Origin of the sequence: Macrococcoides bohemicum (assembly GCF_003259675.1) — a bacterium.
GTDB classification, from domain to species: Bacteria; Bacillota; Bacilli; order Staphylococcales; family Staphylococcaceae; genus Macrococcoides; species Macrococcoides bohemicum.
On the sequence record NZ_PZJG01000001.1, the window covers coordinates 171,888 to 287,230 of the forward strand.

A 115,343-nucleotide genomic window follows, 5' to 3' on the forward strand; every position below is an offset into this window, starting at 1 on the left:
TTAAAAAACAAATATATAATTCAAAGAACAAAACATAGAATAAAAAAATGTTATATCAAACAACAAGGAGCACATAACATGTACAAATTTTTGGCAACGCTTATTTACTTTGTAACAAATATTCTATTACGTAAAGTTAAAGTAATAGGTAAAGAAAATGTCCCTAAAAATGAAGCGTTTATCGTTACATGTAATCATAGAAGTATGGTTGAAATTATTATACTTGCAATGGCACTATACCCAAGAGAAGTGCACTATATGGCGAAACAGGAATTGTTTAAAGGAAAGTTACTTGATAAGTTCTTTAGATCTGTGAATGCATTCCCTGTAAACAGAGCGAATCCAGGACCATCAACAATAAAGACGCCAGTAAAGTTAATTAAAGAGCATAAGATTGTTGGGATATTTCCAAGTGGACAACGCGCAGATAATGCACCGATGAAAAAAGGGGCAGCCACTATTTCTGTAATGAGTAAATCTAAACTATTACCGGCAGCTTACGAAGGACCGATTAAATTTAAAGATGTAATATTTGGAAAAGAAAAATGTTATATTATGTTTGGTGAACCAATTGATAGTCAGACTTTTACTGCACAATATAAGAAAAATGAGGCAATTGAAGAGATTACACAAACATTAGAAAGTAAAACAAATACATTAATAACTAAATTAAAACACGAAGCGTAATTATTACGCTTCGTGTTTTAATGTTTTGTAGAGATACGTCTCTTTGTCCTCTGGGTAAATAAATTCAAGTTTTATGATTTGAGGTTGGTTTGTTTTACTGGCGATAGCCTGTGTTTTTTCTTTGATTTTACTAATATATGATACTTTCTCAACTTCATTTTGAATTAATTTATATTCTGTTTTTTCATCAGATGAGTAAGGATAAGACGTTTTTAGTACGATGATACTCATAAGTCTTCACCCACTTCCAAATTTTTATAGTTAAGTTATAATACTATTTCCCCGTATACTGCTACTTTAAACGCATAACGTATGATAAATTTTATTTCAAATATAACTAAAACCATCGTTGATGATCCCCCTATATAATATGAACTAATTATTATTATTAATAGAGTAAAAAAATAGCATGTAAAATTATAATAAATTCAAAAACAATATATTAAATATTCAGAATATATAGTATAATTTATTAAAAGTAACATGGGGGTGCAGCATGACGATACATAGGATGAAAAAAGAAGATTCAGTAATAGAATTTATTGAAACGATAGAAGATAGAAAACGTAGAAAAGACTGTATTAAATTATTGGAAATCTTTGAAGAAAGCTCTGGATTTATCGGAAAGATGTGGGGCCCTAATATTATTGGGTTTGGAAAATATCATTATAAGTTAAACAATCAAATAGAAGGAGATGCACCGCTCATCGCATTTGGTCTGAAGAAAAGTAAAATAAGTTTGTACTTTGCTCAGGATAATATTAATCGTGATCGTTATTTAAAGGAGTTGGGGAAACATACACTAGGGAAGACGTGTGTGTATATAAGTGATATAGAACAAATTGATGTTAAAGTATTAAAACATCTTATTGTAGATTCAATGAAATATCTTCAAAATCAGTATGATAATACATAAAAAAATAATGAATCAAGTTAGGCACTTGTTTCATTATTTTTAATTTCTGTAGGAAAGAGACTGCACTCTAAATTTTTAAGTTTTGTATAAGTATCATCATCTAAAGATTCAATTTTCTGTTCATCTGTAAACAGTGATTCAATTAATTCAATATCAATATCTGTAGCAGTAGATATTTGATATGCAGTTAATCTACCTTTAAATAGAAATGGAAGACCTTTCATTCAATCACCCTTAAATTAGTTATTAGTTTATTATAGCTAACAAACCATATAATTAAAAGTTTTTTTTTCAAATATATAATATTATTGCATATATATTTGAGGATGTACAATAAATGTATATATGCTTAACAAAATATATATTGTATCCGTTGAGTTTAAATAATAAAATAAGGTGTAGTGTAAAATTTTATTTCATAGGAGGTAAGTATATGTATTCATTCTTACAAAGATTAGGTAGAAGTCTGATGTTACCTGTAGCTGTATTACCAGCAGCAGCACTGTTATTGGGTATAGGTTACTGGATTGATCCAACAGGATGGGGTGCAAATAACCCTATTGCTGGATTTTTAATTAAGTCTGGAGGAGCAATTCTTGATAATTTAGGTTTACTTTTTGCGATTGGTGTTGCTCTTGGAATGTCTAAATCTAGAGATGGAGCTGTAGCTTTAGCAGCAGTTGTGGGATTTTTAGTTGTTACAACTGTTTTATCACAAGCTTCCGTAGCAAACTTACTGCATATCAAACCTGAAAAAGTTGATATGAGTTTTGGAAAGATCAATAACGTATTTATTGGTTTACTTGTTGGTTTTATCTCTTCATGGACTTTTAACAAATTTCATCAAACTGAATTGCCAACAGCATTTGCATTTTTTAGTGGTAGACGATTAGTGCCAATCTTAACATCTGTCTTTGCAATGATTTTGTCAGTTATTTTATTATTTGTGTGGCCATTCTTCTTCGGATTACTTGTTTCTTTCGGTGAATGGATGATTGGATTAGGAGCAGTCGGAGCAGGTCTATTTGGATTCTTCAATCGTTTATTAATTCCCACTGGATTACACCATGCACTTAATGCTGTTTTCTGGTTTGATGTTGCTGGTATTAATGATATTGGAAAATTCCAAAGTAAAGATGCTGTTAAGGGAGTAACTGGTATGTATCAAGCCGGATTCTTCCCGGTGATGATGTTCGGTATACCAGGTGCTGCGTTAGCAATGTATCATTCAGCAAAAACTGAACGTAAAAAAGCGGTAGCAGGTATTTTCTTAGCTGGTGCCGTAGCAGCATTTGTTACAGGTGTTACTGAACCTGTAGAGTTCTTATTTTTATTTATTGCACCAAGTTTATATTTAATTCATGCATTATTGACGGGTATTTCAATGTTTATTGCGGCAAGTATGCATTGGACGGCTGGCTTTGGTTTTAGTGCAGGAGCAATTGACTTTTTACTTTCAACTAAAAATCCGAATGCTAATAACCCATTTATGCTCTTAGTATTAGGACTAGTTTATTTTGTATTATACTATGTAATTTTTAGAGCAATTATTAAACTACAAGATATTAAAACTCCAGGTCGTGAATCTGACGAAGATATCGCTAAGATGATTGCGCAAGAAGATGCAGATATGGGTCATACATCATCAGAAAATGTTGTCGTTAGCACATCTCAACCTGGAAAATACGATAAACTTGCACAATCTGTAATTTCAGGTGTAGGCGGTAAAGAGAATATTGAAAGTGTAACAAACTGTGCGACGCGTTTACGTTTTGAACTAAAGGATAATTCAATTGTGGATGAGAACTTGATTAAACGTGCTGGTGCAGCTGGTGTAATGAAGGTTGGGCGTAAGAATGCTCAAGTTATCATCGGCACACATGTCCAACAAGTAGCAGATGTTGTAGATGAATATTTAAAGTAATGCAATGATGATTTAAAAACAGCCTTTTGGCTGTTTTTTTATTTTATCTAAACTTTACTTCATTAATGTGATAACACAATATCATAATACAATTTTTGGATATTCTATTGTTTTGTAAACGTTTTCATTCTATAATAATATTGTCTGAAAAATTAGAATAATTAAAAAGGAGAATATAAATGACTTTATTATTAACAGGTGATAATTTAACAATCGATGCGATTAGAAAATTCTTAAATAACAATGATGTTGTCGCCATATCTGATGAAGCTTTAAGCAGAGTGAAAAGAAGTAGAAAAACTGTAGAAAAGATCATAGAAAATAAAGAAACGATTTATGGTATTACAACTGGTTTTGGATTGTTTTGTGATGTTTTAATTGACCAGGATAAATGCAATGATTTACAAGTACATCTTATTCGTTCACATGCTTGTGGGGTGGGGCAACCGTTTCATTCAAACGTATCACTTGTTATGATGATTTTACGTCTTAATACGATGTTAAAAGGGCACTCAGGGGTAACAGAAGCATTGGTCGATCAATTAGTATTCTTTATTAACGAACGAATTATTCCGGTTATTCCTGGACAAGGTTCATTAGGAGCATCTGGAGATTTAGCGCCATTATCACATTTGGCGTTGGCTTTAATCGGAGAAGGTGATGTTGAATATCAAGGCAAAGTTGAAAATAGTAAAGATGTACTTGAACGTTTGGGAAGAAGTCATTTAGTGTTACAGGAAAAAGAGGGGCTGGCATTAATTAATGGTACACAGACTATGACTGCTCAAGGTGTTATCAATTACATTGAAGCTATCGATATTGCATATCAGGCTGAATGGATCGCCTCACTTACGCATCAATCATTGAATGGTATAACAGATGCATATAACGAAAATATTCATATTGTGCGTAATAATGATGCTCAAGTTGGTGTGGCTAAACGTATGCTAGGTTGGCTAGAGGGCTCTCAATTAACAACGAGACAAGGTGAAGTTCGTGTTCAGGATGCTTATTCACTGAGATGTATCCCTCAAATTCACGGAGCAAGTTTCCAGGTATTCGAGTATGTTAAAGAAAAATTAGAAGCGGAAATGAACGCAGCTAATGATAATCCTCTTATTTTTGATCTGGGTGAAGAAACGTTAGTTATTTCTGGTGGGAATTTCCATGGTCAACCAGTTGCTTTTGCTTTAGACTTTTTGAAGATAGGATTAAGTGAATTAGCGAATGTATCGGAGCGTAGAATCGAACGTCTCGTCAATCCACAGTTAAATGGTGGACTACCAGCATTTTTATCACCAGAACCAGGTTTACAAAGTGGTGCTATGATTATGCAATATGCAGCAGCTAGTTTAGTGTCAGAAAATAAGACGCTTGCTCATCCAGCAAGTGTAGACTCTATTCCTTCAAGTGCTAACCAGGAAGATCATGTGTCAATGGGAACAATTGCTGCTCGTCATGGGTATCAAATATTAGAGAATGTGAGAAACGTAATTGCAATTGAATGTATTATTGCATTGCAGGCAGCTGAAATCAAAGGTGCAGAAAAATTATCTGAGAAAACAAAAGCTAAATATGATGAATATCGTCAGATTGTTCATAGTATTGTAGAAGACAGACCATTTCATAAAGATATTAAAACAGTGTCTGACTTTTTAAGACAACAAGCATATAAGGAGAAATAATGAAGAAAAAAAACCACCAATGGTGGTTTTTTATTTCTTCTTAAAAGTTTCGTAATATCTACGACCTTTTTCGTAATCCAGACGGCCTTCCCAACGCGCGATAACTAAAGTAGATAATGAGTTACCAACGACGTTAACAACTGTACGCATCATATCTAAAATACGGTCGATACCGATGATTAATGCTAAACCTTCTGGGTGAATGTTCATTGCAGTAAGTGTTGTTATCAATACTACAATAGAAGTCCCTGGTACAGCTGCCATACCTTTAGATGTTAACATTAATGTTACTAATAATACTAACTGTTCTGTTACTGATAACTGAACCCCATACATTTGAGCGATAGTCAGTGCTGCAATTGATTGGTACAATGCTGAACCATCTAAGTTAAATGTATATCCTGTAGGTACAACGAATGATACGATTTCTTTCGGTGCACCGAATTTCTCCATTTTCTCCATAATCTTTGGTAATACTGTTTCAGAACTTGAAGTAGAGAATGCTAAGATTAATTCTTCTTTCAAGATAACAAGTAAATGGAAGATATTAATCTTACAAAGTGCTGCTACACCACCAAGTACTACGATGATGAAGAAAATCATTGATCCAGCTACTACTAATGCTAATTTACCAAGTGGGATTAAAGCACCTAATCCTAAGTTGATAATTGTAACTGCCATAAACGCAAATACACCAATCGGTGCGTATTTCATAATTTGATTTGTCATCCAGAAAATTACGTCTAAGAATCCATCGAAGAACGCTTTAACAGGTTCACCTTTTTTACCGATTGCCGCTAACCCTAATCCAAAGAATACTGAGAAGAAGATGACCGGTAATAATTGACCTTGAGCCATTGAATCGATAATATTTGTTGGAATAATATTAACGATTGTATCTATCATGTGGTTACCATATGTAGATTCTGCGGCTGCTTCAGCATTTGTTGTATATTTCGTAACGTCCCCTTTAGGTAATAGATTCTTATCGATACCTGAACCTGGCTTAAACACGTTAGCAAATATGATACCTAATCCGATTGCTATTGTTGTAATAATTTCAAAGTATAATAACGTTTTCCAGCCGTAACGACCAACAGTTTTCATATCTCCAGTTCCTGCAATCGAAATTACAAGTGAACAAAATACGATTGGTACTACAATCATTTTAATTAAATGTAAGAAAATATCACCTAGTGGTTGAAAGTAGTTAACATACTCAGTTTTTCCGTTAAGCATAGCTCCTACAACAACACCAAGAACTAATGCTAATAATATCTGCATAGGTAAGCTTATAAATTTTTTCTTTTTTGGTTTTTTTATCTCTGTTACTGAACTCATATCATCCCTCTTTTCTTTCGTACTAATGTATTTTATTTGTTATTGATAAGTCTGTCAATTTAATTATTTAATAATTGTCAGAAAATTTAAGTAGTCATTATGTTTTAATAATGACGTAATTGTGTACTCTGTGAACTTTAAGAATACTCTCTGAAAGTATATTAAATATACATTTAATAACGTTTCTGAAAAAAAGCTGTAAACGCTATCACAAATTGTATTGTTTGTTTAATATAATTTATCTAGGATTAAATGCTATAAAAAACTATTCCGGATACCGAAATAGTTTTATGAGTAAATTACTATATTAATATATTATTATTAATAAATATTTCAATTGAACTTCAACATTACCTTTTAGAGCACGTGTAATCATACAACTTTCTTCGGATTTATTAACATATCTTATAATTTTTTTCTCGTCTATTTGTGCTGTGCTGATCAAATAGACTTTGTAAGTAATACTTTCATACGTTAATACTTGTTTTTGATTATTAATCGTCGCGCTAGCATCCACATAATCTATTTCAACCGGAATATTATTACGTTCAAACATAGAACTTAATGTTATTGTAAAGCATGTAACTGCAGAAGATAAAAGCATCTCATCTGGATTGGTACCGATATCAGGTCCATCCATTTCTTTCGGTATTGATATTTTAGACTTAAGGTTTCTGTTTTCTATCGTACCGACACCGTGATAGCCACCTGTAAATTTAGCAGTACAGTTAAATGTATGTTTCATTTTACACCCTCCTTTTATATCCACATAAAACAAAAAAACGAACACTTCAGAATCATTGTTTCTGAAGTGTTCGGAATAGTAGAAAGACGATAGTCTTTCAAAGTACTTATTAACGTGAGTAGTACTCAACGATTAATTGTTCGTTAATTTCAGCTGATAATTCGCTACGTTCTGGAACGCGTACGAAAGTACCTTCTAATTTTTCTGCATCGAAAGTTAAGTATTCAGGAACATGGTTAGATAATTCAACTGACTCAACAATGATGTTTAATTTTTGTGATTTTTCACGAACTGAAATCACTTGACCAGGTTTTAATTGGTATGATGGGATGTCTACGCGAGCGCCATCTACCATGATGTGACCGTGGTTAACTAATTGACGTGCTTGACGACGTGTACGTGCTAAACCTAATTGGTACACTACTGCATCTAAACGAGATGCTAAAAGAGCCATGAAGTTAGCACCGTGAATACCTTTCATTTTACCAGCACGGTCAAAGATTGTGCGGAATTGACGTTCGTTGATTCCGTACATGTAACGTAATTTTTGTTTCTCTTGTAATTGTAAACCATACTCAGATAATTTTTTACGTTGGTTAGGACCGTGTTGTCCTGGTGCGTAAGGGCGTCTTTCTAATTCTTTACCAGTGCCGCTTAAAGAAATTCCTAAACGACGAGATTTTTTCCAAGTTGAACCTGTAAAACGAGCCATAATGTGACTCCTCCTCTTTTTTGTTTTTTTATGTAAAAAACAAAAATATGATAAATGCTTAAGTCGATATGGTGTCATTCCGTGTCTTCGCCTTATAGCTTCAGTTACACAACACGCCAACATAGGGGACACTATAGAGCGCCTCAATATTTATCTGCTATCTTCGTTTATTCACATAGATGTTATTATAACATGTTGATATGTATTGTCAATAACGAATTACACTAATTTTGATAAGTGGTTCTTCAGCACCGATACGAAATTTTCTAAGCCTTCCTGATCTTCAGCAGTAAAGCGATCTTTAATTGGCGCATCGATATCCAGCACGCCAAATACACTATCGTTGATGATTATTGGTACAACGATTTCAGATTGACTTGCCGCATCACATGCGATATGACCAGGAAATGCATGGACATCTTCGATACGCATCGTTTTTTGTTCGCTTACTGCAGTACCACAAACACCTTTTCCGACAGGGATTGTTACACATGCTGGTTTGCCCTGGAATGGTCCAAGTTGTAATTGATTATTTTTCATCGTGTAGAATCCAACCCAGTTTACGTCAGTAAGAAATTCATTGAGCAGTGCACTCGCATTTGCGAGATGACTTACAATATCATCCTTTCCTTCAAGCAAAGCATCAAGCATTTGATTGAGTGTCTTATAATCTTTAATATGGCTAGTTTCAAACATAATATCACTCCATTTTGTAAATTCTAATGATTAGTATACATTAGTGTAACGAATTTGAGAACTTTTCACAATTAATTGTTTTTGTAATACATATTTTACGTTATAATAGGTAAGAGTACTTTGGAAGGAATGAAAATTGATGATATATGCCATAGTTGGAATAATCGTTTTAATACTAATTATTATTGGTATTATGTTTTATTTAAGAAATCAAAAAAGAGCAAGTGTTGAGCGTGTTGAAGCAAGAAAAAATGCAATCAAAAATTTACCGTTCCAGGATGAACTCGTAAAAGTTAAAGTTTTAAATTTATCAGGTCAAGCAAATAGCCGTTTTGATAAATGGAAAAAAGAATGGCAGACTGTTTTAAATGAAGATATTAAAGTTTGTGAGTTAACTATAAATGATGCTGATGAAGCGCTGGATAAATATAAGTTTAAAGAAAGTGAAGAGAAGGTTGTAGAAAGTCATCATTTACTTGATCAGATTGAAAAGAAATATCAGCATTTTACTGAAGAGATTAATAATTATTTATCGTCAACGAAAGAAGATGATAGAAAATATGATGCTTGTAAAATTATTTATAGAGAAGCTAAGCGTGATGTGTTAGCGAACCGTCATCAATTTGGAGAAGCTGCTGATCCGCTGGAAGCTCAAATTGAAACGTATGCACCAAAAATTGAAGTATATGAAGGTTTAGTTGCAGCTGGAAATTATGATGATGCCCATGATCATATTACTGCTCTACATAATGAAATGACACGTTTAAAAGAAGATATGGAAGATATTCCATTACTTATTCGTGATGTTCAAAAAGAATTGCCAGGACAGTTCCAGGATATTCGTTTCGGATGTCGTGATCTGAAGATTGAAGGTTACAATTTAGAACATGTTAAAGTGGATAGTAATCTACAAACATTAAAAGGTAAGCTTAATTTAGTAGAACCGTTAATTGCGAGATTACAGTTAAATGAAGCAGAAGCGATTATTAATGAAATCAATGACTCACTCGATGAAATGTTAGAGTTAATCGAATATGAAGTGAATGCTAAGAATAAAGTAGAGACAACGAAAGAAAGCATTACTGATCAGTTATTCCATGCAAAAGATATGAACTATACATTACGTACTGAAATTGAATACGTAAAAGAAAGCTACTATATCAATGAAGAAGATATTCAAAAAGTTCGTCAGTATGATAATGAGATACAGAGTTTAATTACAGTTTATGATGAAATCTTAACCGAAACAGCTAAATCAAGTATTCGCTATACTGAAGTTGAAGATAATCTAAAATATATTGATGACCATGTGAAAGTCATCAATGATAACCAGGATAAGATACAGCAGCATTTAACAAATTTACGTGAAGATGAGCAGGAAGCGCAAAAGAATATATTAAAGATTCAAGCTAAGAAAGAAGAGATTTATCGCCGATTACTTGCATCTAACTTATCAAGCGTACCTGAACGTTTTATTATCATGAAGAATGAAATTGATATTGAAACACGTGGAGTACACCAACTATTCAATAAACGTCCGATGAATGTGACGCAAGTTCGTGATAAAGTAAACAAAGTATTAATTACGATGAATTCATTTGAAGCCGAAGCGGTTGACGTATTAGAAAATGCCGAGTATGCTGAGAAATTGATACAGTATGGTAATCGATATAGAAAAGAAAGGCCAGATGTAAACAAAGATTTAAACGAAGCAGAACGATTATTTAGTAACAACAGATATAAGCGTGCGGTCGAGATTGCAGAAGCTGCAATTGAGCGTGTTGAACCTGGTGTTACGGAAAAGATTGAAGCAAGTGTATTAAATCAAAGACAATAATAAAGCAATAAAAGACTTGAACTCGTTCAAGTCTTTTATTCATTGAGGTGAATTTATGAATTATTTAGATAATTGTGCAACAACAAAACCAGACCCTGAAGTATTAAATACTTTTAATACTGTCAATACGAAATACTTCTTTAACCCGAGCAGTCCTCACGACAAAGGTTTAGAAGCAAATAAATTACTTGAATCCGCTCGAGATCAGATTAAATCATTGTTGGGGTTAACCCATCAATCAGTTATTTTTACGAGTGGTGCAACAGAATCAAATAATTTAGTGATTACTGGAATGGCACGCAGTAAGAAACAGTTTGGAAAGACAATCATCACTTCTAAACTTGAACATCCATCGGTGTTAGAAACAGTCAGAGCACTGGAAGATGAAGGCTTTAATATTAAATATGTTCAGTTTAATGAAGATGCCACGCTTAATCTCGCACATTTTAAATCGATACTTGATCAGGATGTCATCATGGTTTGCTTAATGCATGTTAATAACGTGATGGGTGCAGTTCTACCGATTAAAGAGATACATGATATTATTCAGGAATATCCAAAGATTCATTTTCATGTAGACTGTGTACAGTCCTTTGGTAAACTACCGATTGATGCTAAGATGATGGATAGCTTTGTATTAAGTGGCCATAAATTCAATGGTCTAAAAGGACAAGGAATACTTGTGTTTGAACAACTAGTTACCATTACGCATACTTTATTTGGTGGAGGACAAGAATATGGCTTTAGAAGCGGCACAGTAAATGTTGCGAGTGACGTTTCATTGGCAAAAGCGATGCGTATCGCTTTAAATGAACAAGAAGATAGTATCAAGCGTATGAACCAGTATAAAAAGACGATAGAATCTAAGGTGAGTCAGTATCCTGGTATTCGTGTAAATTCAGTAAAAGACGGTGCGCCGCATGTTGTAAATATTTCATTTGTCGGGGTAAAAGGTGAAGTTATCGTCAATAGTTTTTCTAAACATGGTATTATGATATCTACAACGAGTGCCTGTTCATCAAAGCGAGCAAAGTTAAATGAAACATTAACTGCACTCCATGTACCAGAAGATGCGATTACTGGAAGTGTACGTATTTCTTTTGATAAATATACAACTGATGCACATATTGAAGCTTTTATTAAAGCATTTGAATTGATCTATGAAGAGATGAAGGAGCTATTAAAACGATGAAATTTGATCATATATTAGTGAGATACGGCGAACTGACATTAAAATCAGGAAACCGTAACACATTTGTTAACCAGTTAAAAAGTAATATTAAATACGCTTTAATCCCTTTAGAAGGATATAAAGTATTAGCAAATAGAGATAGAATGTACGTTGAAGTTTCAGAAGATGCGGATGTTGAAGAGATTATGCGTCGTATCTCTAAAGTATTTGGTGTACATTCAGTAAGTCCTGTTGTTAAAGTAGAAAAAGATATCGAAGCAATTAAAGAAGCAGCTGTTGTATTAGCTAAAGACATTGATGAACCAGGCAAAACGTTTAAAGTAGATGCGAAACGATCTGATAAAGGCTTTCCTTACGAAACATTTGATTTACAGCAAATACTTGGTGGAGAGATATTAAAGCATATTGAGCATTTAACTGTTAAAGTAAAAGATCCTGACTACAAGTTATTAGTTGAAATTCGTCGCGACGCAGCATATCTATACTCACGCGTTATTAAAGGCGCAGGTGGATTACCGGTTGGTACAGGTGGAAAGACATTGTTAATGTTATCTGGTGGTATTGATTCTCCGGTTGCAGGAATTGAGGTGATGCGTCGTGGTGTTACAATTGAAGCGATACATTTTCATTCCCCACCATTTACAAGTGAAGAAGCGAAACAGAAGGTTATTGATTTAACTCAGATCATGGCTGAAACTGCCGGAGAAATTAAACTTCATCTCGTGCCTTTTACTGATATTCAGAAGATGATTCATAAGACAGTACCAGAAAATTTAACGATGACTTCAACGCGTCGTATGATGATGCGTATCGCTGATCAATTTGCTCGTCAAATCGATGCGAAAGCACTTGTCAACGGAGAAAATTTAGGTCAGGTAGCTTCTCAAACGTTAGGCAGTATGTATGCCATTAACGCGGTCACAAACTTACCGATTCTACGCCCTTTATTAACGTATGATAAAGAAGAGATCGTAATTAAAGCGAAAGAAATTGGTACATATGAAACGTCTATCTTACCGTTTGAAGATTGCTGTACAATATTTACACCGAAAAATCCTAAAACTAATCCTAGACTAGATAAAGTAGAAAGCTTTGAAAGTAAAGTTGATTTTGATGCCATGATCAAGAAAGCGATTGAAGGTATAGAGACGATTACTCTTTCAAAAAATAATCAAAAAGCGGAAAATGACTTCTCTGACCTTTTATAAGGAGATGGTATAATGTTAGATAAAAATGTGGTAATTGCTCATCGTGGTGCTAGTGCCTATGCACCCGAACATAGTTATGCATCTTATGATTTAAGTCACTTTGATATGCACGCAGACTATATTGAACTTGACGTACAGATGACCCTGGACGGAGAAATTATCGTGATGCATGATGAAACGATTGAACGTACAGGACTCACGCAAGGTACAATCAAAGAAATGACGCTTGAAGAGGTAAAACGTATATATATTGGTCAGTGGTTTAATGATAAGTTCCCCGAACTTGCACATGTTTATTATGCTGAGCAGACCGTTCCGACTTTACGAGAAGTGTTTATGCGTTACGGACAAGCGAATTATTATATAGAAACGAAAGCACCAGATATTTATCCAGGTATGGAAGAACAATTGACGATGATTCTAGAAGATTTTAATTTGTTAACTGACGAGAGAATGGCGAATTATCAAACTGTAATTCAGTCGTTTAGTTTAGAAAGTTTGATTAAGATGAATCAGTTAAAGCAAGGCATTCCATTACTATTGTTATGCAAGAAAGGCATGTTACGTAATATGACCGATGATGATTTAGAGAAGATTCATCAGTTTGTTTATGCGGTAGGTCCTAACTATAAAGATTTAGATCAGGCATTAATTAAACGTATACATCATATCGGCTTTCTTGTCTTCCCATATACTTTAAATGATGAGACAGATATGGAGCGACTTATCAATGAAGGTATTGATGGTGCTTTTACGAATTATCCGGATATACTTAGAAAGCAATTTCGAATGGATAATGGAGAAATATTTGAAAGTTAATTTTAAAAAGCTAGCGACAATTATTCGTCGCTAGCTTTTTTGACATATTTAAGTAAAGAATACTTGTCTCTTGAGTTCTATCCATTCATCAGCTTCGGGGTTCTGTTCGACAAGCTGATTTACAAGTATGTCATGCCAGATAAAGTTCTGCATTAAATAAATTTGTTGTGGATCAATTGAGTAATAAGCTTGTGACTGAATATTAAGATCACTCCCATAAATCATCTCGCCTTGATCATTGATAATAATAAACCATTGTTTATCTTCGATTGTGTCTGTATAACGTGTGGGTCTATGGATCAAAAGTTGGTTGTTTTTGTGATTTAAGGATTGATTATTTTTGAAGATAATACCTTTTAAAACTATGTCTCTTTCTTTTAATATATCTTCAATATTGTTGAGTGTACCTGGCCATAAAGAAACATAAAGTGTTTCTTTTGTATTGTTTATAATCTCTTTTACTTTCTGGATAATATCTTCTTTTGTTTGATATGTCTTTATAATAATATCTTCTGGTGTAACTGTATTAATATTGTTTAAATTAGTCTGTAAGTCATTCATCGTATTTTCATATTCCATTCGTTTACGATCAATAAAAGTTTGATATGGGAGTGCTACATAATAGATTTGTTCTGCTTCATCAATTTTTGTTATGAGTTCTTTTTCGATTAATTTATCAAGCGTATCGTATATTCTGGCACGTGGTACTGCAGAAAGTTTACTGATTTGATAACCGTTTGCTTTACCTAATTTGATACAGGCTAAGTAGCATTTTGCTTCATAGCTACTTAATCCAAGATGCATCATTTGTTTAATAATATCTTGTTCCAAAAAAACACCTCTTTACGTAATTTCAATTTTGTTTTATAGTTACTATTATAGTAGTAACTAAAGGAGCGTTCAATGTGGATATTCAAATTTTACTCATTTTAATTATTTTCGGATTTTTAGCTGCATTTATCGATTCCGTGGTAGGTGGCGGGGGACTGATTAGTATTCCTGCATTACTCGCCACAGGTATGCCGCCTTCTATGGCATTAGGTACTAATAAACTAGCATCATCATTTGGATCATTTACGTCTGCGATTTCATTTATCCGTTCCCGTAAAGTGGATTTTAATATCGTTGCAAAACTGTTTCCGTTATCATTTATTTTATCTATAATGGGTGCATTTGTTGCAACAAAGCTGCCGCCAGAATATTTAAAGCCACTTGCAATTATTATGTTATCACTCGTATTAATTTACACGTTATTTAAAAAAGATTGGGGCGATATTTCAACGTATCAGAAACTTACAAAGAAAAAATTGATATTATTTATTATCATCATTGGTTTAATTGGATTTTATGATGGTTTTTTAGGCGGGGGAACCGGTAGTTTCCTGCTGTTTGTCTTTTTGATTATCGGATTTGACTTTTTAAGTGCTGCAGGAAACGCGAAGGTCTTAAACTTTGCGAGTAACTTAGGTGCGCTATTATTATTTATTGTATTAGGGCAAGTCAATTTTACATATGGACTAAGCATGGGCGCTGCGATGATTGCTGGCAGTTATGTTGGTAGCCAGTTTGCCATTAGAAAAGGTGTATCATATGTTAAAGTACTATTTGTATGTGTGACTGTATTATTAATCGGTAAAAATATATTTGATTACATTAAGGAATATCTATAGGAAACGATTAGATATTTCTTTTTTAGTAAAGAATCTTAAAATTACCTTAAAAGCGCATGGATATTCTTCTTGGATATCAATAATCTGTTATGATTAAGTAGAATAAAAATATTGGAGGATGAATTGATGAGTAAAAGAGTTATTGCAATGATTATTGCGGCAGTTTTATTTATTTTAGGAACGTCTGTAAGTTTCTTTACAAGTGCTGTAACAACGAATTTTTCGAAATCATTTGAAGAAGCTACAAATATGAAAAATGATGAACTAAGTACTACAGTACTTGAAGGTACAGATGGATCTAACCAAATTGCACGTGTTGAAGTAGACGGTGTAATCCAGGATACTGGGGTTCCAGGATTATTTGATGAAGCAGGATACAACCATACGAAGACATTACAGACTTTAGAACAAATTAAAGACGATGACAATATTAAAGGTCTGATGCTTGTAGTGAACTCTCCAGGTGGTGGGGTATATGAAAGCGCTGAAATTCATGATGCTATCAAAGCAATAAAAAAATCTGGTAAGAAAGTGTATGTAACGATGAAAAATATGGCTGCTTCTGGTGGATATTATATTTCTGCACCAGCTGATAAAATTTATGCTTCAAGTGAAACCATTACAGGATCTCTTGGTGTAATCATGCAATCTATGAATTATAAAGAATTAGCTGATAAATATGGTGTTAAATTTAATACGATTAAAAGTGGGCCGCATAAAGATATTATGAGTCCGACAAAAGAGATGGATGAAGAAGAGCGCAAGATTTTACAGAGCTTTGTAGATGAAAGCTATAATGCATTCGTAAAAGTAATCAGTGAGGGGCGTCATATTGATACAGCACAAGTGAAAAAAATAGCTGATGGCCGTATTTACTCAGGATTACAAGCTAAGAAACTAAATTTAATTGATGAAATTGGTATGGAAAAAGATGCATTAAAAGCGATGAAAGAAGATTTGAAAGCAAAGAATGCTGAAGTGATCGAGTTTAATGCGGATGATTCATTTTTCGGTAAAGATTTCTTTGCAGCGAATACATTCGTTAAACAACTGATGGGACAAAGTGATGTTGATCGTGTTCAACAAATTCTGTCAAAACGTCAAGGTTTAGAGCCAATGTATCTATATGGGGAGTAGGTGAGAAAAATGACAGAACATTTTAATGAAAGTAATACAGTCCGTCAATATTCTCCAATCGATAATGGTCAATATGTAAGCGAAAGAGCTAGCGGTACATATAGTCATAAGCGTAAACTTGAAGATGAAATTTTAGCGTTGACCCATGCAGGGTTCGGCATTCGTTTAATTGCATATATTATTGATCTTATTCTCATTTCTTGTATTAAAGGGATTATCATTGGACCAATCGTTGGATTAGGTGGATTACATGATACTTATTTTGGTATAAGACTGTTCTCGGTGGAAAATATTTTAAGTGCGATCATTTATTTCAGCTATTTTATATTGATGACTTATTGCTTTAGAGCAACTTTAGGTAAGATGATACTACGTCTTAAAGTGTTAAGTTTGAAGGAGGAAAAACTTTCGATCGGTACAGTGCTTACAAGAGAATTATTCGGTCGTTATATTAGTAATTTCTTTTGGTCACTGCTTTATCTTGTAGTATTATTCAATCCTAAAAAACGTGGGATACACGATATACTGAGTGATACATTTGTTGTAAGAGAAGACAAGGAGCCAATCAGACAATTTATATTAAATGAAGGCATCCGTTAAAATAATGCTTATAGTTTTATAATTTGTGCTGTTCATGGTAAATTATTAAGTGAATAACACTTAAGGAGGAAGACAAATGACTCAAGTAACTTTTAAAAATAACCCAGTAACATTATTAGGTGAGCAAGTAACTGTAGGTACAGCAGCGCCTGATTTTTCAGTATTAGATACAGATTTAAATGTTAAGACATTAGCTGACTTTGAAGGAAAGAAAAAATTAATTTCAGTTATCCCTTCGATTGATACTGGTGTATGTGAACAACAAACACGTAAATTCAATGAAGAAGCAAGTAGCATTGATAATGCAGTTGTAATCACTATCTCAGCTGACTTACCCTTTGCACAAAAAAAATGGTGTGCAGCTAACGGTTTAGATAACGTTGTTACTTTAAGTGACCATAAAGATTTATCATTCGGTACAAACTACGGTGTAGTAATGGAAGAATTACGTTTATTAGCTCGCTCTGTGTTCGTATTAAACGATGTTAATGAAGTAGTTTACACTGAAATCGTTTCAGAAGGAACAAATCATCCGGATTATGATAAAGCAATCGAAGCTTTAAAATCAATCTAATTTACAATAATAATGCATAAATGCTGCCCCGAGTGGGCAGTTTTTATTTGAAAGGAAACAATGATGATAGAAGAATTATTTAAACTTATAGACGATAAAGCTAAAGCATTTCAGAAAGAAAATGGACACAGTTTCATTGAGAATTTAGGTCTGGCACTTGAAGATATTTATATGAATGAACGTGATACTTTAGAACGTAGTACGGTAATAGACCGCCGTAAAGCATTTCAGTTCAGCTATTTAAGCATGTTAAAAGAAGAGATGATTCAACCAAATCATCAGATGACACCAGACAGTATCGGTTATTTGGTGGCATATGTCATTCGATTATTTATGCAGGATAGTAAAGAAATTAAGATGCTTGATCTGACAAGTGGTACTGGACACCTATCAGCCACTATACATGAACAAAATCCTGAAACGACATTTGATCACGTATTAGTAGAAGTAGATCCAGTATTATCTAGATTAAGTGTACACTTAGCGAACTTTTTAGAAGTGCCGATGGATGTTTTCCCGCAAGATGCCATCATGCCTTTACCAGAAGGTGATTTCGATATAGCAGTAGGAGATTTTCCAATTGGTTATTATCCGGTTGATGAACGTAGTCACGAAATGAAGCTTGGCTTTAAAGAAGGACATAGTTATAGCCACCATCTTCTAATTGAACAAGCGGTTGCTTCATTAAAACCAGGGGGTCTTGCATTTTTAATCGTTCCGAGCATGTTATTTGAAGGAGATAAAGTAGAACAGCTCCAAAAATTCATTGCTACAGAAACAGTTATGCAGGCATTTTTAAATTTTCCTACTAGTCTATTTAAATCAGAAAATTTGCGCAAAAGTCTGTTAGTACTAGAGAATAAAAAGGTAACAGATTCAAAGCCGGTAGAAGTTTTGTTGGCTAATATTCCTGATTTTAAAGATGAAAGAAAAATGAAAGCCTTTTTAGACGAACTTGATACATGGTATTCAGAAAATCGTAATAAATAATTGCTGTATTATTGTTGCTTTAAACCTGTATTAATGATTAAATAAAAGTGTTAAAATTTATTTAGGAGGATTTTCATGAAGAAAATTATGGCAATCAATGCCGGTAGCTCGTCTTTAAAATTCCAATTATTCGAAATGCCATCAGAAAAAGTATTAACTAAAGGTTTAGTAGAAAGAATCGGATTGAAAAATTCAGTATTCACATTGACAGTTGATGGTGAAAAACGTACAAGAACTTTAGATATTAAAGACCATGAAGAAGCGGTTGATATGATGTTAGCACGCATGATTCATTACGGTATTATTAAAAGTGTTGATGAATTAGATGGAACAGGACATCGTGTTGTTCAAGGGGGAGATTTATTCCCAACTTCAGCATTAGTGAATCGTGACGTTGAAGAAAAAATCGCAAAGTTAATCGAACTTGCGCCACTACATAATGCAGCTAACTTAATGGGTATTCAGGCTTTCAGAAGAATGTTACCGGATATTCCACACGTTGCAGTATTTGATACTTCTTTCCACTCAACAATGCCTGAAACAGCATTCTTATATAGCTTGCCATACCAGTATTATAAAGCACATAAAGTACGTAAATATGGTGCGCATGGTACAAGTCATAAATATGTAGCACAACGTGCAGCAGAAATGATGGATAGAAACCATGAAGAAGGTTTAAAGATTATCTCTTGTCATATTGGTAATGGTGGATCAATTACAGCAGTAAAAGATGGTAAATCTGTAGATACTTCTATGGGCTTCACACCACTTGCTGGTATTACGATGGGTACACGTACAGGTGATATTGACGTTGCTACCATTCCTTATTTAATGGAAAAATTGCATAAATCTGCTGAAGAATTATTGAATGTATATAATAAAGAGTCAGGTGTATTAGGTATTACAGGTATTTCAAGTGATATGCGTGATATTGAAATCGCAGCTGAGAATAACGAAGGACGCGCTCAACTTGCATTGGATATCTATGTCGATAGAATTCAAAAATATATCGGACAATATGCAGCAGTAATGGGTGGCGTTGATGGTATCTTATTTACAGCAGGTGTAGGTGAGAACTCTGATACAATCCGTGCAGCAGTATGTGAAAAATTAGAATTCTTAGGTGTTAAAGTAGACCCTGAGAAAAATAATGGATTACGTGGTAAGGAAGCAATTATCTCAACAGATGATTCTCGTGTAACTGTAATGGTTATTCCTACAGATGAAGAAGTAATGATTGCTCGTGACGTTATGGAATTCGGGGAATTAGGATAATAGATTTATGATGCTACCTATTCATATTGAATAGGTAGTTTTTTATTGTGGAAGAGTTAGCTGTACGGAAAGTGGTAGTAAATTAAAAATACAACCGTTTCCGAACATCTGTTTATCATATATCCCAACAAAAATAGAGCTAAAATGACGATGATCATTTTAGCTCTATTTATTAAGGAGAGTAGTTATCAGCGTTTCTTGTGTTTTCTCTGTAAATCAACGATTGCATAATAGAAGCAAGTTGCAATTGCTAAAATAATTGCATTTTCCTTTTTACACATCTCCGCATTGATTTATTTTATTTGTTCTGATCCATAAATTCCTTCGTAGCTACTTCAGGTTCAAAATTATCCGGCATTGTTTCAGTTCTTACAACTAACACATCACATTCAGCATGACGCACAATTGCTTCTGAAACTGATCCGATGATGAATCGTTCAACTGCATTTAATCCTGTTGAACCACACATGATAAGGTCAGCATTTAATTTCTGAGCAATTTTCTTAGGAATAATCGTTTTTGGAGATCCGTACTCAATTAAAGTTTCAACGTTGTTTACATCGCGAGACTCGGCAACTTTCTTATAACCATCTAATAATGATTCAGCAAACTGTGTTGCACGTTCGGAAATAGAACGATCATATGCTTCAACACTCGCATAACTTCTAGTATCGATAACATTGATGATGTGAAGCGTGGCATCGTTACGTTTAGCAACTTCTACTGCTTTATTAAATGCCCATTCAGCTTCGCTTGATCCGTCGACTGCAATTAAGATATTTTTATATACTAACATGATTTTCCCTCCATTTTTTATATATTGCGAATCTTTTCTATACTTTAATTATATCACTAATTATGGAAAAAGTATGTGACACGGTCGTTAAAAATTCATTTTTATTGATTTAAATATAATTTAAAACAAAAGGGTTTGCGTTTCAGCATCAAAGTGCTAATATGGTGATGTAAGCGTTATTATTTATAAATTAAGGGGATGAATTTTAATGATTATCGGAATTCCAAAAGAGATTAAAAACAACGAGAACCGTGTAGGTTTAACACCAGGTGGGGTACATGCTTTAGTTGAAAATGGACATACTGTACGCGTTGAAGCAGGTGCAGGTATGGGGTCTTATTTCACTGACGAGGATTATAAAGAAGCGGGTGCTGAAATCGTTTCTGTTGAGCAAGCATGGGATACAGATATGGTGATTAAAGTAAAAGAACCATTATCAGCAGAGTTTGGATATTTTAAAGAAGGATTAGTCTTATTTACTTACTTACATTTAGCACCTGAAGTTGAACTGACAAAAGCTTTATTAGAGAAGAAAGTAGTTGGTATTGCTTATGAGACAGTACAATTACCTACAGGTGGACTTCCATTATTATCTCCAATGAGTGAGGTTGCTGGACGTATGGCGACTCAAATTGGTGCGCAATTCCTACAAAAAACAAACGGTGGAAAAGGGATTTTATTAGCAGGTGTTCCTGGTGTTGAAAAAGGTAAAGTGACTATCATTGGTGGTGGACAAGCTGGAACTAATGCAGCGAAAATGGCTATAGGTTTAGGAGCAGATGTTACAATTCTGGATTTATCTCCAGTAAGATTACAACAATTAGATGATTTATTTGGTAGTCAGGTTCAAACATTAATGTCTACACCTTTAAATATTGCAGAATCAGTTAAAAACAGTGATTTAGTTATCGGTGCTGTATTAATTCCTGGTGCTAAAGCGCCTAAATTAGTAACTGAAGAAATGATTAAATCAATGAGCCCAGGTTCAGTAGTCATTGATATTGCGATTGACCAAGGTGGAATCTTTGAAACTTCAGATCGTATTACGACACATGATGACCCAACGTTTATTAAACACGATGTTGTTCATTACTCAGTAGCAAATATGCCTGGAGCAGTACCTCGTACTTCAACGATGGCGTTATCGAATGCTACGATTCCTTATGCATTACAAATTGCAAATAAAGGCTATAAACAAGCAGCTTTAGATAATGAAGCAATCTTAAAAGGTTTCAATACTTTAGATGGTAATGTTACATTCAGAGCTGTAGCTGATGATCAAGGTTTAGAATATGTTGATGCAAAATCGTTATTAGAGAAGTAATTTAATGTTGTAAGTAGAAGAGGAGTGCGTCATCGCACTCCTCTTAATTTTTATACAATTTTTGTACCATGGACCTCCTGAAATGGAATAAGTTCAAGTAAATCATTTAAATTATCTTTATTTAATCCGCCACCAGGCATGATTTCTATATTTCCTTTTGAATGTCTTAATAGTCGACCTAATTGATTAACATTATCAAGTATTGGCGATGATTTATCTTCGCTACCATGTGTTAATATACGTTTGAAATTCATATGAATTAAAGCATCCATTGCTTTTAATTGTTGTCTTAAAGGAATCTGATCAAATGCCATATGCATTACACAAGGTACATTCAGCGCTGCCTTTCTTAAATCATGCATTGTAAATGTATCCAGAGCATTATCATTTGTTAATGCACCAAAGACGAATGCATCAACGTTAAATGATTGTAATGCAATAATATCTTCTCGCATTACTTCTTTTTCAAATAAGTTATAGGTATAATCACCACCACGTGGACGTATCATTACTGCTACTTCAATATTTAGTGGATGACAATATTCTATAGCGAGCTTTACAAGTCCGAAACTAGGTGTTGTACCACCGACAGACAGATTATCACAAAGTTCAATGCGATTTGCACCATGGTTGGCCGCATAGATAATTTCGTCAAATGTTTCTACAACCGCTTCTTTAATCATTTTTCATACCTAGTCAATACTTCATAACCATCTTCAGTCACTAAAATATCATCTTCCACACGTACGCCTATCTCATCATGTAAATAAATACCAGGTTCAATTGTAAAACACATCCCTGGTTTCAATGTATCATCATTTGCAGAAGAAATATCTGGAAATTCATGCACAGTAATACCTAAGCCATGCCCTAAACGATGAGGGAACGCGTCGCCATATCCTTTTTCAGTAATATAGTCGCGTGCGAGTGCATCGATTTCACTAATTTTAACACCAGGTCTAACCCCTTCTATTGCACGTTGATTTGCTTCAGTAACAATCGCATGAATCTCCTGGTGAAATGCAGGTGGGTTTCCAAAAGCAATTGTTCTTGTAATATCTGAGCAGTAACCATTATAAATAACACCTAAATCAAATAGTACATACTCATCATTTTTTAGCTCACGTTTACCCGGTGTACCGTGAGGACTTGCTGCGTGGTCGCCGAAAAGTACAGTCGTATTGAAACTCATACCGCTGATTCCTTCAATTTTTAAAATTTCTGATTCTAAATGTTGTGCCACTTCTTTTTCTGTAATACCTTCTTTTAAATGTGAAACGCCGATTTGCAATGCTTTATCAGCAAATTGTGCAGCACTTTTTAGAATTTCAATTTCATCTGCTGTTTTAATATTACGCATATCTTTGATGATTTGATCTATTGCATTTAATTGCGCAGCTTTAAAATTCTGAAATAAAGATTTTTCACGCTTAACTGTAACATGTTCTTCTTCAATATATAGTGTTGCGTTATCCGGGAAGTTAGTATTTTGCTTCGCAACTAAAAATGCATCTTCAGTATCAGAGTAACCATATGCATTAAGATTTGATGCTTTCTGAGCATCTTCGACTTCCATATTTGGAACAACAAGTAAAGCATTGTCCTGAGTTACATATAAAGCAGTAAGGCGTTCATGTGGATCTGATAAGAAACCACTGAAGTAATTAATGTTCTCTGGTGTCGTAATCCATGCATATTCAATAGATTGTGAATGCATCAATTGCTGTAAATTTTTTAATGTTTGTTTCATAATCATGCTCCTTCTGTTTTGAATACCTCTAGTTTATGAAAGATAAGGTAAATATTCAATCAATAGCGTCTTACAATCTTTTTAAAACATTCACTAATAATGTATAATGAACTTAATAAATAGGGAGAGGTGCTAAATATGGAAGTATATTTTCATGGACAATCTTGTATTGCTTTTGAAAGTAATGGAAAAAAGGTTTTAGTAGATCCTTTTATTACAGGTAATAAATTATCAGATTTAGATCCTTCAACTGTTCAGGCAGATTATATTTTATTAACACATGGTCATGGTGATCACATTGGTGATACTGTTGAGATTGCTAAAAGAACAAATGCAACAGTCGTTGCAACACCAGAAATTGTTTCTTATTTAGGTGGGCAAGGGATTGAAAATGCACATCCGATGAATATCGGTGGAAAATGGAAATTTGATTTCGGTACTGTAAAGTATGTACAAGCATTTCACAGTAATTCATTATACGATGACGAAGGAAATATTATTTATTTCGGGATGCCATGCGGACTTATCATTGAAGTAGAAGGCAAGACGATTTATCATGCAGGAGATACTGGATTATTCTCAGATATGAAGCTTATCGCAGAACGACATCCCGTAGACTTATGCTTTATACCGATTGGTGATAACTTTACGATGGGTATCGATGATGCAGCGTATGCGATCAACACATTTATAAATCCGAAATTAACTGTGCCAATTCATTACAACACATTCCCTTACATTGAAGTGGATCCAAATGAGTTTAGAGCACAGGTTAAAAGTCCAGTAGAAATTCTTGACGCAGGACAATCAGTAACACTTTAAGCATTAAAAGTTATGGAAACTAGGTGGCAAATTGACAAAACATGAACAAATCATCGAACATATATCAGGTCTTGCAGTAGGAAGTAAAATTTCGGTTAGACAGATTGCAAAAGATCTTAATGTGTCAGAAGGTACAGCATATCGCGCAATAAAAGAAGCTGAGAATAATGGAATCGTTTCAACGATAGAACGTGTTGGAACTGTTCGAATCGAAAAGAAAACGAGAAACTCAATTGACCGGCTGACTTTTGCTGAAATTGTTAATATTATAGATGGACAAGTACTAGGTGGCAGAAGTGGTCTGCACAAATCGCTGACGAAATTTGCAATCGGTGCAATGGAAGTTGAAGAAGTCAGTAAGTATATCGGAGAAAATACACTGCTAATTGTAGGTAATCGAATCGAAGTTCAGAAGCTCGCGTTAAGCAAAGGCTCAGCAGTTTTAATTACAGGCGGTTTCGATACTGCTGAAGAAGTTAAGAATTTATCTGATCAATTAGGGCTACCGATCATTTCTTCTAATTTTGATACATTTGCGGTTGCCAATATGATTAACCGTGCGATTTATGATCAATTGATCAAGAAAGAAGTGCTGACTGCACAAGATATTTTAATTAAATTAGATGAAACACGTTACTTAAAGGAAAATGATTCAATCAGCGATTGGCATGCATTATCAGAAAGCTCTAAACATACGCGTTTTCCAGTGTTAGATGCAAACAATAAATTAAGTGGTATGGTGACAAGTAAAGATATCTTTAATCAAAATCCTTCTGAAAAGATTAAGAAGGTTATGACTAAGTCACCGGTTACTGTTAACTTGAATACGACTGTCGCAAGTTGTGCACATATTATGATCTGGGAAAGTATCGAATTGTTGCCAGTTGTATCGCGTTATAATAACTTAATTGGTGTTGTTTCTAGAGAAGATGTGTTAAAAGCAATGCAATCAGCAGACAGACAGCCACATATGGGCGATACATTTAATGATCAGATATTAAAGAAGATGAAGTTTAATAATGATCAAATTTCAATACAGATTACTCCTCAAATGTCTAATCAGTATGGTAGTTTAAGTAAATCTGTTTTTCTTGCAATTATTGAGGAATCAGTTAAATTTCATATGAAAAAGTTAATTCGTGGAGATGTACTGATTGATAGTATCAATATCTTTTTCATTCGTACAGTCCAGATAGATTCCATTCTGGATGTTGAAGTTAAGTTGCTGGATATTGGACGTAAGTTTGCAAAGATTGAAATTGCTATTATGCAGAATAATAATGCGGTTGCAAAAGCAATGACAATTCTTCAGGTGATTGAACATTATTACTAATCAAAAAAGATTGAGGCAGAAGCCTCAATCTCTTTTTAATCATGATGATTATTTTCTGTTTTGCTGTTTTTTACGCAATGCTTCCCATGCTGCATCTTCTTCACCAAAGTGACTTTCAAAATATTTTTTAGCCTTTATTGCATATTGATAATTATAAATTGCATAAGCAATAAGTAATGCGCAGATGATATAAGTAAATGTATTTGGGAATAGTAATATTTGATTACATGCAAAAGCAAACATGAAGATTGAAAAACATTGACGTGCACGTGCTCTATACCAGGCACGACGTACATCTTTTACTTCTCTAAAATATTTCGCGATATTATACACCGTGAAAATAAAAGAGAAGATCATCACTGTAACAGTGATCATGATAATATAAGGGAAAATTGTTTCCATCTTTAAACCTCCAGTCTTAAAGATTATAGCATATCTTTAACACCTGTAAATCTATCAAACAAAGGAGAAATTATGAATAAAAATGAAATAGGTGCATTGATTGAAAAAATTAATGCTTACGACACGATAATAATATTTAGACATGTACGTCCAGATCCAGATGCATTAGGTTCTCAACTAGGATTTAAATATGCAATACAGAAGCTATTTCCGAATAAACATGTGTATGCAGTAGGAAGTTCAGTTGACAATTTAAGCTTTATTGGTGAAATGGACGAAATAAATGACGAGATATTTACCGACGCACTTGGTTTAGTGTTAGATACGGCAAATGCACCACGCATTGATGACGAGCGCTATAAAATGTGTAAATCAATCATAAAGATAGATCACCATCCGCCGGTTGACCAATATGGGGAAATAAATGTCGTTAATACGGATAGTTCGTCTACAAGCGAAATAATCTATGAAATTCTGTTAAATATCGGTTACGGTACAGATTTAATTACGCGAGAAATTGCGCGCTGTCTTTATATCGGTATCGTAGGTGATACAGGTCGTTTCTTATTTAATAATACGACGAGCAAAACAATGGCTATTGCTTCAGAACTATTGAAATACGATATTGATCATACGCAGATGATTAATCAAATGCAGCAACGCGATTTAACTTCAATTCGATTTCAGGGATATGTGTTGCAACATTTTAAATTTGAGGATGGCGTAGGGTATATATTCATTACGAAGGAAATTTTAGAACAATTTAATATATCTGCCAGTGCAGCATCTTTATTTGTTAATAGTCTTGCAGACACACAAGGCATTAAAGCATGGGCGTTTGCTATTGATGAAACAAGTGAAATACGTGTTCGTCTTCGCAGTAAAGATGTAGTTATTAACACACTTGCAGCAGAATATAATGGTGGTGGTCATCCATTGGCGAGTGGCGCATCAGTATATAGTGTTGAGGAATTAGAAAGATTAATAGCGCAATTAAAAGCATTGGTGAATGCTTAATAAAATGAGGTGAATAACTTGGTTGTACATTTAAATATCCATACATCATATGATCTGCTACATTCAACGGTAAAAATTAATGATTTGATTGATAGTGTCAAGTCACATGGACAAAACGCAGTTGCAATTACTGACTTAAATGTATTATTTGGTGTACAGTCATTTTATTCTGCTTGCAAAGATGCCGGTATTAAACCGATTATTGGTATGGAAATTATCCTGACGGACGGAATTGAAGATTGTTATACAGTTTTATTAGCCAAAAATAATGAGGGTTTCAAAAACCTGATGCAGTTGTCTTCACGTATTCAACTGAAAAAACTACAAAAAATATCAACTGATGTACTGCGTCAATATACTGACCAGTTAATTGTTATCTATAAACAATTAGATGCCAATCAGCAACATTTTGTCATTGATGAAGCCGATTATTATGTCAGTCACGATAGTACAATTGAAGCTAGACGTGTATATATCGATGATGTGCGATACTTATCGCCAGAGGGTATTGTAGATTTAAGCATCTTAAACGCAATTGATGATAATAAAAAGATACCGCTAGAGACAATTCAATTAAAGTCTGGAACACAATATATTAAATCAGATGAAATATTATTAGATTTTGGTATTTCTGAAAATGACATCCAGGCGACAGAGCAAATCGCTAAATCATGTAATGTTATACTAGAAAAGTCGACACATCTGCCAAAATATCCAGTACCAAATGATTTAACAAGTGATGCATATCTATTTGAACTTTTACAAAAGCAAAAAGTAAAGTTTCCACAGTTTGATAATATTTATGAAGAACGATTAATGTATGAATATAAAGTCATTCAAAGCATGGGATTTTCTGATTACTTTTTAATTGTTAGTGATCTCATACATTTTGCGAAGACACATGACATATTGGTAGGCCCAGGTCGTGGATCATCGAGTGGTTCGCTTGTTAGTTATGTGCTTGGTATCACTACAATTGATCCGATAGAGCATGATTTACTTTTTGAGCGTTTTTTAAATCCGGAACGTGTAACGATGCCGGATATTGATATTGACTTTGAAGATAAAGAGCGCGATAAAGTAATTGAATACGTCATTAAGAAATATGGTGCATTCAATGTAAGTGGTATCGTGACATTTGGTCATCTGTCTATGAAAGCAGTGATGCGTGACGTTGGACGCATACTGCAGTTTTCAGAAAGTGAGTTAAAAGAAGCAAGTTCAATATTAAGTAATAAAAGCTTTAATAATTTAATCGATGCATATGAAGATGATGCATTCTCAAGCTTTATTGATTACAATGACCGACGCAAAAAATGGTATCAGATTGCAAGGTCGCTGGAAGGTTTACCACGTCATACATCGACACATGCTGCAGGTATTATCATTCATGACCAGTTACTTACAGATTATGTACCTTTATTGATGGGTGAAGAATACCCACTAACCCAATGGAATATGACAGAAGTAGAAGCGGTTGGATTACTTAAAATCGATTTTCTTGGTTTACGTAATTTAACGATTATACATAATATACTACGTTCTATTAAAGCACAATATGGTAAGACGATAAATATTGAACAAATCCCGATGGATGATATAAAAGTTTACGAGCAGTTATCCAGTGGAGATTCAATGGGAATATTCCAATTAGAATCAGACGGAATACGGAATGTGTTAAAACGATTAAAACCAGAAAATTTCAATGACATTGTTGCAGTTTTAAGTCTTTATCGTCCTGGTCCGATGGAACAAATACCGTTATATATTGAAAGACGTCATAATCAGCAAACAGTTCACTTACCTCATGCTGATTTAGAGGATATTCTATCACCTACTTATGGTGTAATCATCTATCAGGAGCAAATTATGCAGATTGCAAATCGATTTGCTGGATTTAGTTTAGGTGAGGCGGATATTTTAAGACGTGCTATGAGTAAGAAGAACCATCAGACATTACTGGCTGAACAGGAGCATTTTGTATCAGGTAGCATGAAGAATGGTTATTCAAAACAAGATGCGACGGCGATTTATGAATTAATCTTAAAGTTTGCTAATTATGGATTCAATAAAGCACATGCTGTCGCGTATGCAAAAATATCATATATTATGATGTATTTTAAAGTGCATTTCCCAAATATATTTTATGCCGCGACACTCAGTAATCAAATTGGTGTTGAGCATAAAACAAAAGAAATTATCGCTGAAGTAAAATCAAGAATGATCAATATATATCCCGCTGATATTAATCAGGCTGGCTGGTATTACAAAGCGCAAAAGACAGGTATTATGATGTCACTCGGTATGATTAAGGGAGTAGGATACAGAAGTGTGGTTGAAATTGTTGAAGAAAGAAAAAAAGGAACGTTTAAAGATATATATGACTTTTGTGCCAGAATTCCGAAACGCGTTAAATCTAAAGCATTGCTGGAAGCATTGATACATGTTGGTGCTTTTGATCGATTTGAGCAAAATCGTGCAACTTTGCTTGCTTCACTTGATGCGATTCTTGATGTTGAGAAAGAAGCTTTTGGTGAAATGAACTTTCTTGAGTCTTTAGGACTCAATAAGAAGAAAATCTATCATTATCATGAAGAGATGTCGGATGATCAAAAGGCTAGTTATGAGCTTGAGTATCTTGGTTTCTTTATTTCCAGACATCCAATCGAAGCATTGTTTAATGAACTACAGTTTTTACCCCTATATCGTATGAGTCAGAAGGTAAATGACCAATATATCTTACTCTGGATTGAAGGATTAAGAAGAATTAGAACAAAAAAAGGTCAACCAATGGCATTTGTACAAGCGATGGATGGTATTCAGCAGATGAATCTTGTCGTTTTTCCCACAGTATTCCAGCAATACGAGACATTGATTCAAACCAATAAGCCACTTATTGTTAAAGGGAAATTTGATGATAAGAAAGATAATCAAATCATTGTAAACGAAGTAATTAAAGTCGATGAATTTATTAAAAATATTCACTTGAATGCGAAGCAATTATATGTGAGAGTCCCTGTTCAAAATACAGAACAAATCAATAAACAAGGTGATATTGAAGTGATTCAATTTGAACAGAACGAAATGCAACCGATAGGTTTTATTCAAAGAGACAAACTAGATGACTTTATGTCTCGATACGATAAAGCAGATATTCGTCTAATTTAACATTTCAAATCATTTTAATATATGGTATAGTATTCCTTAGTGGTCTGACCACTAAGGTTTTTTTATTGATGAGAAGGGGGAAAAACCTTGAATCCAATACCAAACAAAGGATTTAATGCAGTAATTACTGCAATTAATGAAATTATAAAAACTAAAAATTTAACTGCTGGCGATAAACTACCTTCTGAACGTTATTTGAGTGAAAATCTTAATATTAGCAGGTCAAGTGTTCGTGAAGCACTCCGAGCTTTAGAAATGCTTGGCGTGATTGAAACAAGACGCGGTGAAGGTACTTATTTAACAGAAATGGATAATAATCAATTTATTGAAATGATAGCAGGCTATGTTGTTACAACTGAAACGCAGCAAGATGAAATTACTGATTTTATACATATGATAGAATCAATCGTGAATGTTGACAATACAAATGTACAGCATTTAAAAGATGCGATTGAAACGCGTAATACTATCATGTTTCGTGTTTGGAAATTATTGAAACAGTTTGAAAAGACATATGATGTAGAGGGGTAATGGATATGTTCAAAGATATATTTAAGCGCAATAAGAAAAAAAAATATGTAGCTGTACAGAACATGAAAGATACAGAAGTTCCTGAAGGTATCATGGTCAAGTGTCCTAAATGTAAGAAGATTATGTATACAAAAGAATTAAGTACAAATCTAAATGTTTGTTTTCATTGTGATCATCACATGGCATTAAGTGCATATGAACGCATTGAAGCCCTTACTGATAAGGATAGTTTTGAAGAATTTGATGCCGTGATTGCTTCTCAAAATCCTCTTTCATTTCCAAATTATGCTGAGAAGTTAGAAAGCGATAAAGAAAAGACTGGTTTAAATGAAGCAGTTGTAACCGGTGTCGGTAAAATAGATGGAAATCAATTCGGTATCTGTGTGATGGATTCCAGATTTAGAATGGGGTCTATGGGGACAGTAGTCGGCGAAAAAATAAGCAGAGTAATCGACTACTGCACTGATCATGAACTTCCATTTGTTATCTTTACCGCTAGCGGAGGTGCACGTATGCAGGAAGGGATTCTATCTCTGATGCAAATGGCTAAAACAAGTGTAGCGATAGAAAGACATAGCGAAAAAGGACTCTTGTTTATTTCTTATATGACACATCCGACAACTGGCGGAGTTTCTGCTAGCTTTGCTTCTGTAGGAGATATTAATTTAGCTGAACCAGAAGCGTTAATTGGCTTTGCTGGTAGACGTATTATTGAACAGACAATCAATGAGAAACTACCTGACGACTTTCAAACAGCTGAGTTCCTGCTTGAACATGGACAACTGGATAAAGTAGTACATCGTAAAGCAATGAAAGAAACGTTAAGTAAACTCATCGCGATGCATACGAAAGGAGTATAACTATGGCGCTTGAATTTGAAAAACCGTTAATCGAACTTGATAGAAAAATTGAAGAATTAAAGAAATATATGGCTTCAGAAGGTGTAGACTTAAGTGATGAAGTTAAAACATTACAGATTTCTAGGGAAGAAAAATTTAATGAAATCTATGATAACCTTACACCATGGCAGCGTGTTCAAATTGCACGACTTACAGAACGTCCAACAACACTGGACTACATTCATTATTTGTTCGAAGATTTTATTGAATTTCATGGTGACCGCAACTTTAGAGATGATCCGGCAATCATTGGTGGTGTAGCACGATATAAAGGGGAACCTGTCACACTAATAGGACATCAGCGCGGCAAAGATACAAAAGATAATATATATAGAAATTTTGGAATGGCACATCCAGAAGGTTATCGTAAAGCGTTGAGATTAATGAAGCAGGCTGATAAATTTAATCGCCCTATAATATTATTTATTGATACGAAAGGTGCTTATCCTGGTAAAGCTGCAGAAGAACGAGGACAAAGTGAATCGATTGCCAGAAACTTAGTTGAAATGGCGGGTCTTTCAGTACCGGTTATCTCGATTGTTATTGGAGAAGGCGGTAGTGGTGGTGCTTTAGGTTTAGGGATATGTAATCGATTATTAATGCTTGAAAACTCAACGTATTCTGTTATCTCGCCAGAAGGTGCTGCAGCATTGTTATGGAAGGATAGTAGTTTAGCACAGCTCGCTGCAGAAAGTATGAGAATTACGGGACCAGACTTACTGGAACTTAATATTGTAGATGAACTGATTACAGAAGTTAAAGGTGGCGCACATTTAAATATAGCTGCGCAAAGTGAACATATTGATGTTTCTATTGAAAAACATTTAAATGAGTTAATGCAATTAGATAAACAGGCATTAAAAAATCAGCGCTATGATAAATTCAGAAAAATTGGTAGTGCAATGTAAATTTACATGTCAGTAAATGATGTTATGTAAATAATTGAAAAACAATGAGAACGCTTAAAAAGAAACTCGTAGATGCTTATTCTAACGGGTTTTTAATTTGTTCATAGATAAAACGGTTACATCTGTTATAATACATGATTTTAATGGATATAAATATTGGATTGTGTTAATTTAAAGGTATCAACAGACAAAAGGTGAGGATAATACTATGAAAAAGATAGCAGTATTAACAAGTGGTGGGGATGCACCAGGTATGAACGCTGCTGTGCGTGCAGTCGTACGTAAAGCGATGTACCATGATATTGAAGTTTATGGGGTTTATCAAGGGTATCAGGGTTTAGTGAATAATAACATACATAAGATGGAACGTGGTACTGTAGGAGATAAAATTCAACGTGGTGGTACGTTCTTGCAGTCAGCGCGTTGCCCTGAGTTTAAAGATCCAGGAGTGCGCCAAAAGGGTATTGATAATTTAAAACAGCTAGGCATTGAAGGATTAGTTGTAGTTGGTGGAGATGGTAGTTACCGAGGTGCGCAACGTCTGAATGAAGAAGGTATTAAGACGATTGGTATCCCGGGTACAATCGATAATGATATCAATGGTACTGATTTTACAATCGGTTTCGATACAGCATTAAATACAATTATAGCAGCAATTGATAAGATTCGTGACACTGCGTCAAGTCATGAACGTACATTCATTGTTGAAGTAATGGGACGAGACGCAGGAGACCTTGCTTTATGGTCAGGACTTGCTGGTGGAGCTGAGACAGTATTAGTTCCAGAACATAAAAAAGATATTAAAGAAATTGCAGATAAAATACAACAAGGTATTGAGCGTGGTAAGAAACACTCGATCATTGTTGTTGCTGAGGGTGTAATGAGTGGTCACGAATGTGGTGAACAGCTTAAGAAGTATATTAATGTTGATACACGTATTTCTGTATTAGGACATATGCAACGAGGTGGATCTCCATCAGGATTAGATAGAGTATTAGCAAGCAGACTAGGTGGCTATGCTGTAGAACTATTAATGAATGATGAAACAGGGTTAGCTGTTGGTATTCTGAATAATAAATTATCAAAGACGTCATTTGATGATATATTCTCTGCAAAGCATACTTTAGATGAACAAATGTATGCACTATCAAATGAATTATCAATTTAATATAACTGTTGAATGAATACTGCATTAGCATTAACTTTCTTAATTGAATAGTATAAAAAAAAGTTACCGGAGGCTCATAAACATGAGAAAAACTAAAATTGTATGTACGATAGGACCAGCATCAGAATCGCCAGAAATGTTAGAGAAATTAATGAATGCTGGAATGAACGTAGCACGTTTAAACTTCTCACATGGTAGTCATGAAGAACACAAAGCACGCATTGATACGATTCGTAAAGTGGCTAAAAAATTAGATAAAACTGTAGCGATTCTTTTAGATACTAAAGGCCCTGAAATTCGTACACATAACATGGAAAATGATAAGATTGAATTAGTTAAAGGTTCTACAGTAGCAATTAATATGAAAGAAGTATTAGGAACGCCAGTAGAATTTTCTGTGACATATGAAGATTTAATTAACGATATTCATGTTGGTTCAACGATTCTTTTGGACGATGGATTAATCGAACTAACAGTTAAAGATATTAAGCATGAAGAAGGCAGAATTATCTGTGATGTTATCAATGCGGGGGAATTAAAAAATAAAAAAGGTGTTAATTTGCCGGGTGTTAAAGTGAATTTACCAGGTATTACGGATAAAGATGCGCAGGATATCATATTCGGTATCGAACAACGTGTTGACTTTATCGCAGCATCATTCGTTCGTCGTGCAAGTGACGTTTTAGAAATACGTAAAATTTTAGAGGATAGAAATTGCGATTTCATTAATATCATTCCTAAAATTGAGAATGAAGAAGGTATTGAAAATATTGATCAGATCTTAGAAGTTTCAGATGGATTAATGGTTGCTCGTGGAGATATGGGTGTTGAAATTCCGGCAGAAGAAGTACCATTAGTGCAAAAAGATTTGATTCAAAAATGTAACATTATGGGTAAACCAGTAATTACAGCGACGCAAATGTTGGATTCAATGCAACGTAACCCACGTTGTACACGTGCAGAAGCAAGTGACGTGGCAAACGCGATTTATGACGGAACAGATGCTGTCATGTTATCAGGTGAGACTGCAGCGGGTTTATATCCTGAAGAGTCAGTTAAAACGATGCATAATATTGCATTTGCAGCTGAAGAAGCTCAGGATTATAAGCGTTTATTATCCGACAGAACGAAATTAAATCAAGCGTCAATGGTTAATGCTATTGGTGTTTCTGTTGCACATACTGCTTTAAATTTAGATGTTCAAACAATTGTTGCTGCAACTGAAAGTGGAACGACAGCACAAACAATTTCAAAATATCGTCCACATGCTCATATTATTGCTGTAACACCTTATGAAGAAACTGCGCGTCATATGGCACTTGTTTGGGGTGTTATTCCAGTGATTAAGACAGGAAAATCAACGACAGACGGATTATTAGATAAAGCGGTTCAGGCAGCAATAGAAGTAGGAACTGTTGAAAATGGTGATTTAATTATTATCACTGCAGGTATCCCTACTGGTGAAGCTGGTACAACGAACTTAATGAAGATTCATTTAATTGGAGACGTCATTGCAGCAGGACAAGGTATTGGGCGTAATGCTACAGTTGGTAAAGTATTAGCTGTTAGATCTGCAGAAGAATTAGCAGATAAAGACTTATCAGATAAAGTCATTGTAGCACAATCTACAGATGCTGACATGGTTCCTTACATTGAAAAAGCTTTAGCGATTGTAACTGAAGAAGGTGGCTTAACGTCTCATGCAGCAGTTGTTGGATTAACGTTAGGGAAACCAACGATTGTTGGCGTTGCAGACGTTATGGAAAAACTAGAGACTGGTACATTAGTAACAGTAGATGCAGAGCACAACAAAGTTTATGTTGGACATGCAAAAGTAAATTAATTGCTATATATAGGTGAATTTGATTATAAAAATAAGAAGCACAGGATTAATGTCCTGTGCTTCTTATTTTTTATTATTTATTATCATAATTATGTGGATCAAAACTTCCTTTTTTAAATCCACCTTGTGCAGCGTACATAATTGCTAACAATACAAACCACAATGGTGATACGAATAATCCCATTCTTGTATCTTCAGCCATAAACAATAGAGCGAACATAAATACGAAGAATAAAAGAATTGCGATAGCAGAAATTTTACCGCCTGGTAATTTGTAAAGACTTGACTGATGTAACTGTGGTTTACGTTTTAAGTAAACAAGATATGCTGCAAGAATAATAGACCATACAACGATAAAGAATACTGTTGCAACAGTCGTTACTAATGTAAATACTGCGTTTGCATTAGGCATAAAGTAATTCAGTAATACTGATAATAATAACAACACACTTGAGAATACTACTGCGTTGGCAGGTACACCGGCTTTATTCGTACGTTGGAAGAAACTGTCGTTTCCTTTTGAATAGTTCTTACTTAAACCGAATAACATACGACTGTTAGAGAAGATACCACTGTTACAAGACGATGCAGCAGAAGTAATTACTACAAAGTTGATTAAGCTTGCTGCAAATCCAATGCCAATTAACCCGAAGAACTTAACGAAAGGACTTTCGTTTGGATCGATTTTATCCCAAGGCGTGATACTCATTATGATGATTAAAGAACCGATATAGAATAACACGATACGTATCGGCACACTGTTAATTGCTCTTGGTAATGTTTTTTCAGGCTCTTGTGCTTCACCAGCTGTTACACCGATTAACTCAATCCCTACGAAACTGAATATTGCCATCTGGAAGCTTAATAAGAATCCGTTTGTTCCATTTGGGAAGAATCCACCATGTGACCAAAGATTTGTTATCGTTGCTACTCCAAAGTTTGTTTTAAATCCGATGACTATAAGTACGATTCCTGTAATGATTAATGCAACGATTGTAATAACTTTAATCAATGCAAACCAGAATTCTAATTCTCCAAATAGTTTAGCTGTCAGTAAGTTTAAGAACATTAATACAAGGATACATAAAAGTGATGATAACCATGTCGGAAAGTCCGGCCACCAGAACTGTACATACTTAGCGATGGCTGTTACTTCAGCCATCCCTGTAACTACCCAGCAGAACCAATATGTCCAACCGGTAATATAACCTGCAAAGTCTCCTAGATAATCACGTGCAATATCAGTAAACGAATGATAGTTTGTATTAGATAATAATAATTCTCCTAGTGCTCTCATAAACAAGAATAAAAAGAGTCCGATAATTAAATAAGTAAATAAGATTGATGGACCCGCCAGATTGATTGACTTCCCTGCTCCTAAGAAGAGTCCGGTACCAATTGCGCCCCCAATCGCAATCAGTTGAATGTGTCGATTTGACAACGAACGTTGTAAATCGTTTCGTTCCTCGATATTACGCTGATGATTTGCCATACTAATCCCCATTTCATTTTTAGTATCTATATTATCTTATTAAAAACTGAAAACCACAAACATTTTTTAAAATATTCTTAATATTTTTAAGGATTAATTAAATGATAAAATAAAAATTTAAATATAAGTAAAAGTTATCACGTAAGATAAAAATTTTCTAAGTTCCTAATTCATTCACAAATGTGAGGACATTAGATATAATTGAGTTGTGAAAGCCATTACATTTGGCATAACAAAAATTATGGTGCAAAGGGGAGTCAAAAATGGCAGAATTAGTGAAAGGCCTTGAAGGTATTGTTGCTTCAAACACTAAAGTAAGTTCAATTATCGATGATCAACTTACTTATGCAGGATATGAAATAGATGATTTAACAGAAAACGCACAATTTGAAGAAGTTGTCTTCTTATTATGGAACTTCCGTTTACCGAATGCGGAAGAATTGGCTGATTTTAGGAAGCAATTATTTGAAAATATGACTTTACACCCAAGAATGTACAGTCATTTTGAAGATTATGCAGCAGATCATGTTCATCCTATGACAGGATTACGCACTTCTTTATCTTATTTAGCGCATTTTGATCCGCGTGCTGATGAATTTAATGAAGATGCTCATATGAACAAAGCGATTCGTATTCAGGCTAAAGTAGCGTCACTTGTAGCAGCATTCGCTCGTGTTCGCCAAGGAAAAGAAGTAGTGAAACCGAAAGAAGACTTAAGTTATGCAGCTAACTTCTTATATATGTTGTTCGGTGAAGAACCAACAGCTGTACAAGAAGAAGGTTTCAATAAAGCGTTAATTCTTCATGCCGATCATGAATTAAACGCATCTACATTTACTGCACGTGTTGCTGTTTCTACATTATCTGATATGTATTCTGGTGTAGTCGCTGCAGCTGGCGCATTAAAAGGACCATTACACGGTGGGGCTAATGAACAGGTTATGAAAATGTTGAATGAAATTGGTTCATTAGATAATGTAGATAGCTATGTAGCAGATAAGATTGCTAAAAAAGAGAAAATTATGGGCTTTGGTCACCGTGTCTACAAAAATGGAGATCCACGTGCTAAATACTTAAAAGAAATGTCTAGAAGAATTACTGATGAGACTGGTCAAAAAGAATTATTTGATATGTCTGTACGTATTGCTGATATTTTAAAAGATGAAAAAGGTTTATTACCGAATGTTGATTTTTATTCAGCAACAGTTTATCACTCAATGGGTATTGAACATGATTTATTTACACCAATCTTTGCAGTATCTCGTACTTCTGGGTGGATTGCGCATATTTTAGAGCAATATAGTGATAACAGAATTATTCGTCCACGTGCAACTTATGTTGGTGAAGTTGGTCGAAAATATGTTCCAGTTGAAGAAAGATAATATGATTAAAAATTTTAATATAAGGTAAACTAAAGTTAGAAATACTAATAATGGAGGCATAATAAAAATGGCTGAAAAAATTACGAATAATAATGGTGTTTTAAACGTACCAAATAATCCAATCGTTCCTTTTATAATCGGAGATGGAACAGGGCCGGATATTTGGAATGCTGCTGTTCGCGTATTAGATGCTGCTGTAGAAAAAGCATATAATGGTGAGAAAAAAATCGAGTGGAAAGAAGTTTTAGCAGGACAAAAAGCATTCGATAACACAGGAGAATGGTTGCCACAAGAAACTTTAGATACAATAGAAGAATACTTAATTGCGATAAAAGGACCATTAACTACACCTATTGGTGGAGGTATCCGTTCTTTAAACGTAGCTTTACGTCAGGAATTAGATTTATTCGTATGTCTTCGTCCAGTCCGTTACTTTGACGGAGTTCCTTCACCAGTTAAGCGTCCTGAAGATACTGATATGGTTATCTTCCGTGAAAATACTGAAGATATTTATGCAGGTATTGAGTATAAAGAAGGATCAGACGAGGTTAAGAAGGTTATTGAATTCTTGCAAAATGAAATGGGTGCTAAAAATATCCGTTTCCCGGAAACTTCAGGTATTGGTATTAAACCAGTTTCTAAAGAGGGTACTGAACGTTTAGTACGAGCAGCATTAAACTATGCGCTAGAGCAAGGTCGTAAGTCATTAACATTAGTACACAAAGGGAATATCATGAAATTTACTGAAGGTGCCTTCAAACAATGGGGTTATGATTTAGCTGAACGTGAATTTGCTGATAAAGTATTTACATGGAATCAATACGACAAAATTAAAGCTGAACAAGGTGCAGAAGCTGCAGATAAAGCTCAAAATGAAGCGATTGCCGCCGGAAAATTATTAGTGAAAGATTCAATCGCTGATATATTCTTACAGCAAATTTTAACGCGTCCTGCTGAGTTTGATGTTGTTGCAACAATGAACTTAAACGGTGATTATATTAGTGATGCATTAGCAGCACAAGTAGGTGGTATTGGTATTGCACCAGGTGCGAACATCAACTACGAAACAGGACACGCAATCTTTGAAGCAACACACGGCACTGCACCAAAATATGCTGGATTAGATAAAGTAAATCCATCTTCTGTTATTTTAAGTGGTGTATTAATGTTAGATCATTTAGGATGGAAAGAAGCTGGAGAATTAATCACAAAAGCGATGGAAAAATCAATAGCTTCTAAAGTCGTAACATATGACTTTGCACGTTTAATGGATGGTGCAACTGAAGTGAAATGTTCTGAGTTTGCTGACGAATTAATCAAAAATATGTAATTAGAAAAGTAGTCTAACTTTTAAGGATAGTATTATGAATGAAATTCATAGTTACTATCCTTTTTTTAAATAATAAGGGGGATTTATCATGACAAAGAAAAAGATTTCAATCGTGGGAAGTGGTTTTACTGGTTCTACAGCGGCTTTTATTGCTGCAAGTAAAGGATTAGCAGATATTGTACTTGTTGATACTTATGGTAGTTTAGATCCTACAACAGGAAAAGCACTAGATATTATGCAGGCGATGCCGATATTACATCAAAACGTCGACATTAAAGCAAGTAATGATTACGCCGATACGAAAGATTCTGATGTTGTATTGATTACATCAGGTATCGCTCGTAAGCCAGGTATGACGCGTGATGATTTAGTACAGACCAATCAAAGTATTGTAGAAGCTGCAACGAAAGAAATTGTCAAATACTCACCGAATTGTATTATCATTGTACTCACTAATCCGGTTGATTCAATGACATATGCTGTGTATAAAGCATCTGGCTTTGAGCCGAATCGTGTCATCGGTCAATCAGGCGTGCTGGATACTGCTCGATTTAGAACGTTTGTAGCACAAGCATTAAATGTGGCAGTAACTGATGTTACTGGATTTGTATTAGGAGGACATGGTGATACGATGGTACCTTTAATTCGTTATTCATCGGTAAGTGGCGTACCTATAGCTGATTTAATGGATGAAGCAACAATTGATAACATCATTGAAAGAACGCGTAATGGTGGCGCTGAAATTGTAAAATTATTAGGCACTGGATCTGCTTATTATGCACCAGCTGCGGCGATGGTTGATATGGCAGAATCAATTATCAATGATAGTAATCGTGTATTGCCAGCGATTGCTTATTTAAACGGTGAATTTAAACAGGAAGGTATTTATATCGGAGTACCAGTAAAGTTAAATAAAGATGGTGTTGAAAGCATCGTTGAATTGCAACTTACTGATGAAGAACAACAAGCATTTAATAAGTCTGCTGAGGCAGTGAAAGCTACGATTCAATCTTTAAAGTCTTCAAATTAATATGAATTTTTTAAACGATAGATTGATAATCCTTCTAATTGTAAAGAGAATGTAAATTATTCTGTTATAGCTTGAAGAATGTTGATTTGTTGTAGCATTTCAATATTCTTTTAATATATAATGAATATGATAATTGTTTGGAGGGATTGGATGAGTCAGAAGGTTCTGGTAGTAGACGATGAACAATCTATCGTAACTTTACTACAATATAATTTGCAACAATCAGGATTTGAAGTTGTAACAGCTTATGATGGTGAAGAAGGTCTAGAAAAGATTTTCAGTGAAAAACCAGATATCGTAGTATTAGATTTAATGTTACCTAAAATGGACGGCGTAGAAGTATGTAAATCTGTTAGAAATGAGAAAAATCAAGTACCTATCTTAATGTTAACGGCAAAAGATGATGAATTTGATAAAGTACTTGGATTAGAATTAGGTGCAGATGATTATATGACTAAACCGTTTTCTCCAAGAGAAGTTATTGCGCGAATAAAAGCAATTCTTCGTCGCACAAATACGATTAAGACAGTTGAAGATGAAAAAGATAATAAAGAAATTATTATCGGTAAGATCAAAGTATTGCCTGAACATTTTGAAGCATATCGTAATGATGAATTGCTCGATTTAACACCAAAAGAATTTGAGCTATTAATTTATTTGATTGAACGTCAAGGGCGGGTCATTACACGTGAGCATATGTTAAATTCGGTATGGAACTATGAGTTTGCCGGTGATTCTCGTATCGTTGATGTGCATATTAGTCACTTACGTGAAAAGTTAGAAGATAATCCGAAACAGCCACAATATATTAAGACTGTTCGAGGTCTTGGATATAAATTAGAAAGTCCGAAACGCGAATGATCAGTTTTAAAAGGAAATTGTTATTAATACTTACAACAGTTATTGTTGTAAGTTTTCTTTTACTAGGAACACTATTGTATCTTGCGCTTGCGAAGCAATTTATTGACGGAGATAAAGTGGGATTAACAAAAGATGCAAAAATCTTTGAATCGTATGTAAGTGGCGACAAACGAGTTGAAGATTTAATACGTGATTATGAAAAATCATACAATTCATCAATTCTTATTCTCGATAAAGATCAACATGTGATTTATAAGACAGCAGGTACATCGAAGAATGAATTTAATCAATTTATTACAAAATACACTTTAGGAAACAACGATAAAGTGAATTACCGTTATGATGGTTCAAAAGAGAAAAGTTTACTACGTTATAAAAATAATCAAACCGTTTATATTTTAAGTGAGATAAAGGCGATTAACATCGTACAAAAAATGATTATTAAATATTTTTCTATCGGATTGTTATGTATGTTCCCGATAATATTTATCATTGTACGTTATATCAATAAAAGCTATATCCAGCCGATTAAAGAAGTGACATATGCTTCAAAGTTATTGTCTGACGGTAATTATAAAGTACGAGTACCTGAAAGTAGTGTAACGGAGACGAAAGATTTATTTAGGTCTACAAACATACTTGCAAGAACACTTCAGGATCTGAATAATGAGCAGAAATTACAACGTAATCGATTAGAGACAACATTACAGAATATACCAAGTGCAACAATGCTCGTAAACAATCACGGGGAAGTGGCAATTGCGAACGAAACCTATATTAATCTTTTTAATAAACGACAACCGATAGAGCATGGGCATTATGAAACAGTTATTAAAAATCAATCAATTAAACAGATGATTAAAGAAGCAATAGCGATAGAAAAACCAGTCAACGATACCGTGAATATTACAGTCAATGTCCACAAAAAATATTTTGATGTCGCAGTAGTACCTGTGCTATCAAGGAAACGGAAGAAAATAGAAGGTATCGTTATCGTATTGCATGACATTACACAACTTAAGTCTTTAGAACAGATGCGTAAAGACTTCGTAGCAAATGTATCTCATGAATTAAAGACACCGATTACAAGTATAAAGGGCTTTACTGAAACTTTAATCGATGGTGCTAAAAATGAGCCTGAAACACTTGATATGTTTTTAGAGATTATACTGAAAGAGTCTAATCGTATTCAGGTGCTTGTAAGTGAATTACTTGAATTATCTAAAATTGAACAGGCGAATCATTTTGAAATGACGAAGGTCAATTTACCTCAAAAAGTATTTAATAGCGTTGAAGTAGTACATCCCTTAGCAGAGAAGAAAAATATTAAATTTAATCTGGATTTCGAAAAAGATTTATATGTGTTAGCTGAACCAAGTAAATTAAAACAAGTCGTAATAAATCTATTGTCGAATGCGATTAATTATTCATACGAAGACGCAACGATTACGGTAAAAGTGTATCAGAAAGATCGGAACTGTATATTAGAGATAACGGACGAAGGCATCGGTATTGCACCAGAAGAACAACTTCGTATCTTTGAAAGATTCTATCGCGTTGATAAGGCACGCAGCCGTGATTCAGGTGGCACAGGATTAGGACTTGCAATTGTAAAGCATATTGTAGAAGTCTTTAAAGGAGATATTGAGGTGGAAAGTGAAGTAGGTGTAGGTACTACTTTTAGAGTGATTTTAAAACAACATTTATATTAATATTTTATTATTTATATTAATATTTCATTTTACAATTTGAAACTTTACTCCATATTTACTGCATCTTTACATTAAATTAATAATGTTCAACTATAATTGCACATAGACCCCTTCATTTTAGAAGAAGATAAACACAAGTGATCCTGAAGCAATCACTTGTGTTTTTTTATTTTCAAAATGCTGTTCCTTTAAATATGTCCTGAATTCAAGATGTGATAGACTATAAGAGACATACGATGGAGGTAGAAGAATGAAAGAAAAACTAATATTAATTGATGGAAATAGTATCGCGTTTCGTGCCTTTTATGCATTACCTTTACTAAAGAATTCATCAGAGTTACATACGAATGCAATTTATGGTTTTACGTTAATTTTAGAAAAGTTAATTAAAGAAGAAAAACCAACGCATTTCTTAATCGCATTTGATGCAGGTAAGACAACATTTAGACATGCGACGTTTGGAGAATATAAAGGAGGACGTCAGAAGACACCTCAGGAATTAAGTGAGCAATTCCCGCACATCAGAAGACTTGCAGAAGCTTACCAAATAAAGCATTACGAATTAGATAATTACGAAGCTGACGATATTATCGGGACACTTTCAAAAGAAGCAGCCGAACAAAAGATGGAAACAATTATCGTAACCGGTGACCGAGATTTAACGCAGCTAGTCAATGATTATGTAACCGTTTATTACACTAAAAAAGGTGTTACAGACATTGATAAATATACACCACAATTCATTCACGAAAAATATGGATTTGGTGCTGAGAAAATTATCGATCTTAAAGGCTTAATGGGTGATAAGTCGGATAATATCCCTGGCGTACCTGGTGTCGGAGAAAAGACTGCGATTAAATTGTTATTAGAATATGATACGGTTGAAGGTGTAATTGCGAACTTAGATAAGATTACTGCGAAGAAACTCAATGAAAATCTTACAAATCATCAAAAGGATGCTGTCATGAGTAAGAAGCTTGCAACAATTGAGACGAATGCACCGATAGAAGTATCTTTAGCTGATACAGTAATCCCGGATAAAGATGAAACGAAAAAAATTGAGCTGTTCAGAGAATTAGAATTCAAACAAATGCTGGAAAATCTAGATACAACAAGTCAAATTGTGAGCAGTAAAGCAATCGAAATTAATAACGATTATCAGTCATTTGAATTCAAAGCGATCGATGCAATCGCCTTACACTTGAAATGCTATCAGGACAATTATTTGAAGAATGAAATATTAGGATTAGGTATTATGTACAATGACGAAACATTTGTTGTACAACCTGAAGATATTACGAAGAATAAGTCATTTATCACATTGCTGGAAGAAGAAAATATAAAAAAACATGTGTATGATGCGAAAGCAGTTAAAGTAATGTTCGAACGATTATCAATAAATATTGAAGGTATCGCCTTTGATACGATGCTGGCGAATTATTTATTGAATCCATCATCTACAGTGGTTGATGTCGCACAACTCGGACATGATTTTGGATTAAACTATGTGGAGTCTGATGATCATATTTTCGGTAAAGGTGCGAAAGCGCATGTACCTGACAGAGAAATTTTGAATCAGCACATCGCAAATGAAGTGCATCTTATAAATGACGTAACACCTATGATTAAAGAAAAGCTAATTGCGCATGAACAACTCGCTCTACATGACGAACTTGAATTACCACTTGCCCTTGTGCTTGCAAAGATGGAACTTCAAGGTATTAAAGTGAATAAAGAGACATTAATTGAGATGCAGGGTGAAATACAAGAAAGATTAGATGCTTTAACAGAAAGTATCTATAATCATGCCGGCAAATCATTTAATGTTAACTCACCGAAACAACTTGGTGTGATTCTATTTGAAGAGTTAAAGTTACCGATAATTAAAAAGACGAAGACAGGTTACTCAACGGCAGTAGATGTATTAGAAAAGTTACAAGGTAGTCATGCGATTATCGATGATATTTTAGTATATCGTACATTATCTAAACTACAGTCAACGTACGTTGAAGGGTTACAACGATTAATAGGTGATGATGAGAAAATTCATACACGCTTTAATCAGGTTATCGCACAAACTGGTCGTCTATCTTCAATAGATCCGAACCTGCAGAATATACCGGTTAGATTAGACGAAGGTAGAAAGATTAGAAAAGCTTTCGTTCCGAGTGGAGATGACATGGTAATCTTTGCTGCCGATTATTCTCAAATTGAATTGCGTGTCCTTGCTCACATTACAGAAGATGCGAGTATGATGGAAGCATTTACACATGGTATTGATATTCATACGAAGACAGCGATGGAAGTTTTTGATGTTGAAAAAGATGAGGTAGACAGCAATATGCGTCGTCAGGCAAAAGCTGTTAATTTCGGTATTGTTTACGGCATTAGTGATTATGGCCTAAGTCAAAGTTTAGGTATAACACGAAAAGCTGCACAACAATTTATCGATGATTATCTGGATAGCTTCCCCAAAGTGAAACAATACATGGATGATATTATTCAGAAAGCAAAGCAGGATGGTTACGTTACAACAATTATGCAGCGTAGAAGATATATTCCTGATATTACGAGTAAGAACTTTAATTTAAGAGGATTTGCTGAAAGAACTGCGATGAACACGCCAATCCAGGGAAGTGCAGCAGATATTATTAAACTAGCGATGGTACAGTTTGATAAAGCGCTGAAAGAGACAAACTTTAAAGCGAAGATGTTATTACAAGTACACGATGAATTGATCTTTGAAGTTCCAAAAGATGAAATTGATGCGTTTAGTCTATTTGTAAAAGATATTATGGAGCATGCAGTTGAACTTAATGTACCACTTGAAGTAGAATATGATTCTGGTGAAAGTTGGTATGAAGCAAAGTAGGTGGAAAGATGCCGGAACTACCGGAAGTCGAACATGTGGTAAGAGGTTTAAGACCGCATGTGTTAAATAAAGAAATAATAAACGTAGTATTCTCAGAAGCGGTTAAACGCGGTAAAGCACAAGGTAAAGAAACGATTATTAAACACATTGAGCTGGATGATTTTAATACCGTAGTGCGTAATACTGTAATTGAAAGCATAAACCGCAGAAGTAAATACATTATTTTTGAATTAATGAAACAAAGAAGCCATTTCATAGAGCAAGTACAAGTAATAGAGCAGGAACAAACATCTAAAATATATTTAGTCGGCCATTTAGGAATGGCCGGCGCTTTCTTTGTGAAAAGTAGTATTGAGGAAATTCCCATTCCAAATTACAAGAAACATTGGCACGTCCAGTTTGAATTATCAGATGGACAAAAGATGATCTATTCAGATATCAGGCGTTTTGGAGAATTTAAAATATTAGATGAAGCAGCTTTTATAAACTTTAATCAGGCTATTGCGCCAGAACCTTTTGAAAATAACGCAATGGCACATTTTATACAGCAATCGAAACTAAAGAAATATATGAATAAACCGATTAAACAGGTTATTATGGATCATGGTGTTATAAGTGGATGTGGCAATATATATGCATGTGAAGCATTATATTTAGCAGGTATCTTACCGACTCATATTACACACACTTTATCGACTCAGAAAAAGAAGAAACTCTTTTCAGCGATTGTGGACGTATTGAATAAAGGTATCGAATATGGAGGGTCAAGTATTTCTGACTACCGCAATGTAGAAGGTGAAAGTGGCAATATGCAAAGTAAATTTAATGTATATGGCTTAAAGCAATGTAAGATATGTAATAGTGATATAACGACACAAGTGATTGCAACAAGAAATACGCATTTCTGCGAAAAATGTCAAAAGTAGGTGTGAATGTGACAGTTATAGGTTTAACAGGTGGTATAGCAAGTGGGAAGTCGACAGTCGCAAAATATTTAGCGGACAATGGATTCATCATTGTTGATGCAGATATTGCAAGTCGCAAAGCAGTCGAAGCAGGAACATCTGGATTAGAAGAAATTAGAACAGTATTTGGAGATGGAGTAATACAGGAAGATGGAACGTTAAATAGAAAAGCACTCGGTGAGATAATCTTTAAAGATAAAAATCAAAGAGAAAAGTTAAATGCGATCGTTCATCCCCGTGTAAGAGATATTATGGAGGCAGAAAAAGAAGCGGGACTAGCACTAGGTAAACCCGTAGTAATGGACATACCATTACTCTTTGAAAATAAATTAGAGCATACAGTTGATGAAGTTTGGGTAGTTTATGTTCCAAAAGAAGTTCAGATAGAACGATTAATGGCACGTAATCAGCTTTCACTGGAAGAAGCTGAGTCAAGAGTAGCATCACAACTATCAATAGAAGAAAAGAAACAAAGAGCTGATAAAGTCATTGATAATAGTGATAGCTTACAATCACTGTATCAGCAACTTGAGTTACTTATTCAAAGTTATATATAGACATTAATTTTAAGAAAATTATGAAAATAATTTTCTTAAAGAAAACGCTTCCTTAACGCTATCAATGTGCTATACTAATGAAAGAGATTAGTATAACACATTGCGGAGGAGAAGATATGATGAAAACAAGAGTAGCGATTAATGGGTTAGGAAGAATTGGAAGAATGGTGTTCCGTGCAGCACTATTAAATGATAATTTAGAAGTAGTTGCGATCAACGCGAGCTATCCTCCAGAAACACTAGCACATTTAACTAAGTACGACACTACTCATGGTAAGTTTGAATTAGATGTAGAACCTGGTGACAATGCTTTAATCGTTAATGGTAAGGAAATTAAATTAGTTTCTGAACGTAATCCAGAATTATTACCATGGAAAGAGTTAAATATTGATATTGTTATCGAAGCAACTGGTAAATTTAATGATGCTGAGAAAGCGTCAGCACATATTAAAGCAGGTGCGAAGAAAGTATTATTAACAGCTCCAGGTAAAGGAAATGTTCAAACAATCGTTCGCGGTGTGAACTGTGCACAATTAGATGTAGATACATATGATGTTATTTCAAATGCTTCATGTACTACAAACTGCTTAGCGCCAGTAGCGAAAGTGTTAAATGATAAATTCGGAATTAAGAACGGATTAATGACGACAGTTCATGCGTATACTAATGACCAGAAGAACTTAGACAATCCACATAAAGATTTACGCCGTGCACGTGCATGTGCTCAAAGCATTATCCCAACTTCTACAGGTGCAGCGAAAGCGTTAGCTTTAGTATTACCTGAATTAAAAGGTAAATTACATGGAATGGCGTTACGTGTACCTACAACTAATGTATCATTAGTAGACTTAGTTGTAGATTTAGAGAAAGAAGTAACTGTTGAAGAAGTAAATGCAGCGCTTAAAGCATCTGCTGACAATGAACTTAAAGGTATTTTAGATGTGACTTATGAGCCGTTAGTATCAGTAGACTTTAATACAAATCCACATAGCTCAATTGTTGATGGATTATCAACTATCGTTATGGAAGGATCTAAAGTGAAAGTATTATCATGGTACGATAACGAGTGGGGTTACTCAACGCGAGTTGTAGAGTTAGCAGTATTAATGGGTGAAAAATTAGCGAAGTAATATAGATGATAAGACATCTCTCTTAATTGAGAGGTGTTTTTTTGGATAAAAAGTTAAAATGTTGAAAAGGTTTGTTTTTGGATATGCATTATTAGGTCCTGGAAAATTCCACTCTTAAAATAAAAATGCGTATATGTTATACTATTCACTATTATGTTGATAGTGAGGTATGTTATGAACTGGATTAAAATTATCGTTGCGGCGATTTTTGAGATGTGCTGGGTAATTGGTCTAGCTCATGCTGATAATTGGTATGAATGGATACTTACTGTTATCAGTGTTTCGATCAGTTTCTATTTGTTGCTCAATGCATCGAAATATTTACCGGTTGGAACAAGCTACGCTGTATTTGTTGGTCTTGGTGCAACGTTAGTAACGATTGCAGATGTAGTATTTTTCAATGAACCAATAGGCGTTGAGAAAGTTATATTAATAAGTGTATTAATTATCGGTGTCATCGGTCTTAAGATGGCAACACCAGAGGAGGCGAAGTAATGTATTGGTTAATTTTAGTACTTGCCGGTATCTTTGAAATGCTAGGTGTTGTCGTGATTAATATGTATTCAAATACACATCAAAAGCGTTATGTTTTATTGCTAATTCTTACATTTGCATGTAGTCTTTATTTTCTTTCCGTTGCGTTAATCGCAATTCCGATGAGTACTGCATATGCTATATGGACGGGTATTGGTGCAGTAGGTGGAGCAATTGTAGGAATTTTGTTTTACGGAGAATCGAAGAATGTATTACGTTTATTTTTTATGGGCTTAATTTTAGCAAGTACCATTGGATTGAAGTTGTTCCATTAAAAGTAAAGTGTCACATACCGAATTTGGTATGTGACACTTTTTTATCTTTGCTTTAATTGTATCGGATAAATATCGGTAAACGTTGCTTCAATGACTTTTGACATAATGTCGTATCCGAATACATGCGGATGTAGTCCGTCATCTGTAAGTTCGTTTCGTAAATAGTCGATGTCATCTTTCGTTTCAGTCATCTGTGTATAGTAATCGATAAATAATGCGTCATGTTCTATACATAATTGTTTGATTTTGTTATTTATTATCTGAACAAGTTTTGAGCGCGTTATAAATCCTTCTAACTTAGGTCGGTTCGTTGATGTGAGTGTAGTGACTGCAATATTTATGTTATTTTCATTTGCCATCACAATCATTGCTTCAATGTCTTCAAGGATACGTGTCTTAATTTGTTGTTGGTTGTCATTACTTTGATCAACGTCGAGCGTTTTCGTATTATTAATGCCAATCGATAAGACGATCCAATCTGGTTTCAACTGGATACTATCTGCTGTAAATCGGTCGCGTACCCATTGCGTACGATCGTTTCCAATGCCACGGTTAATCATTCGTTTGCCGTTATTTAGTTGCAGGTAGCTTTCTATATCCCAGTAATCAGTAATTGAATCACCGATAAAGACGATTCCTACAGGGTCGTTATGATAAAGTATCACTTCATTTCTATGATTAAAGCTTTCTCGTAATTTATTTACGGGATGTCCTTCTTCTAACTTTGGTAAATGGATGTAATTCGGTCTCATCAGTTTTCTCCTTTAATTTTTTAATATAGTTTATTATATACCTAGAACAGTGTAATCTTATGGATTTTTAATTGTTTCGTATTCATGTATAATTAAATAATAATAAAAAAAGGGGTGATTGTCTTGAAATGTCCAAAATGTGGTTTTAATCAATCGAAGGTGATTGATTCACGACATGCAGACGATTTGACTGCAATCAGAAGACGTAGAGAATGTGAAGAATGCGGCACACGTTTTACTACTTTCGAAAGAATTGAATTACAGCCATTAATCGTCGTAAAAAAAGACGGCACAAGACAAGCATTCAACCGTGATAAAGTGTTACATGGTTTAGTACGTGCATGTGAAAAGCGACCTGTTGCTTTTGAATCACTTGAAAAAATTACGACAGATGTTGAGACTGCTTTACGTGAAAAAGGTAAGACGGAAGTGTCTTCGGTTGATATCGGTGAATTGGTGATGGAGCATTTAATGACTTTAGATCAGGTTTCCTATGTAAGGTTTGCGTCTGTCTATAAAGAATTTAAAGATGTTGATCAGTTATTACGTACAATGAGCGGTCTATTGAACGATAAAGATAAGAAGTAGGTGTCAGCATGCAGCATTATTTTACGGAATTAAACGGCACGGATCAGTTTACCGTCACGACAAACTATATAAGTACGCATCTGACTGAAGATGTTCTTAAGACACTTTATACGCCTTTAATTGGTATTGAATGTGTCGGTGTCTATCAGTTCTTAAGTCAGTTTTTAAATGACTATAACCAGGTTAGTAACGATTACACACATTATATTTTCTTAAGTGAGCTGAAGATGAATTTGAGTCATTTCGAAGTGATTCGCAAACGGCTTGAAGCAATTGGTTTACTTAAGACGTATATGAGAATAGATGATAGCAATCAGAAGTTTATCTATAAATTAATCAGTCCTGTAATGCCTGCACAATTTTTTAATGACCCGATGCTTTCTGTGTTCTTATATCAGCAGGTGGGTAAGCATCGTTATCAAGTGTTGAAGAGTAGATATTTTACAAATAATATAGATTATGATGGTTATCGGGATATTTCAAGTAAATATATGGACGTATTTGGTACGCCGAAATCTCCTGAACCAGTTGTATTCGAATATAATAGTGAGATTATTAAACAAAGTGACCCATATGGGATTCCTATTCATCACCAGACATTTGATTTTGATATGCTTGAAACATTGCTGGCACAGAATTTAATCACAAGTGAACAGTTACCTAAGAAGACGCGTGATTTAATTTCTCAGCTTGCTGCATTATATGATATCGCACCTACAGAAATGCGTCAGATTATCTTGAAGTCACTAACAAGCAATCAAACGATTTCTCATGAAGAGTTGCGCAAAAATGCACGTGACTTCTATAAGATAGAACACGATGGTGCACTACCAACTTTACAGTTTCAGGAACAGTCAGATAATATAAAGCCTGAAGATAAGGAAGCGAGCACTCTACTGAACTGGTTTGAAAAGCTGGATACCACTAGTCCAATCGACATGCTGACTTCATTTAGTAAATCAGAACCGACCTTAAAGCAGAAACGCATGATTGAATCTATTTTAGAACGTGAACAACTGCCATATGGCGTATTTAATATTCTTATTCAATATGTATTGTTTACAAAGGATATGAAACTCCCGCAGGCATATATTGAAGAGATAGCCTCTAACTGGAAGAAACAAAATCTAAAAACAAGTCAGGAAGCTTATCATTTTGTAAAATCAATGGATAAGAAACGTACGGAACGTAAAGATAAATCAAGTAGACCGAAACAATATTTACCGCCTTCTAAAGAGATGACACCTAAATGGTTAACGGATGAACCGGTAGCAAGCAATAAAGTTGATGAAAATGTCGATCTGGAAGCGGAACGTCGTAAGTTACAGCAAGAACTCAATCAATTATGGGAGGAGGATAAATGATGAAACCAATGGGCTCAATATTAAACGCTAACAGTGAAATCTTTAAGCGTATTGAAAAGATTAAAAAAGAAACGATAAAAGATCCTGAAATAAGTGCGTTTATTGCTGCTAATCATGTTACCGAGCAGATGATAGATAATGATTTATCTGTCCTCCAGGAATATAAAGATTCTTCAATTATGTGTCAGGATTGTGCATCTTATGGCCAGTGTAAGAACTTTGTCCCTGGTCACACGCCTGAACTATATATTGAAAATAATCACATTAAAATCAGACATTTGCCATGCCCTTCTAAGCTTGCTTATGATGAAGAACAGAAGATGAAGCAGTTTATAACGGCAATTCATATGCCAAAAGATGTCCTGAATGCAAAGCTTGCAGATATTTATCTCGATGATAAAACGAGAATTGATATTGTCAGACGTGCGGGGCTAGTATGCAGAGATATCGCAAAGGGTGTCGATACAAAAGGGATGTATATCCATGGACCATTCGGTACCGGAAAATCATTTATTTTAGGTGCAATTGCAAATGAATTGAAAGAGCGTCATATTTATACGACATTAATGTACTTCCCGGAATTTATCCGTGAATTAAAATCAGGCTTTAACGATGGTACATATACGGAAAGATTAAATCGAGTAAAGAATACGCCTGTTCTGATGCTCGATGATATCGGTGCAGAAGACTTAACACCATGGGTACGCGATGAAGTGTTAGGACCGATATTAAATTATCGTATGATGAATAATATGCCGACATTCTTTAGCTCAAACTTTGATTTTAAAGAACTAAGTCATCATTTATCAATAACGAAACAAGGTGCAGAACAGACGAAGGCGCGACGTATTATGGAGCGTATCGAAACATTAAGTGATGAATATATGTTATCAGGGAAAAATTATCGACGTGAAAAATAAGTTTGAAAATTACAATAATAGGTGTATAATATACATTAACAAACAACAAAACTAAATTCGTCCATATATTAATTTAATGAATCAATTTTATATATTAATATTTTAAGGATACGATAGTCTATCATTAATTTTTTAGAGAGCTGATGGTGCTGAGAATCAGTAATTAAGATAGATTGTTACTCCCTTATCGGTATGACAACTAATCATTGTCCGGCTCAAGACCGTTATCTTATGCAGAGTTGCTGAGTGATCAGTAATTAGGGTGGTACCGCGAATTGACTTCGTCCCTTTTTGGGATGGGGTCTTTTTTTGTTGTTTAAAATAATATGAAAAAGTGAGGCGTTTTGAATGAGTGAAATTAATGTTAAGTTTCCAGATGGTAATGTAAAAAGTTTTGAGGCTGGCGTTACAACTGAGGATATTGCAGGTTCAATCAGTCCTGGTTTAAAGAAGAAAGCTTTAGCAGGAAAATTTAATGGACAGATGGTAGATCTATCAACTGCACTTGAAACAGATGGAGACATCGAAATCATTACGCCTGAGTCTCCTGAAGGTATAGAAGTATTACGTCATTCCACTGCACATTTAATGGCACAAGCGTTAAAGCGTATGTATGGTAATGTGCATTTCGGTGTAGGTCCTGTTATTGAAGAAGGATTCTATTACGATGTAGATACTGAACATAAAATTTCAAGCGAAGATTTACCTGAAATTGAAAAAACAATGCGTCAAATTATCGGTGAAAACATTAAGATTGAACGTCGTGTTGTAAGTCGTGATGAAGCAAAGCAAATTTTTGCCGATGATCCGTACAAACAGGAATTAATCGATGCGATTCCAGCTGATGAAAATGTAACGATCTATTCTCAAGGTGAATTCACTGACCTTTGCCGCGGTGTACATGTGCCATCAACTGCTAAAATTAAAGAATTTAAATTATTATCTACAGCTGGTGCTTACTGGAGAGGTGATGCGAACAATAAGATGTTACAACGTATCTACGGTACAGCGTTCTTCGATAAAAAAGCATTGAAAGAACATCTTCAGGTTTTAGAAGAGCGTAAAGAACGTGACCACAGAAAGATTGGTAAAGAATTAGAATTATTCACTACAAATCAACTTGTCGGTCCTGGATTACCATTGTGGTTACCAAATGGTGCTACAATTCGTCGTGAATTAGAGCGCTATATCGTTGATAAAGAAGTTGCGTTAGGTTATGACCACGTGTATACACCAGTTATGGGTTCAGTTGATCTTTATAAAACTTCTGGACACTGGGATCATTATCAGGAGGACATGTTCCCGGTTATGGAGATGGACAATGAGCAAATGGTATTGCGTCCGATGAACTGTCCACACCATATGATGGTCTATAAAAATAAACCACATTCATACCGTGAGTTACCAATTCGTATTGCTGAACTTGGTACAATGCACAGATATGAAGCAAGTGGTGCTGTTAGTGGATTACAACGTGTACGTGGCATGACTTTAAATGATGCACATATCTTCGTTCGTCCGGATCAGATTAAAGATGAATTTATCCGTGTTGTGCAACTTGTAATAGATGTATATAAAGACTTCAAATTTAAAGATTATAAATTCCGTCTAAGTTATAGAGATCCTGAAGATACTGAAAAGTATTTCCAGGATGATGAAATGTGGGAGAAAGCACAATCAATGCTTAGAGAAGCGGTTGATGAAATGGGCTTAGATTACGAAGAAGCACCAGGAGAAGCTGCATTCTACGGTCCAAAACTCGATGTACAGGTTAAAACTGCGTTAGGTAAAGAAGAAACTTTATCAACAGTTCAATTAGACTTCTTATTACCGGAACGTTTCGATTTAGAATACATTGGTAATGACGGCGAGAAACATCGTCCGGTAGTTATTCACCGTGGTGTTATCTCAACAATGGAACGATTTGTTGCTTTCTTAACAGAAGAATATAAAGGTGCATATCCTACTTGGCTCGCTCCAAATCAATTAGAAATTATTCCTGTTTCTAACGAAGTGCATTATGACTATGCGCGTAAATTATATGATGAGTTAAAATCTCAAGGTGTTCGTTGTCATATTGATGACCGAAATGAAAAGATGGGCTACAAAATTCGTGAAGCACAAATGCATAAAGTGCCATATCAAGTAGTTGTTGGAGATAAAGAAGTAGAGAATAATGAAGTAAACCTTCGTCAATATGGTTCTAAAGATTCTAAAACTTTAGATCGCGACGAGTTTATCTGGAATTTAGTAGATGAGATTCGTCTAAAAAAATAATGATTTGGTTTTTTATGAGTCTATGTTTTAAAGAAAAATCATCATTTAATGTTTTAACGTGTTAAAAAAGAGGTTGAAATAATAATTTATGTCATGTATATTAGTAACTAACTTAATATTCCTCGTTGAGGTAGAGGTTGCACTGTTTATGAGTAGATGATGGATATGTCATACACATAAACGAAGTTTATCGAAAGGAAGCAGTGCCGAAGGAATAATGTGTATGAACATTATATCCTGGGCTAACATTGAACAAGTGTTAGACTGTCACATCTGTGATGCGCTACTTAATTTTGATGATTATACTTTCAAATGAGTACGCGTATCATACGTGTGCTCATTTTTTATTTTTGAAAGGAAGTCAATATATGCAAAGTACGAATGGAGTACAAAGAAAATTGAAACAGCGCCATATTTCGATGATCGCTATTGGTGGCTGTATCGGAACAGGTTTATTTATGACCTCTGGAGGAGCGATACGTGATGCTGGCCCAGGTGGTGCGTTACTTGCGTTTACGATTATTGGTATTATGGTATTTTTCTTAATGACAAGTCTTGGTGAAATGGCAACATATTTACCGATTTCAGGTTCATTTTCTACCTATGCAACACGCTTCGTAGATCCATCTCTCGGATTTGCGCTTGGCTGGAATTATTGGTTTAACTGGGTGATTACAGTTGCAGCAGATGTTAGTATTGCTGCGAGCGTCATAAAGTACTGGGCACCGATGGATTTCTTACCGGGTTGGGCATGGAGCTTAGTGTTTTTAGCAATTATTTTATTTTTAAATACATTGTCAGTTCGAGTTTATGGTGAAAGTGAATATTGGTTTGCGATTATAAAAGTTGCTACTGTTATATTATTTTTAATCATCGGATTACTAACAATCGTTGGAATTTTAGGTGGCAAGTTTATCGGTTTTGATAACTTCACGACAGGTGATGCTCCATTTGTCGGTCATGGTTTAACAGGGTCTTTCTTAACGATTCTTGGCGTATTCTTAGTAGCCGGATTTAGTTTCCAGGGTACAGAACTTGTTGGTATTACAGCAGGTGAATCAGAAGAGCCGGAAAAAACTATTCCGAAAGCGATTAAACAAGTTTTCTGGAGAATTTTAATTTTTTACATTCTCTCTATTTTAGTCATCGGATTAATCATTCCTTACACTAATCCTAACTTAATGGGTGGAGATAGTGTTGCGAAGTCACCATTTACGTTAGTATTTGAAAATGCTGGCCTTGCATTTGCAGCATCCTTTATGAATGCTGTTATCTTAACATCTATTCTATCAGCGGGTAATAGTGGTATGTATGCTTCAACGCGTATGTTATATGCGATGGGGAAAGATGGATTAGCATCACGTAAATTCTCAGAAACAAATCATAAAGGCGTTCCTATTCCGAGTTTACTTGCAACGTTTGTTGTGGTGGTAATCATCTTCTTAGTAGAACGTGTTGCCAGTGGTGCTTACGAATATATCGTGGCAGCAAGTGGTTTAACAGGATTTATCGCCTGGCTTGGTATTGCAATTAGTCATTATCGATTCAGAAGAGCGTTTTATGCTCAGAACAAAGATATATCAGTATTAAAATATAAAGCGATGTGGTTCCCATTCGGTCCGATATTTGCATTTGTTCTTTGTTTATTTGTAATTATCGGTCAGGATACGGATTTAATTTTAGGTGGTAAATTCGATCTAAATGGTTTCTTGATTACTTATATGGGGATTCCAATTTTCTTAGCGTTCTATTTCTACCATAAACTGAAATATAAAACGCGTAAGATTCCTTTAACTGAAGTTGATTTATCTCAAGATACAGATATGAGTGAATATGAAAAAATAGATGTTGACTTATAAATATTAGCCTGTTATACTTAAGTCTGTTGAATACGAAACGGACAAGTAGAAGCATCCCGCTTCTCGCCCTGAAGACGCAAAGAGCAGTTACAGGGTTAAATAACATGGTTAGACATGTCTATTTTTTAGCGGGTGCATTATGCATTCGCTTTTTTGTTTGTCTTCGTAAATCAAATAGGAGGTGTCAACCATAGCTAAAGATCAAACTCAAATCAATGACAAAATTCGTGCGAGAGAACTTCGTTTAATCGGTCATGATGGTGAACAACTTGGCGTTAAAACTAAGTTCGAAGCAATTGAAATTGCAGAACGTGTTAACCTTGATGTCGTGTTAGTTGCTCCAAATGCGAAACCACCAGTAGCCAAAATTATGGATTACGGTAAATTCAAATTTGAACAACAAAAGAAAGAAAAAGAAGCACGTAAAAATCAAAAAGTTGTTGTCGTTAAAGAAATTAGATTAAGTCCAACGATTGAAGATCATGATTTTAATACGAAACTTAAAAATGCTCGTAAATTCTTAGAAAAGCATGACAAAGTTAAAGTATCAATCAGATTCCGTGGTCGTGCAATCACGCATAAAGAATTTGGTCAACGTGTGTTAGAGAAATTTGCAGAAGAATGTAAAGATCTTGCGACAGTTGAACAAAGACCAAAGATGGATGGCCGCTCAATGTTCTTAATGTTAGCGCCAATCGTCGACAAAAAACAAAACTAGGAGGAACAAAACATGCCTAAAATGAAAACTCACCGTGGTGGAGCTAAACGTGTTAAAAGAACTGGTTCAGGAAAATTAAAACGTTCAAGAGCTTACACTTCACACTTATTCGCAAACAAATCAACTAAACAAAAACGTGGACTTCGTAAAGCGTCATTAGTATCTAAAGGCGATCAAAAACGAGTAGCACAAATGTTAACTTACGTAAAATAATAAAATTAGAAACACTGAGGAGGAATTATAATGCCACGAGTTAAAGGTGGAACAGTTACACGCGCGCGTCGTAAACGTACAATCAAATTAGCTAAAGGTTACTTTGGTTCAAAACATACATTATATAAAGTAGCAAAACAACAAGTAATGAAATCAGGTCAATATGCATATCGTGACCGTCGTCAAAAGAAACGTGATTTCCGTAAATTATGGATCGCACGTATCAACGCAGCTGCGCGTCAAAATGACATCAGCTACAGCCGTTTAATGAACGGATTAAAAGTTGCTGGAATCGATATTAACCGTAAAATGTTATCAGAAATCGCTATCACTGACGAAAAAGCATTCGCTGAAATCGTTGGCCAAGCTAAAGCAGCTTTAAACAAATAATAAGATATTAATCTTAAAAAATCTCTAAGTTATGATGACTTAGAGATTTTTTTTATGGCCATTTTTAATATAAAAAAGGAGGGTAAATCGGTGGAGATATATAAACAAAGAAAATAATAAATCCAAAAGTAAAAAAGTATAGACATATTTCTTATTAAATTACTTGCAAAAAAATTTATATAGGGAAATCCCTATTCATATATACATGTGAACATATTCACAACTAAATAAGCTATAATATAAATGTATCTTTTATTGAGGGGGACGCACATGAAAGGAATCATATATATCGCACATGGATCAAAGATGCCTGATAAAAATCAACTTTTCAGAGAATTTGTAGATAATATAATATCAAAGCGACCTGAAACAGTACAGCAGTTAGCTTTTCTCGAAAAAGATGACGAGAATGTACCAATTATTACACGCCGTATGGTAGATGCTGGTGTCACAGAATTTTTAGTGATGCCGATGCTCTTATTTCCAGCAATGCATGCAAGAGAAGATATTCCGGCACAGCTTAATGATGTATTAAAGGATTATCCACAAATAACATACCACATTGCAGATTGTTTCGGAGATGAACCAAGTGTCTACAAGGTGTGTGAGCGCATCATTTCTGAATTTAATGATGCAACGATATTGATTACAGCACATGGTAATAAAAGATTTACTGAACCAGATGAACGTCTTACGAATATGGTGGAAGTAATGCAGCAGACGTCAGGTCAGAACTTAGTACCGGCAATGTTATATGGTGATTTAAGTTTTGAAGAAAAACTGAAGACAATGGATAAGCAAGACAAGATTATCATTATGCCATATTTCTTATTCGATGGTCATCTTGTGCGTAAGATTAAACGACTGAGTCAGCCTTTCATAGAAGCAGGGTACGATATATCTTTTACTGAAACACTGGATTTAGATTTTGCAATGACACAAGGTGTATTAAATAAACTGACACAACTTGAGGAGGATGCATATGTATCCCGTCATGCTTAATTTAGAAGGCAAAAAGATTCTGATTGTCGGTGGGGGCAGAATTGCTAAACGCAAAGTAAACGGCTTACAAGGTGAAGGAGCATATATTACTGTCCTGGCACCAGAGATTGATGCTGAAATAGCGTCAATGAATGTTGAATGTATTCCATATCCATTTACAAAACAGGATATTAGTCAATATGACATCGTGTATATTGCAACAAATGATGAAGTTGTTAATATGCAGGTCATGGAATGTGTGCATGATAATCAGCTTATTAATGATTGTTCGAATAAAAGCAACTCAAATTTCTTTAATGTAGCCTCTTTTAAACATGATGATATGCGAATTATGATTTCAAGCGATGGTGCAAGCCCGGAAAAAAGTAAAGTACTCAAACAGAAAATTAAAGATTTATTAAAATAAATGAACGAATGTGCAGAGGAGAAATAATATGAAACAACAATTAGTTATGATTGGTAATGGTATGGCAGGGATTCGTACAATTGAAGAAATTTTAGAGCGCAATCCAGATCTTTTTGAAATAACAGTTATCGGTGAAGAACCATATCCAAACTATAACCGTATTATGCTTTCTAATATTTTACAGAAGAAGATGGATATTCAGGAAACAATTCTAAATGATTATGAATGGTATAAAGAACAAGGCATCACATTAATCAATGATGATAAAGCTGAAACAATCGACAGAGCAAATAAGACAGTAACAACGAAAAAAGGCATCACAGTTTCATATGATAAATTAATCATCGCAACAGGATCAACTGCTTTCATGTTACCGATTGATGGTGTGAAACTTGAAGGTGTTATCGGGTGGAGAACGATTAAAGATACAGAATACATTATCGAACATGCGCGTCACTATAAAAAAGCAGTCGTAATTGGCGGTGGATTGCTTGGATTAGAATGTGCACGTGGATTAATAGACCAGGGCATGGATGTTACTGTTGTACATTTAGGTGAATGGTTAATGGAAATGCAGTTAGACCGTAAAGCAGGAGAAATGTTAAAAGCTGATTTAGAGAAACAAGGTATGAAGTTTAAATTACAAGGAAACACTCAGGAAATTATCGGTAAAGACCGTGTTGAAGCGATTCGTTTGAGTGATGGTTCAGTGATTGAAACAGATTTAGTTGTAATGGCTGTTGGTATTCGTCCGGTAACAAAACAAGCACGAGCTGCTGAACTTGAAATCGGTCGTGGTATCGTTGTTAATGATTTTATGCAGACAAGTGATCCGGATGTATACGCGGTTGGTGAATGTGCTGAACATAACTCAAAGGTTTATGGTTTAGTAGCACCACTTTACGAACAAGGTAAGGTATTAGCAGACCATATCACAGGCAATCCAACAGATGGATATCACGGATCAACTACATTTACGTCACTTAAAGTATCTGGCTGTGATCTATTCTCTGCCGGTAAGATTTATGAAGGTGAAAAGACACGCGGTATTGAAGTATTTAACGGTTTAGATAATGTCTATAAAAAAGTATTCGTAGAAGAAGGAAAAGTTGTAGGGGCTGTACTTTACGGGGATACTGAAGAAGGTAACCGTTTCTACAATATGATGAAAAAAGAAGAAGCAATCGAAGAATTTACATTAGTGTCACTATTGCATAAAGCTGGTGAAGTTGATGCGATCAGTGTGGAAACGATGGCTGACGATGAAACAATTTGTGGATGTAACGGTATTTCTAAAGGACAAATCGTTAAAGCTGTACATGAAAAAGGATTAACGACAGTAGCTGAAGTTACAGCACATACTAAAGCGGGTGGATCATGTGGTAAATGTAAAGGACAAATCGCTGATTTACTCGTTCATACTTTAGGTGATAAATTTGAAGCGGGTGGTCCAACTGGAATTTGTGGATGTACAGAACTTTCACGTGACCAGATTGTGACTCAAATTCGTGCAAAAGGTTTAAAAACTTCTAAAGAAGTACGTCACGTATTAGGATTTAAAAACTTAGGTGGATGTCCGAAATGTCGTCCGGCAGTCAACTACTACTTAAATATGTGCTGGCCACATGAGCATGAAGATGAAAAAGATTCACGTTATGCAAATGAACGTTTCCATGCGAACATTCAAAATGATGGTACTTTCTCTGTCATTCCACAGATGCAAGGTGGGGTAACAAATCCTGATCAGTTAATTAAATTAGGTGAAGTTGCGAAGAAATATGATGTACCGTTAGTGAAGATCACTGGTGCACAGCGTATCGGTTTATATGGTATTAAAAAAGAAGAATTACCTCAAGTGTGGGAAGATCTAGGCATGCGTTCAGCATCTGCTTACGGTAAAAAATTACGTTCTGTTAAATCATGTGTCGGTAAAGAATTCTGTCGATTTGGTACACAGTTAACGACACAACTTGCCATACGTCTAGAATCAACATTTGAATATATTGATACACCACATAAATTTAAAATTGGGGTATCAGGTTGTCCGCGTAGCTGTGTAGAATCTGGTGTGAAAGATTTCGGTGTTATCGGTGTTGAGAATGGCTTCCAGATCTTTGTTGGCGGTAACGGTGGTACGGAAGTTAAAGCAGCAACATTGCTTACAACTGTAGCAACTGAAGACGATGTGATTCAATTATGTGGTGCGATGATGCAATACTACAGAGAAACAGGTATTTATGGTGAACGTACTGCACCATGGATGGAGCGTTTAGGATTCGACCAGGTGAAAGATGTATTACTTGATGAAGCCAAACAAAAAGAATTATTTGAACGTTTAATGGATGCTAATAAAGCACGTCAGGAAGAGCCGTGGAAAGCGATTGCATCAGACGAAGAGAAACGAAAAATGTATGAAGTGGAGCGCGTATAGTCATGGAAAAAATCAAATTATTCAATGTATCTGAACTAGAACCTCAAATCGGTAAGAAAGTATTTGTTAAAGATGAAGAAATCGGTATTTTCTTATTAGAATCTGGAGAAATTAAAGCAATCGGAAATCGTTGCCCTCATAAAAATGGTCCTTTAACAGAAGGTACGGTAAGTGAACATTACGTATTCTGTCCGCTGCATGACAGAAAGATTGATTTAAATGATGGCCAGGTGCAGGCACCTGATGAAGCAGATGGATGTGTCGCAACTTATAAAGTTGAAGTTGATAACGGTGAGATATTCATATGGATAGACTAGGAAAGGTCATTTTTATAGGAGCTGGACCAGGTGATCCTGGTCTTGTTTCTTATAAAGCTATCAGAAGAATTAAGACTGCAGATGTCATTATATATGATCGACTAGTCAATCCGATAATTTTACAGCTTTCTAAACCTGATTGCGAACTTATTTATGTTGGAAAAAATCCAGATGTTAAATATAAAGCACAGAATGAAATTAATCGTATCATTAATGAGAAAGCAGCATTAGGATCAACAGTAGTGCGTCTTAAAGGTGGAGATCCTGGTATATTTGGCCGACTTTCTGAAGAAGTAGATAGTTTAGAAAAGAAATATAAATATGAAGTTATTCCTGGTATAACAAGTGCCAGTGCAGCTGCACTCTATTCAGGATTTCCATTAACTGATCGCGCGCATGCGCCACATGTTACTTTCTCAACAGGTCATCTGCAAAAAGATAGTATGCGTGAAATTGATTTTCAGGCACTGGCTAAAGGTGGGACACTAGCGCTTTATATGGGGATGAAAGCTTTACCTGAAATTGTCTCTGTCCTTTCAAAAGATATGGATGCACATTTAAAGGTAGCTGTTATCGGAAATGCAAGTTATGGTTATCAAAAGACGGTGATAGGAGATTTATCTACAATAAACGATCTTGTTATAGAACATAAAGTTACACATCCGGCAATGATCATTATCGGTGATGTAGTAAATGTACGTGACGATTTATCATGGTTTGAACAATTACCTGAGTTCGGATTAAGAAAACTATTCGTTTCACAAAACGATATCGACAAAGAAGAAATACTGGACATGTATGACCAAGGTGGATTTTATTATGCAATCGACCAGTTAAGCGATGATCGTATACAAAGTAAGTATTTCAATATCCATTCTGAAATATTATCGTTTCATAGTTTTGATGAAGTCATAACAGACTCACTCGAGTCAATAAGTTTACTGGAAAATAGATACAATATAAAAATCAATCCGTCAAAGGTTAAATTAAGTGAAAGCTTGAACGATTAGTTCAAGCTTTTTTAAATCAAGGAGTTATCTAATGACAATCAATGTAGAGAAGTTTATAGAGATATTACCGAACTTAAACAACACAGAAAATGTATATTTAAGTCTTTTAGCTGAACGTGGCTTAAACATTAATCGAGATAGTATTCAAACAGAAGTCGTTTTACCAAACCTGGTCGAAGCAGACATCATTCCTGCTACAAATGGTGCGATGTTCTTTATGCCGATTGAAATGATCAATATCTACAATCAACATGAATTAAATAGTGAATTTCCTGAAATAAAACCACCCTCTGAAGAAGAAATCGAAAATGAAAGCGCAGCGTTTGAAACGAACATTGCGCAATATAATGAACAGATGAAGATGGAAGAAGAAATCGATACAATGATTCAAACGCATGGAAACAAACCTTTAAGAGAACATTTAAATCATTTTGCGTTTGAAGATTTAAAAGCAATCGCCATGTTTTATCAATTGGATATTAAAGATGACAAGCAAACCCAAATTAATATCATTAATGAATTATTTTTCAAAGATTTCACGATGCTAGAAAAAATGCTGAAATATATGGATTACGAGCTGCTGTTAAATATCGAGAATGCACTACAATTTGACTATGATAATTTTACATATATGAAAGGTGCAACTAGAGAAATTTTTCTATATGCACCTACATTTAAAGAAATATTATTTTTACCGATTGATGTCGCAAAGCATATAAAAGCATTTAAAAAACATAAGGGTTACTTAAATCAAGAAATCGAAAAAATAAAGTTTTATCGAGGAATCTTTAATATTTATGGTTTTGTACGTATTGATATAATGCAGCAAGCCTATCAAAAACTTTATCAGGAAGTATTAACAAGAGATACAATAGTAAAAGACATTCAAACTTTCTTTCCTAATCTTGTTCCGAATATCAAGGGAAACTGGATTAAGCATGAATTGTATTCACATCAGCAATTAAATTTAGATGAAATGTTCAGTAATATGGAATACTATATACCGCAATCAAAAGAAGCGGTATATAAATATATATTAAACGCATATGTTGAACCAAGTAATAATACACGTGAACTGAAAATAGAATTAAAACGCAATATGAAAGGTAAAGTAATTTTCAATCAACAAATTGAAGCACTTTTTTCAGAGATTATTGAGACATTTCGTGTGACTGATAGTTTTGAAACTGCATTTGAATTTATAGCTGATCTCGGCGCGAAGAATATGATCAGTATTGTACCGACTGAAAAGTTAACGAAGCTGTTGAAAGAAGTATACACTGAAGTAAGATTATGGCGTTTGGGTGGTAAGAAAGTAAGTGAAATGCCAGAGTTTAAACGTAGTAAAATACAGGTTGTTCAGAAGAAAAGTAAGAAGAAAAAGAAGAGGAAATAGGAATTTTATGAAATAAAAGCTGCTCAATTGAGTGGCTGTTTATTATTTACTTATGTATTTGATAATAATACACTTGAAGTAATACAAAATTAGAGGTGAGCGTATGCATTATGAATTAAAAAGAATTTGTATCGGTGGTATAGAAAAGATTGATGTAAACGGTAAAGATAAGAAAACTGCTTATTATAAATATCCTATCGAAAATGCAGTACAACTCACTGTTACGGGGTTTGTCGGAGATCAACATGTTTATAAAGGTCATGGTGGTGTAAATAAAGCGGTCTGTTTATATGATTATAAGGATTATGATTTATGGTCAGATTACATGGATATAGATACAGAATTTAGTTTGTTCGGTGAGAATATTACGACTGTTGGACTAGATAAAGATACGATTTGTATTGGCGATACGTTTAAACTTGGAGAGGCATTTATTCAAGTGACTGAAGGACGTGGACCATGTAATACGATTGCACAGGTTCACAATGTACCGAATATTGTAAAGATGATGGCTGCAAGTCGAGCAACAGGGTGTTACTTTAGAGTACTTGTTGAAGGCGTAGTTGCACCAAATAGCAGGTTAGAACTTATGAAGAAAGATGAAACTAGATTGACGTTACATGAGTTTAATGAATTAGTATACGGTGATAAGAAGAACAAAGCTTTGATTGAAAAAGCATTAAAAGTTGATGCTTTACCTGCTGAACATAAAGAAAAGTTTGCGAAACGTTTATAATAAATGATTACCTCTTCAATAATATAGAATATTCTGATAAATTAAAAGTATAATACTTATTGAGGAGGTAAACGATGAAGACACTTTTTGCAGCAGACGATGTCATGATGTTATGGGCAATCATTGTAATATTCAGTAGTCTAAGTATTTATCTTGAATTAAAATACAAATGGGCTGCCAAAATTTCAGGGGCTATTATCGCCTTAATCTTTGCACTGTTACTTTCAAACTTTAAAGTGATACCTACAGAGTCCGTTGTCTATGATCAAGTATGGGGGTTCATTATTCCGTTAGCTTTACCGTTATTATTATTTCAAATTGATATTAAAGCAATTTGGAAAGAAAGCGGTCGATTACTGGGTATTTTTTTATTAAGTTCTGTAGGAACGGTAGCTGGAACTTTTGCTGCATTCTTTTTATTAAAAGAACATATCCCTTATCTCGATAAACTGAGTGCGATGATGAGTGCGAGCTATATTGGTGGGGGCGTGAATTTTGCTGCGATGGCATTAAAGTTTAATCCACCTAAAGATGTAATTTCAGCTGCAGTAGTTGCAGATAACTTAATGACAGCGCTATTTATTTTGACATTAATGGCGATTCCTACAATACGATTCTTTAGAAATAAATTTAATACGCCGCACATTGATGAAGTAGAAGGAACTCAAATTGCAGGGCGGGATGATTATTTCAGTCGTAAAGAAATTTCGTTACTCGATATTGCGTTAAATTTTGGTGCAGCATTCTTTATTGTGGCTGTATCATTTAAACTGTCAGCATTTATGACTGCTATTTTGCCGAAAGCTGATGGCAATATTTTATATGAAATGTTTACAAGTCTTGTAACAGATAAATATTTAATCTTAACGACGTTTACTTTTGTTTTGCTATTACTATTCCCTAAATTCTTCAAACAGTTAAATGGTAGTAATGAATTTGGAACATTTCTCATTTATCTCTTCTTCTTCGTATTAGGAATTCCAGCTTCAATACCTTTAATTATCCAGACAGCACCATTGCTGTTATTATTTGTATTTATTATTGCGATGATGAATCTTGTTATAAGTTTAGTTGCCGGTAAATTCATTGGATCAGACTTAGAGGAAATATTACTAGCAAGTAATGCTAATATAGGTGGGCCGACAACTGCAGCAGCGTTAGCTATTGCTAAAGGGTGGCATAAATTAATCGGACCGATACTCGTTGTAGGTACACTAGGTTATATTATAGGTAATTATTTAGGAACAGCGATTGGTATATTTTTAGGACAATATATGTAATAATATCCTATAATGACATAAAATATAAGTTTACGGTGGAATAGGAGATGTATTTATGGATAAGCAACTAGCACTACTCAAACAAATGACCGACTGTAATGCACCGGCTGGATTTGAACTGCCGATGACACAATTAATGCAGCAATTATTTGAAACGATTAATGTTGAAACGGTACGTGATAACACTGGCAGTATATTTGGTGTTCGTAAAGCGAACAGTAAACACGCTATCATGTTATTAGGTCATCTGGATGAAATCGGCTTTATGGTTACTGAGATCACTGAACGAGGCTTTATAAAATTTACAAGTCTCGGATACTGGTCACCGATAGTGATGACAAGTCAGAAAGTGACGATTCACACGAAAGATAGAGATATAAGAGGGGTAATCGGAGGGAAGCCGCCACACGTGTTAAGTACTGAAGAGAGAACTAAAGTAAATCTAGAAAACATGTTTATAGATATCGGGACAGCTTCAAAAGAAGAAACAATAGCAGCGGGGATTAAAGTTGGAGATTGTGTAACACCATATACTGAATTTGAAGTGATGGAAAACCCAAATTATTTGTTAGCAAAAGCATTTGATAATCGCTTTGGATGTGCACTTGCCTACGAAGTTGTTAAAAATGTTACATCACCAAAGATTAATTTGTATTCCGGGGCCGTAACACAAGAAGAAACGTTGTCTCGAGGTGCAAAGACTGCAGCAAACTTAGTAAAGCCAAGCCTCGCGATTGCAATGGATGTATGTTTCTGTTCATTAACGCCTGGTATGGAGGATGCAGGTAATGCGAAGATGGGTGACGGACCAGTTATTATACTAGCCGATGCATGGAATATCGCGCATGTTGCATTGAAACAATATATTATTGATGTCGCAAAAGAACACAATATTGCAATACAGTTCGATCACTTGACAGGTGGATACACAGATGCAGGTCACGTCGCACAAAGTAACACAGGCGTCCCAGCTGTAACAATCGCTGTACCAACACGTTATATTCATAGTAATGTGTCTATGATGAACCGAGAAGATTATACCAGTGCAGTGAAATTGATGACAGCTGTTGTTGAAGGACTGGATGATGCATTAGTGGATAAGATTATAGGGCAAACATACTAATACTGTATAAATTTGGTTGTTTTATGATAAGATGATAAAAAACAACTAAGGTGGTAATTATGAAAGCATTTACTAAAGGTCTAATAGTAATTATCATGCTATCATTAATAATGATAATATCTTTAGTAGCAACTAAAAGATATTTTAATCAGCAGGAAATTGACGCACTTGTTGAAGGCGCAGAAGCACGCGGCGTTGATTATGAGGTAATCATTACAAACGAGCTCACAAAAGCCTATAAATTTGAAGCGAAATCATCGTAATACCTACTGAGAAGTGGGTATTTTTTTTGGAGGAGAGAATGAGATTAAAGAAGTTAAGAGGAAAGAAAAGGTTATTTAACAGGATAGCGCAAACTAATATCGATGATGAGCAAATGAAGATATTAAACTATATTAATATTTATATACCTCAGTTTGTATTTGTATTTGATATGTATCATAATGATAAAGTACTTTATTCTTTTTATAAGACAATGATAATTAAAGCACAGAAAGATTTCTCGGAATATAAGAACGTATTATATATTAATGAGACGTATCCAATGAATTCACAATTAATAATACAGGTTGAGGATTATTATAAGGTTGATGGAAAAGAAGAAGCTGTAGATAAAAAAAGATACATTCTCGCCTTGGAAAAAAACTTTAATATAAAATTTATTGGTTACAAAATAGAAGATGAAATCATTATGATTGCTAGAATTTAAGAGAGGCGTTGTGAATGAGATCTGACCTTAATAATTGGCAGCTACTTAGTATAGAATCTTTAAAGCAAATAATGCATGATGCAGACTATGATTGGTATTTGGCTGGTGGGATTGCACTGGATGAATTTCTAGGTAGGAGAACAAGAGATCATGAAGATATGGATATATTGGTGAACTTTAAATATTTAGAACGTATTTTAGATTATTTTAAGAATTATAAGGTTTATACTGCGAGAAATGGATCTTTAAGTTTATATGCACTAAATAATATTAAATCAACTGACAGTCTGTGGATTGCAAATGATGATAAAGAATCATTTATTATTGAAATTTTATTTTTTGAAGAAGAAGCGGGACATTGGATCTATAAAAGAAACGATGCTGTTAGGAAAAAAATTGAAGATATATATTTTGTTAAGAATGATATGAAAATAATACAACCTGAAATTCAATTGTTGTATAAGATGAATAGCAGTAATGTTAGAGAAAAAGATTTAGATGATTATCATAATATATATCCAGTGCTTGAGGAAAGACAGAAAGAGTGGTTGGATCAATATGTAAAATTAAAAAGTGACTATCTTTTATAATAAGATAGTTGACTTTTTTATTTTCTGAACTATCTTATATTATAAGATAGTTATCTGAAGCAAGGAGGTTTCAAATGTCTGTACATAATCAAATGATGAAAGGGTTATTAGATGGAGCAATTCTTGGTTTGATTTCTCAAGGTGAAACATATGGGTATGAGATATTAGAAAAATTAAAAGAAAACGAATTTCCCGAAATTAGTGATGGTAGTATTTATCCGGTATTACTCAGATTAGATAAAAAAGGGTATGTCAGTACGCGAATGATTAAATCAGATACCGGGGGTCCAAAGAGAAAATATTATTCGATTACAAAAGAAGGTTTGGAAGAATTAAAAGTGTTTAAAGAAAAGTGGGATTTATTGAATACAGGCATAAATAATTTGATGAGGAGTGTTGATGATGTTAAGTAATGAAGCAGAACATTTTTTATTACAATTAAGATTAGAGTTGGTATCGAAAGGTAAGAAAGACGAAGATATTGATGCGATTGAAGCAGAATTACGTGATCATTTGTACGAAGCAGAATTACGTGGTGAAAGTGTAGAAAGCGTAACAGGTGGATCAGTAAAGGACTATATTAAATCTATTTCGAATGAATTACCATTTGATAAGGGGATATTTAGTTTTATATTTTTGATGCTAATCTCAATTTTAGCTTTATTAGCGATACCTCGATTAATATCTGGAGATTTGGATTTAAGTGTGAATAGATTGATTTTTTATGCAATTATTATATTTATATTAGCACCATTAGAATTATGGATTTTAAAATCAATTTTAGTGAGACATGGAGACTCTAAAACTACTTATATTTATGGTTTTATATTGTCTATTTTAATAATTACTGTAATGGCAATAGGCGAACTATTATTATCAAGGTTTCCAAGTAAGTCTTTGACAAGTATTGATGATAAATATAGTTTGATAATTGGACTAATTCTTTCTTTAATCTTTATTGTCGTTTGTTTAGTATTAAAAAGTTGGTTTTTTATTGCAGTATTAATTTATATCATTATGCCTGAATTAATTCCTAAATTTTTCACAAGTGGAAACCCGAAGAAAGAAGATTATATTAATGCTTCACTCATAACATATACTGTTATGAATGTACTTTTTGGAACAATAGCATTCATTTATTTTAAAAGAGATATGAAAAAAGACAAGGTGAAAGGATGATTTCTATAATAGCGAATTTAATAGATTTTATTGGTAACTTGTTTACAGCGCTTGTGTCTAGTGATGATAAAAGAAAAAATAATCAAGAATAATTTATTAATGATAAGGGACTGATATCATGAAAGGATTTATTCTAAATGAAGGTGGATTTGTTACATATCCTTTTGAAGTGTTTAAACATATTGAAGAATATGTGAAGTCTCTCAAATGGAAGATATATCCCCATGAGCATAATGGGGATTTTAACTATAATACTGTACCGTTTGATGATCCCGATAATCAATTTATAGATGGAGAAACGTTATATTTAATGTTGGAACAATATTCAGATGTGCAGTGGATATGGGGGGTTTTATCAGGATTTCCTAATGAAGTTTCGTGGGAAGAAATTATTAAGGATTCAAAGGAATATGATATCACTGATGAACAACCTTATTATAATAGCGGATTTAAGCATATAGAGAATAAATCAGTATTTGAATTAATAGCGATGGATAGTTCAAGAACGATAATTTTAATAGATGATGAGAAAGTTCAAGATGAATTGCTAGAACATTTTCCGAAATCTGAAAAATTATAAATATGATTTTAAATGATGTTTTAAATGAGAGGATAGTTAAATGGCTAGAGTATATTTTATTAGACACTCCATTCGAGATATTTCGTATAAACATGATAAAAGTGCACCATTGACTGAAGATGGTGTGAGACTTGCTCAAGGTTTGATTGAGATGTTTAAGGATAAAGAAATCGCAGGGATTTTTTCTAGCCCTTATAAACGTGCATTGGATACAGTCACGCCGATTGCTGAAAATAAAGGTTTGAAGATAGAGATTATAGATAATTTTTATGAGCGTACGGTTGGTGATTGGATCGATAATTTCTCGGAATTTGCAGAACGTCAGTGGAAGGATTTTGATTATAAACTTGAGGACGGGGAATCATTGAATGAAGTTAGACAAAGAATTGTGCCGGCGTTTGAAGATCTGATTAAAGGGAGAGAGGGTGACTTAATTATTTGCGGTCATGGTACTTCTTTTTCAGTATTGTTTAATCATCTGACTGATGGAGCGTTTGGTTATAATGATTTCTGTGAAATGAACATGCCAGATGTATTTGAATATGAAATTGGTGGAAAAACAGTGGTTAAATATATATAATATGTTGTAATAAATTTGAAAATGTTGCGCATACTGTGTGAGTTGCGTACAATATTTGTTATTATTTTATAGCTCCTGTACAATCTGAAAGAGATGTGTGCTGCAGTTGTAATTTATTTCAAATTCTTGCGCACTCTTGTTAGACTCTGTGCAGAATTTGTAAATTAAAGTAAACAGTTGCACACAATCAAAACAAACTGGGCATACATCTCCATATAATGGTATCCATAACCAAAGAAACCCCCGTCTCCTCATATTTATGAGTGAACGGGGGTTAAATATTATGCTTTTTTATTTGCTTCTGCAAATGCTTTCGAGATGTCGATTAATTTTTTCGGTGCATCTTGGACTGCCATATGGATTTCAACGAAATGTAAGTGATCTTTATCCGCTTTAATTTTATCCATTACAGCTTTCAATTCGTTCGAAGTTTTCGCGTCGTGTACAACAACTTCATCTTTTGCACCAAATGTTTCTGGTAACTGTTTATAGTTCCACATTTTAATATCATTATATGGTTCTTCCATACCGTGAATTAATCTTTCTACAGTATAACCGTCGTTATTGATAACAAAGATGATAGGTTTAATGCCTGTGCGAATCATTGTTGATAACGCTTGAACTGTTAATTGTAAAGAACCGTCTCCAATCAGTAATAGGTTACGACGGTTTACATCGGCATGTTGGCTTCCAAGCAATGCTGGGAAAGTATAACCGATTGATCCCCATAATGGTTGTCCGATATATTGATTGCCTTTGTATAATGATAAATCATATGCGCCAAAGAATGATGTCCCTTGTTCGGCAAGTAAGATATCATCTTTTTCTAAGAAAGCATTGACTAATTTAAAATAGTTTTCCTGAACTAATGGTTCATCATTTAATACATAATCCATCTCAGAGCGTTTAAATTTAGGATAGTCCGCAGTGTTTTTATAGTCTAATGTCAATAATCCCTCTACTAAATCAATGATTGAAACGTCATCACTTACAACGCTACCAGCTTTAAAGTCATTTTGATTCATGAAGATAACGTCGTTAACGTCAAATTCATAGCTGAATCCAGCAGTAGCTGAGTCAGTTAATTTTGCTCCTAAATTAATAATACAATCTGAGTTATTTACATAGTTACGTACATTTTCCTCAGCAATTTTTCCGTCAAAGATACCTAAATATTTATCATTTTCTTCATTAAAAGCTGATTTACCGAGTGATAATTGAGCTACCGGAATATTTGTTAAGTCTGCAAGTTGTTCTAATTTATCGTGTAGATCAAAAGAATTAATTTCATGACCTACAATAAATACTGGTTGGTTTGCTTTTGATAATCTTTCTTTAACTGCTTCGATATACAGTGATACGTCTTTTGCTGCGTGCTGATACGCAACTGGAGCATCTGTTATTTCAATTTCAGTTAACGCAACATCTATCGGTAAATGAATATGAACAGGACGACGTTCACGAATAGCTGCATTGATTACGCGTGGAATTTCTGTCTGAGCATTCTCAACTGTTAAAGTTGTTGTTGCACAGGTAATATGTTCATACATTTTAGAATAAGCATCAAACACACCTTCACCTAATGAATGATGAACGTATCGTCCTTCTTGTTGAGCGATACTTGATGGTCCACCAGCAATCTTTACAACAGGTACGCGTTCGGCATAACTTCCAGCAATACCATTGACCGCACTTAATTCACCTACACCAAAAGTGGTACTCACCGCAGCTAATCCTTTAACACGTGCATAACCATCTGCTGCATATGCTGCGTTTAATTCATTCGTGTTACCAATCCATTCAATTTTGTCATGTCGTACAACATCATCTAAAAAGGCTAATGTAAAGTCACCGGGCACTCCAAACATTTTATCTACGCCGTTTACTGCTAATGTATCTAATAATAGTTGACCGATTCTTTGTTTCATCAATATTCTCCCCTTCTATTAATAATTCTTTCTTAAATATAATATGCGAAAAATAATAAGTCAATACCATTGACCTATTAATTGAAATAAGTGCAATAGTGGGTATAATAAAAGATAAGTATATTAAAGGAGAATACAATGACGCCGGATCGTGACAATGAACATTTACTATTTTATTTTGCCTATAAGACGTATATCACCACAGCTGACGAGATTATAGAACAATATGGTATGCAGCGACAACATCACCGTTTTCTGTTTTTCATTTGTATGAAACCGGGGATCACACAAAAAGAATTACTTCAAGTTCTTGAAATTTCTAAGCAAGGTTCACACAATACATTAAAAGTATTAAAAGAAAAAGCGCTCATTAAAGAAAAACCAGCAAGTAATGATAAGCGACTGAAAGAATTACATCCCACGCCATCAGGTTATGCTTTAATTGAGAAGTTAAATCAAGCACAAAGAGATTTGATGGATGAAATATTTTCAGAACATGGTTATGACTGGCATAAAGTCATGGAAGGTTTATCACAAAAAAGAGAAGGATTTAGTATCATTATGCATGAAAAAGAGTCATAATAAGAAAAAGAAAAATAAGCGAGGTAACATATGGAACTTATAGAATCAGTAAACAATCTTAAAATTAAACAGATTACAAAATTACATGCGAGAAAAGAGCGTAAGAAAACAGGTCAATTTTTACTTGAAGGATTTCATTTAGTAGAAGAAGCTGCAAAAAGTAATATTGATATTGAAATAATCTTGACAGTTAATCCTGATAAGTTGACTGAAGTGATGGTTCAGAATAGTAAACAGCAATATGAAATAACATTTAAGATTGCAGAAAAATTATCTCAAACAGAAGCACCTCAAGGTATATATGCAGTATGTAATATGCCGGCAATCGACGATGTTACATTGAACCGTGCAGTTTATCTGGATCGCATTCAGGATCCCGGCAATGTCGGCACAATTATTCGTACCGCTGATGCAGCAGGTATGGATGCTGTAATTATTGCGAAAGGTACAGTAGATATTTATAACGATAAAGTGTTACGTGCCTCACAAGGCAGTGTCTTTCATATTCCAGTCATAGAAATGGACTTTGAAGAGGCAAGACAAAAAGTGAACGGTAAAGTTATGGGGACAAGTCTTGAAAATTCAGTGGACTATCATCAAGTTGAAAAAGCTGATTCATTTTTATTAGTACTTGGTAATGAAGGACAAGGTGTAGAACAGGCAATACTTGATCAAACGGATATAAATCTTTATGTACCGATACACGGTAAAGCTGAAAGTTTAAATGTAGCAGTATGCGCGGGTATATTAATGTATCACTTGATTTAACAACATAAAAATAGAGAGGAGTGCGGGCATGGCGTATTTTCATCTTTTAGCTGCATGGAGTAATCAGGATATGGAGCAAATCAAAAAAATTATTTCGCATGATATTAAAGTTACTTTAATTAATAATGAACGCGAAGAAAAAGTGATGGATTATTATGGGTTGATTAATTTATTGCAAAAAAGATTTGAATCAGAACAAGATTGGAATTTTGAAGTGATCTATAATGCTGAGAAAAGTGAAAGTAGTATCGTAGTAGTAGAAATTACGCGTGAAAACAAACCTGATGAATTGATTGAAGATAAATCATTATGTACCTTTTTCTTTAGTAAAGGTGATCAACTTAATAATTTAGTAAGAATGGATATGATATTGGGTATTAAAGATTCTAGATAACTCTTCTAATGAAAGAGTTATTTTTTTTATTTAAGAAATGTAACAAAATGTATTGGTATTAAATGTTATTATTGTTAAAAGGAGATGGTATGTTTGAAAGAAGAGATACAGTTCTATTTTAAACATTTTTTTGATTTTGATACTAGTGTAACTAAAGCTAGATATAAGAAACAAAATACGATCTGTTTTATTATTATTCTAATACTCGCAATTCCGGCATATTTTTTATTTATTAAACTTTATGATGAGCTCTCTTTCAATGAATTAATAAAAATGGAAGATAAGGCATATGAGCAGTATAAAATGAATCAAGGCATATTTTATGTTGTCTTTGCAGGCTTATTTTTTCTGTTGATTCATATCATTCAACTATCAAATGAAATACATCGTTATAATGCACGAGACAAAAATTGGATAAAGCCAATTTTGTATTTACTGATACTATATCTAATTTATATTGTAGTAAACCTCATATTATTTCTGAACAGACAACCTGAATTAATGAGATCAACTTTTGGTATTTTAATATTGTCTCAGTTTTTATGGATTGGAAATGATGAATTTCTGGAAGGTGAAACATAATGATCACACAATTAAAAAGAGAACTAGAACATATATAACTTCCAGCTGCTGTTAAACGTGTCTTCAAGTGTAGAATGGGGTACGTCATTATTTACTTTAGCTCCATTTCTAATGTTTATAAGTATTATTTCACTTCTCATATATTTTTCTCGACGTTATAAAAAGATTAATGAACTAGAACACCGCATACGAGATTTGGAAAAGCGTGATAAACGCAATGATTTATAGGTTGAATATAATTTTTTTATTGATTATAATAAGTATTAATGAAATAAAGAACCGATAAAAAGACGTAATATGTGGAAGTGTTCAGAGAACTATCGTTTGGTGAGAGATAGTCATCGATACATATTTTTTCATCTTTTTGGTTGCTTAATAAGAAGTTAAGCCGGTAGATACCGTTATCATCAACAAGTGTGCACATTTGTGCAAATTTGGGTGGTACCGCGGAATTCTTTTCGTCCCTTATTCAGGGATGGGAAGGATTTTTTTGTTTCTAAAAATTTAAGGAGGCATCATGATGGAGTTAAAGGATAAATTACAAGCATTGAAAGAAGAAGCTGTTCAAAAAGTACAGTCGATTTCTGAGAAAAAAGAATTACAGGATATTAAAGTATCTTACTTGGGTAAAAAAGGTGTCATCACTGGTTTAATGAAAGAAATGAAGTCATTGCCGAATGAAGAGAAGCCAAAGTTTGGTCAACTAGTAAACGATGCACGTCAAACGGTTGAAAAAGCGATTGCTGAAGTTGAAGAAAAGATACAACGTGATTTAATTAATCGTAAATTAGCAAGTGAAACAGTTGATATCACGTTGCCTCGAAAAGAATTAACAAGTGGTGCGAGTCATCCATTAAATCGAATTATTGAAGATATTGAGGATTTATTTGTCGGTTTAGGATATGAAGTTGTTGAAGGATATGAAGTAGAAAGTGATTATTATAACTTTGAAGCTTTAAATTTACCGAAATCTCACCCGGCGCGTGATATGCAGGATAGTTTCTATATTTCTGAAGAAGTATTAATGCGTACACACACGTCTCCTGTTCAAGCTCGAACGTTAGAATCACGTAAGGGTGAAGGACCAGTAAAGATTATTTGCCCAGGTAAAGTATACCGTCGTGATTCAGATGATGCTACACATTCACATCAGTTTACACAAATCGAAGGTTTAGTTGTTGATGAGAATATTAAAATGAGTGATTTAAAAGGAACGTTAGAATACTTCGCCAAGAAGATGTTCGGTGAAGATCGTGAAATCCGTTTACGTCCAAGCTTTTTCCCGTTTACTGAGCCTTCAGTAGAAGTGGATATTTCTTGTTTCAAATGTAAAGGTAAAGGTTGTAACGTATGTAAAGGAACAGGATGGATTGAGATTTTAGGTGCGGGTATGGTGCATCCGAACGTATTAGAGATGGCAGGATTTGATTCTAAGAAATACTCTGGTTTCGCATTTGGAATGGGTCCTGACCGTATCGCGATGTTGAAATATGGTATTGAAGATATTCGTCATTTCTATACAAATGATTTACGATTTGTAACACAGTTCTTACGTGCTGAAGATGGAGGTAATGTTGATGTTAGTAAGTAAAGAATGGTTAAGTGACTACGTTAAAATTGATTTACCGGTAGAAGAGCTTGCTGAGAAAATTACGCGAAGCGGTATTGAAATTGAAGAAATTATTGATTACAAAAAGGATATTAAAAATTTAGTTGTCGGTTATGTCGAGTCAAAAGAGAAACATCCTGATGCTGACAAATTAAATGTATGCCAGGTTAATGTTGGTGAGGAAACATTACAAATCGTATGTGGTGCACCAAACGTTGATGTAGGACAGCATGTCATCGTTTGTTTACCGGGTGGGCGTTTACCAGGTGGCATTAAAATTAAAAAAGCAAAATTACGTGGCATTGAATCAAACGGTATGATTTGTTCATTAGGTGAACTAGGTATACCTTCAAACTTAGTGCCGGATGCATATTCTGAAGGTATCTATGTATTTACAGGTGATGTTAAACCTGGACAGGATGCTTTGGAAGCATTGGATTTAAACGATGAGGTGATGGAACTAGGTCTTACACCAAATCGTAGTGACTGTATGTCTATGATTGGTACAGCATTTGAAACAAGTGCATTATATGAAGAAGACTTATCATTCCCGATTTCTGAAATTAATGAAGTTACGGAAGCAGCAAGTGATTACATTTCTATTCATATTGATAACGTGCAGGCGAGTCCTTATTATGCAGCACGTATTGTCAAAAATGTAAAAATAGGACCATCTCCAGAATACATTCAAAGTCGTTTAATTAAAGCAGGTATTCGTCCGATTAATAATGTCGTGGATGTATCAAACTATGTGATGCTTGAATTTGGTCAACCTTTACATATGTTTGATTACGACCAGATCGGCTCTAAAGAAATTTTAGTGCGTTATGCTAATGATGATGAAGTGATGACGACGTTAGATGATCAGGAACGTAAATTATTATCATCAGATATTGTAATTACGAACGGTGAAAAACCAGTAGCATTAGCCGGTGTGATGGGTGGAGATTTCTCAGAAGTTACTGATAATACAGTGAACGTGTTAATCGAATCAGCGATGTTTGCACCACTTAATATTCGTAAAACAGCTGGTCGCTTAAACTTACGCTCTGAATCTTCAAGCCGCTTTGAAAAAGGTGTAGCAGCTGAATTTGTTGAAGATGCGTTAAACCGTGCAGCTTATCTCTTACAGGAAAATGCGCAAGGTGAAGTATTAAGCGGTATCGTATCAGCTGGCACATTACCTGCATTAACAAGAAATGTAGAAATTACAACGGAAGATATTAACCGTTTAATCGGATTCGAAATTTCAACCACTGAAATTAAAAATATTTTTGAGCGTCTCGGCTTTGAATCTAAAGTGGATGGCGATGCATTTAGCGTTGTTGTACCAAGTCGTCGTGGCGATATCACAATTAAAGAAGATTTAGTTGAAGAGGTTGCTCGTATTTATGGTTATGATGCTTTGCCAGCAACATTACCTGTGACAAAGACGAATAAACAAGTTGGACTTACAGATTATCAGGCGAAACGTCGTGCTGTGAAATCATTATTACAAGGTTTAGGGTTAAACCAAGCAATTACGTATGCATTAGTTTCAAAAGAAAAAGCACAACAGTTTGCATTGAAACAAGCAGATACTGTTAAGTTACTTATGCCGATGAGTGCTGATCATGCTGAATTACGTCAGTCATTAATTCCACATTTAGTTGATGTTGTCGTTTATAATAATGCTCGTCAATTGAAGAATGTGGCATTTTATGAAGTAGGAAACACGTTCTTTAAAGTTGAAGGTGAAGAATTACCATCTGAAGAGGAGCATATTGCGGGTATTATCACTGGAGAAGTAACGCCAAGTTATCATCAAGGTAAAAAAGAAACCGTTGATTTCTTCCATGTAAAAGGAATTGTTGAAGCAATCAGTGAACGTTTAGGTATTAAGTTTGAATATCGTCGTTCTGATGAGACTTTATTACACCCTGGACGTAGTGCTGATATATTTGTCGATGATAAAAAGGTTGGTATCATTGGACAATTGCATCCTTCATTTGAATCAGATAACGACTTAAAAGAAACGTATATTTTTGAACTTGATTTAAAAGCTTTATTAAATGATGTTCAAGGTCAGATTATCTATAACATGATTCCGAAGTTCCCTGGAACAAATAGAGATATTGCATTAGAAGTTGAGCGTTCATTAGATACTGGTGAATTAATTAAAGTGATTGAAGCAGCTGATAGTAAGTTACTGCAATCAGCAAAAGTATTTGATGTTTATGAAGGTGAACATATTGCTTCGGACAAGAAATCTGTGGCAATACGTTTAGAGTTCTTAAATCCTGAACAAACATTAACAGATGAAGATATCAAACCGATTTATGACAAAGTATTAGAAAACTTAACGGCAACAGGTGCTAAGTTAAGAGGATAATATTTGTTAAGAGGTCATCATTTACGATGGCCTCTTTTTGTTGTGTTTTTTGAGAAGGATATTGTATATTTATTTTGTGTTAACATATGTTAAATGAGGTGAAAACTTTGTTTTTGAAGACACGGATTTTAAATCAATATGAGCGTTATATTTTAGAAGTTGCTGGACGTTATGAAATGGATGATTTTGATAAAGAAAATTTATTTACTTCTGAGAAAGGGTTGCTTGGTGAAGAACAATTTTATGAGCGGATCAAAGATTGTAGTGGAGGAGCTAAGTTGTGGGATATGCGACTTAGATTAAACGGTCAATCACAGTATGATTTTATTATTATATCAAATGGGAAGATTATGCATTTTGATACGAAATATTATGAAGGACAATATAATTATGTTGATGGTAATTTTATAAGTGAAAATGGCTATGTCATTCATAATCCTATAGCATTGCAAACAAAACAACATATGAGATTATTGCGATTTGTAGATAAAATGGGATTTGGTTATCGAGTATTGAGTTTTATAATTTTTGTTGGTGAACAATTTAATGTAAGTGGGTTTAATGGAAACGGTAGTATAAACACAATACGATTGCTACCTTAAGTAGAAATAGAAAAATCAAACAGCAAGCGGTAGTATTACTAAAATACAACCGCTTCCTCCAATGATAATCTCATTTCCTGCGTCTATCGATTAGATTCACTTTGATATACCACAATAAATACACAAATACTAATAACCCTAACGTCATGTATAAGTAATCCATCATCATATTTTCACTCCTATTTTTTCTTATTGACTAAACTTAATGCTTTCTCGCGATTTTTAAAGTCTTTTTTTGTAATACTGTCTAAATAAGCAATCCCTTTTCTTTCAATTATCTTTGCTGCTTCTAAATCAACTTTAGCTCCGGCACCTTTTGTAATGTGTATTCCAGTCTCACGGATAATCTGATCGTAATACTTAACAAAAGCGTATCTCGCAATAATGGAACTTGCTGCAATCGCGATTGATTTTGATTCTCCTTTTGTTTCGAAGCGGGTTTTCTCGCGTTCCGGAATTGCAGTCAACGCATAATTCTCATACACGCCCTGCACAGCAAACTGGTCAATCACTATATAATCGAGTGGTGCGCCATCAATTTTCTTCAATACATTCGTAATCGCCTGGTTATGTAACACTGCTTTCATCTTAACTTGTGACCATCCAATCGCTTTTCGTTCATTATATTTAGGATTATCTAATACTAACAATGAATGAGGGATAATCGGGATGATTTGTTCTGCAAGTGCAATGATCTTATCATCCTTTAAATTTTTAGAATCCATAACGCCAAGCACTTTTAATATTTCTGCATTCTTCTTAGAAACATAGCTGGCCACTACAGTCATTGGGCCGAAGAAATCTCCTGATCCTGCTTCGTCACTGCCGATGCAGTTAAATGCATCATAACTTATTGTTTTTCCGGTAACATTCTTCTTTGTTTCACTACTGCCAGCCAATTTAATGCCTGCATTTCCAAGTAACTTTATTGCAAGCGTTTCACTAGCACTACCTTGTACCATAAATTTATTCGAATTGTAAATTGTTACTGTATGACCTTCAATTTTCTTACGATATTTCGAACCCGCTGGTAAATTGCTATCGCTCTCTGGTAGTAAACTGATTATTTTACTTGCTGATTTTTCATCTAATTGGTAAACATTCGAGCTCATAAATATGTCACTCCGTATTTTTTTCTTAACTTATATGTTTTTATTGTATAACTTCCTCTAAAAATGGTAACATAAACAGTAATAAAAGACGATGTTGGAGTGATTTTATGGGAGAATTTAAAAATCGTATCACTGTAACAATATATGACCAACATTATACGATTATTGGTGAAGATGAGCCGAGTCATATCCGACACGTGGCTAGTCTCGTAGATGACCGAATCAATGAAATTGCCCGAGTGAGTGCTGGACTTGACACTTCACGTAAAGCAGTGCTGGCGGCGGTAAATATAATGGATGATTATGTGAAGTTACAAGAAGAGTACGAAATCTTAAGACAAAAGTTAATCAATATAGAAAGAATAGGCGAACAAAATGATTAATTTATTATTATTATTTTTCTTGATCCTTGGTACTGTGATTGGATTGAGAAGAGGTTTTATATTACAATCATTGCATTTACTGGGGACGATTGGTTCACTGATTATTGCCCGTATGTATTATGCAGAACTTGCAAAGCATCTTGTACTCATCATTCCTTTTCCATCAGCAGAAGGTAATTATAAATCCGAATTTTTAAATATGGTTACGAATGAAATGACATTTTATAATGTCGTGAGTTTTATAATCATTTTCTTTATGAGTAAAGTGATTTTACAAATTGTTGCAACAGTCTTTGATTATATTTCGCAGTTACCACTGCTTAAACAATTAAATGCATCACTAGGTGCGGTGTTAGGTTTTATCGAATGTTATCTGCTGTTATTCATCGTACTATTTTTATTTTCGATGATGCCAAATGGCTGGATTCAGGAACATTTACAAGGTAGTTTTATTTCTAACTTTATCGTTAACTATACACCTTTTTTAAGTGGCATTGCTAAATCATGGTGGGAAAATATCGGTTTGATTCAAATATTCAAATAAAGTCATAGGCAAAAGTGTCTATGACTTTTATTATGGAGGATGAACATGTTAAATAAAAAAGATTATATAAAGCAGCTTGAAACAATTGCTACGTATCTCGAATTATCAGGTGAAAATCCATTTAAAATCTCTGCTTATCGTAAAGCTGCGGCAAATATTGAAACTTTTCAGGGAGATATTAACACGCTTCAAAATTTCACAGAAATTAAAGGTGTTGGTAAAGGTGTAGCTGAAGTACTGGATGACATCAAGCAGAACGGTGAATCTTCGCTATTATTAACTTTGAAAGAATCAACCCCGCAAGGATTGATTCAGATGCTGAAAATTCGTAATCTAGGTGCTAAAAAAATTGTGAAGATTAATAATGCACTGGGTATCGATGATATCGAACAATTGAAGCAGGCATGCATCGATAATAAGATAAGTGAACTGCCGGGATTCGGTAAAAAAAGTGAAGAAAATATATTAAAAGGTATCGAAGAGATGCTTACGATGACTGCAAAGTTAAGCATTTATCAAATGCATCAATTTACACAGATGATAGATGTGTATCTCGCTGAATCAAAAGACATATTACAATTTGATGCAACAGGAAGTTTCAGAAGGAAAAATGAATTCTCGAGTGATATTGATTACATCATTAATACAACTGATAGAAAATCAGTTTCAAGATATATAAGTGGAGCACCATTTATTAAAGAGGTTGAGCTTCAAGGTAATGAAAAAATTACGGTGCAGATTGAGCGTGATGATTTAGTGACGACAGCGGATTTCAGATTTACAGATACAATAGGCTATGCACATATGCTTCAGCATTTCACTGGCAGTAAGGATCATAATATTCGTATCAGACAGTTAGCTAAAGCAAAGCATGAAAAGATTAATGAATACGGTATTACAAAAGAAGATGGGTCACTTATTCAATATGCAACAGAAAATGAAATCTACCGTCACTTTAATGTCAACTATATTCCGCCCGAAATGCGCACAGATGGTTCAGAATTTGATATTCAAAATCTTGATGAAATTATCACTTTAAATGACATTAAGGGTGATATTCATATGCATACGACTTACAGCGATGGTGCGCATTCTATCGAACAGATGATTGAACGTGCAATTGAAAAGGGATATGAATACATCGCAATTACTGATCACTCAAAAAGTTTATTTGTAGCAAATGGTTTATCTGAAGAGCGTTTACTTGAGCAAAATGCATTGATTAAGTCTTTGAACAAACAATATAATGAGATAGACATATATTCAGGTATTGAAATGGATATATTAGGTGACGGCTCGATGGATTATAATGATGATATATTAAAAGAACTCGACTATGTTATCGGTGCGATACATCAATCGCTCACACAATCTGAAGAGGATATTATGAAACGACTTAAAAATGCCTGCGAAAATCCATATGTCAGACATATTGCACACCCAACTGGAAGATTAATCGGTAAAAGACACGGGTATGCTGTGAATATTGAACAATTGATCCAAATGGCGAAAGAAACAAATACAGTACTTGAAATAAACGCACATCCAATGCGCTTAGATTTATCAGCGGACATATTAAGACAATATCCGGATTTACAATTAACCATTAATACGGATGCACATGCGATTAATCAACTTGATTTAATGCCTTATGGCGTAGGTACGGCAATTAAAGGTCGTGTGAAGAAAAATCAGGTTATCAATACGATGGACCGTGCAACGTTTAAAGAATGGGTAACAAAAGGGAAGTAACATTTATGAATAAAAAAGCATTAAATATTTTAGAATACGATAAAATAATAGAACGTGTTGTTGAGTTTTCTCAAAATGAACTGTCTTCACATATTTTACAATCTACACATCCAACGTCAAACATTGATGAAGTACGTGAAATGATGACGCACCTGGAAGAGGCCCGTGTCATAGAGATGGGACAAAGTGAACCAGGTATGAGCATGCTTTCTGATATTGAAGGACTTGTGCGACGTGCTGTCATCGGTTCGGTCTTATCTGTAATCGAACTCAATAAAATTAAAAATAACATTAAAGTCATTAATCGATACAAAACTTATATCTTTAATCAATTTGAAGAGCGCGAATTAGAGATTCCTCTCATTTACAATCAATTAAAACAATTACCAATGATAACAGAACTAGCCGAATCTATTCAGGCGAAGTGTGATGAAACGAGTCTATATGACAATGCATCCCCTGAACTTGCTCAAATTCGCCAGGAAATGAATCGTATCAATCGTAAAATCAAAGAAAAATTAGAACAAATTGTGCGTAGTTCAAACAATCAAAAGAAATTATCTGATGCAATTGTCACTGTTCGTAATGGTCGACAAGTTATCCCTGTAAGAAGCGAATACAAACAGGATTTTCCTGGAATCGTCCATGATACATCATCAAGTGGTCAGACATTCTATATTGAACCGAATAGTATCGTTCAGCTGTCAACAGAATTAAACAGTGTAACACATAGGGAAAACGAAGAAGTAGAACGTATTCTTTATGAACTGACAAACGAAGTAGCAGAGTATGATAATGCATTAACATATTCGACCAAGGTATTAGCTGATTTTGATGTCAATCTTGCCAAAGCGAAATACGGAAACCGCAATAAGATGGTTATGCCTAATATCGCTGAAGAACGCACAATCGATTTGCCACAAGCATGGCATCCGATGTTACCGAAAGAGACAGTTGTTAAAAATAATATTGTATTCTATCCTGATATTCACACAGTGATCATAACCGGTCCGAATACAGGTGGTAAAACAGTAACGTTAAAGACTGTCGGACTTATTATTCTAATGGCACAAAGTGGTATGATGATTCCTGCATTTGAAGGAGCAACGATAAGTATCTTTGATGAAGTATTCTGTGATATAGGTGATGAACAGTCTATCGAACAGTCACTTTCAACATTCTCAAGCCATATGACCAATATTGTATCGATATTAGAAAAAATGACTGAGCAAAGCTTTGTTATGTTTGACGAACTGGGTGCAGGTACGGATCCTGCTGAAGGTGCAGCACTTGCGATGAGTATACTTGATCGTTGTTTAAGTCGCGGTGTTATGACGATGGCAACGACACATTATCCTGAACTTAAAGCATACAGTTACAACCGTGACCATGTTATGAATGCGAGTGTAGAGTTTGATGTAGAGACATTAAGTCCGACGTATCGTTTGTTGATGGGTATTCCAGGTAAGAGTAATGCTTTCGATATCGCTAAAAAACTTGGACTTGATCTTTCAATTATCAAAGAAGCACGTCAAATGATCAATATGGATAATAAAGAAATCGATAATATGATTGCCTCATTAGAGAAGAATGCAAAGCAAATTGAAGATGATAGAGCGCTGACTGAAACATTAAAGATTGAAGCTCAGAACCTACACAAAGATTTAAATAAGGCATTCTCAAGTTACGAAAAACAAAAAGAAAACTTAATTGAAAATGCAAAGCAGCAGGCGAATGATATCGTTAAAAAAGCCGAAAAAGAAGCGGATGATTTATTAAAGCAACTGCGTAATCTAAAATCAAATGCCGATATTAAAGAGAACGAGTTGATAGAACAACGTTCAAAATTATCAGGTATGTATCACGAAGCAAAGATTAAACAAAATAAAAAGTCGACTAAAGATGAAGTCATTACAAAAGGTGATCATGTAAAAGTTTTAAGCTATGGTCAAAAGGGTGTTATCTTAGATGTTGATGGTGAAGAAGCTGTAGTTCAGATGGGGATCATCAAGATGAAACTGCCATTAAATGAACTTGAAAAAGAAGCGCCACCAAAACAAGAGAATCACCGCGTTGTACCACGTGCTAATCGTCAAACGATAAAAATGGAACTTGATCTTCGTGGTGAACGTTATGAAGATGCATTGTATAAAGTTGAACAGTATTTAGATCAGGCGATTCTATCAAATTATGAACAAGTGACGATTATTCACGGTAAAGGTACAGGCGCATTGCAAAAAGGTGTTCAGCAATATTTAAAGAAATCTAAAGCAGTGAAATCATTTAGAGGTGGCATGCCTTCTGAAGGTGGCTTTGGTGTAACTGTAGTAGAGTTAAAATAATACAATGTGAGGCGATTGATTTGGATAACTTTGATATGTATAAACTTGCAAAAGTATTGATCGTTGTATCAATTTTAATGTTAATTGCGGGTGTCATATATTTATTTATTGCATTATAGGGTATAACTATAATAGAGTGAGCAAAAGTAGTGACCAACGAATTTTAATTTGCTATACTCCATTTATATTAATCAGAAATATTAGGAGGAAATTATATTATGGCTATTATTAAAGGAACTGATACAAACTTTGAAGAAAACATTAAAGAAGGTGTAACATTAGTAGACTTCTGGGCACCTTGGTGTGGACCTTGTAAAATGATCGCACCCGTTTTAGAAGATTTAGCGAAAGACGTTGAAGGTAAAGCAAACATCGTTAAAGTTGATGTTGATGAGAACCAGGAAACTGCTGCTAAATTTGAAGTTATGAGTATCCCAACGCTTATCGTATTCAAAGACGGTCAAGCTGTTGATAAAGTTGTTGGTTTCCAACCAAAAGAACAATTACAAGCTGTTTTAGAAAAACATTACTAAGATTAAGCTAAAAAATAATATTTTTAAGAGTGAAATCTTTTGATTTTGCTCTTTTTATTTTGGTGTGTTTTACTAGTGTTAAGTAAAGAAATGTGGTGAATGTTATGGAGGATTATGAATTAAATATTAAACGTAAACTAGCAGTGCTGCCGAATGAACCAGGTTGTTATCAGATGAAAGATAAGAATGGCCAAGTCATCTATGTCGGTAAAGCAAAAAATTTACGTAACCGTGTACGCTCTTATTTTTCCGGTGCACATGATGAAAAGACAACACGTCTCGTGTCAGAAATACGAGATTTTGAATTTATCGTAACGAATACAGAGATTGAATCGCTATTGTTAGAATTGACACTTATAAAGAAGTATTATCCGAGGTTTAATATTTTGTTAAAGGATGATAAAAGTTATCCTTTTATTAAAATTACGAACGAGAAACATCCAAGATTGTTAGTTACACGTACAGTAAAAAAAAATAGTGGTAAATATTTTGGACCTTATCCCAATGCTTATGCCGCACATGAAACTAAAAAATTATTAGACCGTATTATTCCACTACGTAAATGTAATCATCTACCGGATAAATTATGTTTATATTATCATATCGGACAATGTTTAGGACCATGTGTATATAATGTTGAAGAACAGCAGTATCGACATTACATTCAGGTTGTGACGGATTTTTTAAATGGTCAAGATACAGCAATTATTGATGACTTACGTGCAAAGATGAATGAACGTGCTGAAAATCTTCAGTTTGAAGAAGCAAAAGAATATCGAGACTTAATCTCTCATGTTGAGTCACTCATGTTTAAACAAAAGATGATGACGAGTGATATGACAACTAGAGACGTTTTCGGATATGCAGTTGACAAAGGTTGGATGTGCATACAGGTATTCTTTATTCGCCAGGGTAATCTCATAGAAAGAAAAGTGACGATGATTCCGTTGATTGATGATTCAAAGTCACATTTTTACAATTTTATCGGACAGTTTTATGGTTTAGCCGAAAATTTATTGCCGGCTGAAGTGCATGTACCTACTGGACTGGATGTAAATATGATTAAGTCAGTTGTAGATACAAAAGTCATTCAACCTCAGCGAGGTAAGAAAAAAGAGATGGTGGATCTTGCAGTTAAAAATGCGAAGATTGCTTTGTCAAATAAGTTTGAGATCATTGAACGTGACGAAGAAAGAACTGTAAAAGCGATTGAAGAACTTGGTAATGCAATGGGTATTGAAACACCGGTCCGTATTGAAGCCTTTGATAACTCAAATACTCAAGGTGTCGATCCAGTGGCTGCAATGGTGTGTTTTGTTGATGGTAAACCAAGTAAACGGGATTATAGAAAATATAAAATCAAGACTGTAACAGGACCAGATGATTATGAAAGTATGCGAGAAGTCGTTCGTCGCCGTTATTCACGCGTGCTAAGAGAAAATTTACCCTTACCAGACTTAATCGTTGTCGATGGTGGTAAAGGGCATATGAGCAGTGTTATCGATGTGCTTGTTAACGAATTAAATCTAGATATTCCAGTTGCAGGTTTGAAGAAGAATGATAAACATATGACTGCTGAATTACTATACGGTGAAGACTTTGATGTCATTCCATTAAATAAAAAGAGTCAAAGCTTCTACTTACTACAACGTATTCAGGATGAAGTCCATCGCTTTGCGATTACCTTCCATAGAAACACACGTAGAAAAACAGGTTTATCTTCACAACTAGATGCGATTGAAGGTATAGGTCCAAAGAGAAAACTAATGCTAATGAAACATTTCGGTTCAGTGCGTCGTATAAAAGAAGCATCCATTGAAGAAATAAATCAAATCGGGGTTCCTATTAAACTGGCGACAGAAATACACAATACTTTAAATTCAGAGCAGGAAAAAGCTGAACATCACAGTGAATAATAAAGAATATTATTAAATTAAAATGTTTGTGAAATTACTTAATTGAGAATCATTTTCATACCCCACAGAACGTTAAAGAGTGGTACAATGATGATGAAAATTAAATTTCACAAACTTTTTTTTATGCAAAATTGTAATCGGTTTCTTGATTTACCGTTTGAACAAGCGTATTATTGAATTTGTGAATTTACTTAAAAAGATGTGTAGGGGGGACTTCACTTGGCAAGCTCAGAAAAATCATTTGCATTACGTAGGTTACATTCTTTACTTGGTGTGATTCCATTAGGTGTATTCTTAATTCAGCACTTAGTGATCAACCACTTTGCAGTAAACAGTCCGGAAGCTTTTAATAATGCTTCAGACTTTATGTGGAATTTACCATTTAAGATTGTATTAGAAACACTTGTTATTTATTTACCAATTTTATTCCATGCAATCTATGGTGTGTATATCGCATTTACTTCTAAAAATAATGTGACACATTATTCGACGTTTAGAAACTGGATGTTCTTGTTACAACGTATTACAGGTATTATCGCTTTTATCTTTATCGCGATTCACGTTTGGCAAACACGTGTTCAGGCAGCATTAGGACATCACATTAATTACGATATGATGGCTGATTTATTCAATAGTCCAATTAATGTTATTGGATACGTTATCGGTATTGTAAGTGTTATCTTCCACTTCTCAAATGGATTATGGTCATTTGCAGTAAGTTGGGGCATCACACAGTCAGATCGTTCACAAAAAATTATGGCTTATGTGTCATTAGGTGCATTTTTAGTCATTACTTTCATCGGATTACGCGCGTTATTTGCATTTATGTAGGATAAGAAATTTAGGGGAGTGACATTATAATGGCAAAAAGTAATATCATTGTTGTCGGCGGTGGATTAGCCGGATTAATGGCAACAATTAAAGCAGCAGAGGCAGGTACAAGTGTAGATCTTTTCTCATTAGTACCCGTTAAACGTTCTCACTCAGTGTGTGCACAAGGCGGTATTAATGGTGCAGTAAATACGAAAGGTGAAGGTGACTCACCTTTAATTCACTTTGATGATACAGTATATGGTGGAGATTTCTTAGCAAACCAACCACCTGTTAAAGCGATGACAGCAGCAGCGCCTGGTATCATCCATTTATTAGACCGTATGGGTGTTATGTTCAACAGAACACCAGAAGGATTACTTGATTTCCGTCGTTTCGGTGGAACGTTATATCACCGTACAGCATTTGCTGGTGCGACAACAGGACAACAATTATTATATGCATTAGACGAGCAGGTACGTAAATTTGAAGTTGAAGGTTTAGTTACGAAGTATGAAGGATGGGAATTCTTGGGTGCAGTTATTGATGACGAAGGCGCTGCACGTGGTATCGTTGCTCAAAACTTAACAACTTCTGAAATTAAATCATTTGGTTCAGATGCAGTTATTATGGCGACTGGTGGTCCTGGTATTATCTTTGGTAAGTCTACAAACTCTATGATTAATACAGGATCTGCAGCTTCTGTTGTCTATCAACAAGGTGCAATCTATGCCAATGGTGAATTCATTCAAATTCACCCGACAGCAATTCCTGGTGATGATAAATTACGTTTAATGAGTGAATCAGCACGTGGTGAAGGTGGTCGTGTTTGGACTTATAAAGACGGTAAACCTTGGTACTTCTTAGAAGAGAAATATCCTGACTATGGTAACTTAGTACCTCGTGATATCGCAACGCGTGAAATCTTTGACGTATGTGTGAACCAAAAATTAGGTATCAATGGTGAGAACATGGTATACCTTGATTTAAGTCATAAAGATGCACATGAATTAGACGTTAAATTAGGTGGAATCATCGAAATTTACGAAAAATTCACGGGTGATGACCCTCGTAAAGTGCCGATGAAGATTTTCCCTGCAGTGCATTATTCAATGGGTGGAATCTGGGTAGATTACGATCAGATGACGAACATTCCAGGATTATTTGCAGCAGGTGAATGTGATTACTCTCAACACGGTGGTAACCGTCTAGGTGCGAACTCTTTATTATCTGCAATATACGGCGGTATGGTAGCAGGTCCAAATGCTATTAAATATATTAAAGCGCTAGATAAATCATATACCGATTTACCGGATGATATTTATACACGTAAAGTTGAAGAAGAGCAACAACGTTTCGATGCTTTATTAAATATGAAAGGTTCTGAGAATGCATATAAACTGCATAAAGAACTTGGTGAAATTATGACGGCAAACGTAACAGTTGTACGTCATAATGACCGATTATTAGAAACAGATAAGAAAATTGTAGAATTAATGGAACGTTACCATGATATTGATATGGAAGACACTGCGTTATGGAGTAACCAGGCAGTATTCTTTACACGTCAATTATGGAACATGTTAGTGTTAGCACGCGTTATGACAATTGGTGCGTATAATCGTAATGAATCACGTGGTGCACATTACAAACCTGAATTCCCTGAACGTAATGACGAAGAGTGGTTAAAAACAACGATGGCTAAGTTTAAAGGCGCTAAAGAAGCACCTGAATTCTACTATGAGCCAGTTGATGTTAGCTTAATCCCACCACGTGTACGTGACTACTCTAAGAAGGCAAAAGGAGGTAAATAATCATGGCAGAAAAAACGATTAAACTGATCATTACACGTCAAAAAGATCAAAATTCTAAGCCTTATGATGAAACATTTGTGATTCCTTACCGTCCAAATATGAACGTTATTGCTGCGTTGATGGAAATTCAACGTAATCCAGTAAATGAACGTGGTGAAAAAACGACACCTGTAACATGGGATATGAACTGTCTTGAAGAAGTTTGTGGTGCATGTTCAATGGTAGTCAATGGAAAAGCACGTCAATCTTGTTCAACAATTATTGATACATTAGAGCAACCAATTCGTTTAGCACCTATGGCAACATTCCCTGTTATTCGTGACTTACAAGTTGATCGTACGAAAATGTTCGATAACTTAAAACGTGTTAAAGCATGGGTTCCAATTGATGGAACATATGACTTAGGACCAGGACCACGTATGCCAGAGAAGAAACGTCAGACAGCATATGAATTATCTAAATGTATGACATGTGGTGTATGTTTAGAAGTATGTCCGAACGTGAATGCTAATTCGAAATTTATGGGTGCACAAGCTATTTCACAAGTACGTTTATTCAACCTACATCCAACAGGAAGCATGAACAAAGATGAAAGAATTCATGCTTTAATGGAAGAAGGCGGATTAGCAGAATGTGGTAACTCACAAAACTGTGTAAGAAGCTGTCCAAAAGGCATTCCTTTAACAACATCAATCGCTGCGATGAACCGTGAAGCAACATTCCAGATGTTCAAATCGTTCTTCGGTTCGGATCATCAGGTAAACTAAGAGGCTATCTACAAAGCGTTAAGTCTCAAGTAAACTGGAAACAAACACAAGAAATCGTTCTTTGATTTTGAAGTGTTTGTTGAAGTTTACCTAGAGACTGCTTTGAAGATGCCGTTTCAGAAAAGAGGCTATCGCCAAAGCGTTTAGCCCTTATAAAAGGTTTTGAGATTCTTAATTCTCAAAACCTTTTTTTATTTGTACATTATTTGATATGATAAGTTTAAAGGTGAATAGAGGTGTAGCGCAGTGGATCAATCAATCGTCACATTAGAATATGAGTTAAGAAGGCTAGCTGAAATTATAAAAAATGAAGGCCGTAGTGAATTAATAAAACACGAAATTACAGAAACGCAGTTTATTGCAATTCAGTGGATTAAAGAAGCAAGTCCCTTAAATATCGGAACACTTGCAAAACACATGAATTTAGCAATTTCATCCACTTCTGAACTTGTTGATGCACTTAGTAACAATGGATTTGCAGAGCGTGTGAAACAAACTGATGATAAACGTAAAGTAAGTATTCAACTTACTGAAAAAGGTGAATCGGTAATAGAAGCGGTTATCATTAAAAGACAAAAATTTTTGAAGAAGATTGTAGAAGAGAGTATGATTGATACAATACCAATATTTAAGGAACAAATACATAAGTTGTACAGTGCAACAGAAGAAGGTGGAAAGTAGTGTCAGCTCCAATTGGTGTAATTGATTCTGGCGTAGGTGGTTTGACAGTGGCTAAAGAAATTATGCGTCAGCTGCCAAATGAATCAATTTGTTATTTAGGTGATGTCAGTCGGTGTCCTTATGGACCAAGACCTCCTGAGCAAGTGAAAGATTTTACCATTCAACTTGCTGAATTTCTATTAACGAAACATATAAAGATGCTCGTAATTGCATGTAATACAGCGACTGCAGTGGCTTTAGAACCATTGCAGAAAATGCTTTCTATACCTGTAATCGGTGTAATAGAACCAGGCGCACGTACTGCAATCATGACGACAACAAACAATCATGTGCTTGTACTAGGTACTGAGGGGACAATTAAGTCAGAAGCGTATCGTGATAAGATAAAATCCATCAATCCTAAAATAGAAGTCAATGGTGTAAGTTGTCCGGACTTTGTGCCATTAGTTGAGCAGGTAAGATATAAAGATCCTACAATATCAAATATCGTCATTCATAAAACATTGCGCGATTGGCGTCATGATAAGAGTGATACAGTCATCTTAGGGTGTACACATTATCCGTTATTACAGGATTATATTGAAAAGTATTTTGAAGGTGAAAAGAAAGTAATTTCATCTGGATTAGAAACGGCGAGGGAAGTAAGTGCATTACTTACATTTAGTCAGGAACATGCGAAATATAATGAAACGCCATATCATGAATTTTATGTTAATGGACCAACTGAGAAATTCGCCCGTATCGCTAAAGAATGGTTAAACGATGAAAACTTAAAAATACAATCAATACATTTGGAGGATATATGAAAGATATCGTAATCGCAACAGGTAATCAAGGAAAAATCAATGATTTTAAACATATCTTTAAAGACTATAATGTTGTAGGTATAAAAAGTTTGATTCCAGACTTCGATGTAGAAGAAACGGGAACAACATTTGAAGAAAATGCTGCATTAAAGTCAGAATACGGAGCAAAAGTGTTAAATAAAATTGTTATTAGTGATGACTCAGGATTAGAAATTGATGCACTTGATAATGCACCTGGCGTGTATTCAGCGCGTTATTCAGGGGAAGATGCTACTGATGAGAAGAATCTTGAGCTTGTGCTTAAAAATATGCAGGATATAGATGAACGTCAGGCAAGATTTGTATGTGTGATTGCAGTCAGTATACCCGGCAAAGAGACACGCACCTTCCGAGGCGAAGTAGAAGGAGAATTACTACATGAACCTAAAGGTGAAAATGGATTTGGTTATGATCCGATATTTTATGTTGAAAGCAAAGGTAAGACGACAGCAGAAATGACTGGAGAAGAAAAAGCACAAATCTCACATAGAGGTAAAGCAATACAAAAAATGCTGGAATCTGGCATAATTGAGGAGGCGTAATGATGAAATGGGTTGTTGTGAGTGATAATCATTCCATGAAAAATATATTAACCGATATTGTATCAATTCATGATGATGCAGATGTCTATATTCATCTTGGTGATTCAGAATTTGATTATAATGATGCTGAATTAAAGCCTTATATTAAAATAAAAGGAAACTGTGATTACGGAAAGGATTTTCATGATACATTTGAATTACAGCAAAATGATATTAATGCATTTTTAACGCATGGACATCTTTATCAAGTTGGTAATGGACGTGAACGTTTAGCGAGTGTTGCACGTGATGCAGATTGTCAAATCGCTTTGTATGGTCACCTGCATGTAAAGCGTGTTGAAGTCGTTGAAGGTGTAGTATGCATTAATCCAGGTTCTATTGCACAGTCAAGAAGTCAGGAAGAAGAAACATATGCTGTTTTAACTTTTGATGAAAGTGATCAAATGGTTACTTTCTATAATCAGCAGCATGAGATTGTTGGTAAAGAGATATTAATTTTTTAGAGTGTCAATTGAACGATTAAAATTAAGATAACAGTGATGCTATCTTAATTTTTGTTGTGATATTAGAATAAATGTGTAAATATACTTTATTTATTATGGTTATAAATTAATTTCCTTACTAAATGTTATTGACTTTATAGTCTGAAATTGATTATAATTAATCTTGTCTTAAAAAATTAAGTCCTGGTAGCTCAGCTGGATAGAGCAACGGCCTTCTAAGCCGTCGGTCGGGGGTTCGAATCCCTCCCAGGACGCTAATTTATAAATGATTTAAAATCATTTAAAATCAAAAAGCCCGTTACGACGGGCTTTTTCTTATGTTTATATATTTTTTAATGTCATTAATAATCATAAAAAATGGCGACAAAAAGGCGACGATTTGGCGATGCCTTTATATAGCCTGTAACACATTCATTGCTTTCTCATCTTCATCTACAAAAGTATCATTGAACATGTGCTGATAGATCTCTCTTGTAGTCGATACAGATGCGTGTCCTAAACGTTTAGAGATATATTCAATACTTAAACCTTTAGCATAAAGATATGAACAGTGTGTATGTCTTAATGCATGTGAGGTGTATTCCTGAATACCTAACTGCTTACATATACGTTTAGATTGTTTATTAACAGCATTATTGGTTATTTTGAACGGAAAGCCATCTATTTGGCGCGGTTTTGAATTTATGATACTTAATATATATTTCATATCTTTGCTTGGTATCGTGAGCCTACGTGGCGATAAATCGGTTTTACGCTCATCTATAAAGATTGTATTATCTTTCTCATTTAGATATTCATATTTCAGATATCGTACACCCGAATAACGACAGCCAGTAATATGCATGATAAATAAAAATAAAGAACTATCCGCATCAGACTTCATTAATTGCTTCTTATAATCTTCATAAGCTTTTAACTGCATGAATTTATTATCTTCTGATACGTCTTTCGTTCCTGGAGAGTACGTGATCTGATGAATAATATTTTTAGTCATCAGTCCCTCAAATACAGCATTATCTAAACATGCTTTAATTTTACCGTTCAATTTTCTGATAGATGCTTTCGCATGTGTCTTAGCATACTCATTTATAAACTCCTGGTATTGTGATCGTGTAATTTTCTTTAATTTCATTCTGCCGATTTTATGATTTTCTAAAATATTGATAATTGTTGAATAAGACACATATGTCTTTTTACTTACTACAGGTTCTTTATATGTCTCACACCATAATTTAAAGTATTCATACAATGTATAATCTGCAGCTACATTTAATCCCTTATCTAATTCCAGGATTAACTCATTATATTTTCGTTTAGCTTCTGCCTGGGACTTGAATCCATATTTTCTATAACGTTTTCCTTCATGAACAAACTGCAGCTCATAAGTACTTTTATTCTTCGTTTTTCTTATTTTCATGATAACAACTCCTATTTTTATGATAAAATAGGGCATAGAAAAGAACCCTATTAATTTAGGTGACTTTTTGGCGGCTCTCTTAGACTTTGGCGAGGATAGGAGAGCCATATTTATTATTATTGATGTTGAGATACTATAATCCTTTCAACAATTTTCCCGTCTGGTCTTGAAAAAATAACGTCATATTTCTTCCCAATTTTTTTACTTTCATAAACAAACTCATTCTCACTTTTTTGTTGTACCATAGATGCATCATCTTCCATGTAATCAAAAGCATGTTCAGTTAAAAAGTTTTTATCTAAATCTATTGTTATCCCTAAGTTTTTATCTATTTCTTTCTCCACTTGAAATATATTATCTTTATCTCCCATGTATGAAATATTGTTTTTCTCATCAATGAAAAATAATCCTTTTTCTTTAAGGTTATCGCTCATAGATCCATAAACATGATTTTCACTTGCAATATTACTCTGCTTTGTAGTTGTTTCATCAGAGCTTTTTTCTTTTGTTTTCGTTGCTGCTTTTTCTTCTGTTTTATTTTCTTTCTTTTCAGTTGTTTCCCCACCACATGCGCCTAATAATAATGCTGATGTAAATGTGAGACCCGCTAAAGCTTTAAAAGTCATTATTACATCTCCCTTTTTATAATTATATGATAAAGGCAAAATGCCGAATATCCATTAATATTTTCTGTGCATTCCCACAACACGGCCGATGAATCTAATCTCATCGTTAATATTATAAAATTGAGGTTGATGTTCCGGATTATTTGATTCAGGCTGTAGAATAACCATATCACCGTTATATCTCACTCTTTTTAAAGTAGCGTTATATCCATTCACCATAACTACTCCTATTTGACCATTTTCAATTACTGAATCTTTTTCAACAATAACCACGTCTCCATCTCTAAACTCCTTATCCATCGAATCACCATCAACGAGTAGGCCGAAATGTTTTTTACCTGCTGTAAGCATTTCTTTAGATACATGCACATAATCAATAATATTTTCCTCAGTGTAAATCGGCAATCCTGCGGAAATTTTCGATAAAACAGGTAATTCTATTACTGAAGTAATATAAGAAGAAGGAGATTCTTTAACAACTGAATTATCATTTTGTGATTTTTTGGAGTTGTCTTCTAGATCCATAATTTCTTCAGGCTTAATATTAAGACCTTTACAAATACGTATCACATTTTCAACTTTAGCGTTAAAAATTCCACGTTCTAATATTGATCTAACCGTTGTATAAGGTAAATCAATATCATTAGCAAAAGCTTTTACACTCCCAGCTTTTTGAATCATCAATTTTTTTAAATATAATTCTTTTTCCATAATTACAACCTCACTTGTGGTTTATAACTATATAATAACATTCGAAAAATCGTATATCAATTAAATTAATAAAATAAAATACGAATTTTAGTGTTGACTTAATACGAAAATTCGTATATATTCGAATTAGGCCTTTTAAAGGCATATTTTTTTAAATTTATAACACGAATTTTCGTATCAAAAGAAAGAAGGAGGGAGGCACCATGTTGACTAATTTAGAAAAAGTTAGAAAAGAAAAAGGGGTTTCATTAGTAGATATTGCAGATACATTGAAAGTCCGATATCAAACTGTTTCTGACAAAATAAATGGAAAATCTGAATTCAAGTTCGGAGAAGCGTTAATTATCAAAAATGCTTATTTTCCTGAATATGATATCGAATTTCTATTTGCTTCTGATGAAAAAAATTTAGAAAAAGTAGGAGGATAACATGAACGAATTAATCAAACAGTTCCTAGAATTTAGAAAACAGTTTACAAAAAAGCAATGGCATGAAATCAATCAATTAGTTGATTCACGATTCAATAAAAAAGCCGCCGAGCTGCAACTCGACGACGAAGATATTCAAATAATATCCAATATGATTGAACATTCAAAAATTATGAAGTAACGATCTGAATGAACATTGGGTGAATACGATAATCTCTTCCTTTGTAATTTACATAAACATAATCTTGTTGATACATTGTGTGACTTTCTTCTTTTGTTATCGGAGACCACAATTCAGCATTTTCTTCCCACCAAATAGAAGGATGTGCAAGATTAGGACCTATTTTACTATTAGGATCATCATGGAGATTTACCCATTCACCTAATAAACAAACGTGGACTTGTTCCATATTACCACCACCTTTCATTATAAGATGAATTAATTATATCAGTAAAAGGAGAAAGCAAATGAACAAACTACATTTATTAAAAATAGCCCTCTTAATCGTCATCTTGGCGGAGGAGATTAAGAGAGCTACAAGAAGATACTTTAGTAGAAAAGCACCTGGAAAAACTGAACTTATGCAGGGATTAAAAATTAATCTTTAAAGTATCCTTCACTTTTCATAGTAGTAAGTACTTTATACAAAACGCTACTAGAAAATGACGTGGAAAGGTCTAGTGAAACAGCAATTGATTTTGTTAACTCAATATTTCCTTGATCATCGGAATAAGTCTTTACAGTTTCTCTAATTTTATCATAACAGAAATTCTCATCACGAACCTCAGCAATCGATTGTTCAACTATTTCTTTAATTTCTTTCATATTATCACCACCTTTCTTAGCTAGATTAAGAAAATTATATCAGAAAGGAGCATTTTACATGACATTAACCAACGATTATATCGATAAGCGTATTGAAGAAAGAGTACAAGCATACTTCGAAGCAATGCAGCCTTTGTGGACTTTAGATGATTTGAAAAAGAAGTTGAATGTCAAATCTGATAACTGGGCCAAAGATTTATTAAATCATCCACCTTATAAATCAGAAATTGAAAGTTTTGTACATTATCCGACATCAAGAAGAGATCCATATCTCATGAAACCTGTAGAAATGAATAACTGGATCAATGAAAACTTCGAAAGAATATTTGAAGAAAAATATTTATGGAGGGTTAGTTAATGAAAACTGTAAAACTTATTGCAGCACAGTCATTAATGTCAATTATCGCTTTAGCAATAGCACTATCGACATCAGTAATTCTTAATTTAAATTATGGAGCAATGATGTTGTTGTCATTAATTCTAGTGATCATTAGCGCAGGGGTATTAGTCGCAAATTCAGAGGTACAGCATGATTAAATGGAGAGAACATGATGTCGTTAAGAAGAGTTAAACATACAATCATCATTAAATATGACGAGCGACAGAAAAAGAAGTTTAGAGAAGATTTATACCATTACGAAAAAGATGAAAATGTATATGTTATTTACAAAATATTTCGAGATGGTAAAGGTGGCCAAATAAAGTTTTGCTATAAAAAATAAAAAACGCCTTTGGCAGAAGGCGCTTAAGAAATATCACACTCAAAATATATCACAGAAAGGAAGTTTTGCAAATGGCAGTTATCATGCCTGGTGATGCAAAAGTACTAAAAAGTTATGGATTTACTGAAAATCACTTAGATCCATTGAGATTCAAAAAACGTATTAACAACTTTGTTTATACGATTCATTTTCGTAATGAAATTGGATGGAGATTCTCATTTATTAATATTTCAAACATGAAAAAAATGAATGAATTTTATTTCAAGACACTAAAAGAAGCATTAGATGAATTTGAAAAAATAGCAAAGGAGAAGTCAAATGAATCTTAAACTAATTAAATTAGAAATCGAAAACTTTCAAGGCATTAAGAAACAGAATTTTGAGTTTAATGGTCAAAACGCTACGATATTTGGTCAGAACGGTTCAGGAAAGACAACTACAGCTACTGCATTACAGTGGTTACTATTTGAAAAGAACTTGCAGGGGAAACAGATTGACGTTGTACCTTTAGATAAAGATAACAATGAGTTATATGAAGCGATTCCGCACGTAACTGCAGTCTTCGATAAAGATGGCCAGGAATTGAAACTCACAAAAGAGTCATTTCCAAAGTACATGAAAAACAAGATGACTGGAGCGAAAGAGTATACAAAGTCACGTACAGGAAAGCAGTATATTGATGATGTGCCTTTCACGATTACTAACTTCAAGAAAGAAATTAGCGAAATAATCGATGAAGATATTTTCAAGCTAGTGACTAATATTCATACTTTCAACGATCTGCACTGGACAGACAGACGTAAGATTCTTTTTGAAGTATGTGGCCAACTTTCAGATAACGAAATAATCGAGAGTAATAAAGAGCTTGAGCCACTTATTGAAATTTTGAAAAACAAATCAGTAGAAGACCAGAAGAAAGTTATTAAAGACAAGCTGAAAAAGACTAATGATGATATTGAAGATATTCCTGTTCGTATCAATGAAGCGACATTATCGAGGGTAGAAATCACAAATACAGATATCACTGTTGACGTAGTTAAGCAACAGATTGCTGACTTCGAGAGTCAGATCCATTCAATAAATAACGGTTCAGAAGAAATCGAATTACGCAATCAGATTTCACAAAAGAAGAATAAATTAAAGTCACTTGAACAGAATCATTCAAGCGATAATCAATCGAATATCAATAACTTAAAGTCAAAGCTGTCGCTTGAAGAAAGCAACAAACTCATTTTTGAATCAAAAATTCGTATGATTAATCAATCGATTAACGATAATAAAACAAATCGCGAAATGAAGTTGAAAGAATATAAAGAAGTCGATGTAAAAATTAAGGAAGTCGAATCAATAGAACATGTTTCAACGGTAGATGATACGTGTTCGTGTTGTGGCCAGGCATTGCCTCCTGAAAAAGTAGAGGAAGCAAATCAAAGAGCATTAGAGCTATTCAACAAGGATAAGTCATCGGAGTTAGAACAGCTTAATCAACGTAAACAGACTTTATTAGAGCAGGGCAAACAGTTTAAGCCATCAATTGAAAAATTAGAGAGTGATCTACAAGCTGAACAAAAGAAAGTAGATGACGTTCAAAAAGTTATAGATTCACTTAAATCACGTATCGAGAAATTATCAAATGAGATTGTACCAGTAAATGAAACATCTGAATATAAATCAATTCTTGATGAGATCAATGAGCTAAATCACAAACGAAGTAACATTGCTGAAACGAATAAAGATAAGGTCAATGATATTCGAGAAGAAATCTATAAGTTAGATGAGAAAGTACTCGAATTTAATAAGCATCAAGCGAATATCGAAAATAACAAGCGTATTGATGAACGCATCAAAGCATTACGCATCCAGGAAGAAGAGCTTATCTCTATTAAAGAAGAATTGAATTATCAACTGTACTTAATTGATGAATTTAATCGCACGAAAGTTAAGACGATTGAAGAAACAATAAACGAAAAATTCAAGTTGGCCAGATTTAAATTATTCGATGAAAAGAAAAACGGAAACATTGAAGAAACATGCATCACAACATTCGATGGCGTTGAATTTGGAAGAGGGTTAAATACTGCAGCAATGATTAATGTCGGCTTAGACATCATCAATACATTATCGAATCATTACAATGTCTATGCTCCAATATTTATCGATAATGCAGAATCTGTCACGAATGTCTATCAAACTAATTCGCAACAGATTGAGCTGAAGGTTAATGAACAATTTCAAAAACTAGAATTAATTTTCTAGTTGAATTCGAACAACTTTAATATCCGAACCTTTTAAAGCAATTAAATGTTCTCCAATAAAGCTATATGTAGAAGCAGTATTGTTCAGTTTAAATTTTTCAAAATCTGATGGACCAAAAGTTTTAGTACCTGATCCATGAACTTCGATTCTTTTTAAACTTTTTAAACTTAATTTTGCATCATTATTTAAAGTGATTTCTACTTTCATTTTTTCTCACCACCTTTCATTAAGTTAAATAAATTATATCAGAATCGAGATGATTATATTGAATCTAAATCATACTATCGCAATGAATATTAGAGCGTATCGAAAGTATTATAGATTAACTCAAAAAGAGTTAGCAGAAAGAGCCGGTATTACAAGATGTCATTTGAATGACATCGAACACTCAAGAAAAAATGTGTCACTTCAAACATTAGAACAAATCGCAAAGAAATTAGATGTAGAACCATACAAATTATTAAGGAATGCGGAGGAGGTTTGAAATGAACCTTTATGAAGTGAAATCTGATGCATCAGCAATAGCTAATTCATAAGATATAAAAAGAGTCATACTATGTAAAAACTTTTTCATATCTTCGATATCTCTTGTTTCGTGTTTTCTAATGTAGTGAGTTTCATCATTTCCTATCCAAGTAGCTGCTTTAGCTAATGACTTTAGTCGGGGTTCATCAATATCTTGTTCTATACAACGACCCAAAAGTTTCTTGGAAATTATATCTTCATTTAATGATTTATGATTTATTAAATAATCTTTAACTAGAAACTCAATTGCTTTTCGATATCCTATTCCAGCAATTTCATTTAGATCCATTTGTTCCGCTATCGAAGCTTGAGAGACTATCGTTGAAAACTGTTTAGAGATGCTATCAATGTCACTAGGATAAGTAAATAAATTTTTAAAACTTTGAGATGCTATTATTCTTTTCGATTCAACAGTACCGAAAAAACTTGTGAAAACTTCATATGTTTTTAAATGATGCTGCTTACAGGCAGGACATTGAAAAACCAGACTTAAATAGTCTAATTTATTAGTGTTTGGGTGATTTACATTTGTACGACTTAAATATACTTGCTTTCCTTTTTCACAGCAATACGGACATGTATTTTCAACACTAAAATCAACATCCACGGTTTCGGAAGAATTAAAAAAATCAATGCTAAGTGTTTCTTTAAACATATTAAACCTCCATAAATATAAATTTAAAAAAATTATAACAATAAAAGGAGAAATAATCATGACAAATAACCAATTACAAAAAGTAGAGGCACAATTAATCGCAGAAAAGAACGTATCAGACAGTGTACTGAATAAAGTAAGAGTATTAGAATCTCAAGGAAACTTATCGTTGCCACGAGATTATGAACCATCAAATGCGTTAAAACAGGCATGGTTGCAGATTTCAGAGAACTCAAAGCTGATGGCATGTACTGATGCATCGAAAGCAACTGCATTCTTAGACATGGTAACTCAAGGATTAAATCCTGCAAAGAATCAATGCTACTTTATTCCTTATGGCAACAAGATGCAGTTACAACGTTCATATCATGGAAATATCATGATGTTAAAACGTGATGCAGGAGCGAAAGACGTAGTAGCTCAAGTGATTTATGAGGGGGATTCATTCAAACATAAATTAGATGAAACAGGGCGAGTTAAATCAATCAGTCACGAGCAGGACTTCTTCAATATGAAGAAAGAGAACATTGTCGGAGCTTACTGCACAATAGTTTTCGATGACGATCGTGAGAATTATATTGAAGTAATGACAATGGAACAGATTAAGCAGGCATGGATGCAGTCATCGATGATTAAAGATGAAAAAGCACTAGAGAATTCTAAAACGCATAATAACTTCAAAGAAGAGATGGCCAAAAAGACAGTAATCAATCGAGCAGCAAAAAGATATATCAATACATCAACTGATGCGAATTTACAACATGTTAAAGATATTGAAGAGCGACAACGCAAAGAAGTATTTGATGCAGAGATCGAAGAAAATCAAGCGGTTGAAGTATTAGATATTGATGACATTGAACCTGTAGAAGAAGTTCAAGACGTAACTGAATTTGAAGAAGTTGAAGATGAAAAGCCTGCATCGACTTCAACAGTACCGGAAAACGAAGAAGACCCATTTTAATACAAACTATAGGCAGTGGCTCATCAGGTAACTGTTACAGGATATCTGATGGTCATACTGACCTTTTGCTTGAAGCAGGCATATCATTCAAAGAAATGCAAAAGGCAGTGAAGTTTCAAACTTCTAAAATCAAAGGTTGTTTAATAACACACGAGCATAATGATCACGCTCAGTATATGAGTCAGTATTTGCAGCATGGTATTGAATGTTATGCGACAAAAGGAACGTTAGAAGGAATTAATTTAGATCATCACAGATTGCATGAAATCGAGTATAAGAAAGTTTTTAAAATCGGTACATGGTCGATAATGGCTTTTAAAGTAAATCATGATGCGAAAGAGCCTTGCGGTTATCTGTTAAAAAGCGTTCATGGATATAAACTACTTTTTGTTACTGATACTTATTACTGTCAATATAAGTTTCCAGGCATCACTCACATGATGCTAGAAGTGAATTATATCTATGAAGAGATGCAGATCAATGTACAGAATGGCACTTTGCATCCTGGACTAGCCAGACGAATCATGAAATCACATTTTAGCTTAGAGCATGCAGTCGGCTTTTTAAGGGCAACAGATACTACTCAATTAAAAGAAATACATCTGATTCACTTATCAAATTCAAATTCTAATGCAGCAATTATTAAAGAAAAAATACAGGAAGTAGCAGGAGTGCCTGTCTACATTGGAGGTAACTATAAATGAATGATTGCAAGTTCATAGGACGTATAACGAAAGACCCTGAATACAGGGTGACACCATCCGGAGCTGAAATTATAAACTTCGATTTGGCAGTACAACGAAAGTACAAGAATCAAAACGATGAGTATGAAGCAGATTTTATTAGATGCGTAGCATTCAAGAAGACTGCTGAATTTATTCAAAAGTACGCTAAAAAGGGATATGTAATGGCTGTCAGTGGAGAGATGCGAAATAACAACTATGAAGATCAGAACGGAGTCAAGCATTACGGAATGCAGATAATCGTAAATAACGTTGATTCGCAAGTGCTATTTTTAAATAAAAAGCAAGATGATGGCCAGCAACAGCAAAACAGTCAATCATCTTATACTCAACCACAAACGACAACAGGACAAAATAATAATCCATTTGCAAATAATGGGCCAATCGATATTTCAGATGATGATCTACCGTTCTAATTCAATCAGCTATGAAAGAGAGGTGTAAATTATGGCTGGTTGGATTAAAGTGCATAGACAATTGATGGATAGTCCGATATTTGATAATGAGAAGCTTTTTAAAGTATTTATGTATTGCCTTATGAAGGCCAGTCATAAAGAACACAAACAATTAGTAGGTAAGCAAGTTGTTATATTAAAACCTGGTCAATTTGTATTTGGACGAAAAAAAGCTAGTGCCGAAGCTAACATGTCAGCTAGTACGCTTTGGAGTTACATGCTAACTCTTAAAAATCTCGATACTATCGACATCAAAAGTAACAACAAATTTAGCGTTGTAACCATTGTCAATTGGGGACTTTATCAACAAGAAGAAGAAAATCATGACAGCAAACGTAACAACAAACGGACAACAGATGAACAACAAACGAACAACAAACGGACAACAGATGAACAACAGATGGACACAAACAAGAATGTAAAGAATGTAAAGAATGTAGAGAATGATAATAATGAAAAGAATGTAAGAAGTAGTAGTAATAACGACGACTTCAAGACAGTTGTGAGCATGTACCAGGAAAACATCGAACTAAATCCTGCACCTGTGACATTTCAGAAAATACAACAAGATTTCAATGATTATGGAAAAGACATCATGCTATATGCGATTAAGAAATCAGCTCTTAAAAATAATCATAACTATTCATTCATTAATTACTTGTTAAACGATTGGAAGAAGAAGCAGCTTATAACAGTTGATGAAATTAAACAGAGTGAGCATAACTTCGAGTTTAAAAAGCAGTCAACTTATTCTAAGCAGTCACAATCTAAAGAGATAACTCCTGAATGGATCAATCAAGAATATGTTGAGCCCGAAAGAACTCCTGAAGAAGAAGCGAGATTAGAAGAAGAACGTCGCAGAGTTAAAGCGGAATTAGAGAATTTATGGAAGGAGTAGTACTGAATGAGTGAAAACTTAATTTTCATTGAAAAATCGATAGTTAGAGAACAATTACAAAACATATATAACAGATTTACTGTTGCATGCGGAAAGATAAATCAAGAAAGTATCTTAAAAGAAGAGTATGAGTATGCAAGGGGAGTCATAGGAGAATTGTACTCACAAATAATTTTTATTGAAAGTCATTTCTTTAAAGATGAACCAGGAATACATGAGATTTTTACAGATGAAGAATTAGAGTATTTTACGAAAATGCCATTTACCGAAAAATACAGGTTAACTTTAATTGACTGCACAAAAGGAGGGAAAATTAAATGAGTCTAATCGATAAAGTAAAAGAAAATCAAAACTTAGATTTAATTAAAGAAATTGATGATTTTATAGAAGCTAATTTAAGCGAAGAAAGAATAATTGATTCAGCACGTGAAGGATTTACAGGTATTAGTTTCGTATCAAAAGACTATGATGATCCAGGTCATTACAAACGATTTTTTAACAGTGAATTTGTCCATAATCATATAGAAGAAAAATTAGGTAATGGATTCAAAGTAACTTCGCGAGAGGTCACTTATACTCATAATTTAATAAATATCACATATCATCATATAAAAATGATAGTTAGTTGGGAGGATTAAACATGAATAAATCATTAGTAGAATATGCAGAATTAATAAGAGAGTGGTCAATCGAACGTGAGTTACATGATAAAGATCCAAGAAAGCAGATTCTTAAATTAGGTGAAGAAGCAGGGGAATTATTCTCAGGGATTGCAAAACAAAAGACAAAGAAAAATCCTGAATTAATCATGGATGCAATCGGAGATGTATTTGTAGTATTAGTCATCTATTGCCAGCAACGCAAAGTTGAAATCGATAAAATGTTAGAAATGCTTTTATCAGCAAACGCACAGCAACAAGTTGAATCAACAGATGCGACATACTACAGTTTAAAATTAATGCATAAAATCGGCATGATTGCTAATACTACAATTTACAGTGATAACGAAAATACGATATTACTACAAGTTTCGTGGGCGTTAGAAGAATTATTACTTGTTTCAAAAGCGTGTGAATTAGACTTTGTTGATTGTATCGAATTCGCTTATAACCAAATAAAAAATAGAGATGGTGAGTTACGTGATGGAACCTTCGTCAAAAGAGAAGACTTGTAACAGATTCGAAATCACGTTCAGAGATGTGAAGGGCTTTGAAAAGCCGATGCCATCACCACGTCCACGATTCAGAAATGCAGGCAAGTTTGTTCAAACATACATGCCAACATCGTATAAAAATCACAAGAATTTCATTCAAAGACAAATGCCGAAATTATTAATCGAAGGTAGTATCAAGTTAACAGTATTGTTTGAAATGCCGATGCTAAAAAGTTGGAGCAATCCACAAAAACAAAGAATGATAAAAGCATATCATTCAAAGAAACCTGACATCGATAATTTACTAAAGACTGTACTTGATGCAGCAAATGGCCACGTATGGATTGATGATGGCCAGATCGTCGAAATACATTCAGCAAAGCGATATGCAGAAACAACAAAAATTAAAATCAAAGTGGAGGTTTTATAAAATGAGAAATATTCAATTAGCAGATGATTTAATCAAAAAGACGTTTGGTGAAAATATTACAGAAGGAATCGAAAGAAAGCGATTTGATGCTACAGATAAACATGTAACATGGTCAACAGAGTTTGCAGAATACGATGCATCAATTTTATGTACAGTTAGTCAAAACGGAATGAAGTTTAAAGTATCAGCAGATGATGTTCCAGATTCGTTTGTTATCGAACAATTCAACAGAGTAAAACATATTAGAGAAGAATTATTCAAAGAAGAAGATGATGATCAATTAACGATTGATGATGTAGAAGTTGAAGAGCAAGTTACGATGGCAGGTACAGATGAATTAAAGGAACAGACTAGCGATGATGATTTAGAAATTTTATCTGAATCAAAAATCGAGGATGAAGAAGATGAATCAGAATAATATAGAGCATGAATTGTTAATGCTGCAAGAAGCAAAGAAGATATTAAAGTATGAGATCATTATTCAGTTTATGTATGTGATAGCTATATCGATAGCAGGTTCATTGATTATTCACTATTATGATTCGAATATAGTCAAGATTGTAGTGGCAGTCATATTATTTATATTCATCGTATGGAAAGCTTATAGAGTTACAATACTGAAGATAGCAATGGAAAATGTAGATGATGAAATAAAACAAATTATTTAAGGAAGGTGAGCGCCTGATGTACGAATGGTTAAATACTTATACAGAGCTTGAGAATCGCAGGACAATTATTAATTTTGAGGTTAAGCGTTGTAATGTTGAATTGCAACGATGGTCAACTTATGGAACTGTCCAGGGAGATCTAGCTTGTAAAAGTAGCACAGAAACAGCGCTCGCAAAGCAACATGAATTAAAAGACATCATCTACAAGTTTGAAGAAGAATTAAATGAAATCAATTCAGAGATTGATGAGCTTGAAAAGATTGTTGAAACATTTAAGGGATTAGATCATAAAATACTTAAATTAAAGTACATGGATAAAATGACTTTAAATGATATAGCAGTTATGTTGAATTACAGTTATCAGCATATAAAGAATAAACATTCGCAGATAATGAAAATACTAGATTATTCACAAATTCACAAAGGTACTTTTTAGGTAACGTACCATAACAGTACCGACATCTTGATTTATACATGATACATTAGTAGCGTGGTAAATTGAAAAAAGCCACAGCCATTAATCAGCCGCTCAATTTATTGAGTGGCTATTTTAATATAAAAAAGGAGATGAAGGATAATGGCAGAAACTAAAGTAACTCGTAATCGTAAGACTAGTCCAGAAGTAAAGTCAGAAGAAATCAAACAGGAGACTGCAGATACAAAAGAGCAGGTAGTTAAGACTGATGTCGATACTGGCGATAATGTAGTGCAAAACCGAGATGAAGATACTTCTGATTTAGTAGCAGAGCCGACAGTTGAAGCAACTGCAATCGTATATAAAGACGTAGCAGGTGAAAGATACTGGGATGCAGAGACTAAGTCTGTTAAATTTGGTAATCCGGAGAAGGAAGCTGCTAAAGAAGATAAGTCTAACGCTAAGTAATGAGATACTGTGCAGCTGCAGGATGCGAGACTCTGATTGATAAAGGTCAGTACTGTGATGAACATCGACCAAAGAAAAAGAAGCAGCGCTTTGATTCTAATAATAAATCATTCTATAGATCACAACTATGGAACGATGCAAGAACATATGTATTGCAACGAGACAGGCACACATGTCAATGTTGTGGCAAGTTTATTATTGGTAAACAGGCACATGTGCATCACATAGTACCTATCAGAGAAAATCCTGAATTAAAGTTAGATGTGAATAATTTAATTTTATATTGTAACAAGTGTCATAAAAAAATTGAAGATGAACAATCCCCCCCTACCCGTAATAAAAAATATTCCGGACTGTGGGGATAGGTTAGCGGGAGGTTCGTGCGCACCGAAAAAGGAATTTTTCAATTATTGAAGGGGGTGACGTTATGGGAAGAAAGACAAAGGCTCAAATCATAGCAGAAGAAGCCGAAATAAAATCAAAAGAAGAGAAGCAGCGGATTATTCAACTGTTAGTCGATTCGGGTCAGTACCATCAAGCGTTAGACCCGATAATTGAAACGTATATTGAGGCATTTGAAATACATTTAGTGATGTATCAGCAATGGAAAAATAGTGGATTTAAACCTACTAAACAATATACGAATAAAGCAGGTGCAAGAAACGAAATAAAAAACCCGTTGGCTCAACAAGTTGAAGTCTGGAATCAGAAAAAAGCCAAATATTTAAATCAGTTAGGCCTTGATAATAAAAATAAGGATTTAATATTTAAAACTGGTATAAGGCTATCTGCAGAAAAGACGGAAACTGAAGAAAAACAGAATAAAGAAAGCTCTGGCAACAATCTCGTGAACTTCCGTAAGAAGTTTGGACGATGATTGCGAAAGGGGAACAACTGAATGATTGATTTGAATGTTAATTATGCAGATGAGTTTGCAGATTTAGTTGAAGCGAATAAGTCTGATTATCCTAAATCAATCAAAAATGCGGTAAAACGTTATCGAAAGTGGTCCAAACGTGATGATATTTGGATGGATATTGAAAAAGCAAATGCGATGATGCTGTTTTCTGAAATGTTCTGTAGGCACTCAAAAGGTGAATGGGCAGGGCAACCGATTGAATTAGAATTATGGCAAAAGTTTTTTTTTACAAATATCTATGGTTGGCAAACCTATGACGAAGAAAGAAAGCAAAATAGACGTGTTGTCCGAAATATCTTCTTGCAAGTCCCGAAAAAGAATGGGAAAACGTTAATGGGTACATTACCTGTGATATATGGGATATACGGTGAAGGCTTAAAAGGTGCTGACCTTTACGTTTCTGCGACTACTTTTGACCAGGCACAAAATGCAGCGGGTCCAATTGCTGCAACTATCGTTAATAGTCCTGATTTGATTGATGGCACAAGAATTTTCAAAGGAAAAAATAATACTATCAAAGGTGTGGCTTATACCTTTGAAGATGAGAATGGCATTAAACATACGAACAAGCTTGATGTATTGAGTAAAGGTAACGACTCAACAGAAGGTAAAAACCCTTATTTAACTTATAAGGATGAAGTACACGTTGAACGTAACTTTGAGCAGTATGACAACTTGAAATCGGCACAGGTTGCACAACTAGAGCCTATTAATTTAGTCACAACAACTGCTGGTAAAGATACTCAAGCTTTAGGTCCTCGTATTTATTCCTATGTATCTGATGTTCTGAAAAATGATAACGATGATTCATGGTTTGTAATGATTTATGAACCGGACAAAGGCTACGATTGGGAAGATGAGGATGTATGGCGCATGGTTAATCCTAATATCGGATTAACTGTAACAATGTCATTCTTAAGAAGTGAATTTAAAGAAGCGAAGAAGTCAGCACATAAAAAGGCGGAGTTTATGAGTAAACATTTAGATGTATACGTCAACTACGCAGATACTTATTTTGATTTAGATCAGGTTGAAACAATGCTCGTTGATGATCTGGGTGACATTTTAGGGAAACCATGTGTTGTTGGCCTTGATTTATCAAAGCGTGTCGATTTAACATGCGTGAGCATCAATGTTATTGACCATGATGATGAAGGTCGAGCAATTGAAAAAGTTAAACAGATGTATTTTATTCCGCAAGAAGGAATAGTCGAGAAAGAGAATTTGAGAAACGTACCTTATAGAGATTTAGCAGAAAAGGGATTTGTCACTTTATGTCCTGGAAAAACAGTAGACTATGACATGATACTTGATTACGTTGAATGGATATTTGATAACTTTGAAATCATGCAGCTGAATTATGATAAAGCGATGAGTGAGAAGTTGATTGAAGATATCGAAATGCGCTTTGGTATTCAGTGTGTCGAAGTTCCGCAATATCCTGCAGTGATGAATGAAGCTGTAGATGATTTTGAAGTGCAATTGCTGAATCGAAGAGTTGTCACAGATAATCCACTCTTAATATTCTGTATAAGTAATGCGATGATGGTCACAAATATCAATGGTGAAAAGGCTCCGACAAAGCGAAAGAGTCCGGAGCATATTGATGGTTTTGTTGCTTATTTAATTGGTCATAAAGAATCAATGAATTACTTGCAGGATGTTGAAGAAGATGCATTTGAAGATTATCTGAATGACATTTTCAACTAGAAAGGAATGGTGATCATATTATCTTGATGGCCATAATTGGCTAATAAATTTTAAAGGTGGTGAGATATTGGGAGTAGTAAGTTATTTCAGCAATCTGCTTAACAGGTCGGCGAGTAACGAGCTTAATAAGATTTTAGGCAGTTCGATTCTTAGTGGTTATGTCACTGTAGGAGACCATAACATATTAAATTCATCTGACGTTTATCGATTTATGAAGGATGTATCGGATATGGTCGCATGTTCTAATTTTAGCGTTGAGAATTACAAAGGCAATGATGTCAATAACGTTCTGGCCAACAAGTTCAAGAAGCGGCCAAATGATTACCTGACTAACTTTGAATTTAAAAAATTATTAATTCATCAATTCTTACTTGATGGCGAAGTATTCATTGTAAGAGATAATGATGATTTTCATATCGTGAAAGGTATTCGAGTTGAAGTTATCGATGGTCAGAAAGTTTATAAGTATGAAGAAAATATTTTGCCATATAAATCAGTCGCACATATTAAAAATATTGGCACTTCACATTTAAATGGCATTGGATTATTAGACATGGCTAGCTCAACCTTAGACTCTATTGCTAATGCAGAGAAGACAGTCAATGACAAGTACACTAAAGGCGGACTACTCGCTTACATGTTAAAGATTGATGCTCACCTATCACCGAATAATAAACAGCAGATGAGCTTAATTACAAACATTCAGAATAAGCTCACGCAAACTCAAGATAAAGGTAAGACAGTTATAATTCCATTGTCGAAAGGTTACTCTATTGAATCGATTGAGTCACCGATTGATGATGAAAAAATAATTAATTATCTCAAAGTTTACAAGAAAGAAGTTACGAAGTACTTTGGCTTTGACCCTGATGCTTATTCGAAACTGATTGAAAATGATTTAGAGAAAGCAGCTTTATATTTATACAATTGGATAGTTAAACCTTTATTGCGAAACGTGGATGAGCATCTGACGTTTCTTTTTTATGGTGAAAAATCATCGTTATCTATTAAAACTCGTGTGGATCTGACAGAATACATAACGATGAAAGACAGAATTACGAATAACTATAACCTAGTACGTTCGGCCATCTATACTCCGGATGACGCTCGATTAAGTTTAGGCAAGGATGCACTTAACACAGAGCAATCAAGTAAGTTATACATTTCTAAAGATTTAACCGGAATTAATGAATTAGATACATCGGAAGGAGGTGAGACAAATGACAGTAAAGAAACGAACTGAAGGCACTCAAGAAATTAGAACGGTCAACGTTAAGGACTTGAACACTCGTGCAATTGTTACTGAAGATGGCCAAGTTAAGAATTATGTTGCTGAAGGTTATGCTGCAATGTTTAACTCACCAACGATGATTAATGATTGGTACGAAGAAACGATTGCACCTGGAGCGTTTACAAGTTCACTCACAAATGATGTTCGATGTTTATATAATCACGATTGGTCCCAGGTGCTTGGTCGTACTTCAAGTGGGACATTACAACTGCGTGAAGATGATATCGGCCTTTATTTTGAAGTGACGTTGCCGAATACAGGAACTGGCCGAGATTTAATTGAAATGCTTGAACGTAAAGATATTAATCAATGCTCTTTCGGCTTTGTTATTAAACAGGCGCAAGATGACTTTAGTGATCCTAATGTATTACGCACTTTGATTACTGAAGTAGAACTTTATGAAGTATCAATCGTTGCGTTGCCTGCATACGCAGATACTTCAGTCAGCTTACGTTCAAAAGATGTCGCAGAAGTCAGAGCAAAGAAAGTTAAATTACTTAAAAAAATGGAGGATTTAATCAATGAATAAAAAATTATTAAAATATTTAGAAGCAAGAAAAAGTAAAATCGTCGATGATCTTACTGAATTACGTTCAGAGTTAGAAAAGTCTGATGAAGAACGTGGTGCAGTTGAAGATATTGAAAAGAAAGTTACTGAATTAGAAGCGGAATTAAATGATGTTAAAGAGCAATTGAAAGCATTACAAGAAGACCCTGAAGCAGATAAAGAAGAAATTGATGCTGCTGATGAAGAACGTGATGCAGAAGAAAATGAAAGTGGCGAAAAAGAAAAAGACGAAGAAAAGCGTAGCGCTATCGCTAACGCAATTACACGATCAATGGAGGCAACTAACGTGAAAAAAGACAAAAAACAACAAATTAGAAGTGGCTTTGTTCAATTTTTAGCAGGTCGCATCAATGAAGCAGAAGCACGTTCTTTAGGTGTAGCTTTTAATAATGGTGGAGTATTAGTGCCTGAAGAGTTATCAAATGAAATCATCTCTTATGCACAAGAAGAAAATCCACTTCGTAAATATGGTAGCGTGCATAGAACAAAAGGAACACTCGGCTTCCCTGTTTTAATCAAGACGTTTGATGCGAATATCGTAAAAACTGAACGTGATACAAATGCAATCCCTGAAACTGATATCAAATTC

Annotated in this window: 128 protein-coding genes, 1 tRNA gene, 1 riboswitch and 2 other annotated features (1 of these 132 only partly in view); of the genes, 107 read left to right on the forward strand and 22 right to left on the reverse strand. The window is 34.3% G+C overall.

Features of this window, described 5'->3' with window-relative positions; all coding sequences use genetic code 11:
- The first annotated feature begins 78 nt into the window (after positions 1 to 78).
- Positions 79 to 687: a lysophospholipid acyltransferase family protein gene (locus BHX94_RS01605; protein WP_111744639.1), complete on the forward strand. Its 609-nt coding sequence runs from the start codon at positions 79 to 81 to the stop codon at positions 685 to 687.
- Between the two features lie 3 nt (positions 688 to 690).
- On the opposite strand, the gene BHX94_RS01610 is transcribed toward BHX94_RS01605, so the two are convergent.
- The gene (locus BHX94_RS01610) at positions 691 to 918 is read right to left on the reverse strand and encodes a hypothetical protein (protein ID WP_111744640.1); all 228 of its coding nucleotides are present in this window, start codon (positions 916 to 918) and stop codon (positions 691 to 693) included.
- Positions 919 to 1,183: 265 nt separating this feature from the next.
- Between BHX94_RS01610 and BHX94_RS01615 the strand changes: the two genes are divergently transcribed.
- Entirely contained in the window at positions 1,184 to 1,603 is a 420-nt protein-coding gene (locus tag BHX94_RS01615; protein WP_111744641.1) for a DUF1801 domain-containing protein, read from the forward strand.
- 17 nt (positions 1,604 to 1,620) lie between these two features.
- Here BHX94_RS01615 and BHX94_RS01620 read toward each other — a convergent pair whose 3' ends face one another.
- Positions 1,621 to 1,827, reverse strand: a complete 207-nt coding sequence (locus BHX94_RS01620) for a hypothetical protein (protein WP_111744642.1) — start codon at positions 1,825 to 1,827, stop codon at positions 1,621 to 1,623.
- A 209-nt stretch (positions 1,828 to 2,036) separates the two neighbouring features.
- Here BHX94_RS01620 and nagE point away from each other — a divergent pair, with 209 nt between their 5' ends.
- Both nagE and hutH read left to right on the forward strand, forming a co-directional pair.
- Positions 2,037 to 3,527 (forward strand): N-acetylglucosamine-specific PTS transporter subunit IIBC, encoded by a 1,491-nt coding sequence (nagE, locus tag BHX94_RS01625; RefSeq protein WP_111744643.1) that lies wholly within the window; start codon positions 2,037 to 2,039, stop codon positions 3,525 to 3,527.
- Between the two features lie 179 nt (positions 3,528 to 3,706).
- Entirely contained in the window at positions 3,707 to 5,212 is a 1,506-nt protein-coding gene (hutH, locus tag BHX94_RS01630) for a histidine ammonia-lyase (RefSeq protein ID WP_111744644.1), read from the forward strand.
- A 30-nt stretch (positions 5,213 to 5,242) separates the two neighbouring features.
- Here hutH and BHX94_RS01635 read toward each other — a convergent pair whose 3' ends face one another.
- From BHX94_RS01635 to BHX94_RS01650, 4 genes are all read right to left on the reverse strand, one after another.
- A complete protein-coding gene (locus BHX94_RS01635; protein WP_111744645.1) occupies positions 5,243 to 6,553 on the reverse strand; it encodes a cation:dicarboxylate symporter family transporter in 1,311 nt (436 codons plus the stop codon).
- A 307-nt stretch (positions 6,554 to 6,860) separates the two neighbouring features.
- Positions 6,861 to 7,298, reverse strand: coding sequence for an OsmC family protein (locus BHX94_RS01640; RefSeq protein WP_111744646.1), 438 nt, complete (start codon positions 7,296 to 7,298; stop codon positions 6,861 to 6,863).
- A gap of 109 nt (positions 7,299 to 7,407) precedes the next feature.
- Complete coding sequence (gene rpsD, locus BHX94_RS01645; protein WP_096076146.1) at positions 7,408 to 8,010, reverse strand: 30S ribosomal protein S4; 603 nt, start codon at positions 8,008 to 8,010, stop codon at positions 7,408 to 7,410.
- Positions 8,011 to 8,229: 219 nt separating this feature from the next.
- Positions 8,230 to 8,706 (reverse strand): GAF domain-containing protein, encoded by a 477-nt coding sequence (locus BHX94_RS01650; RefSeq protein ID WP_111744647.1) that lies wholly within the window; start codon positions 8,704 to 8,706, stop codon positions 8,230 to 8,232.
- A gap of 136 nt (positions 8,707 to 8,842) precedes the next feature.
- Here BHX94_RS01650 and ezrA point away from each other — a divergent pair, with 136 nt between their 5' ends.
- Genes ezrA through BHX94_RS01670 form a run of 4 tightly spaced genes read left to right on the forward strand, consistent with a single transcriptional unit; the run spans position 8,843 to position 13,762 of the window.
- A complete protein-coding gene (gene ezrA, locus BHX94_RS01655; protein ID WP_170120725.1) occupies positions 8,843 to 10,543 on the forward strand; it encodes a septation ring formation regulator EzrA in 1,701 nt (566 codons plus the stop codon).
- A 55-nt stretch (positions 10,544 to 10,598) separates the two neighbouring features.
- Complete coding sequence (locus BHX94_RS01660; RefSeq protein WP_111744649.1) at positions 10,599 to 11,735, forward strand: cysteine desulfurase family protein; 1,137 nt, start codon at positions 10,599 to 10,601, stop codon at positions 11,733 to 11,735.
- Positions 11,732 to 12,943, forward strand: a complete 1,212-nt coding sequence (thiI, locus tag BHX94_RS01665; protein WP_111744650.1) for a tRNA uracil 4-sulfurtransferase ThiI — start codon at positions 11,732 to 11,734, stop codon at positions 12,941 to 12,943. Before BHX94_RS01660 ends, thiI begins: the two co-directional genes overlap by 4 nt.
- 12 nt (positions 12,944 to 12,955) lie before the next feature.
- Positions 12,956 to 13,762, forward strand: a complete 807-nt coding sequence (locus tag BHX94_RS01670) for a glycerophosphodiester phosphodiesterase (protein WP_111744651.1) — start codon at positions 12,956 to 12,958, stop codon at positions 13,760 to 13,762.
- Between the two features lie 48 nt (positions 13,763 to 13,810).
- Here the strand turns inward: BHX94_RS01670 and BHX94_RS01675 are convergent, their stop codons facing one another.
- Positions 13,811 to 14,593: a TrmB family transcriptional regulator gene (locus BHX94_RS01675; RefSeq protein WP_111744652.1), complete on the reverse strand. Its 783-nt coding sequence runs from the start codon at positions 14,591 to 14,593 to the stop codon at positions 13,811 to 13,813.
- Positions 14,594 to 14,667: 74 nt separating this feature from the next.
- On the opposite strand from BHX94_RS01675, the gene BHX94_RS01680 reads away from it, so the two are divergent.
- The 6 genes from BHX94_RS01680 to BHX94_RS01705 all read left to right on the forward strand — a co-directional run bounded on the left by BHX94_RS01680 (position 14,668) and on the right by BHX94_RS01705 (position 20,008).
- Positions 14,668 to 15,432, forward strand: coding sequence for a sulfite exporter TauE/SafE family protein (locus tag BHX94_RS01680; RefSeq protein WP_111744653.1), 765 nt, complete (start codon positions 14,668 to 14,670; stop codon positions 15,430 to 15,432).
- 126 nt (positions 15,433 to 15,558) lie between these two features.
- Positions 15,559 to 16,569, forward strand: coding sequence for a signal peptide peptidase SppA (gene sppA / locus BHX94_RS01685; protein WP_199798131.1), 1,011 nt, complete (start codon positions 15,559 to 15,561; stop codon positions 16,567 to 16,569).
- 9 nt (positions 16,570 to 16,578) lie between these two features.
- The gene (locus BHX94_RS01690; RefSeq protein WP_111744655.1) at positions 16,579 to 17,169 is read left to right on the forward strand and encodes an RDD family protein; all 591 of its coding nucleotides are present in this window, start codon (positions 16,579 to 16,581) and stop codon (positions 17,167 to 17,169) included.
- A gap of 76 nt (positions 17,170 to 17,245) precedes the next feature.
- Positions 17,246 to 17,743, forward strand: coding sequence for a thiol peroxidase (gene tpx, locus BHX94_RS01695; RefSeq protein WP_096076156.1), 498 nt, complete (start codon positions 17,246 to 17,248; stop codon positions 17,741 to 17,743).
- Positions 17,744 to 17,803: 60 nt separating this feature from the next.
- The gene (locus BHX94_RS01700) at positions 17,804 to 18,733 is read left to right on the forward strand and encodes a class I SAM-dependent methyltransferase (RefSeq protein WP_170120726.1); all 930 of its coding nucleotides are present in this window, start codon (positions 17,804 to 17,806) and stop codon (positions 18,731 to 18,733) included.
- A gap of 75 nt (positions 18,734 to 18,808) precedes the next feature.
- Positions 18,809 to 20,008, forward strand: coding sequence for an acetate kinase (locus BHX94_RS01705; protein ID WP_111744656.1), 1,200 nt, complete (start codon positions 18,809 to 18,811; stop codon positions 20,006 to 20,008).
- 298 nt (positions 20,009 to 20,306) lie between these two features.
- Here the strand turns inward: BHX94_RS01705 and BHX94_RS01710 are convergent, their stop codons facing one another.
- Positions 20,307 to 20,804 carry a universal stress protein gene (locus BHX94_RS01710; protein WP_111744657.1) on the reverse strand — a complete coding sequence of 166 codons (498 nt, stop codon included), beginning with the start codon at positions 20,802 to 20,804 and terminating at the stop codon, positions 20,307 to 20,309.
- Between the two features lie 208 nt (positions 20,805 to 21,012).
- Here BHX94_RS01710 and ald point away from each other — a divergent pair, with 208 nt between their 5' ends.
- On the forward strand, positions 21,013 to 22,128 hold the full coding sequence (gene ald / locus BHX94_RS01715; protein WP_111744658.1) for an alanine dehydrogenase: 1,116 nt from the start codon (positions 21,013 to 21,015) through the stop codon (positions 22,126 to 22,128).
- A gap of 50 nt (positions 22,129 to 22,178) precedes the next feature.
- Here the strand turns inward: ald and BHX94_RS01720 are convergent, their stop codons facing one another.
- Both BHX94_RS01720 and BHX94_RS01725 read right to left on the reverse strand, forming a co-directional pair.
- Positions 22,179 to 22,811, reverse strand: coding sequence for a copper homeostasis protein CutC (locus BHX94_RS01720; protein WP_111744659.1), 633 nt, complete (start codon positions 22,809 to 22,811; stop codon positions 22,179 to 22,181).
- Complete coding sequence (locus BHX94_RS01725; protein ID WP_111744660.1) at positions 22,808 to 23,878, reverse strand: M24 family metallopeptidase; 1,071 nt, start codon at positions 23,876 to 23,878, stop codon at positions 22,808 to 22,810. Before BHX94_RS01725 ends, BHX94_RS01720 begins: the two co-directional genes overlap by 4 nt.
- A gap of 138 nt (positions 23,879 to 24,016) precedes the next feature.
- Between BHX94_RS01725 and BHX94_RS01730 the strand changes: the two genes are divergently transcribed.
- Positions 24,017 to 24,700 carry a metal-dependent hydrolase gene (locus BHX94_RS01730; protein WP_111744661.1) on the forward strand — a complete coding sequence of 228 codons (684 nt, stop codon included), beginning with the start codon at positions 24,017 to 24,019 and terminating at the stop codon, positions 24,698 to 24,700.
- Between the two features lie 31 nt (positions 24,701 to 24,731).
- Complete coding sequence (locus tag BHX94_RS01735; RefSeq protein ID WP_096076163.1) at positions 24,732 to 26,033, forward strand: DRTGG domain-containing protein; 1,302 nt, start codon at positions 24,732 to 24,734, stop codon at positions 26,031 to 26,033.
- A 48-nt stretch (positions 26,034 to 26,081) separates the two neighbouring features.
- On the opposite strand, the gene BHX94_RS01740 is transcribed toward BHX94_RS01735, so the two are convergent.
- On the reverse strand, positions 26,082 to 26,435 hold the full coding sequence (locus BHX94_RS01740) for a YtpI family protein (protein ID WP_111744662.1): 354 nt from the start codon (positions 26,433 to 26,435) through the stop codon (positions 26,082 to 26,084).
- Between the two features lie 72 nt (positions 26,436 to 26,507).
- Here BHX94_RS01740 and BHX94_RS01745 point away from each other — a divergent pair, with 72 nt between their 5' ends.
- The 7 genes from BHX94_RS01745 to pyk all read left to right on the forward strand — a co-directional run bounded on the left by BHX94_RS01745 (position 26,508) and on the right by pyk (position 35,969).
- Complete coding sequence (locus tag BHX94_RS01745) at positions 26,508 to 27,452, forward strand: DHH family phosphoesterase (RefSeq protein ID WP_111744663.1); 945 nt, start codon at positions 26,508 to 26,510, stop codon at positions 27,450 to 27,452.
- A gap of 9 nt (positions 27,453 to 27,461) precedes the next feature.
- Positions 27,462 to 30,620 (forward strand): DNA polymerase III subunit alpha, encoded by a 3,159-nt coding sequence (locus tag BHX94_RS01750; RefSeq protein ID WP_331463393.1) that lies wholly within the window; start codon positions 27,462 to 27,464, stop codon positions 30,618 to 30,620.
- 87 nt (positions 30,621 to 30,707) lie between these two features.
- Positions 30,708 to 31,151 (forward strand): FadR/GntR family transcriptional regulator, encoded by a 444-nt coding sequence (locus BHX94_RS01755; RefSeq protein ID WP_111744665.1) that lies wholly within the window; start codon positions 30,708 to 30,710, stop codon positions 31,149 to 31,151.
- Positions 31,152 to 31,156: 5 nt separating this feature from the next.
- A complete protein-coding gene (gene accD, locus BHX94_RS01760; RefSeq protein WP_111745074.1) occupies positions 31,157 to 32,011 on the forward strand; it encodes an acetyl-CoA carboxylase, carboxyltransferase subunit beta in 855 nt (284 codons plus the stop codon).
- A 2-nt stretch (positions 32,012 to 32,013) separates the two neighbouring features.
- Complete coding sequence (gene accA / locus BHX94_RS01765; protein ID WP_111744666.1) at positions 32,014 to 32,958, forward strand: acetyl-CoA carboxylase carboxyl transferase subunit alpha; 945 nt, start codon at positions 32,014 to 32,016, stop codon at positions 32,956 to 32,958.
- A gap of 208 nt (positions 32,959 to 33,166) precedes the next feature.
- On the forward strand, positions 33,167 to 34,126 hold the full coding sequence (gene pfkA / locus BHX94_RS01770) for a 6-phosphofructokinase (RefSeq protein WP_111744667.1): 960 nt from the start codon (positions 33,167 to 33,169) through the stop codon (positions 34,124 to 34,126).
- An 82-nt stretch (positions 34,127 to 34,208) separates the two neighbouring features.
- A complete protein-coding gene (gene pyk, locus BHX94_RS01775; protein ID WP_111744668.1) occupies positions 34,209 to 35,969 on the forward strand; it encodes a pyruvate kinase in 1,761 nt (586 codons plus the stop codon).
- 73 nt (positions 35,970 to 36,042) lie between these two features.
- Here the strand turns inward: pyk and BHX94_RS01780 are convergent, their stop codons facing one another.
- Entirely contained in the window at positions 36,043 to 37,461 is a 1,419-nt protein-coding gene (locus BHX94_RS01780) for an amino acid permease (protein ID WP_111744669.1), read from the reverse strand.
- A 263-nt stretch (positions 37,462 to 37,724) separates the two neighbouring features.
- Here BHX94_RS01780 and BHX94_RS01785 point away from each other — a divergent pair, with 263 nt between their 5' ends.
- From BHX94_RS01785 to BHX94_RS01835, 11 genes are all read left to right on the forward strand, one after another.
- On the forward strand, positions 37,725 to 38,843 hold the full coding sequence (locus tag BHX94_RS01785; protein ID WP_111744670.1) for a citrate synthase: 1,119 nt from the start codon (positions 37,725 to 37,727) through the stop codon (positions 38,841 to 38,843).
- Between the two features lie 61 nt (positions 38,844 to 38,904).
- On the forward strand, positions 38,905 to 40,173 hold the full coding sequence (gene icd, locus BHX94_RS01790) for an NADP-dependent isocitrate dehydrogenase (protein WP_111744671.1): 1,269 nt from the start codon (positions 38,905 to 38,907) through the stop codon (positions 40,171 to 40,173).
- A gap of 88 nt (positions 40,174 to 40,261) precedes the next feature.
- Positions 40,262 to 41,203, forward strand: coding sequence for a malate dehydrogenase (mdh, locus tag BHX94_RS01795; RefSeq protein ID WP_111744672.1), 942 nt, complete (start codon positions 40,262 to 40,264; stop codon positions 41,201 to 41,203).
- A 150-nt stretch (positions 41,204 to 41,353) separates the two neighbouring features.
- Positions 41,354 to 42,064, forward strand: a complete 711-nt coding sequence (locus BHX94_RS01800) for a response regulator transcription factor (protein ID WP_096076175.1) — start codon at positions 41,354 to 41,356, stop codon at positions 42,062 to 42,064.
- Positions 42,061 to 43,776 carry a two-component system histidine kinase PnpS gene (gene pnpS / locus BHX94_RS01805; protein WP_111744673.1) on the forward strand — a complete coding sequence of 572 codons (1,716 nt, stop codon included), beginning with the start codon at positions 42,061 to 42,063 and terminating at the stop codon, positions 43,774 to 43,776. The genes BHX94_RS01800 and pnpS overlap by 4 nt, the downstream gene beginning before the upstream one ends.
- Positions 43,777 to 44,026: 250 nt before the next feature.
- Positions 44,027 to 46,648, forward strand: coding sequence for a DNA polymerase I (polA, locus tag BHX94_RS01810; protein WP_111744674.1), 2,622 nt, complete (start codon positions 44,027 to 44,029; stop codon positions 46,646 to 46,648).
- Between the two features lie 8 nt (positions 46,649 to 46,656).
- Positions 46,657 to 47,574, forward strand: coding sequence for a DNA-formamidopyrimidine glycosylase (gene mutM / locus BHX94_RS01815; RefSeq protein WP_111744675.1), 918 nt, complete (start codon positions 46,657 to 46,659; stop codon positions 47,572 to 47,574).
- On the forward strand, positions 47,562 to 48,170 hold the full coding sequence (gene coaE / locus BHX94_RS01820; RefSeq protein ID WP_111744676.1) for a dephospho-CoA kinase: 609 nt from the start codon (positions 47,562 to 47,564) through the stop codon (positions 48,168 to 48,170). The genes mutM and coaE overlap by 13 nt, the downstream gene beginning before the upstream one ends.
- A gap of 119 nt (positions 48,171 to 48,289) precedes the next feature.
- On the forward strand, positions 48,290 to 49,300 hold the full coding sequence (locus BHX94_RS01825) for a glyceraldehyde-3-phosphate dehydrogenase (protein ID WP_111744677.1): 1,011 nt from the start codon (positions 48,290 to 48,292) through the stop codon (positions 49,298 to 49,300).
- A gap of 174 nt (positions 49,301 to 49,474) precedes the next feature.
- Positions 49,475 to 49,795: a DMT family transporter gene (locus BHX94_RS01830; protein WP_111744678.1), complete on the forward strand. Its 321-nt coding sequence runs from the start codon at positions 49,475 to 49,477 to the stop codon at positions 49,793 to 49,795.
- Entirely contained in the window at positions 49,795 to 50,109 is a 315-nt protein-coding gene (locus tag BHX94_RS01835; protein ID WP_111744679.1) for a DMT family transporter, read from the forward strand. The genes BHX94_RS01830 and BHX94_RS01835 overlap by 1 nt, the downstream gene beginning before the upstream one ends.
- 41 nt (positions 50,110 to 50,150) lie before the next feature.
- On the opposite strand, the gene BHX94_RS01840 is transcribed toward BHX94_RS01835, so the two are convergent.
- Positions 50,151 to 50,861, reverse strand: coding sequence for an SGNH/GDSL hydrolase family protein (locus tag BHX94_RS01840; protein ID WP_111744680.1), 711 nt, complete (start codon positions 50,859 to 50,861; stop codon positions 50,151 to 50,153).
- A gap of 123 nt (positions 50,862 to 50,984) precedes the next feature.
- Between BHX94_RS01840 and nrdR the strand changes: the two genes are divergently transcribed.
- The 24 genes from nrdR (at position 50,985) to BHX94_RS01960 (ending at position 72,529) form a co-directional block, all read left to right on the forward strand.
- Positions 50,985 to 51,449, forward strand: a complete 465-nt coding sequence (gene nrdR / locus BHX94_RS01845; protein ID WP_099579958.1) for a transcriptional regulator NrdR — start codon at positions 50,985 to 50,987, stop codon at positions 51,447 to 51,449.
- An 8-nt stretch (positions 51,450 to 51,457) separates the two neighbouring features.
- The gene (locus BHX94_RS01850; protein WP_111744681.1) at positions 51,458 to 52,813 is read left to right on the forward strand and encodes a replicative helicase loading/DNA remodeling protein DnaB; all 1,356 of its coding nucleotides are present in this window, start codon (positions 51,458 to 51,460) and stop codon (positions 52,811 to 52,813) included.
- A complete protein-coding gene (dnaI, locus tag BHX94_RS01855) occupies positions 52,813 to 53,733 on the forward strand; it encodes a primosomal protein DnaI (RefSeq protein WP_170120763.1) in 921 nt (306 codons plus the stop codon). Before BHX94_RS01850 ends, dnaI begins: the two co-directional genes overlap by 1 nt.
- A 348-nt stretch (positions 53,734 to 54,081) precedes the next feature.
- A complete protein-coding gene (gene thrS / locus BHX94_RS01860) occupies positions 54,082 to 56,010 on the forward strand; it encodes a threonine--tRNA ligase (protein ID WP_111744683.1) in 1,929 nt (642 codons plus the stop codon).
- A gap of 123 nt (positions 56,011 to 56,133) precedes the next feature.
- Positions 56,134 to 56,304, forward strand: a riboswitch (Lysine riboswitch).
- Positions 56,305 to 56,378: 74 nt separating this feature from the next.
- Positions 56,379 to 57,869: an amino acid permease gene (locus BHX94_RS01865; RefSeq protein WP_111744684.1), complete on the forward strand. Its 1,491-nt coding sequence runs from the start codon at positions 56,379 to 56,381 to the stop codon at positions 57,867 to 57,869.
- Between the two features lie 37 nt (positions 57,870 to 57,906).
- Positions 57,907 to 58,032 (forward strand) — a sequence feature (ribosomal protein L20 leader region).
- Positions 58,033 to 58,050: 18 nt separating this feature from the next.
- Complete coding sequence (gene infC / locus BHX94_RS01870) at positions 58,051 to 58,587, forward strand: translation initiation factor IF-3 (RefSeq protein ID WP_096076189.1); 537 nt, start codon at positions 58,051 to 58,053, stop codon at positions 58,585 to 58,587.
- Between the two features lie 12 nt (positions 58,588 to 58,599).
- A complete protein-coding gene (rpmI, locus tag BHX94_RS01875) occupies positions 58,600 to 58,800 on the forward strand; it encodes a 50S ribosomal protein L35 (protein ID WP_012657249.1) in 201 nt (66 codons plus the stop codon).
- Between the two features lie 30 nt (positions 58,801 to 58,830).
- Positions 58,831 to 59,190, forward strand: coding sequence for a 50S ribosomal protein L20 (rplT, locus tag BHX94_RS01880; RefSeq protein ID WP_111744685.1), 360 nt, complete (start codon positions 58,831 to 58,833; stop codon positions 59,188 to 59,190).
- Positions 59,191 to 59,460: 270 nt separating this feature from the next.
- Positions 59,461 to 60,192, forward strand: coding sequence for a sirohydrochlorin chelatase (locus tag BHX94_RS01885; RefSeq protein WP_170120727.1), 732 nt, complete (start codon positions 59,461 to 59,463; stop codon positions 60,190 to 60,192).
- Positions 60,173 to 60,598 carry a precorrin-2 dehydrogenase/sirohydrochlorin ferrochelatase family protein gene (locus BHX94_RS01890; protein ID WP_170120728.1) on the forward strand — a complete coding sequence of 142 codons (426 nt, stop codon included), beginning with the start codon at positions 60,173 to 60,175 and terminating at the stop codon, positions 60,596 to 60,598. Before BHX94_RS01885 ends, BHX94_RS01890 begins: the two co-directional genes overlap by 20 nt.
- A 28-nt stretch (positions 60,599 to 60,626) precedes the next feature.
- Positions 60,627 to 63,029, forward strand: coding sequence for a nitrite reductase large subunit NirB (gene nirB / locus BHX94_RS01895; protein ID WP_111744687.1), 2,403 nt, complete (start codon positions 60,627 to 60,629; stop codon positions 63,027 to 63,029).
- Between the two features lie 2 nt (positions 63,030 to 63,031).
- Positions 63,032 to 63,346, forward strand: coding sequence for a nitrite reductase (NAD(P)H) small subunit (locus BHX94_RS01900; RefSeq protein WP_096078070.1), 315 nt, complete (start codon positions 63,032 to 63,034; stop codon positions 63,344 to 63,346).
- Positions 63,334 to 64,356, forward strand: a complete 1,023-nt coding sequence (gene cobA / locus BHX94_RS01905) for a uroporphyrinogen-III C-methyltransferase (protein ID WP_111744688.1) — start codon at positions 63,334 to 63,336, stop codon at positions 64,354 to 64,356. The genes BHX94_RS01900 and cobA overlap by 13 nt, the downstream gene beginning before the upstream one ends.
- 31 nt (positions 64,357 to 64,387) lie before the next feature.
- Positions 64,388 to 65,752 (forward strand): hypothetical protein, encoded by a 1,365-nt coding sequence (locus BHX94_RS01910; protein ID WP_111744689.1) that lies wholly within the window; start codon positions 64,388 to 64,390, stop codon positions 65,750 to 65,752.
- Between the two features lie 103 nt (positions 65,753 to 65,855).
- On the forward strand, positions 65,856 to 66,488 hold the full coding sequence (locus BHX94_RS01915; RefSeq protein ID WP_111744690.1) for an MOSC domain-containing protein: 633 nt from the start codon (positions 65,856 to 65,858) through the stop codon (positions 66,486 to 66,488).
- Positions 66,489 to 66,562: 74 nt separating this feature from the next.
- Positions 66,563 to 67,768: a DUF819 family protein gene (locus BHX94_RS01920; protein ID WP_111744691.1), complete on the forward strand. Its 1,206-nt coding sequence runs from the start codon at positions 66,563 to 66,565 to the stop codon at positions 67,766 to 67,768.
- A 55-nt stretch (positions 67,769 to 67,823) separates the two neighbouring features.
- Positions 67,824 to 68,891 (forward strand): M42 family metallopeptidase, encoded by a 1,068-nt coding sequence (locus tag BHX94_RS01925; protein WP_111744692.1) that lies wholly within the window; start codon positions 67,824 to 67,826, stop codon positions 68,889 to 68,891.
- Positions 68,892 to 68,950: 59 nt separating this feature from the next.
- Positions 68,951 to 69,154: a hypothetical protein gene (locus BHX94_RS01930; protein WP_111744693.1), complete on the forward strand. Its 204-nt coding sequence runs from the start codon at positions 68,951 to 68,953 to the stop codon at positions 69,152 to 69,154.
- Between the two features lie 38 nt (positions 69,155 to 69,192).
- On the forward strand, positions 69,193 to 69,600 hold the full coding sequence (locus tag BHX94_RS01935; RefSeq protein ID WP_111744694.1) for a hypothetical protein: 408 nt from the start codon (positions 69,193 to 69,195) through the stop codon (positions 69,598 to 69,600).
- A gap of 14 nt (positions 69,601 to 69,614) precedes the next feature.
- A complete protein-coding gene (locus BHX94_RS01940; protein WP_111744695.1) occupies positions 69,615 to 70,190 on the forward strand; it encodes a nucleotidyltransferase domain-containing protein in 576 nt (191 codons plus the stop codon).
- A 74-nt stretch (positions 70,191 to 70,264) separates the two neighbouring features.
- Positions 70,265 to 70,603, forward strand: coding sequence for a PadR family transcriptional regulator (locus tag BHX94_RS01945; protein ID WP_096076202.1), 339 nt, complete (start codon positions 70,265 to 70,267; stop codon positions 70,601 to 70,603).
- On the forward strand, positions 70,590 to 71,369 hold the full coding sequence (locus BHX94_RS01950) for a hypothetical protein (protein WP_170120729.1): 780 nt from the start codon (positions 70,590 to 70,592) through the stop codon (positions 71,367 to 71,369). The genes BHX94_RS01945 and BHX94_RS01950 overlap by 14 nt, the downstream gene beginning before the upstream one ends.
- A gap of 118 nt (positions 71,370 to 71,487) precedes the next feature.
- Positions 71,488 to 71,949: a hypothetical protein gene (locus tag BHX94_RS01955; RefSeq protein ID WP_111744697.1), complete on the forward strand. Its 462-nt coding sequence runs from the start codon at positions 71,488 to 71,490 to the stop codon at positions 71,947 to 71,949.
- Between the two features lie 40 nt (positions 71,950 to 71,989).
- Entirely contained in the window at positions 71,990 to 72,529 is a 540-nt protein-coding gene (locus tag BHX94_RS01960) for a histidine phosphatase family protein (protein ID WP_111744698.1), read from the forward strand.
- A gap of 281 nt (positions 72,530 to 72,810) precedes the next feature.
- Here BHX94_RS01960 and BHX94_RS01965 read toward each other — a convergent pair whose 3' ends face one another.
- Positions 72,811 to 74,457 (reverse strand): alpha-keto acid decarboxylase family protein, encoded by a 1,647-nt coding sequence (locus BHX94_RS01965; RefSeq protein WP_111744699.1) that lies wholly within the window; start codon positions 74,455 to 74,457, stop codon positions 72,811 to 72,813.
- 138 nt (positions 74,458 to 74,595) lie between these two features.
- Here BHX94_RS01965 and BHX94_RS01970 point away from each other — a divergent pair, with 138 nt between their 5' ends.
- The 7 genes from BHX94_RS01970 (at position 74,596) to BHX94_RS02000 (ending at position 81,365) form a co-directional block, all read left to right on the forward strand.
- Entirely contained in the window at positions 74,596 to 75,039 is a 444-nt protein-coding gene (locus BHX94_RS01970; RefSeq protein WP_096076207.1) for a MarR family winged helix-turn-helix transcriptional regulator, read from the forward strand.
- A 30-nt stretch (positions 75,040 to 75,069) separates the two neighbouring features.
- Positions 75,070 to 75,807, forward strand: a complete 738-nt coding sequence (locus BHX94_RS01975) for a TrmH family RNA methyltransferase (protein ID WP_111744700.1) — start codon at positions 75,070 to 75,072, stop codon at positions 75,805 to 75,807.
- Between the two features lie 28 nt (positions 75,808 to 75,835).
- Positions 75,836 to 76,201 carry a hypothetical protein gene (locus BHX94_RS01980; RefSeq protein ID WP_111744701.1) on the forward strand — a complete coding sequence of 122 codons (366 nt, stop codon included), beginning with the start codon at positions 75,836 to 75,838 and terminating at the stop codon, positions 76,199 to 76,201.
- A gap of 93 nt (positions 76,202 to 76,294) precedes the next feature.
- Entirely contained in the window at positions 76,295 to 76,783 is a 489-nt protein-coding gene (locus tag BHX94_RS01985; protein WP_111744702.1) for a hypothetical protein, read from the forward strand.
- A 273-nt stretch (positions 76,784 to 77,056) separates the two neighbouring features.
- Positions 77,057 to 77,252 (forward strand) — a binding site (T-box leader).
- A 51-nt stretch (positions 77,253 to 77,303) separates the two neighbouring features.
- The gene (gene pheS, locus BHX94_RS01990) at positions 77,304 to 78,374 is read left to right on the forward strand and encodes a phenylalanine--tRNA ligase subunit alpha (protein ID WP_096076213.1); all 1,071 of its coding nucleotides are present in this window, start codon (positions 77,304 to 77,306) and stop codon (positions 78,372 to 78,374) included.
- On the forward strand, positions 78,361 to 80,763 hold the full coding sequence (pheT, locus tag BHX94_RS01995; protein WP_111744703.1) for a phenylalanine--tRNA ligase subunit beta: 2,403 nt from the start codon (positions 78,361 to 78,363) through the stop codon (positions 80,761 to 80,763). Before pheS ends, pheT begins: the two co-directional genes overlap by 14 nt.
- Before the next feature lie 86 nt (positions 80,764 to 80,849).
- Positions 80,850 to 81,365, forward strand: a complete 516-nt coding sequence (locus BHX94_RS02000; RefSeq protein WP_111744704.1) for a nuclease-related domain-containing protein — start codon at positions 80,850 to 80,852, stop codon at positions 81,363 to 81,365.
- A 179-nt stretch (positions 81,366 to 81,544) separates the two neighbouring features.
- Here BHX94_RS02000 and rnhC read toward each other — a convergent pair whose 3' ends face one another.
- Positions 81,545 to 82,477 carry a ribonuclease HIII gene (rnhC, locus tag BHX94_RS02005; protein WP_111744705.1) on the reverse strand — a complete coding sequence of 311 codons (933 nt, stop codon included), beginning with the start codon at positions 82,475 to 82,477 and terminating at the stop codon, positions 81,545 to 81,547.
- A gap of 107 nt (positions 82,478 to 82,584) precedes the next feature.
- Here rnhC and zapA point away from each other — a divergent pair, with 107 nt between their 5' ends.
- The 14 genes from zapA (at position 82,585) to BHX94_RS02075 (ending at position 96,163) form a co-directional block, all read left to right on the forward strand.
- Entirely contained in the window at positions 82,585 to 82,860 is a 276-nt protein-coding gene (gene zapA, locus BHX94_RS02010; RefSeq protein ID WP_111744706.1) for a cell division protein ZapA, read from the forward strand.
- A complete protein-coding gene (locus tag BHX94_RS02015; RefSeq protein ID WP_111744707.1) occupies positions 82,853 to 83,404 on the forward strand; it encodes a CvpA family protein in 552 nt (183 codons plus the stop codon). The genes zapA and BHX94_RS02015 overlap by 8 nt, the downstream gene beginning before the upstream one ends.
- Before the next feature lie 45 nt (positions 83,405 to 83,449).
- Positions 83,450 to 85,156 (forward strand): DNA polymerase/3'-5' exonuclease PolX, encoded by a 1,707-nt coding sequence (polX, locus tag BHX94_RS02020; protein WP_242446636.1) that lies wholly within the window; start codon positions 83,450 to 83,452, stop codon positions 85,154 to 85,156.
- A gap of 5 nt (positions 85,157 to 85,161) precedes the next feature.
- Positions 85,162 to 87,498 (forward strand): endonuclease MutS2, encoded by a 2,337-nt coding sequence (locus tag BHX94_RS02025; RefSeq protein ID WP_170120730.1) that lies wholly within the window; start codon positions 85,162 to 85,164, stop codon positions 87,496 to 87,498.
- Positions 87,499 to 87,716: 218 nt separating this feature from the next.
- Complete coding sequence (gene trxA / locus BHX94_RS02030) at positions 87,717 to 88,031, forward strand: thioredoxin (RefSeq protein WP_096076221.1); 315 nt, start codon at positions 87,717 to 87,719, stop codon at positions 88,029 to 88,031.
- A gap of 104 nt (positions 88,032 to 88,135) precedes the next feature.
- Positions 88,136 to 89,947 (forward strand): excinuclease ABC subunit UvrC, encoded by a 1,812-nt coding sequence (uvrC, locus tag BHX94_RS02035; RefSeq protein ID WP_111744710.1) that lies wholly within the window; start codon positions 88,136 to 88,138, stop codon positions 89,945 to 89,947.
- Between the two features lie 219 nt (positions 89,948 to 90,166).
- The gene (locus BHX94_RS02040) at positions 90,167 to 90,778 is read left to right on the forward strand and encodes a succinate dehydrogenase cytochrome b558 subunit (protein WP_096076223.1); all 612 of its coding nucleotides are present in this window, start codon (positions 90,167 to 90,169) and stop codon (positions 90,776 to 90,778) included.
- Between the two features lie 29 nt (positions 90,779 to 90,807).
- Positions 90,808 to 92,571, forward strand: a complete 1,764-nt coding sequence (gene sdhA, locus BHX94_RS02045) for a succinate dehydrogenase flavoprotein subunit (protein WP_111744711.1) — start codon at positions 90,808 to 90,810, stop codon at positions 92,569 to 92,571.
- Between the two features lie 2 nt (positions 92,572 to 92,573).
- Entirely contained in the window at positions 92,574 to 93,338 is a 765-nt protein-coding gene (sdhB, locus tag BHX94_RS02050; RefSeq protein WP_111744712.1) for a succinate dehydrogenase iron-sulfur subunit, read from the forward strand.
- A gap of 246 nt (positions 93,339 to 93,584) precedes the next feature.
- A complete protein-coding gene (locus BHX94_RS02055; protein WP_111744713.1) occupies positions 93,585 to 94,019 on the forward strand; it encodes a MarR family winged helix-turn-helix transcriptional regulator in 435 nt (144 codons plus the stop codon).
- Positions 94,019 to 94,825, forward strand: coding sequence for a glutamate racemase (gene racE / locus BHX94_RS02060; protein WP_111744714.1), 807 nt, complete (start codon positions 94,019 to 94,021; stop codon positions 94,823 to 94,825). The genes BHX94_RS02055 and racE overlap by 1 nt, the downstream gene beginning before the upstream one ends.
- Entirely contained in the window at positions 94,822 to 95,406 is a 585-nt protein-coding gene (locus BHX94_RS02065; RefSeq protein ID WP_096076229.1) for an XTP/dITP diphosphatase, read from the forward strand. Before racE ends, BHX94_RS02065 begins: the two co-directional genes overlap by 4 nt.
- 2 nt (positions 95,407 to 95,408) lie before the next feature.
- Positions 95,409 to 95,909 (forward strand): YfcE family phosphodiesterase, encoded by a 501-nt coding sequence (locus BHX94_RS02070; protein ID WP_111744715.1) that lies wholly within the window; start codon positions 95,409 to 95,411, stop codon positions 95,907 to 95,909.
- 180 nt (positions 95,910 to 96,089) lie between these two features.
- Positions 96,090 to 96,163, forward strand: a tRNA-Arg gene (locus tag BHX94_RS02075).
- Between the two features lie 137 nt (positions 96,164 to 96,300).
- Here the strand turns inward: BHX94_RS02075 and BHX94_RS02080 are convergent.
- The 3 genes from BHX94_RS02080 to BHX94_RS02090 form a co-directional block, all read right to left on the reverse strand.
- Complete coding sequence (locus tag BHX94_RS02080; protein WP_111744716.1) at positions 96,301 to 97,326, reverse strand: tyrosine-type recombinase/integrase; 1,026 nt, start codon at positions 97,324 to 97,326, stop codon at positions 96,301 to 96,303.
- A 116-nt stretch (positions 97,327 to 97,442) separates the two neighbouring features.
- Entirely contained in the window at positions 97,443 to 97,952 is a 510-nt protein-coding gene (locus BHX94_RS02085) for a hypothetical protein (RefSeq protein WP_111744717.1), read from the reverse strand.
- Between the two features lie 54 nt (positions 97,953 to 98,006).
- Positions 98,007 to 98,663 carry a LexA family transcriptional regulator gene (locus BHX94_RS02090; RefSeq protein ID WP_111744718.1) on the reverse strand — a complete coding sequence of 219 codons (657 nt, stop codon included), beginning with the start codon at positions 98,661 to 98,663 and terminating at the stop codon, positions 98,007 to 98,009.
- Positions 98,664 to 98,866: 203 nt separating this feature from the next.
- Between BHX94_RS02090 and BHX94_RS02095 the strand changes: the two genes are divergently transcribed.
- A complete protein-coding gene (locus BHX94_RS02095; RefSeq protein ID WP_111744719.1) occupies positions 98,867 to 99,091 on the forward strand; it encodes a helix-turn-helix domain-containing protein in 225 nt (74 codons plus the stop codon).
- Position 99,092: 1 nt separating this feature from the next.
- A complete protein-coding gene (locus BHX94_RS02100) occupies positions 99,093 to 99,272 on the forward strand; it encodes a hypothetical protein (RefSeq protein ID WP_111744720.1) in 180 nt (59 codons plus the stop codon).
- Here the strand turns inward: BHX94_RS02100 and BHX94_RS02105 are convergent.
- Positions 99,262 to 99,501, reverse strand: coding sequence for a hypothetical protein (locus BHX94_RS02105; protein WP_101033578.1), 240 nt, complete (start codon positions 99,499 to 99,501; stop codon positions 99,262 to 99,264). The two genes, BHX94_RS02100 and BHX94_RS02105, sit on opposite strands and share 11 nt — an antisense overlap.
- Positions 99,502 to 99,559: 58 nt before the next feature.
- Between BHX94_RS02105 and BHX94_RS12765 the strand changes: the two genes are divergently transcribed.
- Positions 99,560 to 99,700: a hypothetical protein gene (locus BHX94_RS12765; RefSeq protein WP_170120732.1), complete on the forward strand. Its 141-nt coding sequence runs from the start codon at positions 99,560 to 99,562 to the stop codon at positions 99,698 to 99,700.
- On the opposite strand, the gene BHX94_RS02110 is transcribed toward BHX94_RS12765, so the two are convergent.
- On the reverse strand, positions 99,690 to 99,917 hold the full coding sequence (locus BHX94_RS02110) for a hypothetical protein (RefSeq protein WP_111744721.1): 228 nt from the start codon (positions 99,915 to 99,917) through the stop codon (positions 99,690 to 99,692). The two genes, BHX94_RS12765 and BHX94_RS02110, sit on opposite strands and share 11 nt — an antisense overlap.
- Before the next feature lie 58 nt (positions 99,918 to 99,975).
- Here BHX94_RS02110 and BHX94_RS02115 point away from each other — a divergent pair, with 58 nt between their 5' ends.
- The 5 genes from BHX94_RS02115 (at position 99,976) to BHX94_RS02130 (ending at position 102,895) form a co-directional block, all read left to right on the forward strand.
- Positions 99,976 to 100,275: a DUF771 domain-containing protein gene (locus BHX94_RS02115; RefSeq protein WP_111744722.1), complete on the forward strand. Its 300-nt coding sequence runs from the start codon at positions 99,976 to 99,978 to the stop codon at positions 100,273 to 100,275.
- Positions 100,275 to 100,454: a hypothetical protein gene (locus BHX94_RS02120; RefSeq protein WP_111744723.1), complete on the forward strand. Its 180-nt coding sequence runs from the start codon at positions 100,275 to 100,277 to the stop codon at positions 100,452 to 100,454. The genes BHX94_RS02115 and BHX94_RS02120 overlap by 1 nt, the downstream gene beginning before the upstream one ends.
- A 14-nt stretch (positions 100,455 to 100,468) precedes the next feature.
- Positions 100,469 to 100,639, forward strand: a complete 171-nt coding sequence (locus BHX94_RS12770) for a hypothetical protein (RefSeq protein ID WP_170120733.1) — start codon at positions 100,469 to 100,471, stop codon at positions 100,637 to 100,639.
- A gap of 71 nt (positions 100,640 to 100,710) precedes the next feature.
- The gene (locus BHX94_RS02125; protein ID WP_111744724.1) at positions 100,711 to 100,968 is read left to right on the forward strand and encodes a hypothetical protein; all 258 of its coding nucleotides are present in this window, start codon (positions 100,711 to 100,713) and stop codon (positions 100,966 to 100,968) included.
- Entirely contained in the window at positions 100,958 to 102,895 is a 1,938-nt protein-coding gene (locus BHX94_RS02130) for an AAA family ATPase (protein WP_111744725.1), read from the forward strand. Before BHX94_RS02125 ends, BHX94_RS02130 begins: the two co-directional genes overlap by 11 nt.
- Here BHX94_RS02130 and BHX94_RS02135 read toward each other — a convergent pair.
- Complete coding sequence (locus tag BHX94_RS02135) at positions 102,884 to 103,102, reverse strand: hypothetical protein (protein WP_111744726.1); 219 nt, start codon at positions 103,100 to 103,102, stop codon at positions 102,884 to 102,886. The two genes, BHX94_RS02130 and BHX94_RS02135, sit on opposite strands and share 12 nt — an antisense overlap.
- Positions 103,103 to 103,184: 82 nt before the next feature.
- Here BHX94_RS02135 and BHX94_RS02140 point away from each other — a divergent pair, with 82 nt between their 5' ends.
- Positions 103,185 to 103,379, forward strand: coding sequence for a helix-turn-helix domain-containing protein (locus tag BHX94_RS02140; protein ID WP_242446651.1), 195 nt, complete (start codon positions 103,185 to 103,187; stop codon positions 103,377 to 103,379).
- Positions 103,380 to 103,388: 9 nt separating this feature from the next.
- On the opposite strand, the gene BHX94_RS02145 is transcribed toward BHX94_RS02140, so the two are convergent.
- The gene (locus BHX94_RS02145) at positions 103,389 to 104,075 is read right to left on the reverse strand and encodes a DUF4145 domain-containing protein (RefSeq protein ID WP_111745075.1); all 687 of its coding nucleotides are present in this window, start codon (positions 104,073 to 104,075) and stop codon (positions 103,389 to 103,391) included.
- Between the two features lie 55 nt (positions 104,076 to 104,130).
- On the opposite strand from BHX94_RS02145, the gene BHX94_RS02150 reads away from it, so the two are divergent.
- The 18 genes from BHX94_RS02150 to BHX94_RS02235 all read left to right on the forward strand — a co-directional run.
- A complete protein-coding gene (locus BHX94_RS02150; RefSeq protein WP_111745076.1) occupies positions 104,131 to 105,036 on the forward strand; it encodes a RecT family recombinase in 906 nt (301 codons plus the stop codon).
- Between the two features lie 65 nt (positions 105,037 to 105,101).
- Positions 105,102 to 105,740 (forward strand): MBL fold metallo-hydrolase, encoded by a 639-nt coding sequence (locus BHX94_RS02155; RefSeq protein ID WP_111744728.1) that lies wholly within the window; start codon positions 105,102 to 105,104, stop codon positions 105,738 to 105,740.
- The gene (locus BHX94_RS02160) at positions 105,737 to 106,195 is read left to right on the forward strand and encodes a single-stranded DNA-binding protein (RefSeq protein ID WP_111744729.1); all 459 of its coding nucleotides are present in this window, start codon (positions 105,737 to 105,739) and stop codon (positions 106,193 to 106,195) included. The genes BHX94_RS02155 and BHX94_RS02160 overlap by 4 nt, the downstream gene beginning before the upstream one ends.
- Positions 106,196 to 106,226: 31 nt before the next feature.
- Complete coding sequence (locus BHX94_RS02165) at positions 106,227 to 107,132, forward strand: DnaD domain-containing protein (RefSeq protein ID WP_111744730.1); 906 nt, start codon at positions 106,227 to 106,229, stop codon at positions 107,130 to 107,132.
- A gap of 6 nt (positions 107,133 to 107,138) precedes the next feature.
- Positions 107,139 to 107,453, forward strand: a complete 315-nt coding sequence (locus BHX94_RS02170; protein WP_111744731.1) for a hypothetical protein — start codon at positions 107,139 to 107,141, stop codon at positions 107,451 to 107,453.
- Entirely contained in the window at positions 107,450 to 107,770 is a 321-nt protein-coding gene (locus BHX94_RS02175; protein WP_111744732.1) for a hypothetical protein, read from the forward strand. Before BHX94_RS02170 ends, BHX94_RS02175 begins: the two co-directional genes overlap by 4 nt.
- A gap of 2 nt (positions 107,771 to 107,772) precedes the next feature.
- Positions 107,773 to 108,306: a MazG-like family protein gene (locus BHX94_RS02180; RefSeq protein ID WP_111744733.1), complete on the forward strand. Its 534-nt coding sequence runs from the start codon at positions 107,773 to 107,775 to the stop codon at positions 108,304 to 108,306.
- Positions 108,275 to 108,715 (forward strand): RusA family crossover junction endodeoxyribonuclease, encoded by a 441-nt coding sequence (locus BHX94_RS02185; protein ID WP_111744734.1) that lies wholly within the window; start codon positions 108,275 to 108,277, stop codon positions 108,713 to 108,715. Before BHX94_RS02180 ends, BHX94_RS02185 begins: the two co-directional genes overlap by 32 nt.
- Before the next feature lies 1 nt (position 108,716).
- A complete protein-coding gene (locus BHX94_RS02190) occupies positions 108,717 to 109,133 on the forward strand; it encodes a hypothetical protein (protein ID WP_111744735.1) in 417 nt (138 codons plus the stop codon).
- Positions 109,120 to 109,383 (forward strand): hypothetical protein, encoded by a 264-nt coding sequence (locus tag BHX94_RS02195; RefSeq protein ID WP_111744736.1) that lies wholly within the window; start codon positions 109,120 to 109,122, stop codon positions 109,381 to 109,383. Before BHX94_RS02190 ends, BHX94_RS02195 begins: the two co-directional genes overlap by 14 nt.
- A 16-nt stretch (positions 109,384 to 109,399) precedes the next feature.
- Positions 109,400 to 109,819: a sigma-70 RNA polymerase sigma factor region 4 domain-containing protein gene (locus tag BHX94_RS02200; RefSeq protein WP_111744737.1), complete on the forward strand. Its 420-nt coding sequence runs from the start codon at positions 109,400 to 109,402 to the stop codon at positions 109,817 to 109,819.
- Between the two features lie 141 nt (positions 109,820 to 109,960).
- Entirely contained in the window at positions 109,961 to 110,266 is a 306-nt protein-coding gene (locus BHX94_RS02205; protein ID WP_111744738.1) for a hypothetical protein, read from the forward strand.
- Entirely contained in the window at positions 110,266 to 110,631 is a 366-nt protein-coding gene (locus BHX94_RS02210; protein WP_111744739.1) for an HNH endonuclease, read from the forward strand. The genes BHX94_RS02205 and BHX94_RS02210 overlap by 1 nt, the downstream gene beginning before the upstream one ends.
- Positions 110,632 to 110,693: 62 nt before the next feature.
- A complete protein-coding gene (locus BHX94_RS02215) occupies positions 110,694 to 111,143 on the forward strand; it encodes a P27 family phage terminase small subunit (RefSeq protein WP_111744740.1) in 450 nt (149 codons plus the stop codon).
- Between the two features lie 21 nt (positions 111,144 to 111,164).
- Positions 111,165 to 112,895, forward strand: coding sequence for a terminase large subunit (locus tag BHX94_RS02220; protein WP_111744741.1), 1,731 nt, complete (start codon positions 111,165 to 111,167; stop codon positions 112,893 to 112,895).
- A gap of 67 nt (positions 112,896 to 112,962) precedes the next feature.
- The gene (locus BHX94_RS02225) at positions 112,963 to 114,138 is read left to right on the forward strand and encodes a phage portal protein (protein ID WP_242446638.1); all 1,176 of its coding nucleotides are present in this window, start codon (positions 112,963 to 112,965) and stop codon (positions 114,136 to 114,138) included.
- A complete protein-coding gene (locus BHX94_RS02230; RefSeq protein WP_111744742.1) occupies positions 114,116 to 114,715 on the forward strand; it encodes an HK97 family phage prohead protease in 600 nt (199 codons plus the stop codon). The genes BHX94_RS02225 and BHX94_RS02230 overlap by 23 nt, the downstream gene beginning before the upstream one ends.
- On the forward strand, positions 114,708 to 115,343 hold the 5' portion of the coding sequence (locus BHX94_RS02235; protein WP_111744743.1) for a phage major capsid protein. It continues 639 nt past the right edge of the window; only the first 636 of its 1,275 coding nucleotides appear in the window; its start codon is at positions 114,708 to 114,710; its stop codon lies beyond the right edge, outside the window. Before BHX94_RS02230 ends, BHX94_RS02235 begins: the two co-directional genes overlap by 8 nt.

Bases quoted from the DNA above. Each gene is read 5' to 3' on its own strand.
- BHX94_RS01605 (WP_111744639.1), top strand. From the start codon at position 79: ATGTACAAATTTTTGGCAACGCTTATTTACTTTGTAACAAATATTCTA.
- BHX94_RS02105 (WP_101033578.1), bottom strand. From the start codon at position 99,501: ATGGAACAAGTCCACGTTTGTTTATTAGGTGAATGGGTAAATCTCCAT.
- BHX94_RS01970 (WP_096076207.1), top strand. From the start codon at position 74,596: ATGACGCCGGATCGTGACAATGAACATTTACTATTTTATTTTGCCTAT.
- BHX94_RS01720 (WP_111744659.1), bottom strand. From the start codon at position 22,811: ATGATTAAAGAAGCGGTTGTAGAAACATTTGACGAAATTATCTATGCG.
- BHX94_RS01615 (WP_111744641.1), top strand. From the start codon at position 1,184: ATGACGATACATAGGATGAAAAAAGAAGATTCAGTAATAGAATTTATT.
- BHX94_RS01910 (WP_111744689.1), top strand. From the start codon at position 64,388: ATGACAATCAATGTAGAGAAGTTTATAGAGATATTACCGAACTTAAAC.
- sdhB (WP_111744712.1), top strand. From the start codon at position 92,574: ATGGCAGAAAAAACGATTAAACTGATCATTACACGTCAAAAAGATCAA.
- BHX94_RS01885 (WP_170120727.1), top strand. From the start codon at position 59,461: ATGAAAGGAATCATATATATCGCACATGGATCAAAGATGCCTGATAAA.
- BHX94_RS01730 (WP_111744661.1), top strand. From the start codon at position 24,017: ATGGAAGTATATTTTCATGGACAATCTTGTATTGCTTTTGAAAGTAAT.
- BHX94_RS01925 (WP_111744692.1), top strand. From the start codon at position 67,824: ATGGATAAGCAACTAGCACTACTCAAACAAATGACCGACTGTAATGCA.
- hutH (WP_111744644.1), top strand. From the start codon at position 3,707: ATGACTTTATTATTAACAGGTGATAATTTAACAATCGATGCGATTAGA.
- BHX94_RS01785 (WP_111744670.1), top strand. From the start codon at position 37,725: ATGGCAGAATTAGTGAAAGGCCTTGAAGGTATTGTTGCTTCAAACACT.
- BHX94_RS01980 (WP_111744701.1), top strand. From the start codon at position 75,836: ATGGCGTATTTTCATCTTTTAGCTGCATGGAGTAATCAGGATATGGAG.
- uvrC (WP_111744710.1), top strand. From the start codon at position 88,136: ATGGAGGATTATGAATTAAATATTAAACGTAAACTAGCAGTGCTGCCG.
- coaE (WP_111744676.1), top strand. From the start codon at position 47,562: ATGTCAAAAGTAGGTGTGAATGTGACAGTTATAGGTTTAACAGGTGGT.
- BHX94_RS02090 (WP_111744718.1), bottom strand. From the start codon at position 98,663: ATGGAAAAAGAATTATATTTAAAAAAATTGATGATTCAAAAAGCTGGG.
- BHX94_RS02115 (WP_111744722.1), top strand. From the start codon at position 99,976: ATGACATTAACCAACGATTATATCGATAAGCGTATTGAAGAAAGAGTA.
- BHX94_RS01920 (WP_111744691.1), top strand. From the start codon at position 66,563: ATGAAGACACTTTTTGCAGCAGACGATGTCATGATGTTATGGGCAATC.
- BHX94_RS02145 (WP_111745075.1), bottom strand. From the start codon at position 104,075: ATGTTTAAAGAAACACTTAGCATTGATTTTTTTAATTCTTCCGAAACC.
- polA (WP_111744674.1), top strand. From the start codon at position 44,027: ATGAAAGAAAAACTAATATTAATTGATGGAAATAGTATCGCGTTTCGT.
- mdh (WP_111744672.1), top strand. From the start codon at position 40,262: ATGACAAAGAAAAAGATTTCAATCGTGGGAAGTGGTTTTACTGGTTCT.
- BHX94_RS02195 (WP_111744736.1), top strand. From the start codon at position 109,120: ATGAATCAGAATAATATAGAGCATGAATTGTTAATGCTGCAAGAAGCA.
- dnaI (WP_170120763.1), top strand. From the start codon at position 52,813: ATGAAACCAATGGGCTCAATATTAAACGCTAACAGTGAAATCTTTAAG.
- BHX94_RS01960 (WP_111744698.1), top strand. From the start codon at position 71,990: ATGGCTAGAGTATATTTTATTAGACACTCCATTCGAGATATTTCGTAT.
- BHX94_RS02190 (WP_111744735.1), top strand. From the start codon at position 108,717: ATGAGAAATATTCAATTAGCAGATGATTTAATCAAAAAGACGTTTGGT.
- accD (WP_111745074.1), top strand. From the start codon at position 31,157: ATGTTCAAAGATATATTTAAGCGCAATAAGAAAAAAAAATATGTAGCT.
- BHX94_RS02165 (WP_111744730.1), top strand. From the start codon at position 106,227: ATGGCTGGTTGGATTAAAGTGCATAGACAATTGATGGATAGTCCGATA.
- BHX94_RS02210 (WP_111744739.1), top strand. From the start codon at position 110,266: ATGAGATACTGTGCAGCTGCAGGATGCGAGACTCTGATTGATAAAGGT.
- BHX94_RS02215 (WP_111744740.1), top strand. From the start codon at position 110,694: ATGGGAAGAAAGACAAAGGCTCAAATCATAGCAGAAGAAGCCGAAATA.
- BHX94_RS01780 (WP_111744669.1), bottom strand. From the start codon at position 37,461: ATGGCAAATCATCAGCGTAATATCGAGGAACGAAACGATTTACAACGT.
- rpmI (WP_012657249.1), top strand. From the start codon at position 58,600: ATGCCTAAAATGAAAACTCACCGTGGTGGAGCTAAACGTGTTAAAAGA.
- polX (WP_242446636.1), top strand. From the start codon at position 83,450: ATGTTAAATAAAAAAGATTATATAAAGCAGCTTGAAACAATTGCTACG.
- BHX94_RS02230 (WP_111744742.1), top strand. From the start codon at position 114,116: ATGACAGTAAAGAAACGAACTGAAGGCACTCAAGAAATTAGAACGGTC.
- BHX94_RS01620 (WP_111744642.1), bottom strand. From the start codon at position 1,827: ATGAAAGGTCTTCCATTTCTATTTAAAGGTAGATTAACTGCATATCAA.
- BHX94_RS01745 (WP_111744663.1), top strand. From the start codon at position 26,508: ATGAATAAAAATGAAATAGGTGCATTGATTGAAAAAATTAATGCTTAC.
- BHX94_RS01690 (WP_111744655.1), top strand. From the start codon at position 16,579: ATGACAGAACATTTTAATGAAAGTAATACAGTCCGTCAATATTCTCCA.
- BHX94_RS01700 (WP_170120726.1), top strand. From the start codon at position 17,804: ATGATGATAGAAGAATTATTTAAACTTATAGACGATAAAGCTAAAGCA.
- BHX94_RS02175 (WP_111744732.1), top strand. From the start codon at position 107,450: ATGAGTCTAATCGATAAAGTAAAAGAAAATCAAAACTTAGATTTAATT.
- BHX94_RS02070 (WP_111744715.1), top strand. From the start codon at position 95,409: ATGAAATGGGTTGTTGTGAGTGATAATCATTCCATGAAAAATATATTA.
- BHX94_RS01740 (WP_111744662.1), bottom strand. From the start codon at position 26,435: ATGGAAACAATTTTCCCTTATATTATCATGATCACTGTTACAGTGATG.
- pyk (WP_111744668.1), top strand. From the start codon at position 34,209: ATGAGAAAAACTAAAATTGTATGTACGATAGGACCAGCATCAGAATCG.
- pnpS (WP_111744673.1), top strand. From the start codon at position 42,061: ATGATCAGTTTTAAAAGGAAATTGTTATTAATACTTACAACAGTTATT.
- pheS (WP_096076213.1), top strand. From the start codon at position 77,304: ATGGAGTTAAAGGATAAATTACAAGCATTGAAAGAAGAAGCTGTTCAA.
- zapA (WP_111744706.1), top strand. From the start codon at position 82,585: ATGGGAGAATTTAAAAATCGTATCACTGTAACAATATATGACCAACAT.
- BHX94_RS01850 (WP_111744681.1), top strand. From the start codon at position 51,458: ATGCAGCATTATTTTACGGAATTAAACGGCACGGATCAGTTTACCGTC.
- BHX94_RS01945 (WP_096076202.1), top strand. From the start codon at position 70,265: ATGTCTGTACATAATCAAATGATGAAAGGGTTATTAGATGGAGCAATT.
- BHX94_RS02180 (WP_111744733.1), top strand. From the start codon at position 107,773: ATGAATAAATCATTAGTAGAATATGCAGAATTAATAAGAGAGTGGTCA.
- thiI (WP_111744650.1), top strand. From the start codon at position 11,732: ATGAAATTTGATCATATATTAGTGAGATACGGCGAACTGACATTAAAA.
- BHX94_RS01930 (WP_111744693.1), top strand. From the start codon at position 68,951: ATGAAAGCATTTACTAAAGGTCTAATAGTAATTATCATGCTATCATTA.
- BHX94_RS02025 (WP_170120730.1), top strand. From the start codon at position 85,162: ATGAATAAAAAAGCATTAAATATTTTAGAATACGATAAAATAATAGAA.
- BHX94_RS01900 (WP_096078070.1), top strand. From the start codon at position 63,032: ATGGAAAAAATCAAATTATTCAATGTATCTGAACTAGAACCTCAAATC.
- cobA (WP_111744688.1), top strand. From the start codon at position 63,334: ATGGATAGACTAGGAAAGGTCATTTTTATAGGAGCTGGACCAGGTGAT.
- BHX94_RS01725 (WP_111744660.1), bottom strand. From the start codon at position 23,878: ATGAAACAAACATTAAAAAATTTACAGCAATTGATGCATTCACAATCT.
- rplT (WP_111744685.1), top strand. From the start codon at position 58,831: ATGCCACGAGTTAAAGGTGGAACAGTTACACGCGCGCGTCGTAAACGT.
- BHX94_RS01940 (WP_111744695.1), top strand. From the start codon at position 69,615: ATGAGATCTGACCTTAATAATTGGCAGCTACTTAGTATAGAATCTTTA.
- BHX94_RS02140 (WP_242446651.1), top strand. From the start codon at position 103,185: ATGAATATTAGAGCGTATCGAAAGTATTATAGATTAACTCAAAAAGAG.
- BHX94_RS01865 (WP_111744684.1), top strand. From the start codon at position 56,379: ATGCAAAGTACGAATGGAGTACAAAGAAAATTGAAACAGCGCCATATT.
- sdhA (WP_111744711.1), top strand. From the start codon at position 90,808: ATGGCAAAAAGTAATATCATTGTTGTCGGCGGTGGATTAGCCGGATTA.
- sppA (WP_199798131.1), top strand. From the start codon at position 15,559: ATGAGTAAAAGAGTTATTGCAATGATTATTGCGGCAGTTTTATTTATT.
- BHX94_RS01915 (WP_111744690.1), top strand. From the start codon at position 65,856: ATGCATTATGAATTAAAAAGAATTTGTATCGGTGGTATAGAAAAGATT.
- BHX94_RS02100 (WP_111744720.1), top strand. From the start codon at position 99,093: ATGAACGAATTAATCAAACAGTTCCTAGAATTTAGAAAACAGTTTACA.
- BHX94_RS01950 (WP_170120729.1), top strand. From the start codon at position 70,590: ATGATGTTAAGTAATGAAGCAGAACATTTTTTATTACAATTAAGATTA.
- nagE (WP_111744643.1), top strand. From the start codon at position 2,037: ATGTATTCATTCTTACAAAGATTAGGTAGAAGTCTGATGTTACCTGTA.
- BHX94_RS02185 (WP_111744734.1), top strand. From the start codon at position 108,275: ATGGAACCTTCGTCAAAAGAGAAGACTTGTAACAGATTCGAAATCACG.
- BHX94_RS02095 (WP_111744719.1), top strand. From the start codon at position 98,867: ATGTTGACTAATTTAGAAAAAGTTAGAAAAGAAAAAGGGGTTTCATTA.
- ald (WP_111744658.1), top strand. From the start codon at position 21,013: ATGATTATCGGAATTCCAAAAGAGATTAAAAACAACGAGAACCGTGTA.
- BHX94_RS01660 (WP_111744649.1), top strand. From the start codon at position 10,599: ATGAATTATTTAGATAATTGTGCAACAACAAAACCAGACCCTGAAGTA.
- BHX94_RS01825 (WP_111744677.1), top strand. From the start codon at position 48,290: ATGAAAACAAGAGTAGCGATTAATGGGTTAGGAAGAATTGGAAGAATG.
- BHX94_RS01840 (WP_111744680.1), bottom strand. From the start codon at position 50,861: ATGAGACCGAATTACATCCATTTACCAAAGTTAGAAGAAGGACATCCC.
- BHX94_RS01610 (WP_111744640.1), bottom strand. From the start codon at position 918: ATGAGTATCATCGTACTAAAAACGTCTTATCCTTACTCATCTGATGAA.
- BHX94_RS02000 (WP_111744704.1), top strand. From the start codon at position 80,850: ATGTTAAATGAGGTGAAAACTTTGTTTTTGAAGACACGGATTTTAAAT.
- BHX94_RS02125 (WP_111744724.1), top strand. From the start codon at position 100,711: ATGGCAGTTATCATGCCTGGTGATGCAAAAGTACTAAAAAGTTATGGA.
- BHX94_RS01935 (WP_111744694.1), top strand. From the start codon at position 69,193: ATGAGATTAAAGAAGTTAAGAGGAAAGAAAAGGTTATTTAACAGGATA.
- BHX94_RS01710 (WP_111744657.1), bottom strand. From the start codon at position 20,804: ATGTTAGTATATAAAAATATCTTAATTGCAGTCGACGGATCAAGCGAA.
- BHX94_RS01650 (WP_111744647.1), bottom strand. From the start codon at position 8,706: ATGTTTGAAACTAGCCATATTAAAGATTATAAGACACTCAATCAAATG.
- BHX94_RS02065 (WP_096076229.1), top strand. From the start codon at position 94,822: ATGAAAGATATCGTAATCGCAACAGGTAATCAAGGAAAAATCAATGAT.
- BHX94_RS01890 (WP_170120728.1), top strand. From the start codon at position 60,173: ATGTATCCCGTCATGCTTAATTTAGAAGGCAAAAAGATTCTGATTGTC.
- BHX94_RS12765 (WP_170120732.1), top strand. From the start codon at position 99,560: ATGAACAAACTACATTTATTAAAAATAGCCCTCTTAATCGTCATCTTG.
- BHX94_RS02200 (WP_111744737.1), top strand. From the start codon at position 109,400: ATGTACGAATGGTTAAATACTTATACAGAGCTTGAGAATCGCAGGACA.
- rnhC (WP_111744705.1), bottom strand. From the start codon at position 82,477: ATGAGCTCGAATGTTTACCAATTAGATGAAAAATCAGCAAGTAAAATA.
- BHX94_RS02160 (WP_111744729.1), top strand. From the start codon at position 105,737: ATGAATGATTGCAAGTTCATAGGACGTATAACGAAAGACCCTGAATAC.
- BHX94_RS02205 (WP_111744738.1), top strand. From the start codon at position 109,961: ATGGCAGAAACTAAAGTAACTCGTAATCGTAAGACTAGTCCAGAAGTA.
- BHX94_RS01830 (WP_111744678.1), top strand. From the start codon at position 49,475: ATGAACTGGATTAAAATTATCGTTGCGGCGATTTTTGAGATGTGCTGG.
- BHX94_RS12770 (WP_170120733.1), top strand. From the start codon at position 100,469: ATGTCGTTAAGAAGAGTTAAACATACAATCATCATTAAATATGACGAG.
- BHX94_RS01975 (WP_111744700.1), top strand. From the start codon at position 75,070: ATGGAACTTATAGAATCAGTAAACAATCTTAAAATTAAACAGATTACA.
- BHX94_RS01955 (WP_111744697.1), top strand. From the start codon at position 71,488: ATGAAAGGATTTATTCTAAATGAAGGTGGATTTGTTACATATCCTTTT.
- BHX94_RS01835 (WP_111744679.1), top strand. From the start codon at position 49,795: ATGTATTGGTTAATTTTAGTACTTGCCGGTATCTTTGAAATGCTAGGT.
- tpx (WP_096076156.1), top strand. From the start codon at position 17,246: ATGACTCAAGTAACTTTTAAAAATAACCCAGTAACATTATTAGGTGAG.
- nirB (WP_111744687.1), top strand. From the start codon at position 60,627: ATGAAACAACAATTAGTTATGATTGGTAATGGTATGGCAGGGATTCGT.
- accA (WP_111744666.1), top strand. From the start codon at position 32,014: ATGGCGCTTGAATTTGAAAAACCGTTAATCGAACTTGATAGAAAAATT.
- BHX94_RS01640 (WP_111744646.1), bottom strand. From the start codon at position 7,298: ATGAAACATACATTTAACTGTACTGCTAAATTTACAGGTGGCTATCAC.
- BHX94_RS02085 (WP_111744717.1), bottom strand. From the start codon at position 97,952: ATGACTTTTAAAGCTTTAGCGGGTCTCACATTTACATCAGCATTATTA.
- BHX94_RS02120 (WP_111744723.1), top strand. From the start codon at position 100,275: ATGAAAACTGTAAAACTTATTGCAGCACAGTCATTAATGTCAATTATC.
- BHX94_RS02170 (WP_111744731.1), top strand. From the start codon at position 107,139: ATGAGTGAAAACTTAATTTTCATTGAAAAATCGATAGTTAGAGAACAA.
- pfkA (WP_111744667.1), top strand. From the start codon at position 33,167: ATGAAAAAGATAGCAGTATTAACAAGTGGTGGGGATGCACCAGGTATG.
- BHX94_RS02220 (WP_111744741.1), top strand. From the start codon at position 111,165: ATGATTGATTTGAATGTTAATTATGCAGATGAGTTTGCAGATTTAGTT.
- BHX94_RS01670 (WP_111744651.1), top strand. From the start codon at position 12,956: ATGTTAGATAAAAATGTGGTAATTGCTCATCGTGGTGCTAGTGCCTAT.
- BHX94_RS02130 (WP_111744725.1), top strand. From the start codon at position 100,958: ATGAATCTTAAACTAATTAAATTAGAAATCGAAAACTTTCAAGGCATT.
- BHX94_RS02135 (WP_111744726.1), bottom strand. From the start codon at position 103,102: ATGAAAGTAGAAATCACTTTAAATAATGATGCAAAATTAAGTTTAAAA.
- trxA (WP_096076221.1), top strand. From the start codon at position 87,717: ATGGCTATTATTAAAGGAACTGATACAAACTTTGAAGAAAACATTAAA.
- BHX94_RS01965 (WP_111744699.1), bottom strand. From the start codon at position 74,457: ATGAAACAAAGAATCGGTCAACTATTATTAGATACATTAGCAGTAAAC.
- BHX94_RS02110 (WP_111744721.1), bottom strand. From the start codon at position 99,917: ATGAAAGAAATTAAAGAAATAGTTGAACAATCGATTGCTGAGGTTCGT.
- thrS (WP_111744683.1), top strand. From the start codon at position 54,082: ATGAGTGAAATTAATGTTAAGTTTCCAGATGGTAATGTAAAAAGTTTT.
- BHX94_RS02015 (WP_111744707.1), top strand. From the start codon at position 82,853: ATGATTAATTTATTATTATTATTTTTCTTGATCCTTGGTACTGTGATT.
- mutM (WP_111744675.1), top strand. From the start codon at position 46,657: ATGCCGGAACTACCGGAAGTCGAACATGTGGTAAGAGGTTTAAGACCG.
- pheT (WP_111744703.1), top strand. From the start codon at position 78,361: ATGTTAGTAAGTAAAGAATGGTTAAGTGACTACGTTAAAATTGATTTA.
- BHX94_RS01635 (WP_111744645.1), bottom strand. From the start codon at position 6,553: ATGAGTTCAGTAACAGAGATAAAAAAACCAAAAAAGAAAAAATTTATA.
- BHX94_RS01800 (WP_096076175.1), top strand. From the start codon at position 41,354: ATGAGTCAGAAGGTTCTGGTAGTAGACGATGAACAATCTATCGTAACT.
- rpsD (WP_096076146.1), bottom strand. From the start codon at position 8,010: ATGGCTCGTTTTACAGGTTCAACTTGGAAAAAATCTCGTCGTTTAGGA.
- BHX94_RS02080 (WP_111744716.1), bottom strand. From the start codon at position 97,326: ATGAAAATAAGAAAAACGAAGAATAAAAGTACTTATGAGCTGCAGTTT.
- BHX94_RS01705 (WP_111744656.1), top strand. From the start codon at position 18,809: ATGAAGAAAATTATGGCAATCAATGCCGGTAGCTCGTCTTTAAAATTC.